The organism is Acinetobacter venetianus RAG-1 = CIP 110063 (genome assembly GCF_000368585.1).
GTDB classification, from domain to species: Bacteria; Pseudomonadota; Gammaproteobacteria; order Pseudomonadales; family Moraxellaceae; genus Acinetobacter; species Acinetobacter venetianus.
The window spans coordinates 57672-143575 of sequence record NZ_KB849556.1 but is presented as its reverse complement, the minus strand read 5'-3'; the positions used below and the strand labels follow the sequence as shown (position 1 = coordinate 143575).

General features: G+C 40.1%; 76 protein-coding genes, 5 tRNA genes and 1 riboswitch (1 of these 82 only partly in view). Of the genes, 26 read left to right on the top strand and 55 right to left on the bottom strand.

Annotated elements, in window-relative coordinates; translation table 11 throughout:
- Positions 1–406 precede the first annotated feature (406 nt).
- From recN to ruvX, 3 genes are all read left to right on the top strand, one after another.
- The gene (gene recN, locus F959_RS00685; protein ID WP_004876471.1) at positions 407–2068 is read left to right on the top strand and encodes a DNA repair protein RecN; all 1662 of its coding nucleotides are present in this window, start codon (positions 407–409) and stop codon (positions 2066–2068) included.
- A 114-nt stretch (positions 2069–2182) separates the two neighbouring features.
- Complete coding sequence (locus F959_RS00680; RefSeq protein WP_004876469.1) at positions 2183–2737, top strand: YqgE/AlgH family protein; 555 nt, start codon at positions 2183–2185, stop codon at positions 2735–2737.
- A complete protein-coding gene (gene ruvX, locus F959_RS00675) occupies positions 2730–3173 on the top strand; it encodes a Holliday junction resolvase RuvX (protein ID WP_004876467.1) in 444 nt (147 codons plus the stop codon). Before F959_RS00680 ends, ruvX begins: the two co-directional genes overlap by 8 nt.
- A gap of 95 nt (positions 3174–3268) precedes the next feature.
- Here the strand turns inward: ruvX and F959_RS00670 are convergent, their stop codons facing one another.
- The 3 genes from F959_RS00670 to F959_RS00660 form a co-directional block, all read right to left on the bottom strand.
- Positions 3269–4270 (bottom strand): HlyD family secretion protein, encoded by a 1002-nt coding sequence (locus F959_RS00670; RefSeq protein ID WP_004876465.1) that lies wholly within the window; start codon positions 4268–4270, stop codon positions 3269–3271.
- 62 nt (positions 4271–4332) lie between these two features.
- Positions 4333–4539 carry a DUF1656 domain-containing protein gene (locus F959_RS00665; protein ID WP_004876464.1) on the bottom strand — a complete coding sequence of 69 codons (207 nt, stop codon included), beginning with the start codon at positions 4537–4539 and terminating at the stop codon, positions 4333–4335.
- Entirely contained in the window at positions 4532–6625 is a 2094-nt protein-coding gene (locus F959_RS00660) for an FUSC family protein (protein WP_004876460.1), read from the bottom strand. Before F959_RS00660 ends, F959_RS00665 begins: the two co-directional genes overlap by 8 nt.
- A gap of 411 nt (positions 6626–7036) precedes the next feature.
- Between F959_RS00660 and F959_RS00655 the strand changes: the two genes are divergently transcribed.
- Positions 7037–7810, top strand: a complete 774-nt coding sequence (locus F959_RS00655; protein ID WP_004876458.1) for an IclR family transcriptional regulator — start codon at positions 7037–7039, stop codon at positions 7808–7810.
- Between the two features lie 207 nt (positions 7811–8017).
- On the opposite strand, the gene F959_RS00650 is transcribed toward F959_RS00655, so the two are convergent.
- From F959_RS00650 to F959_RS00615, 8 genes are all read right to left on the bottom strand, one after another.
- Positions 8018–9178: a hypothetical protein gene (locus tag F959_RS00650; RefSeq protein WP_004876455.1), complete on the bottom strand. Its 1161-nt coding sequence runs from the start codon at positions 9176–9178 to the stop codon at positions 8018–8020.
- Positions 9179–9294: 116 nt separating this feature from the next.
- Positions 9295–9882, bottom strand: a complete 588-nt coding sequence (gene pgsA, locus F959_RS00645; protein ID WP_004876453.1) for a CDP-diacylglycerol--glycerol-3-phosphate 3-phosphatidyltransferase — start codon at positions 9880–9882, stop codon at positions 9295–9297.
- A gap of 105 nt (positions 9883–9987) precedes the next feature.
- Positions 9988–10785 carry a thioesterase family protein gene (locus F959_RS00640; RefSeq protein ID WP_004876452.1) on the bottom strand — a complete coding sequence of 266 codons (798 nt, stop codon included), beginning with the start codon at positions 10783–10785 and terminating at the stop codon, positions 9988–9990.
- Between the two features lie 104 nt (positions 10786–10889).
- Positions 10890–12689: an excinuclease ABC subunit UvrC gene (uvrC, locus tag F959_RS00635; protein WP_017196806.1), complete on the bottom strand. Its 1800-nt coding sequence runs from the start codon at positions 12687–12689 to the stop codon at positions 10890–10892.
- Positions 12690–12797: 108 nt separating this feature from the next.
- Positions 12798–13661, bottom strand: a complete 864-nt coding sequence (locus F959_RS00630) for a hypothetical protein (RefSeq protein ID WP_004876450.1) — start codon at positions 13659–13661, stop codon at positions 12798–12800.
- A gap of 109 nt (positions 13662–13770) precedes the next feature.
- The gene (locus F959_RS00625; protein ID WP_004876449.1) at positions 13771–14187 is read right to left on the bottom strand and encodes a PH domain-containing protein; all 417 of its coding nucleotides are present in this window, start codon (positions 14185–14187) and stop codon (positions 13771–13773) included.
- 88 nt (positions 14188–14275) lie between these two features.
- Positions 14276–15193 (bottom strand): lipid A hydroxylase LpxO, encoded by a 918-nt coding sequence (lpxO, locus tag F959_RS00620; protein ID WP_004876448.1) that lies wholly within the window; start codon positions 15191–15193, stop codon positions 14276–14278.
- A 150-nt stretch (positions 15194–15343) separates the two neighbouring features.
- The gene (locus F959_RS00615) at positions 15344–16402 is read right to left on the bottom strand and encodes a diguanylate cyclase domain-containing protein (RefSeq protein ID WP_004876447.1); all 1059 of its coding nucleotides are present in this window, start codon (positions 16400–16402) and stop codon (positions 15344–15346) included.
- Between the two features lie 649 nt (positions 16403–17051).
- Between F959_RS00615 and fadB the strand changes: the two genes are divergently transcribed.
- Together fadB and fadA are read left to right on the top strand one after the other, a co-directional pair.
- On the top strand, positions 17052–19205 hold the full coding sequence (gene fadB / locus F959_RS00610) for a fatty acid oxidation complex subunit alpha FadB (RefSeq protein WP_004876445.1): 2154 nt from the start codon (positions 17052–17054) through the stop codon (positions 19203–19205).
- 12 nt (positions 19206–19217) lie between these two features.
- Positions 19218–20390 carry an acetyl-CoA C-acyltransferase FadA gene (gene fadA, locus F959_RS00605; RefSeq protein WP_004876444.1) on the top strand — a complete coding sequence of 391 codons (1173 nt, stop codon included), beginning with the start codon at positions 19218–19220 and terminating at the stop codon, positions 20388–20390.
- Between the two features lie 62 nt (positions 20391–20452).
- Here fadA and F959_RS00600 read toward each other — a convergent pair whose 3' ends face one another.
- Complete coding sequence (locus tag F959_RS00600; RefSeq protein ID WP_004876443.1) at positions 20453–20971, bottom strand: hypothetical protein; 519 nt, start codon at positions 20969–20971, stop codon at positions 20453–20455.
- Between the two features lie 311 nt (positions 20972–21282).
- Between F959_RS00600 and F959_RS00595 the strand changes: the two genes are divergently transcribed.
- Positions 21283–21981 (top strand): YidX family protein, encoded by a 699-nt coding sequence (locus F959_RS00595; protein WP_004876442.1) that lies wholly within the window; start codon positions 21283–21285, stop codon positions 21979–21981.
- A gap of 55 nt (positions 21982–22036) precedes the next feature.
- On the opposite strand, the gene F959_RS00590 is transcribed toward F959_RS00595, so the two are convergent.
- Positions 22037–22786: a hypothetical protein gene (locus tag F959_RS00590; protein ID WP_004876440.1), complete on the bottom strand. Its 750-nt coding sequence runs from the start codon at positions 22784–22786 to the stop codon at positions 22037–22039.
- 175 nt (positions 22787–22961) lie between these two features.
- On the opposite strand from F959_RS00590, the gene F959_RS00585 reads away from it, so the two are divergent.
- From F959_RS00585 to F959_RS00565, 4 genes are all read left to right on the top strand, one after another.
- A complete protein-coding gene (locus tag F959_RS00585; protein WP_004876438.1) occupies positions 22962–23654 on the top strand; it encodes a DsbA family oxidoreductase in 693 nt (230 codons plus the stop codon).
- Between the two features lie 383 nt (positions 23655–24037).
- Positions 24038–24223: a hypothetical protein gene (locus F959_RS00580; RefSeq protein ID WP_004876437.1), complete on the top strand. Its 186-nt coding sequence runs from the start codon at positions 24038–24040 to the stop codon at positions 24221–24223.
- Positions 24224–24234: 11 nt separating this feature from the next.
- Positions 24235–25650: a hypothetical protein gene (locus F959_RS00575; protein ID WP_004876434.1), complete on the top strand. Its 1416-nt coding sequence runs from the start codon at positions 24235–24237 to the stop codon at positions 25648–25650.
- A gap of 177 nt (positions 25651–25827) precedes the next feature.
- Positions 25828–26958: a hypothetical protein gene (locus F959_RS00565; protein ID WP_004876432.1), complete on the top strand. Its 1131-nt coding sequence runs from the start codon at positions 25828–25830 to the stop codon at positions 26956–26958.
- An 82-nt stretch (positions 26959–27040) separates the two neighbouring features.
- Here the strand turns inward: F959_RS00565 and htpG are convergent, their stop codons facing one another.
- The 5 genes from htpG to F959_RS00540 form a co-directional block, all read right to left on the bottom strand.
- Positions 27041–28960, bottom strand: coding sequence for a molecular chaperone HtpG (gene htpG / locus F959_RS00560; RefSeq protein WP_004876430.1), 1920 nt, complete (start codon positions 28958–28960; stop codon positions 27041–27043).
- Positions 28961–29072: 112 nt separating this feature from the next.
- Positions 29073–29426 carry a lysozyme inhibitor LprI family protein gene (locus tag F959_RS00555; protein WP_004876429.1) on the bottom strand — a complete coding sequence of 118 codons (354 nt, stop codon included), beginning with the start codon at positions 29424–29426 and terminating at the stop codon, positions 29073–29075.
- Positions 29427–29554: 128 nt separating this feature from the next.
- Positions 29555–30139 (bottom strand): OmpW/AlkL family protein, encoded by a 585-nt coding sequence (locus F959_RS00550; protein ID WP_004876427.1) that lies wholly within the window; start codon positions 30137–30139, stop codon positions 29555–29557.
- Positions 30140–30594: 455 nt separating this feature from the next.
- Positions 30595–31959, bottom strand: coding sequence for a Na+/H+ antiporter family protein (locus tag F959_RS00545; protein WP_004876426.1), 1365 nt, complete (start codon positions 31957–31959; stop codon positions 30595–30597).
- Between the two features lie 76 nt (positions 31960–32035).
- Complete coding sequence (locus F959_RS00540) at positions 32036–32908, bottom strand: alpha/beta fold hydrolase (protein WP_004876424.1); 873 nt, start codon at positions 32906–32908, stop codon at positions 32036–32038.
- 91 nt (positions 32909–32999) lie between these two features.
- Here F959_RS00540 and F959_RS00535 point away from each other — a divergent pair, with 91 nt between their 5' ends.
- Positions 33000–33506 (top strand): DUF4442 domain-containing protein, encoded by a 507-nt coding sequence (locus F959_RS00535; protein WP_007480159.1) that lies wholly within the window; start codon positions 33000–33002, stop codon positions 33504–33506.
- 46 nt (positions 33507–33552) lie between these two features.
- On the opposite strand, the gene F959_RS00530 is transcribed toward F959_RS00535, so the two are convergent.
- From F959_RS00530 to F959_RS00390, 29 genes are all read right to left on the bottom strand, one after another.
- Positions 33553–33909, bottom strand: a complete 357-nt coding sequence (locus F959_RS00530; protein ID WP_004876421.1) for a hypothetical protein — start codon at positions 33907–33909, stop codon at positions 33553–33555.
- A gap of 175 nt (positions 33910–34084) precedes the next feature.
- Positions 34085–38278 carry a DNA-directed RNA polymerase subunit beta' gene (rpoC, locus tag F959_RS00525; RefSeq protein ID WP_004876420.1) on the bottom strand — a complete coding sequence of 1398 codons (4194 nt, stop codon included), beginning with the start codon at positions 38276–38278 and terminating at the stop codon, positions 34085–34087.
- Between the two features lie 140 nt (positions 38279–38418).
- Positions 38419–42507, bottom strand: coding sequence for a DNA-directed RNA polymerase subunit beta (gene rpoB, locus F959_RS00520; protein ID WP_004876418.1), 4089 nt, complete (start codon positions 42505–42507; stop codon positions 38419–38421).
- 309 nt (positions 42508–42816) lie between these two features.
- A complete protein-coding gene (gene rplL / locus F959_RS00515; RefSeq protein WP_004774018.1) occupies positions 42817–43188 on the bottom strand; it encodes a 50S ribosomal protein L7/L12 in 372 nt (123 codons plus the stop codon).
- 42 nt (positions 43189–43230) lie between these two features.
- Positions 43231–43737, bottom strand: coding sequence for a 50S ribosomal protein L10 (rplJ, locus tag F959_RS00510; RefSeq protein WP_004876417.1), 507 nt, complete (start codon positions 43735–43737; stop codon positions 43231–43233).
- Between the two features lie 245 nt (positions 43738–43982).
- The gene (gene rplA / locus F959_RS00505) at positions 43983–44678 is read right to left on the bottom strand and encodes a 50S ribosomal protein L1 (RefSeq protein WP_004876415.1); all 696 of its coding nucleotides are present in this window, start codon (positions 44676–44678) and stop codon (positions 43983–43985) included.
- A 3-nt stretch (positions 44679–44681) separates the two neighbouring features.
- Complete coding sequence (gene rplK / locus F959_RS00500; protein WP_004637639.1) at positions 44682–45110, bottom strand: 50S ribosomal protein L11; 429 nt, start codon at positions 45108–45110, stop codon at positions 44682–44684.
- 111 nt (positions 45111–45221) lie between these two features.
- Complete coding sequence (nusG, locus tag F959_RS00495) at positions 45222–45755, bottom strand: transcription termination/antitermination protein NusG (protein WP_004876413.1); 534 nt, start codon at positions 45753–45755, stop codon at positions 45222–45224.
- Between the two features lie 7 nt (positions 45756–45762).
- Entirely contained in the window at positions 45763–46203 is a 441-nt protein-coding gene (secE, locus tag F959_RS00490; RefSeq protein ID WP_004876411.1) for a preprotein translocase subunit SecE, read from the bottom strand.
- A 76-nt stretch (positions 46204–46279) separates the two neighbouring features.
- A tRNA-Trp gene (locus tag F959_RS00485) sits at positions 46280–46355 on the bottom strand.
- Positions 46356–46409: 54 nt separating this feature from the next.
- A complete protein-coding gene (gene tuf, locus F959_RS00480; protein ID WP_004876408.1) occupies positions 46410–47600 on the bottom strand; it encodes an elongation factor Tu in 1191 nt (396 codons plus the stop codon).
- A 164-nt stretch (positions 47601–47764) separates the two neighbouring features.
- Positions 47765–47839: transfer RNA gene (locus F959_RS00475), tRNA-Thr, on the bottom strand.
- 13 nt (positions 47840–47852) lie between these two features.
- A tRNA-Gly gene (locus F959_RS00470) sits at positions 47853–47928 on the bottom strand.
- A gap of 35 nt (positions 47929–47963) precedes the next feature.
- Positions 47964–48047: transfer RNA gene (locus tag F959_RS00465), tRNA-Tyr, on the bottom strand.
- A 54-nt stretch (positions 48048–48101) separates the two neighbouring features.
- Positions 48102–48177: transfer RNA gene (locus tag F959_RS00460), tRNA-Thr, on the bottom strand.
- A gap of 99 nt (positions 48178–48276) precedes the next feature.
- Complete coding sequence (gene trpE, locus F959_RS00455; protein ID WP_004876406.1) at positions 48277–49770, bottom strand: anthranilate synthase component I; 1494 nt, start codon at positions 49768–49770, stop codon at positions 48277–48279.
- Between the two features lie 80 nt (positions 49771–49850).
- Entirely contained in the window at positions 49851–50543 is a 693-nt protein-coding gene (locus tag F959_RS00450; protein WP_004876404.1) for a phosphoglycolate phosphatase, read from the bottom strand.
- Positions 50544–50608: 65 nt separating this feature from the next.
- Positions 50609–51226, bottom strand: a complete 618-nt coding sequence (locus tag F959_RS00445; protein ID WP_004876402.1) for an FHA domain-containing protein — start codon at positions 51224–51226, stop codon at positions 50609–50611.
- A gap of 63 nt (positions 51227–51289) precedes the next feature.
- The gene (gene gspD, locus F959_RS00440) at positions 51290–53554 is read right to left on the bottom strand and encodes a type II secretion system secretin GspD (protein ID WP_004876401.1); all 2265 of its coding nucleotides are present in this window, start codon (positions 53552–53554) and stop codon (positions 51290–51292) included.
- Positions 53555–53595: 41 nt separating this feature from the next.
- Positions 53596–54444 carry a type II secretion system protein N gene (locus F959_RS00435; RefSeq protein ID WP_004876400.1) on the bottom strand — a complete coding sequence of 283 codons (849 nt, stop codon included), beginning with the start codon at positions 54442–54444 and terminating at the stop codon, positions 53596–53598.
- Positions 54444–55187 carry a type II secretion system protein N gene (gspN, locus tag F959_RS00430; RefSeq protein ID WP_004876398.1) on the bottom strand — a complete coding sequence of 248 codons (744 nt, stop codon included), beginning with the start codon at positions 55185–55187 and terminating at the stop codon, positions 54444–54446. The genes F959_RS00435 and gspN overlap by 1 nt, the downstream gene beginning before the upstream one ends.
- Positions 55188–55365: 178 nt before the next feature.
- On the bottom strand, positions 55366–55692 hold the full coding sequence (locus F959_RS00425) for an H-NS histone family protein (protein WP_004876396.1): 327 nt from the start codon (positions 55690–55692) through the stop codon (positions 55366–55368).
- 387 nt (positions 55693–56079) lie between these two features.
- Positions 56080–56517, bottom strand: a complete 438-nt coding sequence (locus F959_RS00420) for an acyl-CoA thioesterase (RefSeq protein WP_004876395.1) — start codon at positions 56515–56517, stop codon at positions 56080–56082.
- A gap of 8 nt (positions 56518–56525) precedes the next feature.
- Entirely contained in the window at positions 56526–57719 is a 1194-nt protein-coding gene (locus F959_RS00415; protein ID WP_004876393.1) for a hypothetical protein, read from the bottom strand.
- A gap of 6 nt (positions 57720–57725) precedes the next feature.
- On the bottom strand, positions 57726–58556 hold the full coding sequence (locus F959_RS00410) for a hypothetical protein (protein ID WP_004876391.1): 831 nt from the start codon (positions 58554–58556) through the stop codon (positions 57726–57728).
- Entirely contained in the window at positions 58553–59329 is a 777-nt protein-coding gene (locus tag F959_RS00405; protein WP_004876390.1) for a uroporphyrinogen-III synthase, read from the bottom strand. The genes F959_RS00410 and F959_RS00405 overlap by 4 nt, the downstream gene beginning before the upstream one ends.
- Positions 59329–60246, bottom strand: coding sequence for a hydroxymethylbilane synthase (hemC, locus tag F959_RS00400; RefSeq protein WP_004876388.1), 918 nt, complete (start codon positions 60244–60246; stop codon positions 59329–59331). Before hemC ends, F959_RS00405 begins: the two co-directional genes overlap by 1 nt.
- A 110-nt stretch (positions 60247–60356) precedes the next feature.
- Positions 60357–61097 (bottom strand): LytR/AlgR family response regulator transcription factor, encoded by a 741-nt coding sequence (locus tag F959_RS00395; RefSeq protein WP_004876386.1) that lies wholly within the window; start codon positions 61095–61097, stop codon positions 60357–60359.
- A gap of 57 nt (positions 61098–61154) precedes the next feature.
- Positions 61155–62297, bottom strand: coding sequence for a sensor histidine kinase (locus tag F959_RS00390; RefSeq protein ID WP_004876384.1), 1143 nt, complete (start codon positions 62295–62297; stop codon positions 61155–61157).
- Here F959_RS00390 and argH point away from each other — a divergent pair.
- Positions 62288–63721 carry an argininosuccinate lyase gene (gene argH, locus F959_RS00385; RefSeq protein ID WP_017196643.1) on the top strand — a complete coding sequence of 478 codons (1434 nt, stop codon included), beginning with the start codon at positions 62288–62290 and terminating at the stop codon, positions 63719–63721. The two genes, F959_RS00390 and argH, sit on opposite strands and share 10 nt — an antisense overlap.
- Before the next feature lie 9 nt (positions 63722–63730).
- Positions 63731–64003 (top strand): oxidative damage protection protein, encoded by a 273-nt coding sequence (locus tag F959_RS00380; protein ID WP_004876381.1) that lies wholly within the window; start codon positions 63731–63733, stop codon positions 64001–64003.
- A gap of 295 nt (positions 64004–64298) precedes the next feature.
- Here F959_RS00380 and phoU read toward each other — a convergent pair whose 3' ends face one another.
- Complete coding sequence (gene phoU, locus F959_RS00375) at positions 64299–65021, bottom strand: phosphate signaling complex protein PhoU (protein WP_004876380.1); 723 nt, start codon at positions 65019–65021, stop codon at positions 64299–64301.
- Between the two features lie 297 nt (positions 65022–65318).
- Between phoU and F959_RS00370 the strand changes: the two genes are divergently transcribed.
- The 6 genes from F959_RS00370 (at position 65319) to gluQRS (ending at position 71672) form a co-directional block, all read left to right on the top strand.
- A complete protein-coding gene (locus F959_RS00370; RefSeq protein ID WP_227499167.1) occupies positions 65319–66278 on the top strand; it encodes a hypothetical protein in 960 nt (319 codons plus the stop codon).
- Positions 66279–66323: 45 nt separating this feature from the next.
- A riboswitch (TPP riboswitch) is annotated at positions 66324–66457 on the top strand.
- A gap of 85 nt (positions 66458–66542) precedes the next feature.
- Entirely contained in the window at positions 66543–68438 is a 1896-nt protein-coding gene (gene thiC, locus F959_RS00365; RefSeq protein ID WP_004876377.1) for a phosphomethylpyrimidine synthase ThiC, read from the top strand.
- Between the two features lie 75 nt (positions 68439–68513).
- Positions 68514–69125: an NUDIX domain-containing protein gene (locus F959_RS00360; RefSeq protein ID WP_004876374.1), complete on the top strand. Its 612-nt coding sequence runs from the start codon at positions 68514–68516 to the stop codon at positions 69123–69125.
- Between the two features lie 21 nt (positions 69126–69146).
- The gene (cpdA, locus tag F959_RS00355) at positions 69147–69962 is read left to right on the top strand and encodes a 3',5'-cyclic-AMP phosphodiesterase (RefSeq protein ID WP_004876370.1); all 816 of its coding nucleotides are present in this window, start codon (positions 69147–69149) and stop codon (positions 69960–69962) included.
- A gap of 189 nt (positions 69963–70151) precedes the next feature.
- The gene (dksA, locus tag F959_RS00350) at positions 70152–70685 is read left to right on the top strand and encodes an RNA polymerase-binding protein DksA (RefSeq protein ID WP_004876369.1); all 534 of its coding nucleotides are present in this window, start codon (positions 70152–70154) and stop codon (positions 70683–70685) included.
- Between the two features lie 123 nt (positions 70686–70808).
- Positions 70809–71672, top strand: coding sequence for a tRNA glutamyl-Q(34) synthetase GluQRS (gene gluQRS, locus F959_RS00345; RefSeq protein WP_004876366.1), 864 nt, complete (start codon positions 70809–70811; stop codon positions 71670–71672).
- Between the two features lie 45 nt (positions 71673–71717).
- Here the strand turns inward: gluQRS and ftsW are convergent, their stop codons facing one another.
- From ftsW to F959_RS00320, 5 genes are all read right to left on the bottom strand, one after another.
- Positions 71718–72911 (bottom strand): putative lipid II flippase FtsW, encoded by a 1194-nt coding sequence (ftsW, locus tag F959_RS00340; RefSeq protein WP_004876364.1) that lies wholly within the window; start codon positions 72909–72911, stop codon positions 71718–71720.
- Between the two features lie 10 nt (positions 72912–72921).
- Positions 72922–74280 (bottom strand): UDP-N-acetylmuramoyl-L-alanine--D-glutamate ligase, encoded by a 1359-nt coding sequence (gene murD / locus F959_RS00335; RefSeq protein ID WP_004876362.1) that lies wholly within the window; start codon positions 74278–74280, stop codon positions 72922–72924.
- A 292-nt stretch (positions 74281–74572) separates the two neighbouring features.
- Entirely contained in the window at positions 74573–74827 is a 255-nt protein-coding gene (locus F959_RS00330) for a DUF6587 family protein (protein ID WP_004876361.1), read from the bottom strand.
- Positions 74828–74883: 56 nt separating this feature from the next.
- Positions 74884–76737: a ferrous iron transporter B gene (gene feoB, locus F959_RS00325; protein WP_004876360.1), complete on the bottom strand. Its 1854-nt coding sequence runs from the start codon at positions 76735–76737 to the stop codon at positions 74884–74886.
- Positions 76734–76994: a FeoA family protein gene (locus F959_RS00320; RefSeq protein WP_004876359.1), complete on the bottom strand. Its 261-nt coding sequence runs from the start codon at positions 76992–76994 to the stop codon at positions 76734–76736. Before F959_RS00320 ends, feoB begins: the two co-directional genes overlap by 4 nt.
- Positions 76995–77139: 145 nt before the next feature.
- Between F959_RS00320 and xerD the strand changes: the two genes are divergently transcribed.
- The 4 genes from xerD to thrC all read left to right on the top strand — a co-directional run bounded on the left by xerD (position 77140) and on the right by thrC (position 81637).
- Positions 77140–78060, top strand: a complete 921-nt coding sequence (gene xerD / locus F959_RS00315; protein WP_004876358.1) for a site-specific tyrosine recombinase XerD — start codon at positions 77140–77142, stop codon at positions 78058–78060.
- Positions 78061–78193: 133 nt separating this feature from the next.
- On the top strand, positions 78194–79009 hold the full coding sequence (locus F959_RS00310) for a DsbC family protein (protein WP_004876357.1): 816 nt from the start codon (positions 78194–78196) through the stop codon (positions 79007–79009).
- Positions 79010–79137: 128 nt separating this feature from the next.
- The gene (locus F959_RS00305) at positions 79138–80439 is read left to right on the top strand and encodes a homoserine dehydrogenase (protein ID WP_004876356.1); all 1302 of its coding nucleotides are present in this window, start codon (positions 79138–79140) and stop codon (positions 80437–80439) included.
- Between the two features lie 58 nt (positions 80440–80497).
- Complete coding sequence (thrC, locus tag F959_RS00300; RefSeq protein WP_004876355.1) at positions 80498–81637, top strand: threonine synthase; 1140 nt, start codon at positions 80498–80500, stop codon at positions 81635–81637.
- A 57-nt stretch (positions 81638–81694) separates the two neighbouring features.
- On the opposite strand, the gene F959_RS00295 is transcribed toward thrC, so the two are convergent.
- Complete coding sequence (locus F959_RS00295) at positions 81695–82597, bottom strand: hypothetical protein (protein ID WP_004876354.1); 903 nt, start codon at positions 82595–82597, stop codon at positions 81695–81697.
- A gap of 246 nt (positions 82598–82843) precedes the next feature.
- Complete coding sequence (gene pbpG, locus F959_RS00290) at positions 82844–83908, bottom strand: D-alanyl-D-alanine endopeptidase PBP7/8 (protein WP_004876353.1); 1065 nt, start codon at positions 83906–83908, stop codon at positions 82844–82846.
- Between the two features lie 211 nt (positions 83909–84119).
- Here pbpG and gacA point away from each other — a divergent pair, with 211 nt between their 5' ends.
- Both gacA and F959_RS00280 read left to right on the top strand, forming a co-directional pair.
- The gene (gene gacA / locus F959_RS00285; protein WP_004876352.1) at positions 84120–84755 is read left to right on the top strand and encodes a response regulator transcription factor GacA; all 636 of its coding nucleotides are present in this window, start codon (positions 84120–84122) and stop codon (positions 84753–84755) included.
- Positions 84756–84769: 14 nt separating this feature from the next.
- A protein-coding gene (locus F959_RS00280; protein ID WP_004876350.1) for a sensor histidine kinase crosses the window boundary here: on the top strand, positions 84770–85904 show its 5' portion. The gene runs 431 nt beyond the window's last position; only the first 1135 of its 1566 coding nucleotides appear in the window; the start codon lies at positions 84770–84772; its stop codon lies beyond the right edge, outside the window.

Sequence of the window (85904 nt, the reverse complement as noted above, 5' to 3'; positions counted from 1 at the left end):
AATTAACAAAGCAAAGCTTTGTCCGAGCGCAAGACGAGTAGCTATGCTACGAGTGGCGAAAATTAACAAAGCAAAGCTTTGTCTGGGCACAAGACGAACAGCTATGCTGTGAGTTAAGAGGAAAAATAAAGTGAAATATTGTCCCAGCACTAGACCTTGTGCCATATATGGCTCATTTACTGTGGGCAAATTGGAAAAATAAAACTTAATCCTTCGTAACAACTAAAACTTAGAAAAAAGTTGCTACGCTACAAATCAATCAAGAAAATCATCCAGAACTTTAAATTATGCTGATCACTACTCAGCTATCTATCAAGTAAATAAGGAAAATCCTACATTCAACTCTTGTAGCCCATTTAAAACTTCTCTATCTTTAAGCAAAAGATTCTGTGCATTGGATGCGTTTATGCTCACCCATTTAACTTTAATTAATTTTGCACTTGCTGACCATCTCGCTTTGGATATTGAACAAGGGTTTAATGTTCTCACGGGTGAAACAGGCGCAGGAAAATCATTATTGTTAGATGCTCTTTCCGCATGCTTAGGCGAACGCACGGATACCAACTACGTTCGTTATGGCGCAGATAAAGCCGATGTCACGGCGGTATTTAGTTATCAACCTCAAAGTGCTGAAGCTCACTGGCTCACAGAGCATGAACTGGATGATGATTCAGGTGAAATTCACCTAAGACGGGTTATTTTCGCAACGGGTCGTAGCAAGGCATGGATTAATGGTCGACCAAGTAGTCTAGCTGAACTTAAAGAAATTGGACGTTTACTCGTTCAACTCTATAGTCAACATAGTCAACAACAACTTTTAGAACCCCCTTACCCAAAACATTGGTTAGACCGTTATCACAACTTTGCTGAGCCTGCTCATGCCGTTCGCGATGCTTATAGCACATGGCAAAATAATATTCGCCAACACCAAGCCGCTTTAAATGCTCAAGCAACACGTATTCAAAAAATACAAAGCTTAGAATCACAAATCGAAGAATTAGAAGATGTTGTGCAAACTGATTATCGTGAAATTGAGCAAGAATTTGATCGTCTCAGCCATCATGAACATATTATGCAAGACTGTGGTTACGGCTTGAATGTTTTGGATGAAGCTGAACAAAATATCACGCAAGAAGTAGCCTCAATCATCCGCCGACTGGAATCTCATGCAGGTCGTAGCGAACAACTGAGTAATATTTATAATTCCTTATTAAATGCACAAAGTGAAATAGAGGATGCGACCGCAAGCTTGCGTCAGTTTATAGACCGTCAAAGTTTTGACCCTGAACGGATGGAACAGTTAAATGCTACGCTTGAGGTCTTCCATCGTTTGGCACGTAAACATCGTACACAGCCTGAACTGCTTAAACAAGAATATGAAGTTTGGCAGCAAGAGCTAGAGCTACTGCATCAACTCGAAGATCCAGAAACTTTAGCGGAACAAGTTGAAGTTTCATATCAAGACTTTATGCAAAAAGCTCAACATTTAGATGAAATCCGTCGTGCTGCGGCCATTCCACTTGCCAAACAACTCACTGAGCAAGTGAAACCATTGGCCTTACCTGAAGCACATTTTGAGTTTAAATTTGAGCCATTAGAACCAGCAAATGCTGAGGGTCTTAGTTTCATTCAACTGCTATTTACAGCCAACAAAGGCATCCCGCCACAACCACTGGCACGGGTTGCATCAGGCGGTGAATTGTCGCGTATTGCCTTAGTGATGCAAGTAATGAATGCTGAAAAAACAGATGCAGAAGTATTGGTCTTTGATGAAATTGACGTAGGTATTAGTGGTGGCACAGCTGAAGTCGTCGGACGTTTACTGGCTGATCTTGCTCAACATGTACAATTACTTTGTATCACCCATCAGGCACAGGTTGCTGCACAGTCTGACCAGCATCTGCTGGTGAAGAAACAGCAGACAGATCCGGCCAGCAGTACCATTATCGAATTGGGTGAAGAGCAACGTATTTTAGAACTGGCACGTATGTCTGGCGGGGTCGAAATTAGTGAGACCACTTTGCAGCATGCAAGGCAGTTACGTCAGCTTAAATTTCAGTCGGCCTAAGTAACGGCACAAAATATTAGAAAATAATTGGCGAAATCCGATTAACTCTTGTATGTTGATAAAAAGAACCTATATAGATAGATCAGCACAATACTTTGATGGAGAACCGCCTAGGTGACGAAACAATATTTAACTCACCGTTGTCTCATCGCTCCACCAGACATGGCAGATGACTTTTTTGCAAACACTGTGATTTATGTTGCTCGCCATGATGAAGAAGGTGCTCAAGGCATTATTATCAATCGCCCTTCTGAACTGCAAATCAAAGAGTTGCTCAATGATTTAGAGATCGATGCAGATAACGTACAGCCTCATGCTGTTTTACAAGGCGGCCCTTTACGCCCTGAAGCGGGTTTTGTCTTACATACAGGTCAACCGACTTGGCATTCCTCTATTGCAGTCGGTGAAAATGTCTGTATCACCACTAGTAAAGATATTTTAGATGCAATTGCACATAATGAAGGTGTTGGACGCTATCAAATTGCGTTAGGCTATGCGAGCTGGAGTAAAAACCAGCTTGAAGAAGAGATTGCGCGTGGCGATTGGTTGATATGTGATTCTGATATGGATTTGATCTTCAACTTACCTTATGGCGATCGTTGGGACGCTGCCTATAAGAAAATCGGGGTAGATCGTACTTGGTTTGCTTCAGAGATTGGGCATGCCTGATATGCAATCATCTCAATCCATTATGGCGTTTGATTTCGGCACACAAAAAATGGGGATTGCGATTGGTCAAGCAAGCATTGAAAGTGCCAATCCACTTCCATTATTTGTAATGAAAGATGGCATTCCTGACTGGAATCAATTGCTAAAGTTAGTCAAAGAATGGCAACCTAATGTGTTTTTGGTAGGTCTGCCCTTAAATATGGATGACAGTGAATCAGAACTTTCTGCGCGTGCTCGAAAATTTGCACGTCGTTTACGTCATCAAACCAATATTGAAACGTGGATGGTAGATGAACGTCTAACCACTCGTGAAGCACGAGAAGAGCTTGAGTATTATCAAAACAAAGGACAGGCAAGACGTTTATCCGCAGATAGTTTTGCTGCTGCCCTGCTGATTCAAAGTTGGTATCGTGATCCCGCGGGGATTACACCTTAAAAGAATCAATTTACGTTCTATCATTTAGCGGCACTCGATGCCGCTATTTACTGTGTCATTTCTGAATAAATAAGCCTATCCAAAAAACGCATTGATTATTTCTCAATAATTCTAACTGTCGCAGTACGACCCGAAACAAAAGCCAATGGATTCTTCGGCTGCTCATCTAACACAATCTTTACAGGTACACGTTGCGCCAAACGTACCCAACTAAATGTCGGATTTACGTTGGCCAATAAATTGGAACTACCTGAACGTTCTCGGTCTTCAATCCCTGTCGCAACACCTTGCACATGCCCACGGATTTTTTGACGATCACCCATCAGTTGAATCGTTGCGGCATCACCAACATGAATACGATCGAGTTTAGTTTCTTCAAAATATCCCACAACATAGAGCTGATGGCGATCAAGCAAAGCAGCAACTGCTTGTCCAACTTTCACATAATTACCAACACGTAAATCAAAATTCGATAACGTACCATCAGCAGGTGCAACCACTTCAGAACGATGTAAATTCAACTGCGCCAAATGTAAATTACTATTGGCAACCTCAATCAATGCTTGCTGCTGTTGAATCGCCGCATTCGCCTGTTCAATACTTGCCGTTAATTGCTCGCGTTCAGCGAGTGCTTGATCACGCGTTGCAAACACCTGATCTTGCTCTTGTTTAGAAATTGCTCCATCCATTAAGCTAGCGTAACGAGCCGCATTCTTTTCAGCCAATTTCATATTGGCTTCAGTTTTAACCAAACTGGCTTTAGCTCCTGCTAGATTTGCATGTGCTTGTGCCAAACCTGCTTTAGCTTTGGCCAAATCAGACTTTGCTTGCTCAACATCCAAAGCTTGACGTGCAACATCAATTTTGAAAAGAACCTGACCTTTTTTTACCGTCTGGTTATCTTGAACAAGCACCTCTGTGATTAAACCATTCACATCTGAAGCGACTTGAATCACATCACCACGGACACGACCATCACGTGTCCAAGGCGCGGCATTGTAGTAATTCCATAAATGCACGATGGTATAAACTGCGATTAGAACCGCAACAAGCAATACGATTGGACGTATGATCTTTCGCACATCAAATGCATTCATGTTCATCACCTTTACCACTTATTTTTAAATCATTAATTTCAGGAACAGCGTCTAAACAGACCTTAAACCCACAACCAAACAAACAACCAATGCACCAACAGCATGAGACCCAAGTAAAAACATAAGTTAAAAATACTTGGTAATGCGATCCAACCTTTTTGAATTAGGCGATCTGTTGCTGGTGTCAGAAGTTTAAACAGTACATAAGCAATCACAGCCTGTACCAGCAGAATCGGGAAGTAGATCCCATAAACGTTAATTTCACCCATGAGACACACCTAAACCAGACGTTTCTGCGTGCATATCTTCAGCAGAAACATGCCCAATACTTTTACAAATATTATTTAAAGAAATCAGTAATCTTTGACGGAGCTCATCATCTTCGATCTGCTGAGCGACCTGCTGTAATTGATTCACTTGCTTTACAATTTGCACAGGAAAATGCCAACTTGATATTTGCTTTTCTTGTGAGTGGAAATACGCAGCAAGCTGGTTTTGTAAAACGGTCACTTCATGCTGCAACTCCACAAGTTGCGGTAACTTTTGACTAATCTCTTGTAAGCGAACCAAATCAACGATTGAGCTACTTTCGATCAATGCATTTTGAATTGCAGCCTTAATTTCAGAATCCTGTACCATCTTGGTATTCAGTACACCAACCCGATCTAACATACTGCGTAGATGAATTTTAAAGTCACTACCATAAGGCATGTGCAGCGCTTGTCGCATCGCTTGATAATGCAGAGCCAAAATGCGTGTTGCGCTGGCATCTGGAGAAACCGCACGAACCAAATCAATCACAATTAACGAAACCAACACACCTAGGATCATGGCGAATGAACTATCTAAATAGGACACCGCATCCATCGTGTATTTATTGTGGAGATTCAACCCCATCATGGTGTTAATTCCAAGCACCATCCCAACAGGCATTAACATCTGATTTGCCATCATACTGACTGCAACAAGAAACACTGGAAATAAAACCAACGCCAATTGCCAAAAGTGGGTAATATGCGGAAATATTCCAAAAGCGTATAAAAACACCAGACCAACAGAAACAATACTGCCCCAAATAAAAATACGCAGTACAGGTACAGGATTATCCAATGCTGTCAAAATACAAGCCGTGATCGCGCCCATTTGCGCCATCATAAAACCAGCCTTCCAGCCAGATAAAATCCACGCCCCAGTCACAATAAAAGTAATCAATACCGCACTAATCCCACCACGAATCGCAATACCATGATCACGATGCAAACTTGGATATTTAGTGGTAATTGCGGTGATTTCAGCAGGAATTTCTTTTTTACCTTGTTGAATCTGTTGCCATAACAATTTCACAGCTAAAGTGTTGCTAATGAAATGACGCACATCCATTTTTAACGCACCCAACACGATTTGTTGCTCAGGTGTTGCTAAATTCATAAGTTCAGAAAAATCATGTTCAAAATCTACTGGCAGTGTCAGTAAGTCATTTGGTGTTAATGTTCTATCCTGCTTGAGGAAGGCCAAGGTATGTTGTCGAATCAGATTGAGATGCGGCATTAAATTCATCAACTGCATTTGCTCAAGCTGTTTGACTCGTTGAGACAAAGCCACCAGATTTGCAACCACTAACGAAACCTGATGCAGCATTTCCTGCAACGGCTTGGTCATGCCTTTAAGCTCACCTTTTTCATAATTCAAATGTACTGCTAGTGCATGAATATCTGATGCATCTCGAGTAATTACAGACAAAATTTGCGTGTAATTTTCTGAAGACGCTTGCGCAGTGATCAACTTTTCAAAAGTACTTTCTAAATCATTCAGTGTTTTATTAACACGCTGTTTAATCATCGTGCCAATATGCACTGGGAAAAGTGTTGCAGAAACAACCGCTGTGGAAATGACACCAACTGAAATTTCGAGTACGCGAGCAAGCGCAATATCAAAAATGTTATAGGTATCAATATAAGTAATCGCGTTATAGACAATCATTGCCGTTGAATAGCCCGCCAGCATGAACACATAACTGCGAGGGGTACGGTCTAATAGGGACACGTATAAGGCAAATCCTACCCATAAAGATAAAATGATCGTGAATAACCACGGCGTATTAATAAAATGAGGTGTCAATAATAAAGCAATGATCGCGCCCGCAACTGTGCCTACTAAGCGATAAACACATTTTGAAGACACCATACCTGAGTATGGACTTGCGATAATCATGACTGTTCCAATCGACCACATTGGATTAATCAAATCAAGTTCAAATGAAATAAACAGCGCCAGCATACCTGCCACAAAAATTTTGCACGCAAAAATGATGTCGAGCTGGCTCGGTCTAAAAGCCAACAACTGCTTAAGGATCATGAACTATTCTCAATGCTGAATTAGCCTCTTGCACATTTCCTTATCAAAATAATGAAATGCAAACACGCTTGTTGATTCGAAAGACTTCAAATCAACGTGATAGAGAACTAATTATTTGGAGTGATACACAATGTTTGGACAATTTGCTTAAAAATAATTATCCAAATAAGACATTGTGTTGTTGATTTTTTCAAAACAAAGCAGAATAGTCAAGATAAATTATCACCATTTGATAATTCTTAAATTTAATCTAGAATAAACCTTATAAAATTTATCTTTTTTCTCAATTTCAACCGAAATCTATTGATTAAAAATGATCAGTTTTAAAAGTCCACACACGCTGTTCTGCTTTTCTGTTATAAAGCAATAAAAGTTCGAGTTTCACGTTTTTTTAGGAGTAGACAACCCATCATGGCAATTTCGAGTTTTGGTAAAATTCTCACTGTACTGGATCTCTTTTCAGTGTCACGTCCGATTATCAATGTCGATATCATTTGTGATGAGCTTGGTCTATCCAAACCAACGGCCTATCGTTATCTCAAAGAACTTGTTTCTAGTGATATGTTGAAGCGTATTAGTGGAACTTCTGGTGATTACACTTTAGGGTCTAAGATTGCAGTTTTAGACTATATTTCGCATAGTACTGATCCGCTGGTACAAATCAGCATCCCTTTTATGCGTGATATCGTTGAGCGCACAGAATTATGTTGCTTACTCACTTATTTAAATCATGATTACTGCATTGACCTACATCATGAGACGTTCAAAGAGGCTGAGCTGATCTCTTATGGTCGTGGTTGTCCACGTCCTGTATATGTGGGCGCTTCGCCTAAGATTGTGATCGCACACCTCACCAAACAACGGATACAGGCTTATTACCAACAGTTCACTCAAGAGTTGGCTCAAGTTGGCTTTGCCAATAATTTAGATGAGTTCACTCAACAAATGCGGAAGATAAAAAAACAAGGCTTCTATTTATCACAAGGTGAGATTGACCCTCTTGTTTGTGGTCTCTCCGTACCAATTCGCTTCTCAAACAAAGAAGCACCGATTGCACTCACTTTGGTCGCTTCTAAGAACCGTTTCGATTTTCTAAATATTCAAAAGTTAATTGAAATTTTACAAAGCAATGCAGCGCAAATTGAACATAAGTTTGCAACACTTTCTGAGAACCAAATTAATTAGAATTGAGAATATTAAAAAATATTTACATTTTTCACCGTTGTAAATATCAACATATTCTCATATTATGATTATGTTCTTCAGCATACTCTCCCAAAAGAGCATGACTTTCCTCAGAGAACTAAGCTCATCGTTGTTATGGGCTTTTTTCTTGCCATCTAAAAATAAAAAAGCCTTCTAAAAAGAAGGCCTCAAGATCATAGTTAATATTTAGCACATGATTTTATGAATCAATTTAGCTTCAACTAACATCTGTTCAGTTTGATCAGCATTGATTGACACTAGGTACTTTCCATTGGAGTAATACACTGAATCATCAGCACCAAGCGCATAACTGAGTACCCCTTTCTTCAAAACCTTTTGCTCACCTGATGCAGATTGCTGAACTAATTCCCAATTACGTGGAATCACTCCTGCAAACTTTTCCCCTGCATTTTGATTTTGCTGTAGTGTCTTCTGTGCTTTGATTAGATTACCTTCGACAAATAATTCTTCTTCAGATTTTTGTCTTGCTTTAGCAGGGTTGGCACCTGAGGTCGATTTTAAAGACTCACCAGTATAGCGTTGTGTGAAAAAATCTAACCAGCCAAAAATAGCACGTAAAATTTTAAACGGCGCCATCAAAATATCTTTTATAGAGCTACCACTATAATTTTGACCTTGATATGGTCGTTTCAAATAATATAACTGCCCATTTTTGCCCACCTTTGGTTTATAAAAATCATAACGTGGGTCACTTGCGATTGTTTCAAGTTCCCCTGTTTTCAAATCCAAACGACAAATTTCTTTAGGGCCAATACTTACATTACCCTGATGATCATAGGCAAAACCACAGCTATCGTAATAAACAACATTGGGATTTTCAGGATCAAAACATGGATGCTCATCCTGACAATCCCCCTCGGTAATATATTGAATACGGCTTGAATCTAAACCCAGAACGCATAAATGACGCTCAAAAGCATAACCCTTGCTCGCAGATAAAATTAAGCGTTGATTCTGCGTATCATAATCAAGATGATGAACAATAAACTCATTATTACGCAGTACCAAAGATTCAGGTTGTTCTAGGGCTGCTAATGACTTGATATAAATCGCACAGCCATCCTGCAATCGAGCTGCGTAAATTATCTGCTGTTCATTCGTTAACACCGCATCTACAGGAAAAATATGCGCTAGCTCATCAGGATCATCATAATTGCGCAAGCCCATGAATTGCGCACCTGTACCTGTGGTTTTCCATTGTTTACGTTGCTTAATTTCTTGCAAATTTTTCTTATATTGGCTCACCGCATGACAATCAATACTTTGTGATTGCTGATTTTGCAGTTGATATAATGCTTGATTAGATAAATAAAGTAGAGATGACATTAATTTATTTTCCTGATTCATCATTTTTAGCATTCACATGATCAAATCAGACCAAGTGAATGCTATGATTTTATTAATATTTTAAGTTTCTAATTAAAGTATATCGAGTACAACATTTACGGTTGTTTCAAATACGGCCATGCTGCTTTCATATAAATGAACATCGACCACAGAGTCAAAATTACTGCGGCGTACAATAAAGCATAAGCCCACATTTCCAATGGCTTCCAATTAAGTAAAAACACACTAATTGCAATCATTTGAAATGCTGTTTTGTATTTCCCCACGGTTGATACCGCAACACTGGTACGCGCACCAAGCTCTGCCATCCACTCACGTAAAGCCGATACAGTAATTTCACGAGAAATAATCACGATTGCAGCAAATGCCATCGAAATGGTAGGTTGCCATTGCACCAGTACAATTAACGCCGCTGCGACCATTAACTTATCAGCAACTGGATCTAGAAAACGCCCAAAAGCAGATGTCTGATTAAGGGTTCTTGCGAGATAACCATCAAACCAATCTGTCACTGCTGCAAGCACAAAAATGGCTGTCAGCACCATATGCCGCATCATTCCCCCATGATGCTCAGCAATTCCAATCGCTGGTGGCCAATAGGCAATCACCAAAAAAACAGGAATAAGGGCAATGCGCGCCAAAGTCAAAATATTCGGAATGTTCAGGATTCGCCCTGTGCTCATAAACACCGCCATGTTGTTCGCATCAAATATGCATGTCGCACAAAGGATGTGCCGAGATTGTATCCAACTGTAAGCAACTTTATACGAAATGCTGCGCAGTGTCGACTAGGCAAAGACAGCAACTGTCTGTCGGAGCACCGCAATTAAACGGTTTTGACTATCCCAGACATAGGCATACTCAGTTGAATAACCATGCTCAGCAACTTGTGTCACGACTTTGTATTTGAACCAATCTTGGATTTGATTCGCAATCGGATCAAGATAAGTAATATGCCATGTTAAAGAACTTGCAGGTGCAGGCGTTTTAAACATCGGCAAGACGCCCGGTGGCCATACGTCCATCAATCCAAATAAATCAGCCAAATACATTTCACGGTTTGAATGTTGCAGAGGTGAAAAACGGCTCCAACCACCGAAGTCTGGAACTTTACTCCCTGCCATCGGATAGCTTCCTTCCGCCCAACACAATTCAAACTGTTGTAAGCATTCAGGCATTAATCCTTCTAGATAGACCATTTTTTCGAGCTGATCTGGCAATGGATAATCTGGAACTTGTGGCTGATGATTGACAATAATGCGAGATTCTCGACGGAGACCAAAGCTCGCAACTAAAATACTTTGCACCTCATCGTCTTGCCATAATCGAACTTCTAAGCTGGTAACAGATTTACCTTCTCGAAGAATTTCGGCTGTCAATTTCGCTTGCCCATGCTGTACAGGCCCAACAAAAGTGACATTACAGCTCAATAACTGCTTTTTAGGATCGTTCACTGCACAAATTGCTTTTTGGACCAATAGCCCTGCAACTAAGCCACCAAAAATAGTACGCCCCTGTAGCCATCCCGCGGGGATATCAATCCATTCTTGTTGTTCAATTTGTTGATAGAGAGAAAGCAATGACATTGTTTTTCCTTAACCGTCAAAACATCCTATCTTTGAATGTTTTGGTTGATTTGTGAATGGTCATTAACTTATCAGTCAGTGAATAATTTGGTCAATCGGTCAAATTATTCATGCAAAATTTTATAAATTGTCCTAGCCATGACTTCACCTAAACCCGGCACCAACATCAGTTCTTTTTCAGATGCTTTTAATACACCTTGAATGCCACCAAAATGTGTCAGTAAATCTCGGCGGCGTTTTGGACCCAGTCCAGGAATCGCCTCTAATACGGAACTACTGCGACGTTTATCGCGCTTCGCGCGGTGTTTCGTGATTGCAAAACGGTGCGCCTCATCTCGAACCTGCTGAATCAAATGCAATGCTTTGTGATCTTCAGACAATTGAATTTTAGTGCCATCGGTAAAATGAAGCGTCTCTAAGCCGGGTTTTCGCCCTTCACCTTTTGACACGCCAATCATAAATGCATCTAACTCAAGCTCTTGCATCACATCCATTGCCATATGCAATTGCCCTTTACCGCCATCAATCAGAAGCAAGTCAGGCAACATATTCTTCTTATATCGACGGATCAATGCTTGACGCATCGCGGCATAGTCATCACCACCTGTAATATCTTGAATGGCAAATTGGCGATAATCGCGTTTTCGTGCTCCACCCTGATCGAATACAACACAGGAAGCTATTGGTGCTTCACCCATAGTATGGCTAATATCAAAACACTCGATTCGATCAATCGGTCTTCCAACCACTTGCTCAAGCTGATGAAAACGCTCATTTAACTCTAAGTGATTACTAAGTTTGCCTTTGATTGCATGCTGAACATTCATTTGCGCTAGCTCTTGCCACTCAGCTCGAGTCTCACGCACTTTATGCTTAATTTGGACTTTTTTATTAAAGGTTTGTTGTAGTGCTTCTTCTAATTGGACTCGATCAGGCACTTCAACATTCACAATCAACTCAGTCGGAACTTCATCTGCAACCTGAAAATAAAAATTTGCAATAAAGTCGCTTAACATCTGTCCTAAATCATCACCCAACATATCTGGAAAATAGCTCTTACCGCCTAACATCCGCCCATTACGGACATACATAATTTGCACGCAAGTCACGCCAGCCTGATAAGCGATTGCTAAAATATCGGCTTCACCTTTAATTTTAAATACAGCTTGCTGTGCCTGTACCTCGCGTAACAATGCGAGACGATCACGATAAAAAACGGCTTTCTCAAATTCTAGCTCTGCGGCAGCCTGCTCCATTTTCCCAATCAATTCTTGATTCAACTCTTTTGTATCACCTTGCAGAAAGCGGATTGAGTTATCGACATCCTCTTTGTACTCTTCAGGACTAATCAACCCAACACAAGGGGCAGTACAACGTTTGATTTGATACTGAAGACATGGTCGTTTTCGTTGTGAGAAATAGCTATTTTCACACTGTCTGACATTAAATAGCTTTTGTAAAACCAGCAAGGTATCTCTTGCACTATATGCACTTGGATAAGGACCAAAGAACTTACCAATTTGATGTTTGCCCTTACCACGTCCACTGGCAATTCGTGGAAAAGGTTTATCGGCTGAGACAAAGATATATACATAGGACTTATCATCCCGCAACATAATGTTATACGGCGGGCGATGTAGTTTAATTAGGTTTTGTTCAAGTAATAAGGCTTCGGTTTCAGAACGAACCACCAGCGATTCAATATCATAAATTCGAGCAACCAATGCTTGTGTTTTAGGGTGCTCAATGGTTTTTACAAAATAGCTCGAAACACGATTTTTTAAATTTTTTGCCTTGCCAACATACAATAGCTCGCCATCCTTGCCTAGCATTTTATAAACGCCGGGCAATTGGGTCATATGAGCAAGTATTTTTTCAATGTGTTCACGAGCGTTTGAGTTCACAGCAGACTTTCATTATCAGTAATGCTTTTGATGATGTAGCCTGAATAGATGAATTTCAAGTCAATTGAGTTGAAATCCATCGATTGAATCACTCAAGACATGGTCAAATCAAAGAACTTTACTTAACACTCTATCAACACTCTTGAAGGCCGATTCATTAAAGAAATCACATGCCAGTTCATTTGCTGGTGATACAGCATTCACTTCTCTTGTATTGTGATAAAAACCCCAATACTCCCGAGATTGATGGCGAATTCGGGTATCAGCTAAATTCATCTCAGTATTCGGTTGAAATGCTGTCCACGCGGCATTTTGCCAAATTCCTTGATTTTGAATATTACTATTGGTACTGACATGCGACAGATTTTGAGTTGGATAAGATTCAATATAATCTTGAGTACTCAACTGAACTTGTTTTTGCCAACACGTTGCACCTGATGGGAACTTATCTTGAGTCGATAATAACAAGGCCTGAATAATTTGTAAGGTTGCATCACTAATCAAAGATGAAGCTGATGCTTGAGTTAAAAAGTAACTCACATAGTTAGAAACATCTAAACCAGATAAATCAATTTTCTTTAGTTGATAGGTCAATTTAAAACTTGTTCTTTGCTCTAAATTACTAGGTTCATATTCCAACACAGTATCACTAAATATTGCTTTACGACCCACAATATAAGCAGCATTTGTATTCTGTGGTGGAAATATCGTTGATATTCCATTGTTGGTTATAAAATTACGCAGTGCTTCAGTCTGTAACTTCGGTGTTTCTGTATAACTAATTAAAAGATCATTATTTTTATCAACTTGATATGATTTTTTAGTGAGTTTATTTGAGGTGTTTGCCGTCGCAATATCATAACTATAAAAGGCTTTATTCTTTGGATCAACAGTTCCATAGATATCATCATTTTCATCGCTACAAGCAACTAAGCTTAAAAGACTTAAACTAATCAATAATTGTTTTTTCATTATGTTTTCTCGTGGTTAAAATGAATTAAATACCATCAAAATTATACCACTTGATATAATTAAAAATATAAAAATTATTAGAGATACAGCAAAATGAACAGCCTGATAATTACTTAGTCAAATCGTGTTCTAATGCAAGACAGAAAGCTTTTTGATCTTTAGGTGAAACCAAAATATGTGTCACATTGCCATTTTTTGCATAATCAATGCGTAAACGATCTAAAGACAAAGCAGGCGAAGAAATTAAATGATTCGATGCACTTATTTTTATAATATCAGCCTTATTTATTTTCCATTTAAATAGCATTGAATGAATGATTAAATCATTCTCTGTCACGATATAACGTGTATTGAAGATCGGCCACCAAAGCAAAACTATCGTGAATAAGTAAACAGCAGCATGTTCAGGATATTCTTGCATTGTTCCTTTCACATACATCGTCCATAAAAATTGCAATAATAGGCCTGTTGTTGCGATCACCACGCCCCAGAACCACCAATCTATTTTTGAACGAAAGGTTTGCATATTTTTTCCTATGCTTAATTTTAGAAATTAAAAATATTTTATAAACAAAGTATAAAAAACGCCCTTCAAGGGCGCCTTATATTTTCACTTATTTAAACACATAAGGTCTTATAAAAATAAGGAAAAATAATCCCAGCATAATGAACCACTTCAAAAAGTAATAAAGCTGACGGTTCGATTTCTTTAATGCTTTCGCTTTAATACGAATCTGATAAACATAACCAAAGACTTTGTTTAGACCACCTGTTTGATCACCTGCTTCATTCGGAGAACTCGCAGCGGTCATCACGCTTTTGCCAAACCAGTGATTAAATTTTTCCATCAAACGTGTTTTTAAAGGACGTTCCACATCAGCGAAAAAGATAATACGATTTTGATCAGTCTTATTTTCAGCATAATGAATATAAGTCTCATCAAAGACCACACTTTCACCATCACGCCATGAATAACGCTCACCATCCACATCAATAAAGCAACGATCATCATTGGGTGTAATCAAACCCAAGTGATAACGTAATGAGCCTGCATAAGGGTCACGATGACGAACCAAACGGCTATCAGGTGCAAGCTCAGTAAACATAGCTGCTTTAATTGTTGGGAGTGTTTTCAATAAAGCCGTTGTTTTAGGGCAGAGTTCAGCCGCAGATGGATGAGCCGAGTCATACCATTTCAAATAGAAACGCTTCCAACCTGTTTTAAAGAACGAGTTGAAACCTAAGTCATCGTAAGTACTTGAGGCTTTAATTCCTCCTTTTTCATACAATGCTTTTGCTTCGTCTCGAATCATTTCCCAATTTTCATCTAGAACTTTTAAGTCCTTAAAATGTTGAGTATCAATATAAGGCTGATTCGGCACTTTTGAGAACATGTACATCAAGAAATTGATCGGCGCTAAAATCGTTGAATGGTCAAAGAATTGACGATAAAACGAGTGCTTCACTTTACCACGACGCTGAATATAAAGCGCTGATATGATAAAGATCGCTAATATGATCCATTTAATCATTGAAATCGGCACAAAAAAATTAATCGCCAAATTTTAACACCATCGCCTATAATTTCTATACGCTTTTGATAAATTCCCTCTTACCGCAAACACATCAAAATATTAAGCATTAAATATCAAAATCTTATGATATAAAAACTTATCTGCTTTTTAACTTTTCACCTTTAATTGTTTCTTAGCTTGGTACATACGAGCATCTGCTTCATGAAGCAAAGCTGCTGCTTCAAGATAGCCCTCAACATGATCTGTTTGTTTTATGCCAATACTCAGGGTAATGGTGGGTTCAATTTGCTGAATATATTGCAATAATCGCGGAACAAAACTTTCTGTCGCTTGTAATTCGGTACAACGAGGAAAAATAATACAAAACTCATCTCCTCCACACCGAAAGCAATGATCATCCAACCGCGCAACAAAGCGTATTCCATCGGCAACAATTTTTAGAATTTGATCTCCGCGTGGATGCCCAAAACTATCATTTATCACTTTAAAATCATTGATATCAATAAAAACAACTGTAACAGGTTCAAGCGCATGTTCTGCTGCACAAATCGTTGCATTCAAAATGCTATTGAGGTGTCTTACATTTAATAAACCCGTCAATGCATCCGTTTGAGACAATGCCTCCATTTGTTGCGCGCGATCTTCTAAAACATTGGCATATTGTTCAATTTTTTCTTTTGATGTTTTTAATTCACTGACGAGACTCCATACATAAGTTTCGACCACCAGTGAAATATCAAACATAAATAGTTTTTCCAGCGTACAACTCACCTCATGAAATTGTTCAGTATCACCCAATTGCTCATAGACCAAAGACATCAAACGCGTTTTTAAATGATAAATCGCTGATAAATATAATTTAGGTTCAACACCAATTCGCTTATGAACCAAACCGATCCTTAAACGATTATTGACATAATTTGCATCGTAACTTCCTGAAAATAATTCAGTGACATATTGTCGTTGTGCTCGCTGCAATCGGGACAAGGTATCAACATCACCAATTAATGTCGCGATTTCAACCACTGACGTTTGTTGCTGATAAAACTCGATGACCACTTGATCGAGCAAAGGTTCCAACATAATTCCAAGCTGTACGAGACTAATTAACTCTTTATTGGTCAATGAAAGTAATGATTTTCGATACTCTATTTCCTCACTGGAAATATGCATTTGTTTCATCAATGTTTGATCTGTTGGTTTCATCCGTATCCACCCTTGCTCAAACTGATTGAATGTGTCTTCGACTTCATCTATAAATCAAGTCAGACGACATTAAAAAGTGATTGAGCCTTCAAAACATTTGTAGTTACCACACCAAGGCCACAAGCATTTTCACAATCCCTTTAAAAATGGATATAACTAACAATTTTTGTCAGTCTAAAAATCCATTTTCCAACTCAAAAAACAACTTAAAAATACAAATCAAAAACTTAAAATAAAAATTGAGCGCTACACATCATTAATAAGCAACAAATAAGCCAACTACATCAAAAAACATATCGTAAAGTGATGAAATAAACAGAGTTTCTAAAAGTTTAATGACTGACAAGACAATCTCAGGCTCGTTTTGAGCTATATTTTCATTTACAAGGCCTAAACACACCATAAATGACCACCGACAATAAAACATTAATTATTGTTTTTTATAAAAATTCTAAAAAATAATAATCAAGTAGTTCTGATAAATCTTAGTCTAAAAAGAATAGATGACCCTAGCGTCACGGCTTGATACAACTTGTTATGTCCTTTTTGGATATAGTTATCGTAAGATTAGCGAAGCATTTTGTGCACTTAATTGCACTCAGGCTTTATGACATCAACTCAGAATCCTCCACAACAAGGGAGATCAGGCATGATCCACGCTGGCAATGCCATTACCGTCCAAATGCTTGCGGACGGAATTGCAGAATTCCGCTTTGACTTACAAGGTGAGTCGGTTAATAAATTTAACCGTGCGACCATTGAAGACTTCCAAGCAGCGATTGCTGCAGTTAAAGCCAATAACGATATTAAAGGCTTAGTTGTTACTTCTGGCAAATCAACATTTATCGTTGGTGCTGACATTACTGAATTTGGCGACAATTTCGCTGCTGGTGAACAAGCAATCATTGATTGGCTTATGCCTGTACACGAAATCTTCAACAGTTTTGAAGATTTAGATATCCCTAAAGTAGCTGCGATCAATGGCATGGCACTTGGCGGTGGCTTTGAAATGTGCTTAGTGTGTGACTACCGTGTCATGTCTGAGCAAGCTCAAGTTGGCTTACCAGAAATCAAATTGGGTATCTATCCTGGTTTTGGTGGTAGCGTACGTTTAAGCCGTGTCATCGGTATCGACAATGCCGTTGAATGGATGGCAATGGCGAATCCTAAGAAGCCAGCTGCTGCACTTAAAGATGGTGCTGTAGATGCAGTTGTTGCTGCTGACAAACTCCAAGAAGCTGCTGTTGACTTAGTTAAACAAGCACTTGCTGGTCGTTTGAACTGGAAAGCAAAGCGTCAAGAAAAATTAGACGCAATCAAATTGAACCCACTTGAACAAATGATGGCGTTCAATACTGCGAAAGGTGCAGTTCTTGCTAAAGCAAATCCTGCGCAGTACCCTGCTCCAAAATTATTACTTGATTCTTTACAAGCAGGCGCAAGCTCAACACGTGATGATGCATTAAAAGCAGAAGCTCAAGGTTTTGCTAAAGCAGCAATCACACCACAAGCTGGTGCATTAATCGGTTTATTCATCAACGATCAAGTTGTGAAGAAAACTGCGAAAAAATATGAGAAAGGTGCTCATCCTGTAAACCAAGCAGCTGTTTTAGGTGCGGGTATCATGGGTGGTGGTATTGCTTACCAAGCGGCAAGCAAAGGCACTCCAATCATCATGAAAGACATTGGTAACCCACAACTTGCACTCGGTATGAAAGAAGCGAATGGCTTGCTCACTAAGCAAGTTGAACGCAAGAAAATGAAACCAGCGCAAATGGGTGAAACACTTGCTCGCATCCGTCCTACTTTGAGCTACGATGAGTTTAAAGAAGTGGATATCGTGATCGAAGCGGTAACTGAAAATCCAAAAGTTAAAGAAATCGTACTTGCTGATACTGAAAAACATGTTCGTGAAAACACGATCATTGCCTCTAACACATCTACAATCTCGATTACTCGTTTGGCGAAAGCATTACAACGTCCTGAAAACTTCGTTGGTATGCACTTCTTCAACCCAGTACACATGATGCCATTGGTTGAAGTCATTCGTGGTGAGAAAACTTCTGAAGAAGCAATCGCAACAACTGTTGTTCTTGCTCAGAAAATGGGTAAAACACCAATCGTTGTAAACGACTGCCCAGGCTTCTTAGTAAACCGTGTATTGTTCCCTTACTTCGGTGCATTCGACCTACTTGTTAAAGACGGTGCTGACTTCCAGCAAGTTGATAATGTAATGGCGAAATTTGGCTGGCCGATGGGTCCTGCATACCTGATCGACGTTGTTGGTATCGACACGGGTGTTCATGGTGCAGAAGTGATGGCAGAAGGTTTCCCTGACCGTATGAAGCCTGACTACAAAGGTTCTATCGAAGCAATGTATGAAGCAAAACGTCTTGGTCAAAAGAATGACGTTGGTTTCTACAAATACGTGTTAGATAAGAAAGGTAAGAAAGCGAAAACTGTTGATCCAACAGCATACGAAATCATCGCTCCTTACGTTACTGGTGAAAAACGCGAGTTTGATAACCAAGAAATCATTGATCGTATGATGCTTGCTTTCTGTAACGAAACCGTTCGTTGCTTAGAAGACAACATTGTTGCAACTGCTTCTGAAGCAGATATGGCGATGATCATGGGTGTAGGTTTCCCTCCATTCCGTGGTGGTCCATGCCGTTACATCGACCAAACTGGTGTTGCTGAATACGTTGCGCTTTGCGACAAATATGCACACTTAGGTAAGGCTTATGAAGCGCCACAAATGTTGCGTGACATGGCTGCTAACAACACAAAATTCTACGGTTAAGGAGCGACGTGAATGGCTACTTTAAATCCACGTGACGTTGTGATTGTTGATGGCGTTCGTTCTGCCATGGGCAAATCACGTAACGGTATGTTCCGCAATGTACGTGCCGACAGTTTATCTGCTGAATTAGTACGTGCACTTGTTGCTCGTAACCAGTTTGATACCAATGAAGTTGAAGACGTAATCTGGGGCTGTGTAAACCAAACTTTAGAGCAAGGTATGAACATTGCTCGTAACATTGGTTTATTGGCTGATATTCCAAAGACTGCTGGTGGTCAAACAGTTAACCGTCTTTGTGGTTCTTCTATGCAAGCAATCCATACGGCTGCTGCTCAAATCGCGACGAATCAAGGTGATGTATTCATCATTGGTGGTGTTGAGCATATGGGTCACGTCGGTATGATGCACGGCATCGACCTGAACCCTGAAGCATCTAAACACTATGCAAAAGCATCTAACATGATGGGCTTAACGGCTGAAATGTTAGGTCGCATGAACGGTATCTCTCGTGAAGAGCAAGATGCTTTCGGTGTTGAATCTCACCGTCGTGCTTGGGCTGCAACTCAAGAAGGTCGTTTCAAAAACGAAATCGTTGGCGTAGAAGGTCATGATGCCAATGGCTTCAAAATCCTTTGCGACATCGACGAAGTAATTCGTCCAGATGCAAACCTTGAAGCGTTCCAAGCATTGAAACCAGTTTTCGATCCTAAAGGTGGTTCAGTAACAGCTGCAACTTCATCTGCGCTTTCTGACGGTGCATCTGCAATGTTGCTGATGTCTGCTGAGCGTGCTCAAGCATTGGGTTTAAAACCACGTGCTGTGATTCGTTCAATGGCAATTGCAGGTTGTGATGCTGCGATCATGGGTTACGGTCCAGTTCCAGCAACTCAAAAAGCACTTAAACGTGCTGGTTTGACGATGGCTGACATCCAAACGATTGAGTTAAACGAAGCATTTGCTGCTCAAGGCTTATCAGTAATGAAAGGCTTAGGCGTTTATGACAAACAAGACATCATCAACTTGAATGGTGGTGCGATTGCATTGGGTCACCCATTGGGTTGTTCAGGTGCTCGTATCACAACAACATTGTTGAACGTGATGGAACAACAAGATACACAAATCGGTCTTGCGACTATGTGTATTGGTCTTGGTCAAGGTATCGCGACCATTATCGAACGTGTTTAATCAACACTGAGATAAAAAATCCCCGCTATATGCGGGGATTTTTTATAGCTAGGATAAAATTTTTAACGCGGAAACAATGGACTCGGTGGAGGATTTAATCCATCTCGGATTTGCTGTTGTAATTTCAAAAGATCGCTAAGATCAACTTTCATTGTTCCATTCTGAAAATCAATTGCATTATCCCGATTGATATTCAATGGTTCTAGCATTTTAAAAACACCATTCGTTGGATCTGATGACTGAAAACCGTTTGCCACCGCCAAAATATATTGTTGTAATATCGCTGGAACGTATGACAAATCAGGTTGAGCAGCTTGAGGCTGGTAATTAAGACCTCCAACACTTTCACTCACTTCTTGATTTTGCATATCTAAATTGACTTTATAGAGATGATGTTGAAGGGCTTGTCGTACATTTTTATCTTCTTGATATGGAACAATCCCAACTTCTTCACGTAACTCAGATTCAGCCATGAGACGGATCGTAGGCAGTGAAGCCACTTCATCCTCAGCATAAACAGCAGGTACGCCCATCATAGAAGAAAAAATAAAAATGAGGGCTGATCGTTTTAAAACGTTCATCGCTTACTCCAAAAATCATTCACCATATGCAAACTTCAACCAGCTCAAGATGAATAAATAAAATCTATAAAATTAGGTTACAACAAAGTCGTTATAGATTCAGTATGGGTCTGATAAACGGTAAATATCATTAAAATTTTGTACTAAATAGCAAATTATTCGCCCTTATAAAATATGTGTAATCTTTGTAAAAATCAGCATATTAGTCATAAAACGTCTAGCTTCAACTCATTTTTTTTATTATGGTCTTTTGATTGTTTTATAAATATTCATTTTTTTGATTTTAAAATTCAAATCATTAGGAGTCTTAGATGTTGTTCACTTCAATGAAAATAACAAGTGTGATCGCACTGACAGGGATACTATTATCAGGCTGTGCAACCAAAACGCTCATCACAAAAGATCATAAAACTTATAATCGAACCACCAAAGTTACTTTAGTTGAAGATAATGTTGTTGCCTTTGGTCGCCCTGCCCAACTATCTGCAAATTTACCTAAAGATAGCATTGTGATTGCGGGTCAAAAGAATAGCTATGTCCTCACTCAGGGAGGTGCACAGTTCTTCACTCTTATCAGCAAGCTTGATCCTAAAAATATCCAAATCACGCGAGACCTCAGTTTTTATTCTGAAAAAAATGACGGGCATTTCTCAGGCACACTGCCGCTTTCTTATGTAAAGCTCAAAGAAGATTTAAGCAAAAAAGACTTAGCGTTTTTCATTGAAAATGGTGCGAGAGAATGCTCAAGTTCTAGTGATGAACGTATGCAAGCACAGCGATTCTGTTTTGATCTTAAATTGGCTGGTGTGGTGTATCCTGTTGCTAACAACCTCACTTCACTCAAAGCACTCAGCAAGTCCTATCAAGTTACAATCTACACAAATAAGCAAGAAAGTTACCAATCAAAATCTAGCTTAAATCCTTTTGAGAAGCTGGTGCTGCTACCTTTTGCAGTTGCAATTGATGTCGTTAGCCTACCTTTCCAAGCGGCAGATAAAATTTTCGATTGATGATCATTAAAAAAAGACAATGACTTAAATATCAAATCATTGTCTTTTTAAAAATTTAAAGTTCCTCATCCAAAACTTCAGTATTGTTTTTCTTGATGTTATTCATTTTGGCATTTAGCTTTAAAACATCTTGATATAAAGCATTAAACTTTTTTACTTGCGCTGTTTCTGGGAAAAGAATCATCTTACCTTTTTTCTGCCACTGATCCTTTTTCAATAAATCAAACATCGCCTGTGCTTTTTCAATAATTTGTTGTTCTATAACGAATATATCATCAGCATTTTCTGCATTGATATTGCTTTCAATTTTTGCCAATAATGACGTTTTCATTTCATCGTCAATTGACAACTGTTTTGCCTGTTGCAATGAACTCAATTGAAGTTGTAGACGTTGTTTTTCATATTCAGCGGAAATCTTTGTTACATCAGCAAGCATTTTTTCAGTTTCTGCATAGTCCTGTTTACGATCACGATCCAAACGTTCAACATCCAAAAATGTATCCCAATTTGCAGCTTTTAACTCACGTAAATATTGATTTCGCGCTTCAATATTTTGCATCCAATAAGTCAGCAAAAACTCTGACATTTTCTTATAATCACCTGACAGACGATCATCATGAATATCCAGCTGTACAGGTGTCGACCAATCCTGTGCTTGCATATAAAGAGCACGCATTTTTTCAGACATGACCACATCGAACATTTTTTGATTGTTTAAAACACGCTGCTGTTGGTAATGTTGGTAGAAAAAAAATGAACCGATACACAGCACGACCACACCGATCAAAACTAATACACGGCGCATAAAGCCTCCTCATTTCATTATATTTTTTATGTTTTATCTAAGTTTAATCAAGACAATACTTAGATAGTATATCGTTTTTATTGCAGTGTACGTAACGCTGCATTACATTCACACCGCTTTAAATTCGTGTACACAGTCCCTATTATCTGTTTAATGTTAATTAAAGAGATCAATCATGCGTGTAGATATTTGGTCAGATGTGGTCTGCCCTTTTTGTTATATCGGTAAAAAACGCTTAGAACATGTTGCTGAGGAAGCAGGTATTGAGCTGGAAATCCATTGGCATAGTTTTGAACTTGATCCAAATGCACCCGCAAAACATGACACATCAAATACAGAGCGTTTAGCTAAAAAGTACGGTCGAAGCTACGCTGAAATGGAAGAGATGGAGCGTAATGTTGCAGCAATGGCAGCATCAGAAGGCATCGACTTCCAATGGCAGAAAGCCAATTCAGGTAATAGCTTTAATGCACATCGTATTATTCATCTTGCACAAAGTAAGGGACTAGGAAACGAAGCAAAAGAAGCTTTCTTCCACGCGTATATGACCGAAGGTCTTGCGATTGGAGAACGTGAAGTTGTTGAGGAAATTGCATCACGTATCGGTTTAGACAATGCTGAAGTTGAATATGTATTAGATTCAGATGAACTCGCTGATTTTGTTCGTCATGATGAAAAAATTGCACATGAGCAACTTAAAGTTACTGGCGTGCCATTTTTTGTGTTTGATCAAAAGCTCGCACTTTCGGGGGCGCAACCTCGTGAAGTTTTCTTACAAGCTTTGCAGCAAGCAGAGTCAGATGATCAAAATATTGAACAGACCGATGCTGCACAATGTAATGATGACTCTTGCGAAATCAAACCTTAAATAATTAAACCTACAGATGAGTTTTATCGTTAGATAGAGCTCATTCTTTATAGAACTTAATTTGTTGATTTAAACCAATTATCTTTAAAAAAATACCGCCTATCTCAGCCAAAAAATCCTGTAACAAAGTTCATGAGCTTATTGCTCAACTTTTAGCTAGTTGATTTGTGAACGAAATCACAAGCTGCTTATAAATTTATAGATGTATTTTTACAGTACCATCTAATTATCCGATTCATTCTTTTAAAGTGTTTTTATTTTACCAATAAAACATGATCAACATCTCGATTTAGAATCCTCAAATGAGATTCTCTACCAATTGACGTTCTCTAGATTTTGCCTATATTTCTTCTATAATCGTCATAAAGTGACAATCTTTTGTTATGGAAATGCAAGAGTTACAAGCCTTATTGAGTGGTCAAGTTCAGCCTGAACATATTTGTATAAAACAGCTTGTAGCATTAGCGCATCAGCATACTCTGACGACTACAACTGAATATAAATTGCTCGAAAATGCTGTAAATGTAGTACTGATTCATTATTTAAAACAGGCTCAAGCCTATCTCTAAGGAAACAGGCAATGGACGTATTAGAGAAAGCACTATTGGTTGACGAGCTCAAACATTTGATCGTTGGCCTCAATGATAATAAAGCTTCACTTTTTGAAATTGCAAAATCGAAACAACGAATCAAAGATATCTGTGCGTCATGCAATGACCCACTGTTTCAGGATGAACTAACGGCTTTTAAAGAATTTATGCAACAAGAAGAATTTTCAAAACAAGATTTGGAAGATTATGGTTTCTCAATGACCTATCGAGGAACCTATAATTTTATGGGAAAAGTTGAAAGTGCCTTATTTGCTTCAGCAGATATGGGTTGGGCTGCTCTACGTCAATCACAGCATTGGCAAATATGGGTCATTCGTCCATCATTATCATTCTTAAAAAGTCCATGGATGACCTCAACTCAAGAAGCGCTTGAATGGTTAAAAAAGCATAGTCGTGAATTTATTCGAACTGATGAGGAATTAAAAACCATCATTCCAGTTTTAGAAGCTCACAACGAAATGCCGACAACGCTTTCTGCTCAAGAACAACTCTCATTATTACGTAAAGAAACTGCAAACTTTGAGTCACAACTCGAAGCGATTATTCAAGAAAAAATTCAACCTGTAACGCCTTCGAGTAATTCAAGTACAGTCACGGCAACACGTCCTAGACCAAGCTTTAGACAAAACTCACCTTCTGTTGCAAATATTAATAAAGCGAAGCCTGTTGCACTCAAAGATTTTAATTTAGATGGCTTATTATGCCGCCTAGAGCGCGTAGATCCTAAATTATACCCATCCTTGTATCGTGTAGAGCTACATGATGAAATTAATCAAAATATCAAAATTGATTGGCTCTATTTAAAAGCAGAAAATGATGAGCAACCGCACTGGGGAACCGCTCAAATTTTCATTGCGGAACAACTTTACGAACAAGGTCAGTTTTCACATTATGTGGTTCTAATTGGTACGCATAGTGTCGACTATGCGATTACAGTGCTACAAGCATATACAGACCAACGTCATACTAGAACAAGCTCAATTCATCAAACCACTTGGACGACATTTAAAAAGTTTTATCACCAGCATGAAACACTTTTTAATGAATGCATTATGAACGGTGCACAAGTTTGGCAACGAAATGAAGAAGCGTACCCATATATTCCAGTATCATTTATTAACACGAAAAAGTTTATTCCTTTTGAGGAAACAGCAGCGAACTTTTTAACTCCTGTTATTTTACTCAAAGAGCATCAAAAGATTCGTGTCATCCATGGTGCAGAACGGATTAAGTTATCTGCCGAAGATCAAGCTTATCCTTACCTATTGCTTGATCGTACTGATGGCTATACATGGCAATTAATTCGTCAAGTGATTAGCAGCCTTGCTCAACCTATTTCCGTCAATGATTTATATCAAGCTTTAGAAAATTCAGATCTATCATGATCTACTTAATATAATACGTAAGTCATCATCAAAATTTTGCTGATGACTTTTCTTTTTTGGCGAATACATTTTTCTTGTAAACCCAAATGAATGAATTGCTGCTTTTTGTGTCTTGGTATTGATTTTATTGATGAAATAATCAAAATTGATACTAAGAACAATATAAAAGTTTTCATTATGAATATTTTCCAAAAAACGGTACCTGCTCATCTTTTTTACAGCATTTTGGCACTTTCGCTTGGGTCAATTAATGTGACTTACGCTGCTGATGAAACCACTCCTGATTCGCAAAATGATACTCAAGAGACGCAGAATAAAAGCTCTGAAAGCGTTCTGAACTATATTCCCAAATGGGTTGATGCAACCCCAACGATACTCCCTGAACAATCTAATCAACCTAATGTACCGCCAATGTCTGAGACTGAGGAGAAAACTTGGGTAGATCGAAAACAGCGAGATATTCGCAATTGGGCAGATCGCACTTCTGTGAAAATTGATGATTGGTTTGGCGATGTTGATCCTGACAAACCTGCTTCTGCAACGATTCGTTTTATGTTGGATAACTATTGGAACGAATATGATGGATATGAAGTCAAACCTCGTATTCGAGGAAAAATTAAGCTTCCCACATTAGAGAAAAGATTTAGCTTAGTCTTCGGTGATGATTCACTAGATGATGAATTTGATAATAATATTGCCAATACTAACACCCAACCAAATCAGGACCCAGACAAAAAATTTGATTCAAAACAAACACGTGATAACAATGGATCCATTGCATTACGCTGGTCGAACTTTTCGAAAAAACTTCCGTTTGAAACAGATGCAGATATCGGTATACGTTCAGGGGATGACATTTACTTACGCTTACGCGCGAAAAAATATTGGGATTTAGAAAATGATTTCCGTTTTAATGCTGAGCAAATCTATCGCTATGGCAGCCAAAGCGAAAACTATCTTAGAACCAATTTAGAACTCATCCATGCTCGTCCGAATGAACCCTTTTTATCAGATCAACTCAGCCTCACCTATGCAGATGATCAAGATGATGACTTACGATGGGATAACCGAATATTTCGTCAGCACCAATTCTTTGCCAACAACAAATTTAACTATGGTATCTATACAGGTGGTTATTACAACAATAATGACCTGCGCTTAAACAGTTGGGGGCCTTTTGTTTCTTGGAGACAACCGCTTTGGCGTGAATGGTTTTTTGTTCAAGGCGATTTAAATTATTTCAATGATCACCGAGAAGATCGGAATCATTATGTGAGTACATTTGTCCGCTTAGAAACATTGTTCTGATGAAATAAGCAACGAAACTGTGGATAACTTTACATTTATCCATAAGAAAAACCTCTGACGAATCAGAGGTTTTTTTAATCATTTATTTCATCAATAAACTATTAATGCGCTTCACATAAGCTGCAGGATCTTCGGGCAAACCACCTTCTGCAATCACAGCTTGATCAAAAATCACATTTGCAAGATCATCAAACTGCGCAGAGCTTTCCAATTTTTTCACCAGTGGATGCTCTGGGTTGATTTCCAAAGTCGGTTTAATTTCTGGTACCGCCTGACCAGCTTGCTTCAGCATACGGATTAGTTGTGGCGATAACTCACCTTCACTCGTAACCAAACACGCTGGTGAATCAACTAATCGCGTGGTTACACGTACTTCTTTGGTTTTATCTTTCAATGAAGTGGTTAAACGATCAACAACAGGTTTGAATTGCTCAGCAGCTTCTTCAAGTGCTTTTTTCTCATCAGCATCTTGTAAGTCTCCCAAATCAACCGCACCTTTTGACACGTTTTGTAATGGCGTACCGTCAAATTCATTGACAAAATTCATTGCCCATTCATCAACTCGGTCTGCCATTAAAAGCACTTCAATACCTTTTTTCTTGAATAGTTCAAGTTGTGGTGAGTTCTTCGCAGCAGTTAGACTATCAGCAGTCACATAATAGATTGCTTTTTGCCCTTCTTTCATGCGCGCTTTATATTCAGCAAAAGATGTGGTGATCTCATCATTGGTAGATGTTGCATAACGTAATAATTTTAAAATACGTTCACGATTACCAAAGTCTTCACCTAGGCCTTCTTTCAACACTGAACCAAATTCACTATAGAACGTTTTGAATTTCTCTTGGTCTTTTTCATCTTCCGATTTAGCTAAACCATCAATCAAGGTTAAAACACGGCGTGCATTTCCTTCACGAATCGTTTTAACATCACGGCTCTCTTGTAGCAATTCACGGCTCACGTTCAGCGGTAAGTCAGCGCTATCCACGACACCCTGTACAAAGCGTAAATAGTTTGGAATGAGGTTATCTGCTTCATCCATGATGAAGACACGCTTCACATAGAGCTTAATGCCTGCTTTCGCCTCACGAGTAAACAAATCTTGTTTCGCTTGGCTTGGAATATAAAGCAATTGAGTATATTCAGTACTACCTTCAACACGATTATGCGCCCACGCCAAAGGCTCAGCAAAATCATGGCTTAAATTCTTGTAGAACTCGATATATTGCTCATCAGTGATTTCATTTTTACTGCGTGTCCACAACGCACTCGCAGAGTTAATCGCTTCCCATTCGTCAGTCTTGACCATTTGGCCGCCTTTAGGTTCTTCACCCTCAGCAACCTCTTCCTCTTGCCAAACTTCTTTTTGCATTTCAATTGGCAAGCTAATATGGTCAGAATATTTATTAATGATCTGCTTCACTTTCCACGATTCTAGATACTCAAGCGCATCATCGCGTAAATGGAGGATGATATCTGTTCCACGTGTGGTTTTATCAATCGTTTGGACTTCAAACTCACCAGTTCCACCACTAATCCAACGTACACCTTCAGCCGCATCTGCACCCGCACGACGAGATTCAACAGTGATTTTGTCAGCAACAATAAAACCAGAATAAAAACCTACACCAAACTGACCAATCAATTGTGCATCTGCTTTTTGATCACCTGTTAATTTCGACATAAAGTCTTTGGTGCCTGATTTTGCAATTGTTCCAAGGTTATCAATCGCTTCTTGCTGGCTTAAACCAATCCCATTATCTGAAATGGTGAGTGTTTTATTGTCTTTATCTAGCGTTACCCGTACATGCAAATCAGGATCATTTTCATAATATTCAGGATGATTAATTCCTTCAAAACGTAATTTGTCACATGCATCAGAGGCATTTGAGATTAATTCACGTAAGAAAATTTCAGGGTTTGAATAGAGAGAATGCGTCACTAAATGCAATAACTGAGCAACTTCAGCTTGGAAACTATAATTTTGTGATGCTTGTTCACTCATAAATCACTCCTTATTTTGAGACTTATCAAATTAGAATGATTTATGAATGGTGTATCTCTACGATTTTTCAATCCTTGTTTGCTTATTTTTTAACATTTAACAATCGAATCAATCAAAAAGGACCATGACTTAGTACGCGTTCCTGTAACAACAGATCTAATTGTTGCTGACGCTGTTGATAAGCTCTTTGAATACATTGAGTATTCGAACCACAAGCATTTCTTTGCTTTAACCATTTAAATTGCTGATCTTTTTCTGCATCACGTCCGCCCATTGGTAAAGCATGTAAAACAATCTGATAGGTCGTCGCAAGTCGAACATCTGCATCATTTAAAACGAGCGTATAGCAGATTTTCTGTTCGGCTTTTAATTTTGCAGCCTTACACGAAAAGCTGGCAGCATGCGTATTTGACATCAATAAACTAGAAACCAAGAGTGTGGCTGAATAAATGACTTTTTGTCGCATCACTTTTCCCTGAATGACTTTTCATTCTTTTCAGCATACAAAACGAAATGAAGATTCCTTGTTTCTTTTTATATTTAAATTGAAAAAAACCTCACGTTTCGTGAGGTTTCTTTAAGGTTAGGTTGAGCTTAGAATTTGTAGCTATAACCTAGTGTGTAAACGACTGGATTAAGATCTAAATCAAATTTAGTCCCATCTACAAGCTTCACTTCAGGACTGATATCCGCATAACGAACATCCATATATACGCCCCAATTTTTCGCATCTGCTGGCTGGAAGTTGAAACCAAGCTGACCAGCAAAACCGTAGGTATTTTTCACATCATCGGCTACGCCTTTCTCATGCCATGCAATAAAAGCCGTACCACCTACACCAATATAAGGTGTAAAACGAGTTGAGTTTTTGAAGTTATATTTTGCTGTAATTGTTGGTGGTAACTGACGAACACTAGCAACTTTATCACCATTTAAAAGTACATCATGGTTGATTGGATTAGCTAATAATAGCTCAGCAGAAAAAGGAGTATCTCCGAAGAAATATTCAACAGATGGCGTAAATGCAAACTCGTGATCCCCTTTCACAGTTGCACCTGGAGCAAGTGTAGTATCCGCTGTTGGATCAATTAAACTTGCACCGACCTTAACTTGAAAACCACCTGCAAAAGCAGTTGAAGATAATCCCAGCAAAGCAATAACGAGCGCTTTCTTTAACATTTAAACAACCTCATTAACAAATTATTGATCTTGTGCATAATAATAGACATGTATTTTTACATTATGCAATACACATAAATTCCGACCATTTTATTTATTTTTATAAAATATTGAATAATATAAATTTATATTTGTAAAATTATGTAATAATTAATAATTCTGACAAATTAAGTAAAGTTAAATCACTATAAAACCTAGCTTTTTTGTATACTTTAAATATCCAACCAAAATAGTAAAGTTATTTTAAATAATACATTTTAAAATACTTAAAAATATAATTTAATCTTAAAATAATAAAATGACAGCATTATACAAATAGATTAATAAACAGACAAAAAATGTCATGCCTATATTTTTATTTTGATATCAAGATTATTAAAAAACACTTTTCTGTGATGTATTTCTCAATCAATAAAAAAGGCTCTATAAATAGAGCCTAAATACAGTTTTAATTTTTATAAAACCATTGCAGCAATCCAACCAAAAATGATCAATGGTATGTTGAAATGCAAAAAGGTAGGTACAACGCTATCCCTCATATGATCATGTTGACCATCCATATTCAAACCCGATGTTGGTCCAAGAGTTGAATCTGAAGCTGGAGAGCCTGCATCACCCAATGCAGCAGCAGTTCCGATGATTGCAATCGTTGCCATCGGGCTAAAACCAAACTGCAAACATAATGGCACATACATAATGGCTAAGATCGGTACAGTAGAAAATGAAGAACCAATACCGAGTGTGATCAACAGACCGACCAAAAGCATGACAAAAGCAGCTAAGGCTTTACTATCCCCAATCCAGCCAGCTGTAGCTTTCACAAGCTCAGGAACCTGATTGGTTGCTTCAATAACTGCGGCAAAACCTTGGGCAGCAATCATAGTAAAACCAACCAGTGCCATCATGCGCATACCTGTCACGATCACATCATCAGCTTCTTTCCATTTAAAGATTCCAGCACAACTCAAGATCGCCACACCAACTAAGCCCGCGACGATCATTGAGTCTGAATAAAGCTGTACAACAATCGTAGCGAGAATCGCAAATGCAGCCATGAATAACGTGAACTTTGCAATCTGTGGTGCTTGTTGTTCTTGTGTCATTTCACCCACGATGCTACGAGCAACGTTATGCAATGCTTTGTCTTGATAATCTCGCGGCTTACGATAGCTAATAAAAACCGCTGTTAACATCCCCAAGAACATTCCAGAGACAGGAATCAACATTGCTCGAGGAATTTGATCGTTGCTGATATGGAAACCGTAGCTTTGACCAAAATGGTTAATATTGTGCGCTAAAATATCATTTAAGAAGATCGCACCAAATCCCATAGGCAAGAACATATACGTTGCAACTAAGCCAAAAGTTAGCACACACGCAATCGCTCTACGGTCTAAACGTAGATGGTTGAAAACAATCAATAACGGTGGAATCAAAACTGGAATAAATGCAATGTGTACTGGAATGACATTTTGCGATGCCACCGCAGCCGCGCCAACTGTAAGAAAAATGAGAAATTTCACCTTCTTCTGAGCACGAATATCTGCATCATTTTTAAGACTTTTAACTAATTTATAAGCAAGTAAATCAGGTAAACCAGAACGAGCAAGTGCCAAAGCAAAAGCACCAAGCACGCCATAAGCAAGTGCAATTTGCGCACCGCCGCCCAGACCATTATTAAATGCGTCTAACGTACCTTGTACCCCTAGGCCTGCTAACAAACCTCCCGTTAAAGCTCCAATTACAAGTGCAAAAACAACTGGAACTCGCCCCAATGAAAGGCCGAACATGACAGCAACCGCTGCAATAATCGCGAACATAACTTTGAACTAAATGAAACGAGGGCGTCATTCTAACAGAGTTTAAATTCTGCGATTGCTGTCAGTTGATTTTTATTTATGCATTTTTCACGATAAATTGGCGAATATAATCGGCAATTTTTTCAGGCTGACTGAGTACTGCCCAGTGATTTGCATCTAGCTCAACATATTCAAATTTTTCAACCCATTTTGGCATGGATTCAGTGATGTATTCTGGGCTTACAAAGGCATCACGACGTAATACAATCGCCTGAACCGGACACTGCGCATAACGCTGACGTGGTTGAGTCAGCGATGGAATAAAGTTCGCTCGATATAAGTTAATTCCATATTTACCATCGGCAACAATATTTGCATTTAAAGGTAAGTTTTGTTTCTTCTCTAAACCACTTAAAATCTTGCCCCATTTTTCTGGACTAAAAAATGTCCATACAGTTGGAGCAACCAAAGGTAAATGGAAAGCACCGATATACCATGATTTGGTCAGCATTTTCAGCACATTGCTTGGAGCTGATTTAAATTTCTCACGCAAATACAATGATGCATGATCTAAACACGGTCCTGAAATCGTTGTATAAGACAATAGACGACCTTTTAACTTAGGCTCAGTTGCAGATTCCCATGACTGCAAAGAACCCCAATCATGGGCTGCCATATGGAAATTACGATTCGGAAGCACTTGATCAACCACTTCCTGTAAGTCTAAAGATAAGCGTGGCAAACGATAGTCTTTAATACGCTTAGGAATTGAAGATAAGCCTGCACCACGCACGTCATAAGTCACCACGTAATAATCATTGATTAGTTTTTCAATGATTGGTTCCCAAACTTCCTGATTATCTGGATAGCCATGCACTAAAACTAAAGGCGTTTTTTTCTCATCTCCCCATGTTTTTACACACAGTGTTTGCTGATCTGACGTTGTGACTGTTTTGACTTGTGCTTGCATAATTTTTCCCATTTTGTTTTCTATCGGCTGTTCATGAAACAACCATTGCCAGCGGTGCAATAAAAGTGATACTTATGGAGTATGAATAGAGTTGCAAGAAAAAAAATTGACCATGAAAGATTTTTTCAGAAAGATTCGAACCATTCCTATTGTTTCAAAATTTATCCTCAATCACTACTCGCCCTATCGTGGAGCAGGTATTTCGATTGAAACAATTGATTTGGATCATTACCACATTCGCGTCCAAATGCCACTCACAAGAAAGAATCGTAATATTGTTGGAACTCATTTTGGAGGAAGCCTTTACTCCATGGTTGATCCCTTTTATATGCTGATTTTAATGCATCATTTGGGTCATAAATATATTGTCTGGGACAAGAGTGCCTCGATTAACTTCCTTTCTCCAGGCCGAAATACAGTCTATGCAGATATTCAACTGAGTGCTGCTGAGATTAATGAAATTAAGCAACTCGCAGAGAATCATGAACCTGTATTTCGCACTTATACCTTAAATATTGTGGATGAGTCTGGAACTCGGATTGCTGAGGTTGAAAAAATACTATATATCCGCCGTAAAAAACCTAGAGCCAGCTCATAATAAAACACCCACATTATGAATGTGGGTATTTTATAAAGTGAAAAGATTATTTCTTCTCTTGGATTGCTGCACCAGCACCACCACCAATCGCACCACCGATCGCAGCCCCAGAATCACCACCTAAAAGTGCCTTACCGACAACTGAACCGATACCTGCACCAATTGCACTGCTTGTCGTAGTATTACGGCTGCCACCTTGTGTGTTTGAACCAACGCCCGCACCTGCTGCTGCACCTACACCCGCGCCAATACCACCACCAACATGGTTACCTACACCACCGCCTACAGCACCACCTAAAGCCGCTGCACCAATTCGTTGATCAGATGCGCTCATATTTTGGCAACCTGTAAAAAATACCGCAGATAGCATCAAAGTTGAAACTAAACCAATTGTTTTTTTCATGAGTCTATTCACTCCTATACGTTCTATTAAAAATCATAATCTTCTTTTATGTGGAGTTTGATCACATTCTGTTATTACATTTACTGAATCGTTTAGTGTTTTGTAAAAGACGTACTCTTTTTAAGCTTTCAATAAAAAAAGGCACCCAAAGGTGCCTTTTTTGATCAGCGAGAACTTAGAACTGGTCTGAGTTCAATGCTTGACTAAATGCTTGGTCTACTTCACTAAAGTCATTGTGAAGTTCAAATTCAGCAGCTTCTGCTTCTTGGCGACGACGCTCTAAGTGATACGCAAGACCTGTACCCGCTGGGATCAAGCGACCCACAACAACGTTTTCTTTCAAGCCACGTAAATCATCTTCTTTACCTGTTACAGCCGCTTCAGTTAACACACGAGTTGTTTCTTGGAACGATGCAGCAGAAATGAACGAGTCAGTAGAAAGCGATGCTTTCGTGATACCCATCAATTGACGTTCAAACTTCGCAGGGAACTTGTTCTGAGCCAAGACAGCTTGGTTCTCTTGAACAACACGGATGTAATCCACTTGCTCACCTTTGATGAAGCTTGTATCTCCGCCATCAGTGATATCAACTTTACGCAACATTTGACGTACAACAACTTCAATGTGCTTATCGTTGATTTTTACACCTTGGAGACGGTAAACGTCTTGAACTTCGTTCACGATGTAGTTAGTTAATGCTACTTCGCCTTTCAAACGTAAGATGTCATGTGGGTTTTGTGGACCATCAGAGATTGTCTCACCACGGTTTACATGCTCACCTTCGAACACGTTGATTTGACGCCATTTTGGAATCAATTCTTCGTAGATCTCAGAACCATCATCTGGCGTAATCACTAAACGGTTCTTACCTTTGGTCTCTTTACCGAAGCTTACAACACCTGATACTTCTGCAAGGATCGCATGCTCTTTCGGCTTACGTGCTTCGAACAAGTCAGCTACACGCGGAAGACCACCAGTAATATCACGAGTACGTGAAGTTTCTTGTGGTACACGACCAATGACGTCACCCACGCCAATCGTTTCGCCATCACGGACAGTTACGATTGTGTTCTGTGGCAAGAAGTAGAACTGTTCACCACCATCTGTTGTATCCAACACGATTGCTGGACGTAAATCTTTACCAGAAGCAGGACGTGCTGTTACAGGCAAGATTTCAACTGTTGTCATACCAGTTGCATCATCTGTCTTAGATGTTGCAGTTACACCATCAGCAATCTGGCTGAAACGTGCTTTACCAGCAACTTCGGTAACAAGTGGATGTGTATGTGGATCCCAAGTCGCTACAATACCGCCAGCTTCTACAGCTTCACCATCTTTCAACAAGATGCTTGCACCGTAAGGAAGCTTATAACGCTCGCGCTCACGACCTAAATCATCCGCAATACCAATTTCACCTGAACGTGAAACAGATACTTGGTGACCTTTGGCATGTTGTACAGTTTTCACGTTGTGGAAACGTACAGTACCTTTATTACGTACTTGAACACTGTTTGCAGCAGAAGTTCGGCTCGCAGCACCACCAACGTGGAACGTACGCATCGTTAACTGTGTACCTGGTTCACCAATTGATTGTGCAGCCATTACACCTACTGATTCACCTGGATTCACCAAATGACCACGTGCAAGGTCACGACCATAACAACGTGCACATACACCGAATGTAGATTCACATGCGATTACAGAACGGACTTTAACTTCATCGACACCTGCTTCTTCAAGCTGAGCAGCGATTTTCTCGTCAATGAGCGTACCACGTGGAAGAACCACTTCATCATCAGATGCACGACGTACATCTTCAGCTGTTACACGACCTAATACACGGTCACGTAATGGTTCAATAACGTCACCACCTTGAATGAATGGTGTCATTACTAGACCACCAGCTGTACCACAGTCAGATTCAGTAATTACCAAATCTTGTGCTACATCTACAAGACGACGTGTCAAGTAACCAGAGTTCGCAGTTTTCAATGCAGTATCGGCCAAACCTTTACGTGCACCGTGTGTCGAGATGAAGTACTGAAGTACGGTCAAACCTTCACGGAAGTTTGCTTTAATTGGTGTCTCAATGATCGAGCCATCCGGCTTCGCCATCAAGCCACGCATACCAGCAAGCTGACGAATCTGCGCCGCACTACCACGGGCACCCGAGTCAGACATCATATAAATCGAGTTGAATGATTTTTGCTTCTCGTCTTCACCTTGTTTGTTTTTCACAAGTGTATAAGACAAGTTATCCATCATCGCTTTCGCTACTTGGTCGTTTGTACGTGCCCAAATATCGACAACTTTGTTATAACGCTCGCCCGCAGTTACGAAACCTTGTTCAAACTGTTGTTCGATTTCACGAACTTCTGTTTCAGCTTTATCGATAATTGCATGTTTAGTTGGCGGAATAAGCATGTCTTCCATACCAACAGAAACACCTGAGCGAGTCGCTTGACGGAAGCCCAAATACATCAATTGGTCAGCGAAGATAACAGTATCTTTCAAACCAAGTTTACGGTAGCAAGAGTTGATTAACTTAGAGATGTTTTTCTTGGTCATCTCAAGGTTGATCGATTCAAAGCTTAGACCTTGTGGAACAACTTCCCATAACAAGCAACGGCCAGGTGTTGTATCAACAATAATGGTTTGCTTTTCACGGTTACCGTTTTCGTCAATCACAGTTTGGTGTACACGTACTTTTACGCGTGCATGGATTGCAACTTTACCAGTCGCTAACGCACGGTTAACTTCGTGAGTATCCGCAAATACCATGCCTTCACCTTTGGCATTTACCGCATCACGCGTGATGTAGTAAAGGCCCAAGACAACGTCTTGAGAAGGAACGATAATTGGCTCACCGTTTGCAGGCGACAAGATGTTATTCGTTGACATCATCAACGCACGAGCTTCTAACTGTGCTTCCAATGTCAATGGAACGTGTACCGCCATTTGGTCACCATCGAAGTCGGCGTTGAACGCAGCACATACGAGTGGGTGAAGACGGATTGCCTTACCTTCGATCAAGATAGGTTCAAATGCTTGAAGACCTAGACGGTGAAGTGTTGGCGCACGGTTCAACATGACTGGATGTTGACGAATAACGTGTGCTAAAACGTCCCAAACTTCAGGTGTTTCACGCTCAACCATTTTCTTCGCAGCTTTAATGGTTGTTGCTTGGCCAGAAGCTTGTAGTTTTGCGAAAATGAATGGCTTGAATAATTCAAGTGCCATTTTCTTCGGAAGACCACACTGGTGAAGGCGTAAAGTAGGACCAACGGTAATTACCGAACGACCTGAATAGTCAACACGCTTACCGAGCAAGTTTTGACGGAAACGACCTTGTTTACCTTTGATCATATCTGCCAAAGATTTCAATGGACGTTTGTTCGAACCTGTAATCGCACGACCACGACGACCGTTATCAAGTAATGCATCAACAGACTCTTGTAACATACGTTTTTCGTTACGTACGATGATGTCTGGTGCAGCAAGGTCAAGAAGACGCTTTAAACGGTTGTTACGGTTGATCACACGACGATATAAATCGTTCAAGTCTGAAGTCGCGAAACGACCACCTTCAAGTGGTACAAGCGGACGTAAGTCTGGTGGAAGCACTGGAAGTACATTCATTACCATCCATTCAGGCTTGTTGTTTGAATCTTTGAAAGCTTCCATCAATTTCAAACGCTTAGAAGCTTTCTTAAGCTTCGTTTCAGACGTTGTTTGTGGAATTTCTTCACGTAAACGTGAAATTTCTGCTTCAAGATCAATATCTTTTAACAAATCCTGAACTGCTTCTGCACCCATTTTCGCAGTGAATTCATCACCGTGTTCTTCAAGTGCATTGTAGTATTCTTCGTCTGTTAAAAGTTGATACTTTTCAAACGGAGTCATACCAGGATCTGTTACAACATAAGATTCGAAATACAATACGCGCTCGATATCACGTAAAGTCATATCAAGAAGTAAACCGATACGGCTCGGTAATGATTTCAAGAACCAGATGTGTGCAACTGGAGAAGCAAGCTCGATGTGACCCATACGTTCACGACGAACTTTTGCAGTTGTTACTTCAACGCCACATTTTTCACAAATGACGCCTTTATATTTCATACGCTTGTATTTACCACACAAGCATTCGTAATCTTTTACTGGACCAAAAATTTTGGCACAGAACAAACCGTCACGTTCAGGTTTAAAAGTACGGTAGTTAATGGTTTCAGGTTTTTTAACTTCACCGTGAGACCATGACTTAATCATCTCTGGTGACGCAAGACCAATACGGATACGGTCAAATTCAATAGGTGCATGACCTTCTGAATCCGTTTTCTTACGCATGATATCGAGCAAGTCTTTCAATTTTTTTCTCCGTGTGTCGAGGAGCTACGCTCTCCCGACTGGGTCACAAATATTGTTTTTACTGAAATTTGGAATCTCCCCTAGCCCCTCTTTAAGAAAGAGGGGAACTTCCCCCTTAACAAAGGGGGATAGAGGGGGATTTAGTCACCATTTTTCAGTTCAATGTTGATACCTAAAGAACGGATCTCTTTGGTCAATACGTTGAACGATTCAGGCATACCCGGATCCATATAATGGTTACCATCTACAATGTTCTTATAGATGCGTGTACGACCTTCGACGTCATCCGACTTAACAGTAAGCATTTCTTGGAGTGTATATGCTGCACCGTATGCTTCAAGTGCCCATACTTCCATCTCACCGAAACGCTGACCACCGAATTGTGCTTTACCACCAAGCGGCTGCTGTGTAACAAGCGAGTAAGAACCTGTTGAACGCGCATGCATTTTGTCATCAACCAAGTGGTTCAATTTGAGCATGTACATGTAACCTACAGTTACAGGACGATCAAACTGCTCACCTGTGCGTCCATCAAACAATACCGTTTGACCAGTACGCGAAATGTCTGCCAATTCAAGTAAGTCTTTAATTTGACTTTCTTCAGCACCATCGAATACAGGTGTTGCCAATGGAACACCAGCACGCAAGTTACCTGAAAGTGCTAAAATTTCTGCGTCAGTTAAGCTATTCAGCTCTTCTTGTTCGCCACCAACCTTGTTATAAATCTTGTCTAAGAAATCACGTAGTTCTAAAACTGTACGCTGTTCTTTCAACATTTTCTCGATTTTATCACCAAGACCTTTCGCCGCCATACCTAAGTGAGTCTCAAGAATCTGACCCACGTTCATACGTGATGGTACACCCAGTGGGTTTAACACGATATCAACTGGTACACCATTTGCATCATGCGGCATGTCTTCAACTGGCAAGATGTTTGATACAACACCTTTGTTACCGTGACGACCCGCCATCTTATCACCAGGCTGGATACGACGTTTAACAGCAAGGTAAACCTTAACAACTTTCAATACGCCAGTTGTTAATTCATCACCTGTAGAAAGTTTACGTTTCTTCTCAGCAAACTTCTCATCAATCTCGTAGCTCTTCTCTTTCAAGAACACTTGAATTTGAGTTAAACGCTCAGCAATTGCTTCATCATTTGGCTGGATTTCAAGTAAATCAACAAGCTCTAAACCAGACAATACGTCTTCAGAAAGTTTATCGCCACGTTTAGTCGAACCACCACCGTTAGATTCTTGACCTTTCAACAAACGAACAATACGTTCACGTGCTGCTTCTTCGAAGATTTTGTATTCTTCTTTCAAGTCTTTACGGTATGCATCAAGCTGAGCTTTTTCAATTGCCTGTGCACGCTCATCTTTTTCCAAACCATCACGAGTGAAGACTTGAACATCGATAACCGTACCTTTAGTACCAGACGGAACACGTAAAGAAGAGTCTTTTACGTCAGCCGCTTTTTCACCAAAGATTGCACGAAGTAATTTTTCTTCAGGTGTTAATTGAGTTTCGCCTTTAGGCGTTACCTTACCAACAAGGATATCACCCGCAGTCACTTCAGCACCGATATACACGATACCTGACTCATCCAATTTAGACAGTGCAGCTTCACCTACGTTAGGAATATCGGCAGTAATTTCCTCTGCACCTAACTTAGTATCACGTGCCACACATGACAATTCTTGAATGTGAATCGACGTTAAACGGTCTTCTTGAAGTACACGCTCAGATAATAAGATCGAGTCTTCGTAGTTATAACCATTCCATGTCATGAACGCGACACGCATGTTTTGACCAAGCGCAAGTTCACCCATGTCAGTCGATGGACCGTCAGCCAAGATGTCACCACGAGCAACTTTGTCGCCTAATTTCACGATAACATTTTGGTTAATACATGTATTTTGGTTTGAACGTGTATATTTGATGAGGTTATAGATATCTACACCCGCCTCACCTGCGATCATTTCATCTTCGTTTACACGAATAACGATACGAGATGCATCAACATATTCAATTGCACCACCACGATCGGCGATCACACACACACCAGAATCACGTGCTACGTTTGCTTCCATACCCGTACCAACAAGCGGCTTGTCAGCACGTAAAGTTGGAACAGCCTGACGTTGCATGTTTGAACCCATTAATGCACGGTTCGCATCATCGTGTTCAAGGAATGGAATCAATGATGCTGCAACAGAAACAACCTGCTGTGCAGAAACGTCCATATGAGTTACACGCTCAGGCGACATACGTACGAATTCACCTTGATGACGTACAGAAACCATTTCTTCAGTCAAGTTGCCATCTTTATCAACAGCAGAATCGGCCTGTGCAATGACAGTACCCACTTCTTCAATTGCAGATAAATATTCAACATCGTCAGTTACGCGACCATCTACAACTTTACGATACGGTGTTTCCAAGAAGCCAAAGTCGTTTGCTTTAGCATATACAGAAAGCGAGTTGATCAAACCAATGTTTGGACCTTCAGGCGTTTCAATAGGACAAACACGACCATAGTGAGTTTGATGTACGTCACGTACTTCGAAGCCCGCACGTTCACGAGTCAAACCACCAGGACCAAGCGCAGATACACGACGTTTGTGTGTAATCTCAGACAATGGGTTGTTTTGGTCCATGAACTGAGATAATTGGCTTGAACCAAAGAATTCTTTGATTGCAGCAGCAACTGGTTTTGCATTGATTAAATCTTGCGGAGACAAGTTATCTGTTTCTGCTTGGCTTAAACGCTCTTTAACAGCACGTTCGACACGAACTAAACCAACACGGAATTGGTTTTCTGTCATTTCACCAACAGAACGCACACGACGGTTACCTAAGTGATCGATATCGTCGACTTCACCTTTACCGTTACGAATTTCAACCAATGTACGCAGTACATCAATGATATCTTCGTGCGATAAAATACCTTCAACTTCACGTGACTTCTGATCAGTACCCACTTCGTAAGGACGACCCAAACGACGGTTAAACTTCATACGACCTACTGGAGAAAGGTCATAGCGCTCAGAAGAGAAGAATAAGTTATTGAATAAGTTCTCAGCAGCTTCTTTCGTCGGTGGTTCACCTGGACGCATTACTTTATAGATTTCAACAAGTGCTTCTTCACGACCTGTTGTTGTATCTGCACGTAATGTATCCGCAACGAAAGGACCACGGTCGATGTCATTTGTAAACAGAATGTTAAACTGTTTAACGCCACCTTCAGCGATCTTCACCATGATTTCATGGCTAAGCACCGTATTTGCAGGAATCACATCACCACTTTTCAGTGTGATGTCTTCAGCAGTAATACGCTCATATAAATATTCATCAGGTACAGAAAGCTTCGCTAAGTTTGCAGCTTCCATTTGACGTACGTGACGTGCATTAATACGTTTGCCTTGTTCAACGATTGTTTTACCATCGTTATCCAAGATATCAAATTGCGCCATTTCACCACGTAAACGATCTGGAACGAGGTCAATTTGATAGCTACCCATATCTAAATATACAGGTACTTTTTCGTAGAACAAATTCAAGATTTGTTCATTTGTATAATTCAAAGCACGTAAAATCACAGTCGCCAACAATTTACGACGACGGTCAATACGTACGAATACTAAATCTTTAGCATCAAATTCAAAATCTAACCATGAACCACGGTAAGGAATAATACGTGCTGAATACAACACTTTACCGCTAGAGTGGGTTTTACCTTTGTCATGGTCAAAGAATACGCCTGGTGAACGGTGTAATTGAGATACGATTACACGCTCTGTACCGTTGATAACAAATGTACCGTTATCGGTCATGAGCGGCATTTCACCCATGTAAACTTCTTGTTCACGAACGTCTTTAATTGATTTCGTTTCACGATCTTTGATGATCAAACGAATTTTTACGCGCATTGGTGCTGCATAAGTTGAACCACGTAAAATACATTCACGTACGTCAAACTCAGGCTTACCAAGACTATACTCAACAAATTCTAAAGCAGCATTGCCAGAATAACTTTCAATAGGAAAAACTGAACGAAATGCGGCTTGGAGACCGATATCTTCGCGATTTTTTGGAGTTTTACCGTCTTGCAAGAATGTACGATACGAATCGACTTGAATCGAAAGCAAGTACGGTGCATCCATTACTTGGGGCAATTTACCAAAATTCTTACGGATCCGTTTCTTTTCGGTATATGAGTATGCCATCTGGAGTCCTCGGAAAGTAAACCAAACCCGCCTGCAGAACGGGTTTGGAAGGAATTACGCAGGCCGATATGGCCACCACTGTTTACAAATGCTGCAATTTTTAGTGGTATTAAAACGCTTAACAATATTTTTATAAGCAAAAAAATATTGGTAAGCGTTTGATATTCAGTCGTTTATTCTAATTACGCACGTATTACAAGCAAAACTAACAAAAAACGAGCCGATTATTGTAACGCAAAAAGGCTGATGACCCAAGAGCCATCAGCCATTTTTTGGAGCCGATTATCAAAAAACCGACTCCCTACAGAATTACTTAAGTGTAACTGTAGCACCAGCTTCTTCAAGCTTCTTCTTAAGTTCTTCGCCTTCTTCTTTAGAAACGCCTTCTTTAAGAACAGCAGGAGCGCCTTCAACCATATCTTTAGCTTCTTTAAGACCAAGACCAGTAGCTTCACGAACTGCTTTAATTACAGCAACTTTGTTAGCACCGAAAGAAGTCAACTCAACGTTGAATTCAGTTTGTTCTTCAGCAGCAGCAGCGCCAGCACCTGGAGCAGCAGCAACAGCTACAGCAGCAGCAGATACGTTAAATTTTTCTTCGAAAGCAGAAATTAATTCAACAAGTTCAAGAACTGTTTTTTCAGCAACTGCGTTTAAGATTTCTTCGTTAGTTAAAGCCATGAGAATAACTCCAAATGGATATTGAATGGTGTGAAAATAGGATTAAGCCGCTTCTGACTCGTTTTTCTCTTTGAGTGCTGTAATAAGGCGACCCAATTTCGAAATAGGAGCTTGAAGAACAGAGGCAAGCATAGTAAGCGCTTTCTCTTGGTTCGGAAGGTTTGCAATAACGCTAACTTCTGCACCTTTATAAAGCTTGCCATCAAATGCAGCAGCTTTAAGTTCAAATGCTTTGTTAGTTTTCGCAAATTCTTCGAACAAGCGTGCAGCTGCACCCATGTCGTCTTCAGAAGTAGAGAAACCGAGAATTGTTGGACCAACAAGGTCGTCATTCAAGATATCGAATTGAGTACCTTCGAATGAACGCTTAGCCAAAGTGTTACGCACAATACGTGTAGTAACACCTAACTTACGAGCTTCAACACGAAGTGTTGTTAATTGCTCTACAGTTAAGCCTTGGTAGTCAGCAACAACGGCAGAGAACGCTTTAGAAGCAACTTCGTTTACTTCTGCAACGATCTGTTTTTTGTCTTCGATAAGAAGAGCCATTGTAAAACCTCCTAACGGTGATTTATGCACTCAAATATGAGTACACTCCCAATTCGTAAGCCTTTCGACCTACACGTGGAGGAGGAACAAATCACACCACCACGTCTACTCAGACTGGTTTATTAAGAAAAATATTCGAAAATATCTCTCGCCTGAGGTCTTTGACGCTGATAAATATTCATTTATCAATTCAAAGTTTGCTCAGATTCTTATAAAAGAATCTGAGGCTTTAAAATTCTTTCTAATTACTTAGAAACGTTGTTTACGTCAATTGCAAGACCAGGACCCATAGTTGAGCTCAAAGTGATCTTTTTAACGTATACACCTTTAGAAGTTGCAGGTTTTAAACGTTTTAAATCTGCAATTAAAGTTTCAACGTTTTGACGAACAGCATCTTCGCTGAAGCCTAATTGGCCAATCGCAGCGTGGATGATACCCGCTTTGTCTACACGGTAACGTGCTTGACCAGATTTAGCATTCTTAACCGCACCAGCAACATCAGGAGTTACTGTACCCACTTTAGGGTTTGGCATTAAGCCACGTGGACCAAGAATCGTACCTAACTTACCAACAACGCGCATTGCATCAGGAGCAGCAATCACTACGTCGAAATCAAGATTTCCACCTTGAATGCTTTCAGCAAGGTCATCAAAACCAACGATGTCAGCACCAGCTTCTTTCGCAGCTTCAGCAGCAGCACCTTGAGCAAATACTGCAACACGTACAGTTTTACCAGTACCAGCAGGTAAAGTAGTCGCACCACGAACAACTTGGTCAGATTTACGTGGATCTACACCAAGATTTACAGAGATGTCTAAAGATTCTTTGAACTTCGCAGCTGGAAGGCTGTTAAGAACTTGTACTGCTTCTTCCAAAGTGTAAACTTTGTTTGCTTCTACAGCAGCAGCGATGGCTTTTTGACGTTTAGTTAACTTTGCCATGTCTTATAGCTCCACTTCCAAGCCCATAGAACGTGCAGAACCAGCGATGGTACGAACACGAGCGTCTAAATCAGCACCAGTTAAGTCTGGTTCTTTAGTAGTCGCAATTTCTTCTAATTGAGCACGAGTCAACTTACCAACTTTAGTTTTGTTAGGTACAGAAGAACCCTTTTGAATACCAGCAGCTTTCTTAAGAAGAATAGATGCAGGTGGAGTTTTCATGATGAAAGTGAACGACTTATCGTTGTACACAGTGATCACGACAGGAATTGGCAAACCAACTTCAAGTTTTTGTGTAGCAGCATTGAATTCTTTACAGAAAGCCATGATGTTTACACCACGTTGACCTAAAGCAGGACCAATTGGTGGAGATGGATTTGCTTTACCAGCTGGAACTTGCAGCTTGATATAGCCGTCAATCTTCTTAGCCATTGAAATTTCCTCTGGGTACAGACGCCGCTAGGCTCCCCAAAAAATTAAACAACACCGAAGTGTTAGAACAACAATGCCCGATCAAATCGGGCGCTTTTCAACCAATTCAAATTAAATCGTTTTTTCGACTTGACGAAATTCGAGTTCAACTTGAGTTGGTCGATTAAATACATTAATCGTCAACGTTAAACGTGACTTATCGTATTGCACTTCCTCCACGACCCCTTTAAAGTCTGTGAACGGACCATCAATAACGAGCAATTCTTCACCTGGCTCAAACATCGTCTTAGGACGAGGTGCTTCACCAGTATTACGTACACGAGCAAGAATCGCATCTGCTTCACGCTGTGAAATTGGTGCTGGTTTCTCTGGTGTTCCACCAATAAAACCTAGAACCTTTGGACATTCTTTTACAATGTGCCAAGTATCATCATTCATTTCCATTTCGACTAATACATAGCCTGGAAAGAATTTACGTTCAGATTTGCGCTTCTTCCCATCCTTCATTTCTACTACTTCTTCAGTAGGAACAAGGACTTCACCAAAGCTATCAGCTACCGTGCTACGTTGAATTCGTTCATTAAGTGAACGCATCACTTGTTTTTCAAAACCTGAATAGGCATGAATAATATACCAACGTTTCATGGCGCTCTTACCCGATAATTAACTTAATAAACCAACCTAACCCGTAATCGAAGCACCACAACACTAATGATGCTACAACCACAACCAAAAGAACCTGCCACGATGTCGTGATCGTCTCTTGTTTTGTAGGCCAAGTCACTCGACGCAGTTCAATTCGTGCATCTTGCAACAAGCGCACAAAGCCTTTACCTTGATGGGTGGCGTATAATAAACCTAAAGCGACGACGATACAAGCCAAAATTACCCCAATGCGCACCCAAATATCATTTGCAGGCGCCCAATAGGCTGGTAAATGCTGATTTACCAATGCTGAACCGATGAATAAAGCTATAGCAATCAACCACAAAACAGCATCAAGTGGAGAACCTGAACTTACAACTTCCGCAGCATTATTTCTTTGAGGGATTGGCGCGTCGCTTAATGCGTCACGCGATTTATCATTCGACATTTTTTTACTCGTCGTAGAATTCGCGACTTATTATATGACAACTCAGCCAGAATTAAGCTTTTTTATAAAAAAAAAGTGGCAGGCCAGGAGGGACTCGAACCCCCAACATTCGGTTTTGGAGACCGACGCTCTACCAATTGAACTACTAGCCTATTATGCAAATCGAAAGCCGAAGCTTCCGATTTGAGTGTAACACAGTATCGGGCTTATGCAGTTACTTTAGCAACAACACCAGCACCTACAGTACGACCACCTTCACGGATCGCAAAACGTAGACCTGGGTCCATTGCGATTGGGTGGATTAATTCTACTGACATTTCAACGTTGTCACCTGGCATTACCATTTCAACGCCGTCTTGTAACTTGATTGCGCCAGTTACGTCAGTTGTACGGAAGTAGAACTGTGGACGGTAACCGTTAAGGAATGGAGTATGACGACCACCTTCTTCTTTAGAAAGTACATATACTTCTGCGTCGAATTTAGTGTGTGGCTTGATTGAACCTGGTTTAGCAAGTACTTGACCACGTTGTACGTCTTCACGCTTAGTACCACGTAGAAGAACACCACAGTTCTCGCCCGCACGACCTTCGTCAAGAAGTTTACGGAACATTTCTACGCCAGTTACAGTTGTTTTAACTGTATCTTTGATACCAACGATTTCAACTTCTTCGCCTACTTTAACGATACCAGACTCTACACGGCCTGTTACTACAGTACCACGACCAGAGATTGAGAATACGTCTTCGATTGGCATTAAGAATGCTTTGTCGATAGCACGTTCTGGTTCTGGGATGTAAGAGTCAAGCGCTTCAACAAGAGCAAGAACTGAAGACTCACCATACTGACCAGCATCACCATTAAGCGCAGCAAGAGCAGAACCACGGATAACTGGAGTGTCATCACCTGGGAAGTCGTAAGTAGAAAGAAGTTCACGAACTTCCATTTCTACTAATTCAAGTAATTCTTCATCATCAACAAGGTCACACTTGTTAAGGAATACAAGAATGTAAGGTACACCAACCTGACGAGAAAGAAGGATGTGTTCACGAGTTTGTGGCATTGGACCATCAGTCGCAGCACATACAAGGATCGCGCCGTCCATCTGAGCAGCACCAGTAATCATGTTTTTAACATAATCGGCGTGACCCGGGCAGTCTACGTGAGCGTAGTGACGAGTTGGAGAATCGTATTCTACGTGTGAAGTATTAATTGTAATACCACGTGCTTTTTCTTCTGGTGCAGAGTCGATAGCTGCGTAATCTTTAGCTTCACCGCCGTAAGTTTTTGCACAGATAGTTGCAATTGCAGCAGTTAAAGTTGTTTTACCATGGTCAACGTGACCAATTGTACCCACGTTTACGTGTGGTTTATTACGTTCAAACTTAGCCTTAGCCATTTGATTTTCCTCGTTTACGTCGACACCAGTTTAGAGAAAAACAACCCTGAAAAACCTTCTTTATCGACATTTGCCTAAAAAACTAGACACCTAATACTTGAAAAGCAGACTATAAAAGCCTGCTTCTTTAAAATTTTGTAGAAAACTCTACTAAGCTGTATATCTGGAGCTCTTATCGAGATTTGAACTCGAGACCTCTCCCTTACCAAGGGAGTGCTCTACCACTGAGCTATAAGAGCGATTATCCTTCGATGGAGCGGGAGACGAGGATCGAACTCGCGACATGCAGCTTGGAAGGCTGCCACTCTACCAACTGAGTTACTCCCGCACGACATTGGTATTAACCACTTCATTCGAAGTTAATGGTGGTGGGAGAAGGATTCGAACCTTCGAAGCTTTCGCAACAGAGTTACAGTCTGCCCCCTTTGGCCGCTCGGGAATCCCACCACGTCGCACTTATTTCAGCGCTTTCCTTTACTACTCACACACTACACTTTAAGATGGTGCCGGCACACGGATTCGAACTGTGGACCTACTGATTACAAGTCAGTTGCTCTACCAACTGAGCTATGCCGGCTCTTTCTTAGCGTTTCGTACGTTTCGTATCGGAACGGTGTGCAGTTTAGCAAAACTCTGAATCGATGCAAGTGGTTTTTTCAAAAAAAACCTTAAAAACTCATAAAATCAACCCGTTTGACGATAATTCAACCGCTTTGATCACTGCACGAGCTTTTATTTGGGTCTCATTCCACTCTGATTCAGGATTTGAGTCAGCAACCAGTCCCGCACCAGCTTGCACATAGACTTTATTTTCACGAATAACACAGGTTCGAATCGCAATCGACATATCCATTTCACCATGCCAGCCCAAATATCCAACGGCACCACCAAATACGCCACGTTTTACTGGTTCAACTTCGTCAATAATTTCCATGGCACGAATTTTTGGCGCGCCTGAAAGTGTTCCTGCTGGGAACGTTGCTTTAAATACATCTAAAGCATCAACATCATCTCGAACTTCACCTTGCACATTTGACACAATATGCATGACATGCGAATAACGCTCAATCACCATTCGGTCCGTTACTTGAACCTTACCAATCTTTGAAACACGCCCAACATCATTACGACCAAGATCAATCAACATGAGATGCTCAGCAATTTCTTTTTCGTCTGCCAGTAAATCTTGCTCTAAAGCAAGATCTTCTTCTTTGGTCTTACCACGAGGTCGTGTTCCAGCCAATGGACGAACTGTTGCAATACCATTCTCTAAACGAGATAAAATCTCAGGCGATGAACCTACAATATGAAAAGGCTTTTGATCAGTAATGGTCTGCCCCTGTACAAGGAATAAATAAGGTGATGGATTTAAATGACGCAAAGCACGATAAACCTGCAAAGCCTCTCCATCAAAGTCTGAAACCATTCGTTGACCTGGCACAACTTGCATAACATCACCAGCACGAATGTATTCTTTTACCTTTTCAACAGTCTGAAGAAACTTCTCGCGCCCCGTAATTGACTCAAAGTTCGGCTTGGTATGTGGCTTAGCTTGTAAACTCACTGGGGTTGCAAGCAATTGCTCAAGTTGATCTAATTTAGTCTGAGCTTGATCATACGCGTTTGGCTGTTTAGCATCCGCATGATGAATTAAAAACAAGGTATCTTTTAAATTATCAAATACGATAACTGTTTGAGACAACATTAACCATAAATCAGGTAGTGTCACAGGATCCGCAGTTGGAACATTTTTGAGTTTTGGCTCAATATAACGAACAGCGTCATAGCCCAAATACCCTACCAAACCACCAGTAAAACTCGGTAAATCTGGAATTTCCTTTTGAGTCGGTACTTTAAACTGGCTTTGAAATTCACGGATATACTGAAACGGGTCAGCACAGTGCTCTTCTGTTACCGAGCCATCTGCCTGCTGAATCGTTAAAACTCCAGCATTACATGAAAAAACGGTCGATTCACCCAAACCAATCATGGAATAACGCGCCCAGTTTTCACCACCCTCTACAGATTCAAATAAATAGGCTTGTTTCTGTTCTTTAAAACGAGCAAATACTGAAAGTGGTGTTTCTGTATCAGCCAAACGCTGGCGATAAACAGGAATCGTATTGAAGCCAGCCGATTTCAGCTGTTCGAATTGTGTTTGTGAAGTCATGAATATTCTCTATGGTTAAGTTTCTTTGCGTTTTCGTTCGATCTTGCTTTAATTTCGCCATCGAAAAACCATAACCAAGCTCATGCCTTTCTCCTTATTTGATCTTCTTCAACCAATTCAAATAAACTATCAACAACTTGTTGTGGCTGACAATCATAGATGTTTTCACCATGATTATAGCCATAGCTAACCACAATACAATCAATACCTGCACGTCTAGCCGCTTCCACGTCATTACTGGAATCACCCACCATTAATGTGCCTGCCTTATCAACATTTTGCTGCTGCATACAATGTAATAAAGGCAACGGATGTGGTTTGCGCTCTGGCAAAGTATCACCACCAACCACCATTTCAAAAAAACAAGAGAGCTTTAAGCTTTCTAAGATTCCCACAGCCAAATGTTCAGGTTTATTAGTTACACATGCCATTAAAATACGATGGCTTTGACAGTACTCCAAGAAAGTTAAGACACCATCATAAATTGTGGTATTTACACATAGTTCACGTGCATAAACATCCAAGAAAGTATCGAGTAATTTTTTTTGCTTTTGTGCATCAACTTGACCAAATAAATGCTCAAGCACTGTTTCGCATAATTTCGCTGCGCCTTTACCAACCCACTCTCGAACTTGTAATTCAGTCACCAAAGGCCATCCTAGTTGTTCCAAGCTGAGATTCATTGATCGATATAAATCAGCAGCTGAATCAACTAGAGTTCCATCCAAATCAAATAAAATTAGATCGCGATGTTGTAACTGTGCAACAGACATATTTTCACTCAAAAACAAAAGGCACGCTCAAATAGCATGCCTTTGATTGTAAAAGCTTAGATCGATTATTTAAAGAACAACCATGCAATCACAGCTAAAATCACCAACACAATAATTGAAATTAAGCCTACAGAAGCATTTTTTTGCTGTTCTTTTTCTTGTTCAACACGAGAAACAGGCTCTTCAATCACTACTGGTTGTTGCTCAGGCGCAGTGACTTTGACATCCACACCCTCTGGAATTGGTGCTGGTTTTGGTATTGTCACTTGTTGTGGCATACCATCGCGAGTAATCGAGGTTTCTGCAGCACGTTCTGCAATGCTTGGCATTCCTTGATCGTGTGCCGAAGATGACACAGGCTCAGCTTCAATTTCAGGTAAATCAGCAACACTTACTGGTGCAAGAACAGAAAACATAAAACTTGCGAATTGAACAATATCACCATCATTCAACTCGGTTTCTTGCTCAATTTTTAGATCATTGATAAATGTTCCATTAGAAGAATTCAGATCTTGCACCCAAAGCTGCTGATCTTTCAGCAACAATGCAGCATGTCGACGTGATATATCTGCCGATTGCAGCAGCAAATCAGCATCTTGATGGCGCCCAACCAACATATCACGTTCAACACTAATTTCTTGCCCCGTAAATTCACCTGTAATGGCTTGTAATTTCCAAGTCATAGATGCATATCCTTATATAATTTCTTGCAATTGTAACATTGTCGCATAAGGTCTTCTGTGCATCTACTGTGAAGATGCTGGGCGAATCGTTGTTGTTGTCACCGTATTTTTACTGCGTTCAGTTTCCTTTACAGGAAGCGCAACTGATTTTTGCTGTACAACAGGTCTATCTTCCGCTACAGGTGTTGAAACAGCGCCAGATTGATTTTGCTGAGTTGCTGTTGGAACTTTCTGATAAGGAGAGCTATTCGCTGCCACAGGTTGTTGGCGATAAATATCATTCACATTTTCTGGTAATTTTGCAAAGTTACCATTTTTATCCATTGCCAACTGCAAGCTATAAAGTTGATTATAACGTTGTTGAGAAATACGTCGAACATCATCCGCATCGCCTACGATGGTGGGATGGATAAAGACAAGTAAATTGCGCTTCTCATTCGTCTTGCTATCCGCTCTAAATAATCGACCCAAGTAAGGAATATCACTAAGAACTGGAACACCTTGTCGAGATTGAACCGTATTATCGGAAATCAAACCGCCAAGCACAACGGTCTGCCCATGATCTGCTAGAACTGCTGTTTTAATTGCTCGCTTACTGGTGACCAAATCAGTTGCTTGTCCACGACTTTCTTGAACCGCAGAAACCTCTTGCTCTACCTCTAAACGAACCGATCCACCTTCACCAATATGAGGAACAACTTTTAACGTTACCCCCACATCTTTACGCTCAACAGTCGTATAAGGGTTAACACCAGTACTATTCGTAGTCACAGAGCCTGTAACAAAAGGAACGTTTTGACCAACAACAATGTACGCTTCTTCATTATCCATCGTTACAATCGATGGTGTAGAAAGCAGATTAGACTTGGTATTGCTTTTTAACGCTTGGATGAGCGCACCGTACAATTTACGCGAACCATCTGCGCCTTCTTTATAATCACCTAACGCAATGGATGACCCTGCACCAACAGCTGAACCTAAACCGGCTGCACCACCAGTTAGATAACCCGCAGCTAACTTAGATAAACTTGACCCGACATTGGTAAAATTAATAAGGCCTACACCACTACTAATATCACCTAATGCCCATTGAACCCCTAATTGATCCGCATCATCACCAGCCACTTCAATAATTGCAGCCTCAATCAAAACTTGTTGACGACGAATATCCAACTGTTGAATAGCCGCTTCTATTTCTCGCATTAACTGAGGATCGGCCTTAACTACCAAAGCATTTTGAGTGCTATCCGCAATAATACTTACTCCACCACCATTAAAGCTTGTGACACCACCATTTTGATTGTTGTTTGAACCACCATTTAGATTAATCGACGGTGTTGAAATAGAAGATGATGAACCTGTTGAAGAACTAGAGTTTTGATTATTCGAAATCAGATTGTTAATTGAGTTACTAGAAGAGGAATTGCCACTATTTGATGATGACGATGAAACTGACTGTCCTGTTACTAGGCCTTGTAAAATTTCAGCTAAATTTTTCGCACTCGCATATTTTAAACGGAAGACCTTGAGTCCACCTAAACGATCAGCCGAAGGAACATCCAACATTTCAATCATGTGGCGTAAACGTTTACGTGAGTTTGGGTCACCTTTAATCAAAATACGGTTGGTACGGTTATCCGCGATCACACGTACACGGGAACCAATAAAATCTTTTGAAGCACCTGTTGCACTCATTGTTTCCAATAAGCCAATAATTTCCTCAGCCTGACTCGATTGCAAAGTAATCGCTTCAATATCATTTTGACCAGTGCCGTCTAGATTACGCACAATACTTTCAAGCTGATAGATATTGGTTGCACGATCTGAAACAATTAATGCATTAGTTCCAGCCACAGCAGCTAAATGTGCAAATTGTGGCATCAAAGGACGTAATGCAGGAATCAAATCATTCGGATTGGTATTCTCTAACCAAATGACACGCGTAACGATTTGATCACCACCCGCTCGACTGCGCGCATCGTATGGAATCCCCGAATTTTTTGCATTGCTGTCAGGGACAAGCTTAACCGTATTTCCAGAAGGGAGTGCCACAACACCATTGACATTCAACACACCTAAGAAAAGATCATAAACTTCATCTTTATTTAAAGGTTTGTTTGAAATAACCGTGACATTTCCGCGTACGCGTGGATCAACCGCAAAGTTTTTACCCGTAATGTCAGCCACTTCATTAATAAATGCCGTCAAATCCGCATCACGTAGATTAATCTTCCATGTCTGTGCTTGCACATTGGTACTGATTGTCGCAACTAAAGGCGCTGCAGCAAGTAATGCCCAAAGTGGACGTTGATGATTCAATAAAGCCATAACCTGCACTTATTCCTAACTTATGTGGTGACGTTCCATCACTAAAAACTTTGTTGTATGGTCATCACTTGATCACCACGTTTTATTTCTATTTTGGCATGTCCTTCACGACGCACTTGCTCTAGTAATTGTACGTCACTGAGTCCTTGCCCTAATGTTTGACCGTTGATCGATAGAATACGATCACCTGAACGTAAACCCAAAGTGTTTTTTAAACTGATTGGTGTACGATCTGATATTTCATAGCCATCTGCACCACCACCGCTCACACCCATATTTTTTAGGTATTGTTCACGGTTTTCCTGCATTTGTTGGATGGCCTGACCTAAAGCAGATTGCGGTGTATTTTGCGTAGCTTGCTGAGGTGCAGAAGAAGGCGGTGCTGCATTATTCGTACCACCTAATACTGGCGCAATAGGTTGATACAATCCTTTATCCAAGCCTTTAAATTTCACTTCACGCGTTGCGCCATTACCTTGTCTCAAGATTACATGATCCCAGTAGACCTCAGCCAACTGATAAGACGTCGAACCAACTGTTTCGCCTACACGATAGCGCTCTGCAATATCATTTAACTTAATTACCGCCGAAGACAAATAACTTGGATAACCAAGTAACACACCTTGTAACTCCAAATTGGCATTATCATCCGCTGAGGTTGTTGCAGGTTCGTTAAATAAAGCAAAAGAACTAATATTTGGGACTTGAGCTTGCTGCGAACCTAATTGCACTCGATCAAACTGCATCGGTTGTGGTGGTGCGATCACCCACCAAAATAATGATGCGAGTTTCCAACATAACCATAAAATTAATAATGCGAGAACCAAACCACTTAACTTATCTAATTTCTGCAAACGTATCTGTTGCATTTTTTGAGTGATGACTTTCATTAGAAACCACCCTGCAATAACGGTTGGCGTGAGCTGACCACATAAGTGTCTAAACCCGCTTTACCTTGATAGGATGGAATATTAAGAAGCATTCGCTGGGTAAGTTGTACGTCCAACATTAAGCCAGCATCTAAACTGAGATTTGCCATTTTTTGGCTACGTTGATCACGAACATCTATTTGTAATTGTCCGTTTTCATCTTTCATTTCAGCAACTAAAGAAGGCATATTCATACGATCTTGGCGCTGACCGAATGTATAAGTCAATGCACCACCGCCCCAATTTAGCTGCCCTTCAGTTGCACTGAATCCTTTTTCTTTTTGATAATTCAACTGCGCATCTTTTAACTGAATCGCATTTTCTGGCCATTGCCAGTTAGCGAAGTATTTTAAGGTTTCCGGTGAAATTTCACCTTGTAAATCCTTAATCATGATTTTTTGGCCTAGACCATAGCCAAAAACCCCATTGAATTGAGTATTGCCACTATGAATATCAAGATGAGCACCGAGGCGCAATAACAGCAAATCTAAAGGGCGTGTTTTCCAATGAACAGAACCACGCAATTGACCACGTTGCCAATCTGCCTGCCCTTGCCAAATGTTACCGCTGACATTATGTAATATTTGATTATTTTTTGAAAATTTCGCAATTAACCATGTCGCTGGAATCTGTAAAATAATAAAAATTAAAAATGCAAAAATGGCGAAAATCCACCATCTCCATTGCTTGGTCTTTTTTTTCATTCAACCCTTACCAACATGCAAAATATCATCCGTGTTGAGACACTCGCTCTATAAATGACATTATGCATACTTTTTCAACATCGCCAATTCTCTCATATAAAAAAACCAAGCTTTTTAAGCCTGGCTTTTAATGAAGGATAAAATCATCGTATGACAAAACGATGACTTTCAAACTTGATTAGATTAAGAAATCTTCAAGTTTTGCACCTTTTTCTAATTCTGCAACTAACCAGCGTGGTTGCTTACCACGACCAGTCCAAGTTTCTTCAGTATTATTTTTATTGCGATAACGTGGCTCTACAGCTTTACGTGTTGTTTTTTTACGCTTTTGCTCGCCAACTTCCAATAACTCTTCTACGCTAAAGCCAACTTTTTCAGCAATCGCGATAATTTGATTATAAGCATCTTCGATTGCCTGATCTTTTTTACTCGCAATTAAAGCTTCTGCTTCTGCTTGTAAACGCTTTAGATCTTCAACAGACAAATCACTAATATCTGGTTTCATTAGAACCACTCCAACTCAAAAAGGGGATATATCACTCAAAAATAAAAAATGAATTAAAAATTCAATTCAATATTAATTTATATACAATTAAATAATCAATATTAAAATAGTCGACTTAATCACAAGACCTCAATAAATCAGCTTATATTTACAATAAAGCTAAGAAAAATCCTAAATTTAAGTCAAAATATTTAATCAAACTTAAGAACTATAATAAAAAAATTTAACACTTGGTTATTATAAATATTAATTGAATCTTAATTTTTATGAAATATTTTACCTATTGGATGATTTATACAGTTACTATAATTTCTATTGACCATCAATAACAACTGTATAAATCTTCGCAATAAAATACCAAAATAGACATAATAGTCTTTATAATTATTAATGGGATACTAGATTATGCCCAGCATTAGATTCGAGTTGAATAATCTTATTTCGGATTGAATCAGGAATATTAACTTTCTTTGAGTCATGCTTCGTCACACAGACAAGTACAGCTTCTCCTGTAGCAACTACTTGGTTTTGTGCTTTGCTCCATAAGACATAATGCATACGAAAAGCACTATTCCTTAATTCCTCAATTCTCGCACCAATATGCAGCACATCTGGATAAAATACAGGACTTAAGTATTTACACTGACTAGATGCAACAACCGTCAATATATCTTGATCGAATATATTTAAAGCCATTAAATAAGCAATTCGGGCACTCTCAATATAACGATAATACTGTACATTATTTACATGTCCAAAAGCATCCATATCACCCCAAGCAACGGTTTGTTCATGAACGATAGGATAGACAGACAACTCTTTCATATTTACACTCATATCTTAAAATTAAGAAAATTAACATCATTTTCAAAGATTAAATTCAACTGTCTGATTAAATCAGGGTTGTCATCCAGAGTTGATTTAATCCGTAGATAACTCATTAGAATATTATCTGGATATAAAGCCAATAGCTGTTCTGCCTCAGATTTACGCTCAGTTGCCATATAAACATGCCATTTCGCAAATGTTAGCATCGGGACACTGGTATATTTTTGTTCAAGCTGAATAATACGCTGCTCAACATAGGGATAATCTGGAATTTGCTTTAATAACTGCTGCTGGAACCAAAGATAAAAGACTTCTGGGTCAAAATGCTCTTGCAATAAATGTAAAGCCAGATCAGCATGCTGAAGCCCCATTTCTGGCATACGTGCCAACAGTTTTAGCCATAATACTTTACTGCTGTATGGACGAAGCTGAATCTCTGATTGCAATGCCAAATAACGCTGTTGTAGCAGTGCTAAGTCATCCACTGAAGCCTGTTCAAACTGAATTAAGAGTTGCTGCAACCACAAGTCACGATGCTCTGCATCTAATAAACCATGCTGTGTTGTCTGCAAAAATATCCAAGGTTTTTGTAAGGCTAATTTCCCCCATAATGCAGTCATCCGCTGTTGATATGCATTTTCAATCTCGGTCAACCAAGGCGAAAGTTGGTGCTGAGATAAAAATTCGAGATGTGTCAGCGCTTTTTCAGTTTCTAGCCGTTCTAAAAAAATATCTATTCGTAACAATTCAGCCAATTCAAATGCCATCGGTGCTGATTTATCTAAACTTTGTAAGGCAGTATCAAAATCGCCATTTCTATAATCGAACTGTGCATCAATAATATTACTCAGCAAGCCTGACTGAGCAAAAACGCGCTCAATAAAGACTTGTTGATCTTTAGCCGCATCTAATAGCCAAACAATACCCAATTGCTCATAAGGGTGAAGTTCTTTGAAATTTAAAACAGTCTCTTTTTTGCGCTGCTCTCTTACAAAGTAACGTTTACCAAACAACCATCCCAATTGCACCAACAAACTAATCACGATAAAGAGCGCAATCAGCCCCAAAGCACTACTTTGAAATTGCCAATCTCGCCAATAGATATAAACATAACCATTTCCGTAACCAAAACTCAGTACCGCAAAAGCTGCAAATATCAACAATGTTGCAAATAAATAGATCAGCAATAAATGTTTCATCGTTAATTATCCAAGCAAACCAAGTGTTGTAAGTTTTGGTGCAGGTACAGTAGGTAAATTTGAAATTTTTTCCAATTTCATTTTCATTTGCTGGCTATCTCGATCAGGCAGATTTGCCAATATCTGCATCACCTCTAAAATTGATTTTCGATATTCAGACATCTGATTGTGATGTAAAGCTTGAGATGCTAGCAATAAACGTAGCTGAGCTTCTTTTAAGATAATTGAACGGTTAATTAAATCTGGTGCGGCACGTTGCACTTTTTCAAAACTAAACCATTTCCACCAAGCCCGATTTTCACTTTTTACCTTTTGTACGGTTGGATTATCAATCTCGGCTTGTAAACGCTGATCCAGTTGCTGCAATAAGTTATCTAGCTGCTGCTGTTGCTGAGTTTGAGCTAAAACATACTGCTGAATGGCAAGACGATCTTGCTCTATCGCTTTCATTAAACTTTGTTGTAAAGCAGGAGCCACATTGTATTGAACGATTTGTTGTTGTAGTTGGTTGAGGTGCTCTAACGCATAAATAAACTGTTGTTGATCAATAGCAAACTGAACCAACTCTAAATGTTGCTTAATTAAAATAACAGGTGCAACACCCACCATCATCATCGGAGGTGGAATACTATTTTCAACAGGTTCTGCAGCGCGTCCACTCTGCACTTGGCGCTGTAAAGCTACAAATTGATCATTGAGTAAGGAATAACGTTGCTCAGTTTGGGCAAGTTGCTGTTGTAATTCAGGTGTTGTTTGAGAATATTGCGCGACATTATAACTAAGTTTTGCTAACCACAATAAACTTAGCAATAGAATCAAATAAACAATTTTTCTCATACCTTTCCTTGCCAGCAACGCATACGGTGAATAATCTCTGATGCAGATAACTTTTCAAGCTGAATAATGTTACTTGCTTGATTTAACAATGCTTGTGAATGTGTTAATAACTGTGTCAGTCGCTCACCAAGCGTCAAATAGATCCACTCTGCTTCTACTTGATTTTGCGAGGTTAATTGCTGCCAATTGTTCCAACTGGCTTCACTACTAATCAACACCGCAACCTGCTGATGAGATTCAATATTTTTTAAAATTGTAGGAGTTTTTATGACACTTAATTCAGGACACTGACGGCGATAAAGCACAAAATTGAGAACTGAAATTCCTTGTTGCTGTAATTGCTGCATCATGAATTGTCGTCCACCTAAACCACGCCAAAAAGCAATCTGTTTAAGGTGATCTTGTTGCTTTAAAATTGGTAAATCCAGCATGCCTTCAGAACTTTCTACCTCAGGAACGAGGCTTTCTATTTTAAATTTTGCCAATGCCTGTGCGGTTGCTTGCCCCACAGCAATCCACTGAATATGTGTTAACTGCACCAAATCAATGTTTGCTTGTTGCAGATATCGCATTCCAACCTCAACGGCTGTAGGACTCACCACAACAATCACTTGAGTTTGTTCAAGCTGCTGATAGAGCTGCTGCAACTCGATAGAAAATGGCACAGCTGTCAGTTCAAGCAATGGTAATGTTTCAACCTGATACCCCGCATCAACAAGAGCCTCTGTTAATGTAGAGGCTCTATCTTGTGGGCGAGTATTGATAAATAACATTAATAAAGCGCTTTGAGCAGTTCACCGGCGCCTTGCTCTAATAATCGTTGTGCGAGCTGCACACCCAATTGTTCAGCATTTTCCGCTGTGCCATCTAACTGTTCTTTCAGTAGCGTTTTACCATCAACACTGCCCACACGCCCTTCGATTTTCAACTGATTATTTTGCAAAGTCGCATAACCCGCGATTGGAACTTGGCATCCACCTTCTAAATAGGCATTGAATGCGCGTTCAGCACGCACACAAATCGAGGTTTCTTCGTGTTGTAAAGGTTGGATAAGCTTTAATAATTCATCATCATTTGTACGGCATTCTAGACCCAATGCACCTTGTCCCACCGCAGGTAAACTTACTACTGGTGTTAAACAGTGACGAATACGATCTTCTAATCCTAGACGCTTTAAACCTGCACTTGCTAAAATAATCGCATCATACAGACCATCATCTAGTTTCGATAAACGTGTGCCAACATTCCCACGCAGATCAATAATTTCCAAATCAGGACGTTGCTGTAAAATCTGACATTTACGGCGCAAACTTGAAGTCCCAACTTTGGCACCTTGCGGTAACTCATCAAAATGCGGATATTGGTTTGATACAAAAGCATCTAAAGGATCTTCACGCTCGCAGATCACCGCTAAACTCAAACCCTCAGGCAAGTGCATCGGGACATCTTTCATCGAATGTACAGCCAAGTCAGCACGCCCATCGAGTAAAGCAGCCTCTAGCTCTTTTACAAATAAGCCCTTGCCGCCAATTTTAGCCAAGGGCGTATCAAGAATCTTGTCACCCTGCGTCACAAACTTAACCAATTCAACCGTTAAATCTGGATAAAGCGCATTTAAACGAGAACGAATATGCTCGGCCTGCCAAAGAGCAAGTGGGCTTTGTCGAGTTGCAATTTTTAGGGTTTTCATAAATCTAAGTTAAGTATTGATCAAAGCAATTGTTCCAAACTTAACTTGCTCATCTAAAATTGCAAGCAAAAAATCACAAAGTGTGCGCTATCCTACAGAAAACTGCCTGATTACAACTGATGCATACACTCTCGTAGACTCGGCAAATGGCGACGACTCACCGACAAGCGCTCATCAAGTTCTCGCAACCGTACTTGATATTGCCCCGCGGCAACCAACTCCAGTCCTTCCAAATAATCTAAAGAAACGAGTGCATTACGGTGAATGCGAATAAAACGATCCGAAAATTCAAGCTCTAAGTCTTTTAACGTCTCATCAATTAATACGCTGCCATTTTTATGGCGAACCGTAACGTATTTTTGATCAGCAAGAAAATAATAAACATTTTCCAGTGGAATGAGTTCGACCCCGCGATAAGTTTTCGCAGCAATTTGATGGCGTTGGGCTTTGGTATCGTACATATTGTCTTGTTGTTGTAAACCAGTCATTTGTGCTTGTGTTAATTGAGTTAAATTATTAAAAACCTGCTGTAAGTCTTGTTGTGCAACAGGTTTAAGCAAATATCCTTGTGCTTGAAATTTAAATGCTTCCAATGCATGTTGATCATATGCCGTGCAAAAAATAATTGCTGGACGCGGATTTAAACGGCTGAGTTGTTCAGCACATTCCAAACCATTCATCCCTGGCATTTGAATATCTAATAAAACGACATCGGGCGAGTCGTTTTCAATATGATTTAACACATCCTGCCCATGATGCGCCGTCGCAATCACTTCATGCCCCATTTGGGTCACCAAACGTGACAAACGCTCTACTGCGAGAGGTTCATCATCAGCAATCAGAACTTTCATCCTCTCCTCCTTGTCACCGTTAACTTCATCCATATTTTTTATGGTTAACTCGACTTATTATTTTACTCGATAGTGGTAACTCACCACAGTCGTATATAAGGACGCTCCCCCATAGACCTGAAACTTCACCGACCGCCCATAATAAGCTTTCAAGCGTTGTTCCACATTTTCTATCGCAATACCATTCCCTTTTCTCGATTTTATTTTATCGTGAGAATAAGGGTTAGTAATGACTATACTGACTTGATTTTGCAATATTTCAACCAATACGCTGATTGTAGATGGCTGCAAAACCGATTCCACCCCATGAAAAATACTATTCTCTAGCAAAGGTTGCAACGTTAATAATGGAATCGTCACACGTTTTAATTCAATTGGTGTCGCTTGTATGTTCCATTCTACATTTAAACGCTCACCCAAACGCATTTTTTCTATACTTAAATACTGCTGACAGAGATCAATTTCCTCATTCAAACTCACCAATTTCAGCTCTTGAAAACTCGCTCTAAATAACCGCGATAAATTGATTAGCATATTTTCGGCTTTATCAGGATCAATCGCGATCAAACTCACCACACTATTTAAACTATTAAATAAAAAATGTGGATGGATTCTAGCCTGCATGGCCTGAATACGCGCATTCAGCTCACTGTACTGCTGGTTAAGCCATTGTTCACGCATATATAAATAGCGCAAACAGAATGCACCTAGCAAGACTCCATAGCCCAAATGCAAGCTCGCACCATGAAACAGAATTTCTTCAGAGAACTGACTCGAACGTGTCGCCCAAAATTGAATAATATTCACCGCACAAGTGGTAAATAACACAATCATCTGAAGTAACAGAAAACCAAGTGTTAATGCAACTTTCTGGCTAAATTTGGCAAAAAATTCTTGGAAATAATCCACAAGTGCAGAAAAAGATAAAATCACCCAATTAATAAAAAACATGAATTGTAAAAATCGAAGCCATTCTAATGCTTCCCACGAGCGTGCTTCTGCAAGCGCTAAAACCATCGCTAAAACGTTACTTGCCACAATTAATTCTAATAAGTGTTGCCATTGGCCAATTTTCGTAAAAAAATAAGACCCTGATAAATTCATCTGACGAGATTGCGATAACTTCTTACGTCGAGTTTCGGCAACTGCGTTTGGATTTGCTATACTCTTTTTTATTTTACTGAGCCGCCATGACCACATCTTCTCAATCCTCATCTTCAGCAAGCCCTAATCAAACCTCTGGTATGTGGGGCGGTCGCTTCTCTGAAGCAACAGATGCTTTTGTTGCAGAATTTACAGCATCTGTGCAATTTGACCAACGTTTTTATAAACAAGATATTGCTGGTTCAATTGCACATGCAACAATGCTCGCTAAAGTCGGTGTACTTACTGAAGCTGAACGTGATGACATCATTCAAGGTTTAACGACGATTAAAGCAGAAATTGAAGCGGGTAACTTTGAATGGCGCATTGATCTAGAAGACGTGCACATGAACATTGAGTCTCGTTTGACTCAACGCATTGGTATTACAGGTAAGAAACTTCATACAGGTCGCAGTCGCAATGACCAAGTTGCAACAGATATTCGCTTATATCTACGTGATGAAATTGATGACATTTTAGGTCTGCTTCTACGTTTACAAAAAGGCCTTCTCAGCTTAGCAAGCCAAAACACCAATACCATCATGCCTGGTTTTACGCATTTACAAACAGCTCAGCCTGTAACTTTTGGTCATCACTTATTAGCTTGGTTTGAAATGTTGGTACGTGATACTGAGCGCTTACAAGACTGTCGCAAACGTGTCAATCGTATGCCTCTCGGCTCAGCAGCTTTGGCAGGTACAACCTACCCGATTGATCGTGCCTATACCGCAGAACTTTTAGGCTTTGAAGCTGTTTCAGAAAACTCATTAGATGCAGTTTCTGACCGCGACTTTGCAATTGAATTTAATGCAGCAGCGTCGTTAATCATGATGCATTTATCACGTATGTCTGAAGAGCTCATTTTATGGACTTCAGCACAGTTCAAATTCATCAACATTCCTGATCGTTTCTGTACTGGCTCATCAATCATGCCACAGAAGAAAAATCCAGATGTTCCTGAGTTAGTACGTGGTAAATCTGGTCGTGTTTTTGGTGATTTAATTAGCTTACTGACACTCATGAAAGGTCAGCCTTTGGCGTATAACAAAGATAACCAAGAAGACAAAGAGCCACTATTCGATGCGATTGATACTGTCCGTGGTTCATTGATGGCGTTTGCTGACATGGTGCCAGCATTAGTACCAAATATTGAAATTATGCGTGAAGCTGCATTACGTGGTTTCTCAACAGCAACAGACCTTGCTGACTATCTTGTGAAGAAAGGTGTTGCTTTCCGTGATGCACATGAAATCGTAGGTAAGGCAGTTGCGCTCGGTGTTGCCGAAGAGAAAGATTTATCTGAATTAACACTTGTACAGCTTCAACAATTCTCTGATCTCATTACTGCGGATGTGTTCGATAAAGCACTCACCTTAGAAGCTTCTGTGAATGCGCGTGATCATATTGGTGGCACTGCACCTAAACAAGTTGAAGCTGCAATCGCTCGTGCACACACTCGCCTAGAACAGCTATACGCTTAAGGATTTATGATGACTAGACAAGTATTTTGCCGTAAGTATCAAAAAGAATTAGAGGGCTTAGACTTTGCACCTTTTCCAGGAGCAAAGGGTCAAGAGCTTTTTGAGACTGTATCGAAACAGGCTTGGCAGGAATGGCTAAAACACCAAACCACGCTCATCAATGAAAAACGCTTAAATGTGTTTGAACCTGATGCAAAAAAATTCCTTGAAGAGCAACGTGAGAAATTCTTCAACAATGATGAAAGCGTTGAGAAAGCAGAAGGTTGGACTGAGCAAAAATAAGCACTTAGTCTAATTTTACTGGTAAAAAGAGAGCTGTTTTTCAGCTCTCTTTTTACGTGATATTTACACTAGTAATAAAGCATTACAGAGTATACACACTTGTCTACATGACACCTAAATCAACTCGATCTATATTTGTATTCAGAAAGACAAAGAGATACACCGATATCTCACGTAATACATGATATTTCTCTCCCAGACTTTTCCCCCGAAGTCTGGGATTTTTTTATTTTAAATTGACCAATAAAAAAAACCGCAGAATAATCTACGGCTCGATGTTATTTTCTTTTTCAAATTATTTTTGATTTACTTTCTGTTCAATTTCTTCAATGCTGGTATGACGAACATCCATCCCTTTCGCCATATAAATGACTTGTTCAGAAATATTACGAGCATGATCACCAACACGCTCAAGCGCACGCAACACCCACATCACATTCATCACACGCGAAATATGGCGAGGATCTTCAATCATATAGGTCATCAAGGTACGTGTTGCAGATTGATATTCACGGTCAATATCAGCATCTGCCATAACAACTTTGAGCGCTTGATCCACATCTAAACGAGCAAAAGCATCTAGTGCATCATGGATCATGACACGGACTTGGTTACCAATATGACGCGTTTCCATATAACCACGAGGAGACTCACCTTCCTCACAAAGGTTTTGTGCAATACGTGCAATTTTTGCAGCTTCATCGCCAATACGCTCTAAATCAGTATTGGCTTTGCTCATCGCAATCACCATACGCAAATCGATTGCTGCTGGATGACGACGTGCCAAAATCAGAGTTAAACCTTCATCAATATCACGTTCATATTGATTGACCGTATTATCTTTAAATTGTACGTCGATTGCTAAATTTGCATCTGTATCGAGCAAAGAATGAATTGCATTGGCAACCTGCTGTTCAACCAATCCCCCCATTGTCATAAATTTAGTGTGCACAGCTTGTAAGTCTTCATTAAATTGTGAAGAAATATGGTGACTTAACACAGGATTACTTGGACTCACAGTATGCCTCCACTAGACACATGGAAAAATGATTGGTGATTAAAACATAATAATGATGAAAGTTTTATGACAATCAATCGCTAGATTTCATGTTTATAAACTTGTCATTATAATCACGTCAACACAACAATATAGAAATAGATAAAGAACTTTATGATGCGTATTTTCAACATATGTTTGTTATGCACCGTCTTCATCACAGGATGTCAGAAAACACCCCAAAATGCTATTGAAAACGAGCAGCAACAAAAGCAACCTTCAGTTAAAACCAAGTCAGCAAATCATGAATGTAAAACTTTGAGCCAAAATCTTGAAAAGATTGGCCGTAGCAGCACCGTTGAATCACTCACTCAGGTCAATACTCAATTAAAGAAATGTATGACTCAAGCTGACAATACACGACAATTAAAATGGTTAGATGATTCAACAAAAATGTACAAACGTTTCTTGGATGCAGATACAGATGAGAAAAGTTTAGATGCGCTTTCAGAGTACTCATATAGCATTTTAGATAACGAAAATAATCATTCAGACCGTCGCACATCAACAATCCAAGTGGGCAGTCAGGAGCTATTTAAAAAATTAGCAAAGAGAGATCAATATCTACTCAAACATCAAGGTCAAGCCTATATTGAGTTTCAATATATTGGTGAAGGTGTTTTTGAATATCAAAGACAGCCTCAATATATCCTTGATATTTTCGCTCCCGCTTTGCCTAAAGACCAACAGCGCTTTGTCAAACAAATGGCAAAGGATAACCAAGATATTCTCTACAACGATGCTGCATTAACTATTTCTTGGAATGAGTTAGTGAATCGAGCATTGTTTTGGGAAAACTACTTAAAACAATATCCAAACGCTAAATTCAAAACAGATGCTCAAAGTCTACTGGACGAGTATCGTTACCTGATCTTTCTAGGAGTAGACAATAGCCCTGTTTCGGATGAGTTTGCTCCAAATACATGGATTGATCCAGATGCCTTAGCCACAATTAAAGCCCTAGCAAAACGCACAGACACTGACCTTGCTTCTACTGCACAAAAATTCTTGGATTTTATCGCGACACCAATAGAGCAGCGATCTGAGAAGTTTCAAATTGTCAGTGACTCAGACATTCATGAGGCTTCAGCAACAAGTGAGAGCCATGAAACACCGAATCCATATGAGCAATTAAAATCGTTATTGCAGCTTTCCTCGCCTTGGGAAAAGGAGCGCCAAAAAGACTGTCACGTTGATGCGATTTGCATTCAAATTTGACGAGAATTAAACAAGCATTTTTTTTTAAATCTGCTAAGCTTTGGACATTGCTTGACGGAGCGCAGTTAACAAACTGCTGAGATTGTCTTAATACTGAGGTCACACCTCTGGATTTAAAGATGAGTACCGTTGAACCTGATCAGGTTAACACCTGCGTAGGAATCAAGCCCAACAAAAAACTTAGCCTTTATTTATCATAGAGATAAATCCGCCATTGTTTTTGGTCGTGCTTGATTCGTTAATGCCATACATAAGGATCATGCCATGAACCAATTAACGAATCTTTCCCCTGCTGATATTTCTGCTCAACATGAGCAAGACGCTAAAGATTTAACCCGTATATTACCTGCTTCGCGCAAAGTGTATGTTGAAGGTTCTCGCCCTGACATCCAAGTTCCGTTTCGTGAAATTAGTTTGACTGAAACACCCACAGGTTTAGGCGGTGAACATAATCCACCGGTGATGGTCTATGACACGTCTGGTGTCTATACTGACCCAAGCATCGAAATCGATCTCAATAAAGGCTTACCTTCTGTACGCCAAAGGTGGATCGAAGAACGTCAAGATACCGATGTACTGACAGGCTTAAGCTCTGAGTTTGGCCAAGCACGTTTAAAAGATATTCGTACCGCAGACATTCGCTTTGCACATATTCAAAACCCTCGCCGCGCCAAAGCTGGCAAGAATGTCACACAAATGCACTATGCCAAACAAGGTATCATCACGCCTGAAATGGAATATATTGCGATTCGTGAAAATCAGCGCCAATCTGAAGGTGTTGATATGCGTCAACATGAAGGTCAAAACTTTGGTGCACAGAATCTAAAAGAGATTACGCCTGAATTTGTCCGTCAAGAAATTGCTGCGGGTCGTGCCATTATTCCTGCCAATATTAACCATCCAGAATGTGAACCAATGATTATTGGTCGCAATTTCTTGGTTAAAATTAATGCCAATATTGGTAACTCAGCACTTGGCTCTTCGATTGATGAAGAGGTTTCTAAAATGACATGGGCAACCCGTTGGGGTGCTGACACCATTATGGACTTATCGACTGGCAAGAATATTCACGAAACACGTGAATGGATTATCCGCAACTCTCCAGTTCCAATTGGGACGGTTCCGATTTATCAAGCTTTAGAAAAAGTCGATGGCGTTGCTGAAGATCTCACATGGGAAATCTTTAAAGACACGTTGATTGAGCAAGCCGAGCAAGGCGTAGACTATTTTACGATCCATGCGGGTGTGTTGCTTCGTTATGTACCAATGACCGCGAATCGCCTCACTGGCATCGTGTCTCGCGGTGGTTCAATCATGGCACAATGGTGCTTAGCGCATCATGAAGAAAACTTCCTCTACACGCATTTCGACGAAATTTGTGAAATCATGAAAGCTTATGATGTGTCATTTAGCTTAGGAGATGGGTTACGCCCAGGTTGTGTGCAAGATGCCAATGATGAAGCACAATTTAGTGAACTTAAAACGCTGGGTGAATTGACACATCGTGCTTGGGAACATGATGTCCAAGTGATGATCGAAGGTCCGGGACATGTGCCAATGCACATGATCAAAGAAAATATGGATCTACAACTTGAAGTCTGTAAAGAAGCGCCGTTCTATACGCTTGGACCACTCACTACGGATATCGCTCCGGGTTATGACCATATTACCTCTGCGATCGGTGCTGCGATGATTGGTTGGTATGGCACAGCGATGCTTTGCTATGTCACGCCGAAAGAGCATTTAGGTTTGCCAAATAAGAAAGATGTTAAAGATGGCATCATTACTTATAAAATTGCAGCTCATGCAGCCGACTTAGCCAAAGGTCATCCGGGTGCTCAAGTTCGTGACAATGCTTTATCTAAAGCACGTTTTGAATTCCGCTGGGATGACCAATTCAATCTGAGCTTAGACCCTGATACAGCACGCAGTATGCATGATGAAACACTTCCGAAAGAAGCACATAAATCAGCGCATTTCTGTTCAATGTGCGGACCTAAATTCTGCTCGATGAAAATCACACAAAATGTGCGAGATTATGCTCAAAATCAACACAATGCCAAGCAGTCAAATGATGCAGAAACAGATGTTGAAGCAGGTCTCAATGCCATGAAAACCGCTTATCAGGAACATGGTCAAAAACTGTACCATAAAGTGTAAATCGACTAAAAAAAGATTTTCCCGCGAATCATTCTCGGTTAGGATGAGATATGTACAATCTCATCCTGATTGAAGATGACCATTCTTGACCACGCCAGCTATTCAGCATCCGACGTTACGATAGAATCTCGAGAGTTTTTATTTCGAGGATTCATTCAAGTTGAGAAAGTGAATATTCGACATCGATTATTTAATCGCTCGGATTATTCACCTTTGATTCAACGTGAACTCGTACATCGTCCAGAAGCCGCTGGCGTTTTATTATATGATGATCAACAACAGCGCTTTGCATTGATCGAACAATTTCGTATTGGCGCGTTAAATGACGTTGAATCAGCATGGCAACTTGAAGTGATTGCTGGTGTACTTGATGGAGATGAATCTCCTGAAACATGTATTCGCCGTGAAAGTTTAGAAGAATCAGGTTGTGAAATAAAAGAATTACAACATTTATTCAGCTTCTACCCTTCTGCTGGTGCATGTTCAGAATTCTTTCATCTCTATGTGGCAGAAGTAGATCTACCTTTAACAGGTGGAATCTTTGGTATGCCAGATGAAGGCGAAAATATTCAACTTCATTTATTTGATTATTCTGAGTTAACACTCTTATTAAAAAACGGGCGTTTGAGAAATGCACCTGTGATCATGGCATTACAGTGGCTTGCTCAACATTTACAACAACGATAAAAATCTGAAGGGGGTAAGACTGTGACTTTTCAAGTCTCAACATTATCACAAAAAGATTTTGTGATGGTACAGATTACCGATACACACTTATTAGAGTATCCGCATTTGGAATTTGTCGGGATGCAACCTGAGCAAAGTTTCCGTGCAGTAATCGACTTGATGCGCCAACAGCACTCTGAAATTGATCTAATCGTCCATACTGGTGATTTAGCACAAAATCCAACACCTGTGACGTACCATCGTTATCTCGAACATATGAATACCTTGGGAATTCCATTTTTTCATACGCCGGGAAATCATGACGATGTAGCCTATTTTCCATTTCATGAAACAGAACCGACCAAACCGACCGTTGTTGAAGTAGGTAACTGGCGCATCATTTTATTAAACAGCGCGCAACCAGAACGTATCGATGGGAAAATTGCAGACATTCAATTACAGCAACTCACTCAATTACTAACTGAGTTAAAAGATTGTTATGTGATTATTGCATGTCACCATCATCCGTTTGCAATGCAGTCTGCTTGGATTGATCAACATAAACTCAAAAATTCTTCTGATTTATTAGAGACGATCGAGCCATTTAATAATGTTAAAGCAATTGTATGTGGGCATGTGCATCAGGATTCGATCAATACTTGGCAAGGCGTAGAATTCTTATCTACACCTTCGACATGCATCCAGTTTAAGCCAAAAAGTGACAAATTTGCTTTAGACGAAGAACACCCTGGTTATCGCTATATCCGACTTAAATCCAATGGTGAAATAGAAACTCAAGTCTATAGACTATCAAATTCGCAGCGGATGAGTAGTTCTGAAGTTTTAGGCTATGACTAAACTTTTGATTACAAATCACATCCTAGATTTCTCACGAAATCTAGACAGGAATGACTACCATCTTGCTCAAAAACTCTATATGATGTCGACCCTTGATGGGAAAAACCATCTTCGGTTTCTATAAAAACACTTGCATATCACCATATTTTTTGCGTATAGATAGTACGTGTATGATGAGGAATGCCCTATATGGCGAATGACAACCAAAATCAAGTCTTGGACGAACAGACAGCAGTGATCGACGATCAAAAATCGACTGTAAAACGTGTACGCAAAACCAAACCAAAAGCTTCTGAAGGCGGTACAACTGCTAGCTTGTTTGGAATCGAACCTTATCAGCCGAAAAAAAATGAAGAATACATGTCTGATGGACAACTTGAGCATTTCCGCCAAATCCTAAATGCATGGAAAGCTGAGTTAATGTCTGAAGTTGATCGCACATTGAATACAATGCAAGATGAATCAAGTGCACTACCTGATGTCAATGACCGAGCAACTCAAGAAGAAGAGTTCGCGATTGAGCTACGTACACGTGATCGTGAGCGCAAACTTATTCGTAAAATCGAACAATCTCTTGAAACAATTCAAAGCGGTGATTATGGTTTCTGCGAAACCTGTGGTATCGAAATTGGTTTGCGTCGCTTAGAAGCTCGACCAACAGCAACTCAATGTATCGATTGCAAAACTTTGGCTGAAATCAAAGAAAAGCAAAATAACGGTTAATAATCCCACCCAGCCTCCCTTTAAAAAGGGAGGAGTACTGAAAATTTATAATGTTTGAGTACTCCCCTCCTTTATAAAGGAGGGGTCTGGGGGAGGATTAAAAAACACGACCATTCAATCTTTATGTCTTATATCGGACGATTTGCACCCTCGCCAACTGGCCCTTTGCATTTTGGCTCGCTGCTAACAGCCGTCGCGAGTTATTGTGATGCTAAAGCCAACCATGGTAAATGGTTGGTTCGTATCGAAGATACAGACATCCCTCGTATTTATCCAAATAGTGAAATGCATATTCTATCTTGTATTGATGCATTTCAATTCGAACCAGATTCCGAAATTATTTTTCAAAAAGACCGTTTAGATATTTATGAGCAAGTGCTTGAACAACTCAAGCAAGCACAATTGATTTATGCTTGCCAATGCACACGGAAAATGTTGGGCTCAAATCATATCTATGTCGGTACTTGCCGTGATTTGAATCTCGATTTTGAGCAACAAGCCATTCGCCTAAAAGTATCAGATCAACAGATTTGTTTTGATGATCGCTTACAAGGTCAACAATGCTCAAATTTAAAATATGATCTCGGTGATTTTGTCTTAAAACGACGAGATGGCATTATCAGTTATCAACTTGCCGTCGTTGTAGATGATTATCTACAAAAGATCACGCATGTCGTTCGTGGCGCAGATTTACTCGACAATACTGTTCGACAAATTTGGCTTGGGTCATTACTTGACTATCCCAAGTTAAGCTATATGCATCTCCCATTGGCAATGAATGGTCAAGGCCAAAAATTATCAAAGCAGAATCTCGCTCAAGCCTTAGACATCAATAAAGCACCTGAATTACTTAGTGCAGCAATTCTTGCCTTAGGTCAGTCTATGGTTGAGCTCGATCAACCTCGAATAATGCTACAACAAGCTATTCAACAATGGGATGTAGAACGTATTCCCAAAGGCATTTATTTAAATGACATCTATCAATAAGCAATAAAAAAGCCCTGAATTCAGGGCTTTTTGAATTTAATGCGATTAGAAGTTTGATTCTTCTTTCACTGGATTCAACTCTTGCGTTGACGCATCAATTTTTAAAATCAGACTAATCATCGCAGCACACATCATCAGAGATGTACCACCATAACTAATGAATGGTAGCGTTAAACCCTTAGTCGGCATTAAACCCATATTCATGCCCGCATTCACTAGAATTTGCAGTAAGAAAATAATGCTGATTCCATAAGCCAAATAACCTGCCCGCAGATAATTATGCTGCAAGGCACGATGTCCAATACGAATACAGCATGCCAACATAGTAAATGACAAAACCATTACCGTCGTTACACCAAAGAAGCCAAACTCCTCCCCTAAAACAGCCAACATAAAGTCAGTATGTGCTTCAGGAAGATAAGAAAGCTTTTGCACACTGTGCCCGAGTCCCGTACCAAACCATTCACCACGACCAAATGCCATCAATGCATTGGATAACTGATATCCAACACCTAATGGGTCAGCCCAAGGGTTGGTAAATGAAATAAGACGCTGGAAACGGAAAGGCTCAAAGATAATCAGTGCACTAATCCCTGCGAGAATTGCACCAAGCATAATTAAGAACTGGGTTGCAGGTGCGCCAGCCAAGAAGAACACACCCACCATCATTAAAACAATTACAACGGTTGCCCCTAAATCTGGCTCTGCCACGATAAAACCAACCGTAAGCGCCATCACACCACTCAAACGCAGCAAGCCTTTCCAATGCGTTCTAACTTCTTTAGCACGACGAACAACATAATCCGCCGTGAAAATAGCCATAACGATTTTGGCGATTTCTGTCGGCTGTAAAGTAAAGCCACCAACCTTAATCCAACGATGCGAACCATTGACCTCTGTGCCTACAACCAATACCGCCAATAACAGCACCATGGTAACTAGCCATAAAGGGAAGGCATTTTTAAACCAGATATTTAAAGAAACACGATACGTCAAAAAGGCGACAACGGCTGCGACAACAATCGAAATACCATGACGGATCAAGAAGTAGAATGGATTCTCATGGATATACTCCGCATAGGGCATAGATGCCGATGCCACCATGACAGAACCAAAACAAAGTAAAGAAATCACACAAAAAATCAAAATATTGCGTGGTGTCATTTCAGCAGGAAGTTTAGGCAACCGATTAAATAATCTTGAAATCTTCTGCACTGTATTTTGGGCTAAATCAGCCATACTTCAGTTCCTAGTTTTTATTTTCATTCAAGGCATTTACAAATGCCACGAATTGATGTCCACGATCATTATAGCTTTTGAACATGTCAAAGCTAGCACAAGCTGGCGAGAGTAAAACGACATCCTCAGCTTGTGTGACTGTTTGAGCAAGCTCAACAGCAGCTTTGAGCGTATCAGCATGCTGAATGATTGTTGTGCCTTGGATGGCTTGCTCAATTATCGCGGCATCTTCACCGATCAGAATGACATTTTTGACATATTTTTGTATCGCATCACGCAATGGACGGAAGTCTTGACCCTTACCCTGCCCACCTAGAATCAATGCAAGTTTACCTTTTTTTACTTCAATCGCAGCGCCCAAACCATCAATCGCAGCGAGCGTTGCACCAACATTGGTACCTTTAGAATCGTTGTAATATCGGACGTTATCGACTGTTTTCACAAACTCACAGCGATGCTCCAAACCTTTAAAGGTTTTTAATGTGTTAAGCATCGATTGAGTATCTAAACCAACTGCTTCGCCTAATGCCAAACATGCTAAAGCATTCGCGACATTATGCATGCCCTGAATATACATTTCAGAAGTTTTCAATAAACGTTCACGGCCTCGTGCCAACCACATTGTACCGTCTGCATCACGAAGTACACCATATTGATTCAGATCAGGTGCATTAAGACCAAAACTTTGCATTGGCGTAACATCAGGAACCAACGGACGACTGAGATTATCATCACGGTTAAACACCACTTTTTTCACACCTTGGAAAATACGATGTTTAGCTTTGTGATAACCCAACATGTCACCATGACGATCCAAGTGATCCTCACTCATATTAAGCACAACTGCAACTTCTGCATTTAAATGCGAAGTCGTTTCAAGCTGAAAACTTGAAAGCTCCAAAACAATCAGCTCAGGCTTATCTTGCAAAAGATCAAGCGCAGGGCGACCAAGATTTCCACCTACAGCAACTTTTTTACCTGCATCTTCTGCCATTAAGCCAACCAAAGTCGTTACAGTACTTTTTGCATTGGAACCTGTAATCGCAATAATTGGCGCATCTGTTGCACGGCGTAAAAGTTGGATGTCACCTACAACAGGAATACCCGCCTCAATTGCCTGTTGAATTTCTGGGAGCTGTGGTGCAAGCCCTGGACTTAAAATAATTTCTTCCGCTTGTAGCAAAAGCTCTATATCTAATTTCCCAAAGCTCGTTCGAACGCCAGCAGGAATTTGATCATGACCCGGTGGAGTCTCTCGAGAGTCTGTTACTGCAACTTGGTAGCCCTGTCCATGTAGAAAGTTTACAGCTGATACGCCAGAGATTCCCAAGCCAGCCACAACTTTTAATCCACCACGTTGTATTAACATTTTTGCCCCATTTGATTGCAGATCACAGAATGGCAAAAATGTTAGCACTTTACTGTTTTAAATGCTTTTTCAGTTTTAGTTTTATTCCGTCTTTTTTGTGTCAGTGAGTAAAACAGAAGCGATCCTTAGCCACTTCGATTTCTTCATGGTTTATGAAGCTTCATAAATGAAGTTTTAGCTTAATTAAATTAAAAACTATCTTCTTTTTAAAACTTCTTTTATTTAGATCTATTTTATTTTTTCAGCATAAAAAAATACCCATATCAAATATGGGTATTTATCATTTTGGTTGTTATCGCCATTTCACTGTTTGCACAGCTTCAGTTGTTTTGCTGTCATTTTTTTCATCGACAGCACATCCACAACCACCACTACAGCCTACTGCCACTTTAGGTTTAAGCCATTTTGCCAAACTATTCCAGCCGAGTTGCTGGCAGATATTCGATAGTCCTAAAAATGCAGAGTTCGCAGTCTGAGGGAACACTTTTTTAAAGACAACGATAGCACTCCACAGCACCAATACAGCAACAATTAAGTATTCAAACATAAGCGTCTCTCCAATGATTCCCTCCCTCTTTTAAAGGGAGGTGTAATGGGATTTCATTACCCCCAAATGCGTGATGCGATTTGATAGGTAAAGAAAGACATTAAATAAGCTAAACCGAACAAATAAGCAGTCATCACCGCGACATGCTTCCAAGAACCTGTTTCACGACGAACAGTTGCCAGTGTTGCTAAGCAATGTGGCGCATAAACAAACCAAACCAGCAACGATAAGCCCGTAGCTAAAGACCAACCTGAGCCATCAGCACTGATTAAATGTGCTAAGCCTTGAGCAACGGCATCATCATCAGCACCAGATAAGGCATAAACCGTTCCTAATGCAGCAACCACAACTTCACGCGCCGCCATTGCAGGAATCAAGGCAATACAGATCTGCCAATTGAAACCGAGCGGAGCAAAAATTGGTTGCATCACATGCCCTAACATCCCTGCAAAACTATAATCAATCGCTGGCTGTGTCGCACCATCAGGTGCTTGAGGAAAGGTACATAGGAACCAAAGCAAGATTGAAAGTGCAAAGATAATTCCACCGACACGCTTCAAGAAGATCTTACCGCGATCAAGTAAACCAATACCCACACTCTTTAAATCTGGAATACGATAACTTGGCAGCTCAAGCAGTAATGCATGCTGTGATTTATCTTTCTGCAAAAATTTCATCACAAATGAAACACACAATGCGCTCACGATGCCTGCCATATACAAACCGAACAACACCAAACCTTGCAGGTTAAAGATTCCCCACACGGTTTGACTTGGGATAAATGCGGCAATTAATAAAGCATAAACAGGTAAGCGTGCCGAACAGGTCATGAGTGGTGCAACCATAATCGTGGTAAAACGATCACGCGGATCACTAATACTACGTGTTGCCATAATTCCCGGCACTGCACAAGCAAAGCTTGAAAGCAAAGGAATAAATGCTCGCCCACTTAAGCCTGCTTTAAACATCAATTTATCGAGTAAGAAAGCTGCGCGTGGTAAATAACCAGATTCTTCCAACACTAAGATAAAGAAGAATAAGATCAAAATCTGTGGCAGGAACACCACCACACCGCCTGCGCCCGCAATAATACCGTCAACCACAAGACTTTGAAGCAATGGTTGGGTAATGTGTTCACCTAAAGTTTCACCTAACCAACCAAAGAAGCCTTCAATACCATCCATGAAGGGTGCAGCCCAAGCAAATACCGCTTGGAACACGATAAACATCATCACCGCTAAGCTGAGCAAACCCAGCACAGGATGCAAGAAAATGCGATCTAGGAAATCTGTACGCTTATCTTCCTGATCAACGAAGTTCACCACATCTTTAAAAATCGTTTCGATTTTCTGATGGTGTTCACCCGTTAAACCACTGAGTTCAGTTTGCGGAGCGGTATATTTTTCTTGATCCAAGGCATGCAGTAAGTTTTCGATCCCTGTATTACGCACAGCCACTGTTTCCACAACAGGGACACCAAGGCGCTCAGACAGTTTTTGCGTATTGATCTGGATGCCACGACGACGCGCTTCATCCATCATGTTCAACACCACAAGAATTGGTCGACCCAATTCAATCATTTCAAGCACTAAACCCAAGTGCAACTTTAAGTTTGTCGCATCAACCACACACAAAAAGGCGTCTTGTTGCCCTTCCTCAGCAATTTTACCTTGGCAGACATCACGCGTGATCTCTTCATCAGGACTCGTCGCAAGTAGACTATAAGTACCGGGTAAATCAAGAACACGTACGCCTTTGCCTGAAGGAAGCTGGAAATGACCGACTTTACGCTCAACGGTTACGCCTGCATAGTTGGCAACTTTTTGGCGTGTTCCAGTGAGATGGTTAAATAGAGAGGTTTTACCGCAGTTTGGATTTCCCACAAGGGCAACACGTAACGCATCACTCATGTAGGTGCTCCTTCAACTTGAATTTCAATTTTTTCAGCCTCAGTTTTACGCAATGCAAAACGCGTAAAACCAATTTGGATTAGGATCGGATCGCCACCAAAAACGCCTTTGGTAATGACTTGTACTTGTGTACCAGGAACAAAGCCTAAACTTTCTAAACGAATCGCCACTAAATCTGGCTGTTCAGAGTCATCAACCAAGCGATTTACCTTAGTAATCATCGCCGTTTGCTTGACTTTTAATGCTGACAATCGCACCGCTACTAACCCTAAAATCTTTTATCTTAGTATACATACAAATGAGAATAATTACCAAAAACAATATCAGTGGCATTTGCTTTTGTCACACATCGACAACAATTCATTTTTCTTTTACAGTGCTCATGAATATAGGGCATCATTTATGTTAAATAAAAAACCTCGAATCCCTTCTGCGGTTTCTATTCCCAATGATCTTAGTTTTTTGCAAGGTTTTCGCGATTATCTCGTGGCCCAGACCGTGAGTCCACATACTCGTAATGCCTATTTATCTGATCTGATTCAATGTAGCGAGTTACATAGAAGTCAAACCTTGCCAGAATGGTCAAATGAAGATATTGCTGATGTTCTGATTGCGCTCACTAAAGCAGGAAAAAGCCCTCGTTCTATTGCACGTTGTTTATCTGCCCTTCGCCAATTTTATAAGTTTCTAAGAGAACAAGGTATTCGGGATGACAATCCCGTTGCCACTCATCGATCACCTAAAATTGGTCGTGCGCTTCCTAAAGATTTATCTGAGCAAGATATAGAAGCACTGATCAACGCACCAGATATTAATACAGTGTTGGGGCTACGAGATCGTGCCATGCTAGAGGTTTTATATGCTTGTGGACTACGTGTCTCTGAATTACTTAATCTACGTTTAGAACTGATCAATTTAAAACAAGGTTTTCTTCGTATTACAGGTAAAGGCAACAAAGAGCGCCTTGTTCCTTTAGGTCAATATGCCTGTGATTGGATTGAAAAATATTTAGCAGACTCACGACCACAACTTTATAAAAGTAGTACTGATTATCTGTTTTTGACTCAACATGGCGGGATTATGAGTCGACAAAATTTTTGGTATGCGATTAAGCGTTATGCTTTACAAGCAAATATCCAAGCAGAATTGTCTCCACATACCTTGCGTCATGCATTTGCAACTCATTTACTTAATCATGGTGCTGATTTACGTGTTGTACAAATGCTACTTGGTCACAGCGACTTATCTACCACACAAATTTATACCCATGTTGCTCAACATCGTATGCAAGAATTACACACCAAATACCATCCACGTGGCTAAAATGACCTTTTATCTTAGAAAAAGATAAAACATGATTTCGTTCACAGTCACTATGCAAGATTTAACGAAGTCATTTCATTTTTTTGCTATGCTTAGCCCCTTACACACATGAATACGTACAAAAAGGTTCTTTATGTTGTTTACTCGATCTCAGCTTGTAATTGCTTGCACATTAGCATCGACATTACTCCTAAGTGCCTGCTCTAAAGAAGATGCCGCACAAAAACAAGATGCTCTTACAGCAACAGCACCCGCAACAGGTGAAGCATCAACATTAAGCGAACGCAATGCACAACAACGTTTAGTTTCAACTTTAGAAAAGAATTTTAAAACAGCAAATATCAATGCCAAAATTATTACAATCAAAAAAACTGAGGTTCCAAACCTATTTTGGATCAGCTTAGAAGGTATGGGTTCAGTCTACGCTACTGCTGATGGCAAATATATTATCCAAGGTGATGTCATCCGTTTAGGTGACAAACAACTACATAATGTCAGTGAAGCACTACAAGCCACTGAAAATAAAAAGCACTTAGCTGCACTGAAAAATGAAGATTTAATTGTTTATCCTGCTAAGGATGGCAAAGCAAAACATGTCATTTATGTATTTACCGATTCAAGCTGCCCTTATTGCCATAAACTCCATGAACATTTAGGTGAAATTACCGCTAAAGGGATTGAAGTTCGTTATATCGCTTGGCCACGTGGTGAACAATTCATGCCAACCATGCAAGCAATTTGGTGTAGTGAAGATCGCAAAGCTGCATTCGATCAAGCCGCTCAAGGCTTACCAGTGTTAGCGAATGAATGTAAAAACCCTGTACGTGAACAATATCAGCTTGGTTTAAACATGGGTGTGAATGGTACGCCAGCAATTTACAATGTCGATGGTGAATATTTAGGTGGTTATATGACACCTGATGAAATCGTTCAACGCTTAAACAAATAATCCCTCTCTTCTTCTTTCAAAATAACGACTAGGGCGACAGATTAAAGATCATCTTAGCCCTAGTGTCTGCGCACTTTTTTAGCTATGATCAAGCTTCATTAAAACGATTGAATAAAATGGAGTGTGACGTGAAACCAGTTCGTCTGGCGATACTCGGTCTTGGTACTGTAGGTGGTGGAGCCCTTAAATTACTACAAGAAAATGCTGCTGAAATTAAACGCCGTACCGGTCGAGAAATTCAAATTACACACGTAGGCACTCGCCGTCCACGTCCAGATCTACAACTCGATGGAATTAAACAAAGCGCTGATATGATGGACATCGTCCGTCAACCTGATGTTGATGTAGTGGTTGAAGTTATGGGTGGCATTCACCCAGCTTATGAAATCATCATGGAAGCGATCAAGCACGGCAAACAAGTCGTGACTGCCAATAAGGCTTTGCTTGCTGAGCACGGTAACGAACTTTTCAAAGCAGCCGAAGACAATGATGTACAAATCGCCTATGAAGCAGCGGTTGCAGGCGGGATCCCAATTATTAAAGTCATCCGTGAAGGTCTTGCAGCAAACCATATCGAATGGCTTGCAGGCATCATCAACGGGACAGGTAACTTTATCCTGACTGAAATGCGTGAAAAAGGGCGTGCATTTGACGATGTCCTAAAAGAAGCACAAGAACTTGGCTATGCAGAAGCTGATCCAACCTTTGATGTTGAAGGCATTGATGCTGCTCACAAATTAACGATTTTGGCTTCATGTGCTTTCGGTATTCCTCTTCAATTCGACAAGGTCTACACTGAAGGCATCAGCAAAATTACAGCACAAGATGTGAAGTATGCTGAAGAATTAGGTTTCAGAATCAAGCATCTCGGTATTGCGCGTCGCGCTGAAAAAGGGATTGAACTTCGTGTACACCCTACACTCATTCCTGATGAACAACTCATTGCAAATGTAAATGGCGTTAAGAATGCGGTCCTTGTTCAAGCCAATGCCGTAGGCCCAACATTGTATTACGGTGCTGGTGCTGGTGCTGGCCCAACAGCATCTGCTGTTGTTGCTGATGTTATTGATATTGTGCGTGATATTTCATATACCGAAGACGGTGCTGGTACAATTCCACAGCTTGCCTTTGAAGCACTGACCAATATGCCAATTCTCAGTCGTGAAGAAATGACGACTGGATACTACATCCGCTTAAATGCTGAAGATCAAACAGGTGTATTAGCTGATGTAACGACGATTCTCAGTCGCGCAGGCATTAGCATTGATGCCATCATGCAACAATCTCGTCTCAAAGATTTGATTCCTATCGTGATCTTAACGGATCCAATTGTGGAATCAAAAATGGATGAAGCATTAGCACAAATTCAAGCATTACCTGCAATTCGTGGCGAAATCGTAAGAATTCGTTTAGAATCGCTCGATAGTTAATCAGGTTGAGGGAAAATGACTTCCCTCACCCCGCTCTACCTCATATTGGAACACCATCATGTCGAATGCCAATCGTTATACTGGTCTTGTAGATCGTTATCGTGACCGTTTACCTGTGTCTGCAACTACACGTGCAATTTCTTTAGGTGAGGGTAATACTCCACTGATTAAACTAGAGAACATTCCACGTCTTATTGGCAAAAACGTTGAAATCTATGTGAAATACGAAGGTCTAAACCCAACAGGTTCATTTAAAGACCGTGGTATGACAATGGCTGTGACCAAAGCAGTTGAGGAAGGTTCTAAAGCGATTATCTGTGCGTCTACAGGCAACACTTCAGCTGCCGCAGCTGCTTATGCAGCTCGTGCAGGCATCAAAGCGTTCGTATTAATCCCAGAAGGCAAAATTGCCATGGGTAAAATGGCACAAGCAATGATGTATGGTGCGATCACGATGCAAATTCGTGGTAACTTCGATGATGGTATGCGTCTAGTAAAAGAAGTTGCTGACCAAGCGCCAGTAACCATCGTTAACTCAATCAACCCTTACCGTTTGCAGGGTCAAAAAACCATTGCTTATGAAATTGTAGAAGCATTGGGTCGTGCACCTGATTATCACTGCTTGCCTGTCGGTAACGCGGGTAACATCACTGCGCACTGGATGGGTTATACAGAAGCTGTAGCAAATCAGCCTGCGGATCAGTTTGAGCAAGTGATCTATGATGCAGCGACAGATCAATTTACAGGCCCAAAACCAGAAGGCTTACCAACAATGGTTGGTTATCAAGCATCTGGCGCTGCGCCTTTCTTACGTGGCGCACCTGTTGAAAACCCAGAAACAGTTGCAACAGCGATTCGTATTGGTAATCCCCAAAGCTGGAATCATGCAAAAGCAGTTGTACGTGACTCTAAAGGTTGGTTTGATGAACTTCAAGACAGCGAAATTTTAGAAGCACAACGCTTACTTTCTATGTACGAAGGCGTATTTGTAGAACCAGCTTCAGCTGCTTCTATCGGTGGTGCTATCCGTGATATCAAAGCAGGTAAAATTGCTGAAGGTTCAGTCATAGTATGTACGGTTACAGGTAATGGCTTAAAAGATCCTGATACTGCTATCAAGCAATGTGCTGATGCTGTGATGTTATCTATTGATGCAACGATGGATCAAGTGAAAGACTCTATTCTTTCTAATATGTAAGCTATCTTTGATACATCAAAAAAAACCTGCTACGGCAGGTTTTTTTATCTTCAACCCCTAAGATTCTTTTTTCATTTCCTCAAACAGTTCAGCCCGCTGTTCATCGCTTAAATCCAATTCTTCGGCCAACTCCTGAATCAATTCTTCAACAAGAGCTTCAGCATCAAAGTCTTCATCCTCTTCTTCGCCCCAGTCACCTTCATCATAGCTATACTGCTTGGCTAGTTCGTTTTCAATCGTTTGTATTTCCTCTAAACTAATTTCTTTTATTTCAAATAAAGGCTGTTTAAGCAAAGGATTAACAGCATATAACCCCTCCTCCTCCCAACCCTGCAGAATAGTTAAAGTTTGACTTTTATTATTATATTTTAATGCTTTACTATTTTTTATTATGGCTTGTAATAATACAGGTTGTTCCGACAAATCTTCAAGTGAACCCTTAAGCTGGATATCCTCATAATCATAATCTGCAAAAATGGTTCTAACATTAGTTTTTAATTGCTCGGGCTGATCTGCATAAGCTAAACCTGCAAAAAACTCATCATGCTCTTCCACCCATTGCTGTTTTTTGACTGACCAAAGTGCATAAAACTTTGCTTCATGTTCAAACTGAATCAGTTGAAATTTATGCATATCTGCAAGTTGAATAAATTCAAAAGTATCCTCATCACTTAGGCTTTCAGGCAGCGTATCTCGAGAAACTTCACCTTCCTGATAAATATGTTCACCACAACGTAAAAAGACAAAATCATCCAATTGTTTTAATAGTGCCTCATCTGCATCAAACAATGATTCAACCTCATAAAGTGCAAAATCACGCGCCCCATTGATTTCTAGTTGCTTATAGGCTACTTCAGCTTGCTCTTTGTCTTGAAAAACTTTGTTAATACGGTTACCTGATACATAAAAAACTTCATCATTATAGCCAAAGTATTTTTCACGAATCACATAGGTGCTCATGTTGTTCCCCTAATTTATTTATCACTGACTTGTTTATTTTTTTGATGTAAACTTAAGCACTGAAAGATCAGCGTTGTTGATTCACAACATCATATGAGAAGCCACCACTTCTGCTTGTGTCTTAACACTAACCGATTTTAATTATTAAAACGAATATAATTTATTGATATATGACAAGTTATGTCGTTTTATTTAAGCATAAAAAAACTCTTCGTAACGAAGAGTTTTTGAATCGAATTAAGCGTATTAAATACGTTTTGGCAATGTCGCAACCCAGTTCAATAAATTCGTTGCATCGTTGGTACGTGCTTGAGAACTCGACGCACCAAGTAGCACGACAACAGCTGGACGAGAATTCACAGTTGTATGCATCACTACACAACGTCCCGCTTCATTGATAAAACCTGTTTTTGACAAGTTAATATTCCAACCACCATTACGAACCAAGGCATTCGTGTTATTCGATTTAAGAACACGATAACCCAAATTAAAATCATAAGTTGGTGTTGTAGAGAACTGGCGAATTAAACCATATTGTGAAGCAGTACTTACAAGAATACCCAAATCACGTGCTGAAGATACATTATGTGGATCCAAACCCGTTGACTCAGCATAACGAGTCGAATTCATACCTAATTGTTTTGCTTTCGCATTCATAGCTGCAACAAATGCAGAACGACCACCTGGATATGTGCGAGCCAAGGCAGCAGCAGCAGGATTTTCAGACTTCATTAAAGCAAACAATAACAGCTCTGCACGATTCATCGTGTCACCCACTCGTAATGTCGAGCTTGAGTTCTTACCGCCTGCACCCGCAAAGTCGATTGAATCAAGTGTGATCTCTTCAGACATATTCAAACGTGCATCAGCAGTAACCACAGCCGTCATGAGCTTAGTAATCGAAGCGATCGGCACAGACATATTGCTATTCTTGCTAAATAACACCTCACCTGTCTGCGCGTCCATCACCAATGCAGAACGTGCATTAACTGATGGTTGACTAGTTGATCCAAAGGTATCGCGAATCTGGACGCTTTTCTGCGGCGTAGCAGAAGAGGTAATTGTCGCAGAACCGCCATTACGTAAAGTTGTAGTAACCGACGTTGAACCTTGAGGGCTAATTTCTGTTTCATCATCATCCATTAACTGGCTAGCATCACTTGCTGACCAACTAATCGACGCGGACGAAGCGCTCACACTCGAAGCTGCCGAATTGTTGTTAACAACTAAATCAGCAAAACTTGTTGAACTCCAAGCCAACAAGATAGACATGCCTAGAACATGCATGACAGATTTTTTAGAATTTTTCACGACACAATACTCAACTCAGGACGCTGCACATTTGCGCTTACTATCATTATGCCTTACATTTGAACAAATCGGGTAAAGCATTTATAGACACAATTGTGTACAACTATTCTCTAATGATGAAGAATAGGATTGCTAATTTTGTCGTTTCATTGCAAGCTAATTTTGCTTTATGTAACAAAAAACCAGTTTTTTGGAAAAAAAGGAGGTCTTCTTGATCACTGTTCTTGTTGTTGATGATCATGAACTCGTACGCACAGGTATTTGCCGTATGCTAGAAGACCATCCAGATGTTGATGTTGTCGGACAAGCAGAGTCTGGAGAAGAAGCAATTGCGTTAGTACGTCAACTTCATCCACAAGTCGTACTACTTGATGTAAATATGCCTGGGATTGGGGGAGTAGAAACGACGCGCCGCTTGTTACAAACTGCACCCGAAACTAAGGTCATTGCCGTTAGTGGCTTAGCAGAAGAACCTTATCCTTCATTATTATTGAAGGCAGGTGCCAAAGGCTATATCACCAAAGGTGCGCCTATTGCAGAAATGGTTCGTGCAATTAATAAAGTGATGCAGGGTGGAAAATATTTTAGTGCAGATATTGCAGAGCAACTTGCTAGCTCATATCTCTCTGATACTCAACAATCACCTTTTGATGCACTTTCAGAACGCGAAATGCAAGTGGCCATGATGGTGGTTAACTGTATTAGTGCCCAAGAGATCGCTGATAAATTATTTGTAAGTGTAAAAACCGTAAATACCTATCGTTATCGTATTTTTGAAAAATTGGCAATTGATAGCGATGTCAAATTGACCCATCTTGCGATTCGATATGGACTGATTAAACCTTAATAAAGTGATCGCCTATGTTGGGAAAAATCGCTTCTTCTGTATCACAAACAGTCTATCGGCTGGGAATTTGGTATAGCGGCTATAGACTGATTATTTCAGTCAGTCTTTTGCTTATTTATATGCTCACGGCTGAGCAACTAGCCACCAACTATGACTATCCTTTTTTATATTTTTACACGCTCGTTTGCTATATCGCGCTGAATATTTTCCAGCTTTTTTTACTCCAAGTTCTTCCAATACAAACGTCTAAACAACTGATTTTTATCTTCCTTGTAGATGTGATTTGCTTAAGCTTAATTACGTTCTCATCAGGTGGTCCTAATCTCCAACTTAGCCTGTTGTATGTCATTATTATTTTCTCCTCCGCTATTTTATTAAATGCCCAACTTTCCCTAATTATCACGCTATTCGCAGTGATTATGGTGGTTTATCAACGCTTCCTTGGTAACTTTTTTGATTACAACAACTTAAATCATTTAGGCAATAGCATTTTCCTTGCCTTTCTGTTCTTTGTTGTTCATTCAATTGGGCGAATTGCAGTTCAACGTTTTAAGATTTTAGAAACCCTAACCTTTCATCAATCCATTGAGATTCATCAACTACAAAATATCAATCGTTATATTCTCGAACAGATTGAAGATGGTTACTTGGTCTTAGACGAAAGCAATCATATTGTGTTGACCAACCCTGCTGCCAATACGCTATTAGGCATTAATGTCCCTGTTTCTCAAGAAAAAACGCCATTAATTAAATGGCAACCTGACTTATTTGAGCTGATCAAATTCAGTGAGTTAGAAGATGGGGAAGAATTTACCTTTGAATCACAGCAAAGCCCATATACCGTCAATGTTCGCGTGAAGCATCTGGTTGTTCCAGAACAGCCTCTTTTTTTATTGATTTTGAAAGATGCGCAGAAGCTCAATCAACAAGTACAACAATTAAAACTTGCTGCGTTAGGACAGCTTTCAGCCAGTATTGCCCATGAAATTCGAAACCCTTTAGCTGCGATCGTTCAAGCAAATGATTTATTTAAAGACAGTGATGCTCATCAACAAGAAATGCTTTCTAAAATGATTCGCAAACAAGCGAAACGAATCGATAGTATTATTCAAGATACTTTGGGTATGGCTCGCAATAAGCCTACTGAAC

Excerpts from the sequence above, each read along its gene's own strand:
- F959_RS00655 (WP_004876458.1), top strand. The coding sequence starts at position 7,037 with ATGGCAATTTCGAGTTTTGGTAAAATTCTCACTGTACTGGATCTCTTT.
- rplJ (WP_004876417.1), bottom strand. The coding sequence starts at position 43,737 with ATGGCTCTTCTTATCGAAGACAAAAAACAGATCGTTGCAGAAGTAAAC.
- htpG (WP_004876430.1), bottom strand. The coding sequence starts at position 28,960 with ATGAGTGAACAAGCATCACAAAATTATAGTTTCCAAGCTGAAGTTGCT.
- ruvX (WP_004876467.1), top strand. The coding sequence starts at position 2,730 with ATGCCTGATATGCAATCATCTCAATCCATTATGGCGTTTGATTTCGGC.
- F959_RS00550 (WP_004876427.1), bottom strand. The coding sequence starts at position 30,139 with ATGTTAAAGAAAGCGCTCGTTATTGCTTTGCTGGGATTATCTTCAACT.
- F959_RS00595 (WP_004876442.1), top strand. The coding sequence starts at position 21,283 with ATGTTGTTCACTTCAATGAAAATAACAAGTGTGATCGCACTGACAGGG.
- F959_RS00395 (WP_004876386.1), bottom strand. The coding sequence starts at position 61,097 with ATGAAAGTTCTGATTGCTGATGATGAACCTCTCGCAGTAGAGCGTTTG.
- F959_RS00615 (WP_004876447.1), bottom strand. The coding sequence starts at position 16,402 with ATGAAACCAACAGATCAAACATTGATGAAACAAATGCATATTTCCAGT.
- xerD (WP_004876358.1), top strand. The coding sequence starts at position 77,140 with ATGTTAAATAAAAAACCTCGAATCCCTTCTGCGGTTTCTATTCCCAAT.
- F959_RS00415 (WP_004876393.1), bottom strand. The coding sequence starts at position 57,719 with ATGAAACATTTATTGCTGATCTATTTATTTGCAACATTGTTGATATTT.
- F959_RS00435 (WP_004876400.1), bottom strand. The coding sequence starts at position 54,444 with ATGAAAGTCATCACTCAAAAAATGCAACAGATACGTTTGCAGAAATTA.
- gspN (WP_004876398.1), bottom strand. The coding sequence starts at position 55,187 with ATGAAAAAAAAGACCAAGCAATGGAGATGGTGGATTTTCGCCATTTTT.
- F959_RS00585 (WP_004876438.1), top strand. The coding sequence starts at position 22,962 with ATGCGTGTAGATATTTGGTCAGATGTGGTCTGCCCTTTTTGTTATATC.
- F959_RS00580 (WP_004876437.1), top strand. The coding sequence starts at position 24,038 with ATGGAAATGCAAGAGTTACAAGCCTTATTGAGTGGTCAAGTTCAGCCT.
- F959_RS00445 (WP_004876402.1), bottom strand. The coding sequence starts at position 51,226 with ATGACTTGGAAATTACAAGCCATTACAGGTGAATTTACGGGGCAAGAA.
- lpxO (WP_004876448.1), bottom strand. The coding sequence starts at position 15,193 with ATGATTAAATGGATCATATTAGCGATCTTTATCATATCAGCGCTTTAT.
- rplK (WP_004637639.1), bottom strand. The coding sequence starts at position 45,110 with ATGGCTAAGAAGATTGACGGCTATATCAAGCTGCAAGTTCCAGCTGGT.
- fadA (WP_004876444.1), top strand. The coding sequence starts at position 19,218 with ATGGCTACTTTAAATCCACGTGACGTTGTGATTGTTGATGGCGTTCGT.
- F959_RS00390 (WP_004876384.1), bottom strand. The coding sequence starts at position 62,297 with ATGTGGTCATGGCGGCTCAGTAAAATAAAAAAGAGTATAGCAAATCCA.
- trpE (WP_004876406.1), bottom strand. The coding sequence starts at position 49,770 with ATGACTTCACAAACACAATTCGAACAGCTGAAATCGGCTGGCTTCAAT.
- F959_RS00565 (WP_004876432.1), top strand. The coding sequence starts at position 25,828 with ATGAATATTTTCCAAAAAACGGTACCTGCTCATCTTTTTTACAGCATT.
- F959_RS00665 (WP_004876464.1), bottom strand. The coding sequence starts at position 4,539 with ATGGGTGAAATTAACGTTTATGGGATCTACTTCCCGATTCTGCTGGTA.
- F959_RS00450 (WP_004876404.1), bottom strand. The coding sequence starts at position 50,543 with ATGTCTGTTGCACAGTTACAACATCGCGATCTAATTTTATTTGATTTG.
- secE (WP_004876411.1), bottom strand. The coding sequence starts at position 46,203 with ATGTCGAATGATAAATCGCGTGACGCATTAAGCGACGCGCCAATCCCT.
- argH (WP_017196643.1), top strand. The coding sequence starts at position 62,288 with ATGACCACATCTTCTCAATCCTCATCTTCAGCAAGCCCTAATCAAACC.
- gspD (WP_004876401.1), bottom strand. The coding sequence starts at position 53,554 with ATGGCTTTATTGAATCATCAACGTCCACTTTGGGCATTACTTGCTGCA.
- F959_RS00600 (WP_004876443.1), bottom strand. The coding sequence starts at position 20,971 with ATGAACGTTTTAAAACGATCAGCCCTCATTTTTATTTTTTCTTCTATG.
- F959_RS00380 (WP_004876381.1), top strand. The coding sequence starts at position 63,731 with ATGACTAGACAAGTATTTTGCCGTAAGTATCAAAAAGAATTAGAGGGC.
- gluQRS (WP_004876366.1), top strand. The coding sequence starts at position 70,809 with ATGTCTTATATCGGACGATTTGCACCCTCGCCAACTGGCCCTTTGCAT.
- recN (WP_004876471.1), top strand. The coding sequence starts at position 407 with ATGCTCACCCATTTAACTTTAATTAATTTTGCACTTGCTGACCATCTC.
- F959_RS00425 (WP_004876396.1), bottom strand. The coding sequence starts at position 55,692 with ATGAAACCAGATATTAGTGATTTGTCTGTTGAAGATCTAAAGCGTTTA.
- F959_RS00575 (WP_004876434.1), top strand. The coding sequence starts at position 24,235 with ATGGACGTATTAGAGAAAGCACTATTGGTTGACGAGCTCAAACATTTG.
- F959_RS00540 (WP_004876424.1), bottom strand. The coding sequence starts at position 32,908 with ATGCAAGCACAAGTCAAAACAGTCACAACGTCAGATCAGCAAACACTG.
- F959_RS00530 (WP_004876421.1), bottom strand. The coding sequence starts at position 33,909 with ATGAAAAAAACAATTGGTTTAGTTTCAACTTTGATGCTATCTGCGGTA.
- F959_RS00405 (WP_004876390.1), bottom strand. The coding sequence starts at position 59,329 with ATGTTATTTATCAATACTCGCCCACAAGATAGAGCCTCTACATTAACA.
- rpoB (WP_004876418.1), bottom strand. The coding sequence starts at position 42,507 with ATGGCATACTCATATACCGAAAAGAAACGGATCCGTAAGAATTTTGGT.
- rplL (WP_004774018.1), bottom strand. The coding sequence starts at position 43,188 with ATGGCTTTAACTAACGAAGAAATCTTAAACGCAGTTGCTGAAAAAACA.
- F959_RS00625 (WP_004876449.1), bottom strand. The coding sequence starts at position 14,187 with ATGCAAACCTTTCGTTCAAAAATAGATTGGTGGTTCTGGGGCGTGGTG.
- rplA (WP_004876415.1), bottom strand. The coding sequence starts at position 44,678 with ATGGCAAAGTTAACTAAACGTCAAAAAGCCATCGCTGCTGCTGTAGAA.
- tuf (WP_004876408.1), bottom strand. The coding sequence starts at position 47,600 with ATGGCTAAGGCTAAGTTTGAACGTAATAAACCACACGTAAACGTGGGT.
- fadB (WP_004876445.1), top strand. The coding sequence starts at position 17,052 with ATGATCCACGCTGGCAATGCCATTACCGTCCAAATGCTTGCGGACGGA.
- F959_RS00650 (WP_004876455.1), bottom strand. The coding sequence starts at position 9,178 with ATGTCATCTCTACTTTATTTATCTAATCAAGCATTATATCAACTGCAA.
- murD (WP_004876362.1), bottom strand. The coding sequence starts at position 74,280 with ATGTTAATACAACGTGGTGGATTAAAAGTTGTGGCTGGCTTGGGAATC.
- F959_RS00660 (WP_004876460.1), bottom strand. The coding sequence starts at position 6,625 with ATGATCCTTAAGCAGTTGTTGGCTTTTAGACCGAGCCAGCTCGACATC.
- ftsW (WP_004876364.1), bottom strand. The coding sequence starts at position 72,911 with ATGGCTGATTTAGCCCAAAATACAGTGCAGAAGATTTCAAGATTATTT.
- F959_RS00330 (WP_004876361.1), bottom strand. The coding sequence starts at position 74,827 with ATGTTTGAATACTTAATTGTTGCTGTATTGGTGCTGTGGAGTGCTATC.
- F959_RS00670 (WP_004876465.1), bottom strand. The coding sequence starts at position 4,270 with ATGAATGCATTTGATGTGCGAAAGATCATACGTCCAATCGTATTGCTT.
- F959_RS00545 (WP_004876426.1), bottom strand. The coding sequence starts at position 31,959 with ATGTTCGCGATTATTGCAGCGGTTGCTGTCATGTTCGGCCTTTCATTG.
- F959_RS00295 (WP_004876354.1), bottom strand. The coding sequence starts at position 82,597 with ATGAGCACCTATGTGATTCGTGAAAAATACTTTGGCTATAATGATGAA.
- pgsA (WP_004876453.1), bottom strand. The coding sequence starts at position 9,882 with ATGAGCACAGGGCGAATCCTGAACATTCCGAATATTTTGACTTTGGCG.
- F959_RS00360 (WP_004876374.1), top strand. The coding sequence starts at position 68,514 with ATGACCATTCTTGACCACGCCAGCTATTCAGCATCCGACGTTACGATA.
- dksA (WP_004876369.1), top strand. The coding sequence starts at position 70,152 with ATGGCGAATGACAACCAAAATCAAGTCTTGGACGAACAGACAGCAGTG.
- F959_RS00555 (WP_004876429.1), bottom strand. The coding sequence starts at position 29,426 with ATGCGACAAAAAGTCATTTATTCAGCCACACTCTTGGTTTCTAGTTTA.
- F959_RS00590 (WP_004876440.1), bottom strand. The coding sequence starts at position 22,786 with ATGCGCCGTGTATTAGTTTTGATCGGTGTGGTCGTGCTGTGTATCGGT.
- F959_RS00640 (WP_004876452.1), bottom strand. The coding sequence starts at position 10,785 with ATGTCATTGCTTTCTCTCTATCAACAAATTGAACAACAAGAATGGATT.
- thrC (WP_004876355.1), top strand. The coding sequence starts at position 80,498 with ATGTCGAATGCCAATCGTTATACTGGTCTTGTAGATCGTTATCGTGAC.
- nusG (WP_004876413.1), bottom strand. The coding sequence starts at position 45,755 with ATGAAACGTTGGTATATTATTCATGCCTATTCAGGTTTTGAAAAACAA.
- feoB (WP_004876360.1), bottom strand. The coding sequence starts at position 76,737 with ATGAGTGATGCGTTACGTGTTGCCCTTGTGGGAAATCCAAACTGCGGT.
- F959_RS00630 (WP_004876450.1), bottom strand. The coding sequence starts at position 13,661 with ATGAAAAAACAATTATTGATTAGTTTAAGTCTTTTAAGCTTAGTTGCT.
- F959_RS00310 (WP_004876357.1), top strand. The coding sequence starts at position 78,194 with ATGTTGTTTACTCGATCTCAGCTTGTAATTGCTTGCACATTAGCATCG.
- F959_RS00410 (WP_004876391.1), bottom strand. The coding sequence starts at position 58,556 with ATGAGAAAAATTGTTTATTTGATTCTATTGCTAAGTTTATTGTGGTTA.
- hemC (WP_004876388.1), bottom strand. The coding sequence starts at position 60,246 with ATGAAAACCCTAAAAATTGCAACTCGACAAAGCCCACTTGCTCTTTGG.
- thiC (WP_004876377.1), top strand. The coding sequence starts at position 66,543 with ATGAACCAATTAACGAATCTTTCCCCTGCTGATATTTCTGCTCAACAT.
- F959_RS00420 (WP_004876395.1), bottom strand. The coding sequence starts at position 56,517 with ATGAAAGAGTTGTCTGTCTATCCTATCGTTCATGAACAAACCGTTGCT.